At 70.9% G+C, this 113,046-nt stretch carries 110 protein-coding genes and 1 pseudogene (2 of these 111 running past the window's edge); 43 read left to right on the forward strand and 68 right to left on the reverse strand.

Annotation, left to right across the window (positions count from 1 at the left end; all coding sequences use genetic code 11):
- The 6 genes from GKS42_RS00260 to GKS42_RS00285 all read left to right on the forward strand — a co-directional run.
- Positions 1-647: the 3' portion of a ferritin family protein gene (locus GKS42_RS00260; protein WP_154792011.1), read on the forward strand. 148 nt of this gene lie to the left of the window's left edge; only the last 647 of its 795 coding nucleotides appear in the window; its start codon lies off the left edge, out of view; its stop codon occupies positions 645-647.
- 116 nt (positions 648-763) lie between these two features.
- Positions 764-1,564, forward strand: a complete 801-nt coding sequence (locus GKS42_RS00265) for a hypothetical protein (protein ID WP_154792012.1) — start codon at positions 764-766, stop codon at positions 1,562-1,564.
- A gap of 23 nt (positions 1,565-1,587) precedes the next feature.
- On the forward strand, positions 1,588-3,855 hold the full coding sequence (locus GKS42_RS00270; RefSeq protein WP_232847861.1) for an HAD-IB family hydrolase: 2,268 nt from the start codon (positions 1,588-1,590) through the stop codon (positions 3,853-3,855).
- Entirely contained in the window at positions 3,852-4,652 is an 801-nt protein-coding gene (locus GKS42_RS00275; RefSeq protein ID WP_232847862.1) for an SDR family NAD(P)-dependent oxidoreductase, read from the forward strand. Before GKS42_RS00270 ends, GKS42_RS00275 begins: the two co-directional genes overlap by 4 nt.
- On the forward strand, positions 4,649-5,401 hold the full coding sequence (locus GKS42_RS00280) for a lysophospholipid acyltransferase family protein (RefSeq protein ID WP_154792014.1): 753 nt from the start codon (positions 4,649-4,651) through the stop codon (positions 5,399-5,401). Before GKS42_RS00275 ends, GKS42_RS00280 begins: the two co-directional genes overlap by 4 nt.
- Positions 5,398-7,080, forward strand: coding sequence for an FAD-binding oxidoreductase (locus GKS42_RS00285; protein ID WP_154792015.1), 1,683 nt, complete (start codon positions 5,398-5,400; stop codon positions 7,078-7,080). Before GKS42_RS00280 ends, GKS42_RS00285 begins: the two co-directional genes overlap by 4 nt.
- Positions 7,081-7,197: 117 nt before the next feature.
- Here GKS42_RS00285 and GKS42_RS00290 read toward each other — a convergent pair whose 3' ends face one another.
- A complete protein-coding gene (locus GKS42_RS00290) occupies positions 7,198-7,413 on the reverse strand; it encodes a hypothetical protein (protein ID WP_154792016.1) in 216 nt (71 codons plus the stop codon).
- An 89-nt stretch (positions 7,414-7,502) separates the two neighbouring features.
- Here GKS42_RS00290 and GKS42_RS00295 point away from each other — a divergent pair, with 89 nt between their 5' ends.
- Genes GKS42_RS00295 through GKS42_RS00305 form a run of 3 tightly spaced genes read left to right on the forward strand, consistent with a single transcriptional unit; the run spans position 7,503 to position 9,895 of the window.
- Positions 7,503-8,345: a 2,3-bisphosphoglycerate-dependent phosphoglycerate mutase gene (locus GKS42_RS00295; protein WP_154792017.1), complete on the forward strand. Its 843-nt coding sequence runs from the start codon at positions 7,503-7,505 to the stop codon at positions 8,343-8,345.
- A 20-nt stretch (positions 8,346-8,365) separates the two neighbouring features.
- Positions 8,366-9,022 (forward strand): maleylpyruvate isomerase N-terminal domain-containing protein, encoded by a 657-nt coding sequence (locus tag GKS42_RS00300; RefSeq protein WP_154792018.1) that lies wholly within the window; start codon positions 8,366-8,368, stop codon positions 9,020-9,022.
- Positions 9,023-9,040: 18 nt separating this feature from the next.
- Entirely contained in the window at positions 9,041-9,895 is an 855-nt protein-coding gene (locus tag GKS42_RS00305; protein ID WP_232847863.1) for a class I SAM-dependent methyltransferase, read from the forward strand.
- 54 nt (positions 9,896-9,949) lie between these two features.
- Here the strand turns inward: GKS42_RS00305 and GKS42_RS00310 are convergent, their stop codons facing one another.
- From GKS42_RS00310 to GKS42_RS00340, 7 genes are all read right to left on the reverse strand, one after another.
- Positions 9,950-12,547 (reverse strand): early set domain-containing protein, encoded by a 2,598-nt coding sequence (locus GKS42_RS00310; RefSeq protein ID WP_154792019.1) that lies wholly within the window; start codon positions 12,545-12,547, stop codon positions 9,950-9,952.
- A 146-nt stretch (positions 12,548-12,693) separates the two neighbouring features.
- Complete coding sequence (locus tag GKS42_RS00315) at positions 12,694-13,956, reverse strand: Gfo/Idh/MocA family protein (protein ID WP_232847864.1); 1,263 nt, start codon at positions 13,954-13,956, stop codon at positions 12,694-12,696.
- A 124-nt stretch (positions 13,957-14,080) separates the two neighbouring features.
- Positions 14,081-16,366, reverse strand: coding sequence for a hypothetical protein (locus GKS42_RS00320; protein WP_154792021.1), 2,286 nt, complete (start codon positions 16,364-16,366; stop codon positions 14,081-14,083).
- A gap of 157 nt (positions 16,367-16,523) precedes the next feature.
- Entirely contained in the window at positions 16,524-17,465 is a 942-nt protein-coding gene (locus tag GKS42_RS00325; RefSeq protein WP_154792022.1) for a carbohydrate ABC transporter permease, read from the reverse strand.
- The gene (locus GKS42_RS00330) at positions 17,455-18,405 is read right to left on the reverse strand and encodes a carbohydrate ABC transporter permease (RefSeq protein ID WP_154792023.1); all 951 of its coding nucleotides are present in this window, start codon (positions 18,403-18,405) and stop codon (positions 17,455-17,457) included. The genes GKS42_RS00325 and GKS42_RS00330 overlap by 11 nt, the downstream gene beginning before the upstream one ends.
- 4 nt (positions 18,406-18,409) lie before the next feature.
- Positions 18,410-19,723 (reverse strand): ABC transporter substrate-binding protein, encoded by a 1,314-nt coding sequence (locus GKS42_RS00335; protein WP_154792024.1) that lies wholly within the window; start codon positions 19,721-19,723, stop codon positions 18,410-18,412.
- 512 nt (positions 19,724-20,235) lie between these two features.
- Complete coding sequence (locus GKS42_RS00340) at positions 20,236-21,255, reverse strand: LacI family DNA-binding transcriptional regulator (RefSeq protein ID WP_154792025.1); 1,020 nt, start codon at positions 21,253-21,255, stop codon at positions 20,236-20,238.
- Positions 21,256-21,417: 162 nt separating this feature from the next.
- On the opposite strand from GKS42_RS00340, the gene GKS42_RS00345 reads away from it, so the two are divergent.
- Positions 21,418-23,022 (forward strand): FAD-dependent oxidoreductase, encoded by a 1,605-nt coding sequence (locus GKS42_RS00345; RefSeq protein ID WP_210769275.1) that lies wholly within the window; start codon positions 21,418-21,420, stop codon positions 23,020-23,022.
- 26 nt (positions 23,023-23,048) lie between these two features.
- The gene (locus GKS42_RS00350) at positions 23,049-24,524 is read left to right on the forward strand and encodes a GH1 family beta-glucosidase (protein ID WP_210769372.1); all 1,476 of its coding nucleotides are present in this window, start codon (positions 23,049-23,051) and stop codon (positions 24,522-24,524) included.
- Here GKS42_RS00350 and GKS42_RS26145 read toward each other — a convergent pair.
- The 5 genes from GKS42_RS26145 to GKS42_RS00370 all read right to left on the reverse strand — a co-directional run bounded on the left by GKS42_RS26145 (position 24,508) and on the right by GKS42_RS00370 (position 28,349).
- Entirely contained in the window at positions 24,508-25,020 is a 513-nt protein-coding gene (locus tag GKS42_RS26145) for an aldose epimerase family protein (RefSeq protein ID WP_210769276.1), read from the reverse strand. The genes GKS42_RS00350 and GKS42_RS26145 overlap by 17 nt on opposite strands.
- A complete protein-coding gene (locus GKS42_RS26150; RefSeq protein ID WP_210769277.1) occupies positions 24,954-25,337 on the reverse strand; it encodes a hypothetical protein in 384 nt (127 codons plus the stop codon). The genes GKS42_RS26145 and GKS42_RS26150 overlap by 67 nt, the downstream gene beginning before the upstream one ends.
- A gap of 14 nt (positions 25,338-25,351) precedes the next feature.
- Entirely contained in the window at positions 25,352-26,632 is a 1,281-nt protein-coding gene (locus GKS42_RS00360) for an enolase C-terminal domain-like protein (protein ID WP_154792026.1), read from the reverse strand.
- Positions 26,633-26,674: 42 nt separating this feature from the next.
- Positions 26,675-27,565 carry an NAD-dependent epimerase/dehydratase family protein gene (locus GKS42_RS00365; RefSeq protein ID WP_154792027.1) on the reverse strand — a complete coding sequence of 297 codons (891 nt, stop codon included), beginning with the start codon at positions 27,563-27,565 and terminating at the stop codon, positions 26,675-26,677.
- 73 nt (positions 27,566-27,638) lie between these two features.
- Complete coding sequence (locus tag GKS42_RS00370) at positions 27,639-28,349, reverse strand: aspartate/glutamate racemase family protein (RefSeq protein WP_154792028.1); 711 nt, start codon at positions 28,347-28,349, stop codon at positions 27,639-27,641.
- Positions 28,350-28,585: 236 nt separating this feature from the next.
- Between GKS42_RS00370 and GKS42_RS00375 the strand changes: the two genes are divergently transcribed.
- From GKS42_RS00375 to nrdF, 5 genes are all read left to right on the forward strand, one after another.
- Complete coding sequence (locus GKS42_RS00375; protein ID WP_154792029.1) at positions 28,586-32,359, forward strand: metallophosphoesterase family protein; 3,774 nt, start codon at positions 28,586-28,588, stop codon at positions 32,357-32,359.
- Positions 32,360-32,971: 612 nt separating this feature from the next.
- A complete protein-coding gene (gene nrdH, locus GKS42_RS00380; RefSeq protein WP_154792030.1) occupies positions 32,972-33,235 on the forward strand; it encodes a glutaredoxin-like protein NrdH in 264 nt (87 codons plus the stop codon).
- Between the two features lie 90 nt (positions 33,236-33,325).
- Positions 33,326-33,727 (forward strand): class Ib ribonucleoside-diphosphate reductase assembly flavoprotein NrdI, encoded by a 402-nt coding sequence (nrdI, locus tag GKS42_RS00385; protein ID WP_154796462.1) that lies wholly within the window; start codon positions 33,326-33,328, stop codon positions 33,725-33,727.
- A 5-nt stretch (positions 33,728-33,732) separates the two neighbouring features.
- Complete coding sequence (gene nrdE, locus GKS42_RS00390; RefSeq protein ID WP_154792031.1) at positions 33,733-35,868, forward strand: class 1b ribonucleoside-diphosphate reductase subunit alpha; 2,136 nt, start codon at positions 33,733-33,735, stop codon at positions 35,866-35,868.
- A gap of 124 nt (positions 35,869-35,992) precedes the next feature.
- Positions 35,993-36,967 carry a class 1b ribonucleoside-diphosphate reductase subunit beta gene (gene nrdF / locus GKS42_RS00395; protein ID WP_154792032.1) on the forward strand — a complete coding sequence of 325 codons (975 nt, stop codon included), beginning with the start codon at positions 35,993-35,995 and terminating at the stop codon, positions 36,965-36,967.
- Between the two features lie 140 nt (positions 36,968-37,107).
- On the opposite strand, the gene GKS42_RS00400 is transcribed toward nrdF, so the two are convergent.
- Positions 37,108-37,758, reverse strand: a complete 651-nt coding sequence (locus GKS42_RS00400; RefSeq protein ID WP_154792033.1) for a hypothetical protein — start codon at positions 37,756-37,758, stop codon at positions 37,108-37,110.
- A 530-nt stretch (positions 37,759-38,288) separates the two neighbouring features.
- Here GKS42_RS00400 and GKS42_RS00405 point away from each other — a divergent pair.
- A complete protein-coding gene (locus tag GKS42_RS00405) occupies positions 38,289-39,767 on the forward strand; it encodes an FAD-dependent monooxygenase (RefSeq protein ID WP_154792034.1) in 1,479 nt (492 codons plus the stop codon).
- A gap of 59 nt (positions 39,768-39,826) precedes the next feature.
- Positions 39,827-40,528 carry a phosphotransferase gene (locus GKS42_RS00410; protein WP_154792035.1) on the forward strand — a complete coding sequence of 234 codons (702 nt, stop codon included), beginning with the start codon at positions 39,827-39,829 and terminating at the stop codon, positions 40,526-40,528.
- Positions 40,529-40,556: 28 nt separating this feature from the next.
- On the opposite strand, the gene GKS42_RS00415 is transcribed toward GKS42_RS00410, so the two are convergent.
- From GKS42_RS00415 to GKS42_RS00430, 4 genes are all read right to left on the reverse strand, one after another.
- Positions 40,557-41,090: an NUDIX domain-containing protein gene (locus tag GKS42_RS00415; protein WP_168217679.1), complete on the reverse strand. Its 534-nt coding sequence runs from the start codon at positions 41,088-41,090 to the stop codon at positions 40,557-40,559.
- A gap of 36 nt (positions 41,091-41,126) precedes the next feature.
- Positions 41,127-42,596, reverse strand: a complete 1,470-nt coding sequence (gene mqo / locus GKS42_RS00420; RefSeq protein ID WP_154792037.1) for a malate dehydrogenase (quinone) — start codon at positions 42,594-42,596, stop codon at positions 41,127-41,129.
- A gap of 116 nt (positions 42,597-42,712) precedes the next feature.
- The gene (locus GKS42_RS00425; protein WP_154792038.1) at positions 42,713-42,943 is read right to left on the reverse strand and encodes a PLD nuclease N-terminal domain-containing protein; all 231 of its coding nucleotides are present in this window, start codon (positions 42,941-42,943) and stop codon (positions 42,713-42,715) included.
- A gap of 28 nt (positions 42,944-42,971) precedes the next feature.
- The gene (locus GKS42_RS00430; protein WP_154792039.1) at positions 42,972-44,426 is read right to left on the reverse strand and encodes a Na+/H+ antiporter NhaC family protein; all 1,455 of its coding nucleotides are present in this window, start codon (positions 44,424-44,426) and stop codon (positions 42,972-42,974) included.
- Between the two features lie 143 nt (positions 44,427-44,569).
- Between GKS42_RS00430 and GKS42_RS00435 the strand changes: the two genes are divergently transcribed.
- The 3 genes from GKS42_RS00435 to GKS42_RS00445 all read left to right on the forward strand — a co-directional run bounded on the left by GKS42_RS00435 (position 44,570) and on the right by GKS42_RS00445 (position 46,654).
- Complete coding sequence (locus GKS42_RS00435) at positions 44,570-44,923, forward strand: TIGR04076 family protein (RefSeq protein ID WP_154792040.1); 354 nt, start codon at positions 44,570-44,572, stop codon at positions 44,921-44,923.
- The gene (locus GKS42_RS00440; protein WP_154792041.1) at positions 44,920-45,933 is read left to right on the forward strand and encodes an LLM class flavin-dependent oxidoreductase; all 1,014 of its coding nucleotides are present in this window, start codon (positions 44,920-44,922) and stop codon (positions 45,931-45,933) included. The genes GKS42_RS00435 and GKS42_RS00440 overlap by 4 nt, the downstream gene beginning before the upstream one ends.
- Before the next feature lie 61 nt (positions 45,934-45,994).
- A complete protein-coding gene (locus GKS42_RS00445; RefSeq protein ID WP_154792042.1) occupies positions 45,995-46,654 on the forward strand; it encodes a Pr6Pr family membrane protein in 660 nt (219 codons plus the stop codon).
- A 24-nt stretch (positions 46,655-46,678) separates the two neighbouring features.
- Here GKS42_RS00445 and GKS42_RS00450 read toward each other — a convergent pair whose 3' ends face one another.
- On the reverse strand, positions 46,679-47,113 hold the full coding sequence (locus GKS42_RS00450; RefSeq protein ID WP_154792043.1) for an MmcQ/YjbR family DNA-binding protein: 435 nt from the start codon (positions 47,111-47,113) through the stop codon (positions 46,679-46,681).
- Between the two features lie 176 nt (positions 47,114-47,289).
- On the opposite strand from GKS42_RS00450, the gene GKS42_RS00455 reads away from it, so the two are divergent.
- The gene (locus tag GKS42_RS00455; protein WP_154792044.1) at positions 47,290-48,165 is read left to right on the forward strand and encodes a formate/nitrite transporter family protein; all 876 of its coding nucleotides are present in this window, start codon (positions 47,290-47,292) and stop codon (positions 48,163-48,165) included.
- A 6-nt stretch (positions 48,166-48,171) separates the two neighbouring features.
- Here GKS42_RS00455 and GKS42_RS00460 read toward each other — a convergent pair whose 3' ends face one another.
- From GKS42_RS00460 to GKS42_RS00475, 4 genes are all read right to left on the reverse strand, one after another.
- A complete protein-coding gene (locus GKS42_RS00460) occupies positions 48,172-48,723 on the reverse strand; it encodes a GNAT family N-acetyltransferase (protein ID WP_154792045.1) in 552 nt (183 codons plus the stop codon).
- Between the two features lie 67 nt (positions 48,724-48,790).
- Positions 48,791-49,330 (reverse strand): dihydrofolate reductase family protein, encoded by a 540-nt coding sequence (locus tag GKS42_RS00465; RefSeq protein ID WP_154792046.1) that lies wholly within the window; start codon positions 49,328-49,330, stop codon positions 48,791-48,793.
- Positions 49,327-50,331: a helix-turn-helix domain-containing protein gene (locus GKS42_RS00470; RefSeq protein ID WP_154792047.1), complete on the reverse strand. Its 1,005-nt coding sequence runs from the start codon at positions 50,329-50,331 to the stop codon at positions 49,327-49,329. Before GKS42_RS00470 ends, GKS42_RS00465 begins: the two co-directional genes overlap by 4 nt.
- A 70-nt stretch (positions 50,332-50,401) precedes the next feature.
- Entirely contained in the window at positions 50,402-53,482 is a 3,081-nt protein-coding gene (locus GKS42_RS00475; RefSeq protein WP_154792048.1) for a family 20 glycosylhydrolase, read from the reverse strand.
- Positions 53,483-53,720: 238 nt separating this feature from the next.
- On the opposite strand from GKS42_RS00475, the gene GKS42_RS00480 reads away from it, so the two are divergent.
- From GKS42_RS00480 to GKS42_RS26730, 3 genes and pseudogenes are all read left to right on the forward strand, one after another.
- On the forward strand, positions 53,721-56,831 hold the full coding sequence (locus tag GKS42_RS00480) for a discoidin domain-containing protein (RefSeq protein ID WP_168217680.1): 3,111 nt from the start codon (positions 53,721-53,723) through the stop codon (positions 56,829-56,831).
- A 187-nt stretch (positions 56,832-57,018) separates the two neighbouring features.
- Positions 57,019-58,131 carry a phospho-N-acetylmuramoyl-pentapeptide-transferase gene (gene mraY / locus GKS42_RS00485; protein ID WP_154792050.1) on the forward strand — a complete coding sequence of 371 codons (1,113 nt, stop codon included), beginning with the start codon at positions 57,019-57,021 and terminating at the stop codon, positions 58,129-58,131.
- 158 nt (positions 58,132-58,289) lie between these two features.
- Positions 58,290-58,847 (forward strand): annotated as a pseudogene (locus GKS42_RS26730) (VC0807 family protein); the annotation flags it as partial.
- 89 nt (positions 58,848-58,936) lie between these two features.
- Here the strand turns inward: GKS42_RS26730 and GKS42_RS00490 are convergent.
- A complete protein-coding gene (locus GKS42_RS00490; RefSeq protein ID WP_154792051.1) occupies positions 58,937-60,292 on the reverse strand; it encodes an MFS transporter in 1,356 nt (451 codons plus the stop codon).
- 151 nt (positions 60,293-60,443) lie between these two features.
- Here GKS42_RS00490 and GKS42_RS00495 point away from each other — a divergent pair, with 151 nt between their 5' ends.
- Positions 60,444-61,349, forward strand: coding sequence for a macrolide 2'-phosphotransferase (locus tag GKS42_RS00495; RefSeq protein WP_154792052.1), 906 nt, complete (start codon positions 60,444-60,446; stop codon positions 61,347-61,349).
- A gap of 20 nt (positions 61,350-61,369) precedes the next feature.
- Here GKS42_RS00495 and GKS42_RS00500 read toward each other — a convergent pair whose 3' ends face one another.
- A complete protein-coding gene (locus tag GKS42_RS00500) occupies positions 61,370-61,663 on the reverse strand; it encodes a DUF4287 domain-containing protein (protein ID WP_154792053.1) in 294 nt (97 codons plus the stop codon).
- Positions 61,664-61,751: 88 nt separating this feature from the next.
- Entirely contained in the window at positions 61,752-62,408 is a 657-nt protein-coding gene (locus tag GKS42_RS00505) for a helix-turn-helix domain-containing protein (RefSeq protein WP_154792054.1), read from the reverse strand.
- A 95-nt stretch (positions 62,409-62,503) separates the two neighbouring features.
- Between GKS42_RS00505 and GKS42_RS00510 the strand changes: the two genes are divergently transcribed.
- Positions 62,504-63,454: an oxidoreductase gene (locus GKS42_RS00510; protein WP_154792055.1), complete on the forward strand. Its 951-nt coding sequence runs from the start codon at positions 62,504-62,506 to the stop codon at positions 63,452-63,454.
- 4 nt (positions 63,455-63,458) lie between these two features.
- Here GKS42_RS00510 and GKS42_RS00515 read toward each other — a convergent pair whose 3' ends face one another.
- The 4 genes from GKS42_RS00515 to GKS42_RS00530 form a co-directional block, all read right to left on the reverse strand.
- Positions 63,459-64,571 carry a hypothetical protein gene (locus GKS42_RS00515; protein WP_154792056.1) on the reverse strand — a complete coding sequence of 371 codons (1,113 nt, stop codon included), beginning with the start codon at positions 64,569-64,571 and terminating at the stop codon, positions 63,459-63,461.
- A complete protein-coding gene (locus GKS42_RS00520; RefSeq protein ID WP_154792057.1) occupies positions 64,568-65,101 on the reverse strand; it encodes an RNA polymerase sigma factor in 534 nt (177 codons plus the stop codon). The genes GKS42_RS00515 and GKS42_RS00520 overlap by 4 nt, the downstream gene beginning before the upstream one ends.
- Before the next feature lie 105 nt (positions 65,102-65,206).
- Positions 65,207-66,247 carry an LLM class F420-dependent oxidoreductase gene (locus GKS42_RS00525; protein ID WP_154792058.1) on the reverse strand — a complete coding sequence of 347 codons (1,041 nt, stop codon included), beginning with the start codon at positions 66,245-66,247 and terminating at the stop codon, positions 65,207-65,209.
- 65 nt (positions 66,248-66,312) lie between these two features.
- Positions 66,313-67,263, reverse strand: a complete 951-nt coding sequence (locus GKS42_RS00530; protein ID WP_154792059.1) for a hypothetical protein — start codon at positions 67,261-67,263, stop codon at positions 66,313-66,315.
- A 441-nt stretch (positions 67,264-67,704) separates the two neighbouring features.
- Here GKS42_RS00530 and GKS42_RS00535 point away from each other — a divergent pair, with 441 nt between their 5' ends.
- Both GKS42_RS00535 and GKS42_RS00540 read left to right on the forward strand, forming a co-directional pair.
- Positions 67,705-68,073 (forward strand): hypothetical protein, encoded by a 369-nt coding sequence (locus GKS42_RS00535; protein ID WP_154792060.1) that lies wholly within the window; start codon positions 67,705-67,707, stop codon positions 68,071-68,073.
- A gap of 202 nt (positions 68,074-68,275) precedes the next feature.
- Entirely contained in the window at positions 68,276-68,485 is a 210-nt protein-coding gene (locus tag GKS42_RS00540) for a hypothetical protein (RefSeq protein WP_154792061.1), read from the forward strand.
- Positions 68,486-68,567: 82 nt separating this feature from the next.
- On the opposite strand, the gene GKS42_RS00545 is transcribed toward GKS42_RS00540, so the two are convergent.
- On the reverse strand, positions 68,568-69,449 hold the full coding sequence (locus tag GKS42_RS00545; protein WP_154792062.1) for a LysR family transcriptional regulator ArgP: 882 nt from the start codon (positions 69,447-69,449) through the stop codon (positions 68,568-68,570).
- A 70-nt stretch (positions 69,450-69,519) separates the two neighbouring features.
- On the opposite strand from GKS42_RS00545, the gene GKS42_RS00550 reads away from it, so the two are divergent.
- A complete protein-coding gene (locus GKS42_RS00550) occupies positions 69,520-70,119 on the forward strand; it encodes a LysE/ArgO family amino acid transporter (RefSeq protein WP_154792063.1) in 600 nt (199 codons plus the stop codon).
- Positions 70,120-70,194: 75 nt separating this feature from the next.
- Here the strand turns inward: GKS42_RS00550 and GKS42_RS00555 are convergent, their stop codons facing one another.
- The 31 genes from GKS42_RS00555 to GKS42_RS00705 all read right to left on the reverse strand — a co-directional run bounded on the left by GKS42_RS00555 (position 70,195) and on the right by GKS42_RS00705 (position 95,120).
- Positions 70,195-70,479 carry a hypothetical protein gene (locus tag GKS42_RS00555; RefSeq protein WP_154792064.1) on the reverse strand — a complete coding sequence of 95 codons (285 nt, stop codon included), beginning with the start codon at positions 70,477-70,479 and terminating at the stop codon, positions 70,195-70,197.
- A gap of 15 nt (positions 70,480-70,494) precedes the next feature.
- The gene (csrA, locus tag GKS42_RS00560) at positions 70,495-70,761 is read right to left on the reverse strand and encodes a carbon storage regulator CsrA (protein WP_154792065.1); all 267 of its coding nucleotides are present in this window, start codon (positions 70,759-70,761) and stop codon (positions 70,495-70,497) included.
- A gap of 9 nt (positions 70,762-70,770) precedes the next feature.
- Positions 70,771-71,718: a hypothetical protein gene (locus GKS42_RS00565; protein ID WP_154792066.1), complete on the reverse strand. Its 948-nt coding sequence runs from the start codon at positions 71,716-71,718 to the stop codon at positions 70,771-70,773.
- Positions 71,690-73,744 (reverse strand): flagellar biosynthesis protein FlhA, encoded by a 2,055-nt coding sequence (locus tag GKS42_RS00570; protein ID WP_154792067.1) that lies wholly within the window; start codon positions 73,742-73,744, stop codon positions 71,690-71,692. Before GKS42_RS00570 ends, GKS42_RS00565 begins: the two co-directional genes overlap by 29 nt.
- 9 nt (positions 73,745-73,753) lie before the next feature.
- Positions 73,754-74,950, reverse strand: coding sequence for an EscU/YscU/HrcU family type III secretion system export apparatus switch protein (locus tag GKS42_RS00575; protein ID WP_154792068.1), 1,197 nt, complete (start codon positions 74,948-74,950; stop codon positions 73,754-73,756).
- Between the two features lies 1 nt (position 74,951).
- Positions 74,952-75,710 (reverse strand): flagellar biosynthetic protein FliR, encoded by a 759-nt coding sequence (locus GKS42_RS00580; RefSeq protein WP_154792069.1) that lies wholly within the window; start codon positions 75,708-75,710, stop codon positions 74,952-74,954.
- Position 75,711: 1 nt separating this feature from the next.
- The gene (gene fliQ / locus GKS42_RS00585) at positions 75,712-75,987 is read right to left on the reverse strand and encodes a flagellar biosynthesis protein FliQ (RefSeq protein ID WP_154792070.1); all 276 of its coding nucleotides are present in this window, start codon (positions 75,985-75,987) and stop codon (positions 75,712-75,714) included.
- A 1-nt stretch (position 75,988) separates the two neighbouring features.
- The gene (gene fliP / locus GKS42_RS00590; RefSeq protein ID WP_154796463.1) at positions 75,989-76,849 is read right to left on the reverse strand and encodes a flagellar type III secretion system pore protein FliP; all 861 of its coding nucleotides are present in this window, start codon (positions 76,847-76,849) and stop codon (positions 75,989-75,991) included.
- A gap of 17 nt (positions 76,850-76,866) precedes the next feature.
- Positions 76,867-77,292 carry a flagellar biosynthetic protein FliO gene (gene fliO / locus GKS42_RS00595; RefSeq protein WP_154792071.1) on the reverse strand — a complete coding sequence of 142 codons (426 nt, stop codon included), beginning with the start codon at positions 77,290-77,292 and terminating at the stop codon, positions 76,867-76,869.
- A complete protein-coding gene (fliN, locus tag GKS42_RS00600) occupies positions 77,292-77,984 on the reverse strand; it encodes a flagellar motor switch protein FliN (RefSeq protein WP_154792072.1) in 693 nt (230 codons plus the stop codon). Before fliN ends, fliO begins: the two co-directional genes overlap by 1 nt.
- Positions 77,981-78,832 (reverse strand): flagellar motor switch protein FliM, encoded by an 852-nt coding sequence (locus GKS42_RS00605; RefSeq protein WP_232847865.1) that lies wholly within the window; start codon positions 78,830-78,832, stop codon positions 77,981-77,983. Before GKS42_RS00605 ends, fliN begins: the two co-directional genes overlap by 4 nt.
- Positions 78,833-78,950: 118 nt before the next feature.
- Entirely contained in the window at positions 78,951-79,775 is an 825-nt protein-coding gene (locus tag GKS42_RS00610) for a flagellar motor protein MotB (RefSeq protein ID WP_154792074.1), read from the reverse strand.
- Entirely contained in the window at positions 79,772-80,545 is a 774-nt protein-coding gene (locus tag GKS42_RS00615; RefSeq protein WP_154792075.1) for a motility protein A, read from the reverse strand. The genes GKS42_RS00610 and GKS42_RS00615 overlap by 4 nt, the downstream gene beginning before the upstream one ends.
- A complete protein-coding gene (locus GKS42_RS00620; protein WP_154792076.1) occupies positions 80,527-80,844 on the reverse strand; it encodes a flagellar FlbD family protein in 318 nt (105 codons plus the stop codon). Before GKS42_RS00620 ends, GKS42_RS00615 begins: the two co-directional genes overlap by 19 nt.
- 97 nt (positions 80,845-80,941) lie before the next feature.
- On the reverse strand, positions 80,942-82,117 hold the full coding sequence (locus GKS42_RS00625; RefSeq protein WP_154792077.1) for a flagellar hook protein FlgE: 1,176 nt from the start codon (positions 82,115-82,117) through the stop codon (positions 80,942-80,944).
- A gap of 34 nt (positions 82,118-82,151) precedes the next feature.
- Positions 82,152-82,577, reverse strand: coding sequence for a flagellar hook capping FlgD N-terminal domain-containing protein (locus GKS42_RS00630; protein ID WP_154792078.1), 426 nt, complete (start codon positions 82,575-82,577; stop codon positions 82,152-82,154).
- Between the two features lie 15 nt (positions 82,578-82,592).
- Positions 82,593-84,086, reverse strand: a complete 1,494-nt coding sequence (locus tag GKS42_RS00635; RefSeq protein ID WP_154792079.1) for a flagellar hook-length control protein FliK — start codon at positions 84,084-84,086, stop codon at positions 82,593-82,595.
- A complete protein-coding gene (locus GKS42_RS00640) occupies positions 84,083-84,793 on the reverse strand; it encodes a C40 family peptidase (protein ID WP_154792080.1) in 711 nt (236 codons plus the stop codon). The genes GKS42_RS00635 and GKS42_RS00640 overlap by 4 nt, the downstream gene beginning before the upstream one ends.
- Entirely contained in the window at positions 84,790-85,218 is a 429-nt protein-coding gene (locus GKS42_RS00645; RefSeq protein WP_154792081.1) for a flagellar export protein FliJ, read from the reverse strand. Before GKS42_RS00645 ends, GKS42_RS00640 begins: the two co-directional genes overlap by 4 nt.
- On the reverse strand, positions 85,215-86,546 hold the full coding sequence (locus GKS42_RS00650; RefSeq protein WP_154792082.1) for a FliI/YscN family ATPase: 1,332 nt from the start codon (positions 86,544-86,546) through the stop codon (positions 85,215-85,217). Before GKS42_RS00650 ends, GKS42_RS00645 begins: the two co-directional genes overlap by 4 nt.
- A complete protein-coding gene (locus GKS42_RS00655; protein ID WP_154792083.1) occupies positions 86,543-87,157 on the reverse strand; it encodes a FliH/SctL family protein in 615 nt (204 codons plus the stop codon). Before GKS42_RS00655 ends, GKS42_RS00650 begins: the two co-directional genes overlap by 4 nt.
- On the reverse strand, positions 87,147-88,166 hold the full coding sequence (gene fliG, locus GKS42_RS00660) for a flagellar motor switch protein FliG (protein ID WP_154792084.1): 1,020 nt from the start codon (positions 88,164-88,166) through the stop codon (positions 87,147-87,149). The genes GKS42_RS00655 and fliG overlap by 11 nt, the downstream gene beginning before the upstream one ends.
- The gene (gene fliF / locus GKS42_RS00665; RefSeq protein ID WP_154792085.1) at positions 88,163-89,752 is read right to left on the reverse strand and encodes a flagellar basal-body MS-ring/collar protein FliF; all 1,590 of its coding nucleotides are present in this window, start codon (positions 89,750-89,752) and stop codon (positions 88,163-88,165) included. The genes fliG and fliF overlap by 4 nt, the downstream gene beginning before the upstream one ends.
- On the reverse strand, positions 89,752-90,066 hold the full coding sequence (gene fliE / locus GKS42_RS00670; protein WP_154792086.1) for a flagellar hook-basal body complex protein FliE: 315 nt from the start codon (positions 90,064-90,066) through the stop codon (positions 89,752-89,754). The genes fliF and fliE overlap by 1 nt, the downstream gene beginning before the upstream one ends.
- Positions 90,066-90,455 (reverse strand): flagellar basal body rod protein FlgC, encoded by a 390-nt coding sequence (locus tag GKS42_RS00675; protein ID WP_154792087.1) that lies wholly within the window; start codon positions 90,453-90,455, stop codon positions 90,066-90,068. Before GKS42_RS00675 ends, fliE begins: the two co-directional genes overlap by 1 nt.
- On the reverse strand, positions 90,452-90,796 hold the full coding sequence (locus GKS42_RS00680; protein WP_154792088.1) for a flagellar basal body rod protein FlgB: 345 nt from the start codon (positions 90,794-90,796) through the stop codon (positions 90,452-90,454). The genes GKS42_RS00675 and GKS42_RS00680 overlap by 4 nt, the downstream gene beginning before the upstream one ends.
- A gap of 194 nt (positions 90,797-90,990) precedes the next feature.
- On the reverse strand, positions 90,991-91,350 hold the full coding sequence (locus GKS42_RS00685; protein ID WP_154792089.1) for a hypothetical protein: 360 nt from the start codon (positions 91,348-91,350) through the stop codon (positions 90,991-90,993).
- Positions 91,350-91,769 (reverse strand): flagellar export chaperone FliS, encoded by a 420-nt coding sequence (fliS, locus tag GKS42_RS00690; RefSeq protein WP_154792090.1) that lies wholly within the window; start codon positions 91,767-91,769, stop codon positions 91,350-91,352. The genes GKS42_RS00685 and fliS overlap by 1 nt, the downstream gene beginning before the upstream one ends.
- 52 nt (positions 91,770-91,821) lie before the next feature.
- Positions 91,822-93,213 (reverse strand): flagellar filament capping protein FliD, encoded by a 1,392-nt coding sequence (gene fliD, locus GKS42_RS00695; protein WP_168217681.1) that lies wholly within the window; start codon positions 93,211-93,213, stop codon positions 91,822-91,824.
- A 153-nt stretch (positions 93,214-93,366) separates the two neighbouring features.
- Complete coding sequence (locus GKS42_RS00700) at positions 93,367-94,203, reverse strand: flagellin N-terminal helical domain-containing protein (RefSeq protein ID WP_154792092.1); 837 nt, start codon at positions 94,201-94,203, stop codon at positions 93,367-93,369.
- 113 nt (positions 94,204-94,316) lie between these two features.
- Positions 94,317-95,120, reverse strand: a complete 804-nt coding sequence (locus tag GKS42_RS00705) for a sigma-70 family RNA polymerase sigma factor (protein ID WP_154792093.1) — start codon at positions 95,118-95,120, stop codon at positions 94,317-94,319.
- Positions 95,121-95,306: 186 nt separating this feature from the next.
- Here GKS42_RS00705 and flgN point away from each other — a divergent pair, with 186 nt between their 5' ends.
- From flgN to GKS42_RS00730, 5 genes are read left to right on the forward strand one after another with little or no spacing between them, the layout of a single operon-like run.
- On the forward strand, positions 95,307-95,789 hold the full coding sequence (flgN, locus tag GKS42_RS00710) for a flagellar export chaperone FlgN (protein WP_154792094.1): 483 nt from the start codon (positions 95,307-95,309) through the stop codon (positions 95,787-95,789).
- A 7-nt stretch (positions 95,790-95,796) separates the two neighbouring features.
- Entirely contained in the window at positions 95,797-97,212 is a 1,416-nt protein-coding gene (flgK, locus tag GKS42_RS00715) for a flagellar hook-associated protein FlgK (RefSeq protein ID WP_154792095.1), read from the forward strand.
- A 5-nt stretch (positions 97,213-97,217) separates the two neighbouring features.
- Positions 97,218-98,099 (forward strand): flagellar hook-associated protein FlgL, encoded by an 882-nt coding sequence (gene flgL, locus GKS42_RS00720; protein WP_154792096.1) that lies wholly within the window; start codon positions 97,218-97,220, stop codon positions 98,097-98,099.
- The gene (locus GKS42_RS00725; RefSeq protein ID WP_154792097.1) at positions 98,096-98,482 is read left to right on the forward strand and encodes a flagellar assembly protein FliW; all 387 of its coding nucleotides are present in this window, start codon (positions 98,096-98,098) and stop codon (positions 98,480-98,482) included. Before flgL ends, GKS42_RS00725 begins: the two co-directional genes overlap by 4 nt.
- Positions 98,479-98,919 carry a hypothetical protein gene (locus GKS42_RS00730; protein WP_154792098.1) on the forward strand — a complete coding sequence of 147 codons (441 nt, stop codon included), beginning with the start codon at positions 98,479-98,481 and terminating at the stop codon, positions 98,917-98,919. Before GKS42_RS00725 ends, GKS42_RS00730 begins: the two co-directional genes overlap by 4 nt.
- Before the next feature lie 15 nt (positions 98,920-98,934).
- Here GKS42_RS00730 and GKS42_RS00735 read toward each other — a convergent pair whose 3' ends face one another.
- The 4 genes from GKS42_RS00735 to GKS42_RS26330 form a co-directional block, all read right to left on the reverse strand.
- Positions 98,935-99,918, reverse strand: a complete 984-nt coding sequence (locus tag GKS42_RS00735; protein ID WP_154792099.1) for a hypothetical protein — start codon at positions 99,916-99,918, stop codon at positions 98,935-98,937.
- 4 nt (positions 99,919-99,922) lie between these two features.
- Positions 99,923-100,843, reverse strand: coding sequence for an LLM class F420-dependent oxidoreductase (locus GKS42_RS00740; protein ID WP_154792100.1), 921 nt, complete (start codon positions 100,841-100,843; stop codon positions 99,923-99,925).
- Between the two features lie 87 nt (positions 100,844-100,930).
- Entirely contained in the window at positions 100,931-101,395 is a 465-nt protein-coding gene (locus GKS42_RS26325; RefSeq protein ID WP_168217682.1) for an SRPBCC domain-containing protein, read from the reverse strand.
- Positions 101,388-101,714, reverse strand: a complete 327-nt coding sequence (locus tag GKS42_RS26330; protein WP_168217683.1) for an ArsR/SmtB family transcription factor — start codon at positions 101,712-101,714, stop codon at positions 101,388-101,390. The genes GKS42_RS26325 and GKS42_RS26330 overlap by 8 nt, the downstream gene beginning before the upstream one ends.
- Positions 101,715-102,180: 466 nt before the next feature.
- Between GKS42_RS26330 and GKS42_RS00750 the strand changes: the two genes are divergently transcribed.
- From GKS42_RS00750 to GKS42_RS00760, 3 genes are all read left to right on the forward strand, one after another.
- The gene (locus GKS42_RS00750; RefSeq protein WP_154792101.1) at positions 102,181-102,915 is read left to right on the forward strand and encodes an HAD family hydrolase; all 735 of its coding nucleotides are present in this window, start codon (positions 102,181-102,183) and stop codon (positions 102,913-102,915) included.
- A 265-nt stretch (positions 102,916-103,180) separates the two neighbouring features.
- Positions 103,181-103,960 carry a 6-phosphogluconolactonase gene (locus GKS42_RS00755; RefSeq protein ID WP_168217684.1) on the forward strand — a complete coding sequence of 260 codons (780 nt, stop codon included), beginning with the start codon at positions 103,181-103,183 and terminating at the stop codon, positions 103,958-103,960.
- An 80-nt stretch (positions 103,961-104,040) separates the two neighbouring features.
- A complete protein-coding gene (locus GKS42_RS00760) occupies positions 104,041-105,288 on the forward strand; it encodes an N-acetylglucosamine-6-phosphate deacetylase (protein ID WP_154792103.1) in 1,248 nt (415 codons plus the stop codon).
- Between the two features lie 43 nt (positions 105,289-105,331).
- Here GKS42_RS00760 and GKS42_RS00765 read toward each other — a convergent pair whose 3' ends face one another.
- Both GKS42_RS00765 and GKS42_RS00770 read right to left on the reverse strand, forming a co-directional pair.
- On the reverse strand, positions 105,332-105,820 hold the full coding sequence (locus GKS42_RS00765) for a hypothetical protein (protein ID WP_154792104.1): 489 nt from the start codon (positions 105,818-105,820) through the stop codon (positions 105,332-105,334).
- A 63-nt stretch (positions 105,821-105,883) separates the two neighbouring features.
- Positions 105,884-106,873 (reverse strand): LacI family DNA-binding transcriptional regulator, encoded by a 990-nt coding sequence (locus GKS42_RS00770; protein WP_154792105.1) that lies wholly within the window; start codon positions 106,871-106,873, stop codon positions 105,884-105,886.
- 246 nt (positions 106,874-107,119) lie between these two features.
- On the opposite strand from GKS42_RS00770, the gene GKS42_RS00775 reads away from it, so the two are divergent.
- The 5 genes from GKS42_RS00775 to GKS42_RS00795 all read left to right on the forward strand — a co-directional run.
- Complete coding sequence (locus GKS42_RS00775) at positions 107,120-108,334, forward strand: Gfo/Idh/MocA family protein (protein WP_154792106.1); 1,215 nt, start codon at positions 107,120-107,122, stop codon at positions 108,332-108,334.
- A 189-nt stretch (positions 108,335-108,523) separates the two neighbouring features.
- Entirely contained in the window at positions 108,524-110,479 is a 1,956-nt protein-coding gene (locus GKS42_RS00780; protein ID WP_168217685.1) for an ABC transporter substrate-binding protein, read from the forward strand.
- A 103-nt stretch (positions 110,480-110,582) separates the two neighbouring features.
- Entirely contained in the window at positions 110,583-111,575 is a 993-nt protein-coding gene (locus tag GKS42_RS00785; protein ID WP_154792108.1) for an ABC transporter permease, read from the forward strand.
- Positions 111,576-111,579: 4 nt separating this feature from the next.
- Positions 111,580-112,761 (forward strand): ABC transporter permease, encoded by a 1,182-nt coding sequence (locus GKS42_RS00790; RefSeq protein ID WP_154792109.1) that lies wholly within the window; start codon positions 111,580-111,582, stop codon positions 112,759-112,761.
- Positions 112,761-113,046, forward strand: the 5' end (the start) of a protein-coding gene (locus GKS42_RS00795; RefSeq protein WP_154792110.1) for an ABC transporter ATP-binding protein. It continues 1,634 nt past the right edge of the window; only the first 286 of its 1,920 coding nucleotides appear in the window; the start codon lies at positions 112,761-112,763; its stop codon lies off the right edge, out of view. The genes GKS42_RS00790 and GKS42_RS00795 overlap by 1 nt, the downstream gene beginning before the upstream one ends.

Here is a 113,046-nt window from a genome sequence, read left to right on the forward strand (position 1 = left end):
GTTACCTGCGGGACATGCTGGTCACCCGCTCCCACGGGGAGGGCGAGGTGAACGCCTTCATGACGATGTGGAACCGTGAGGAGTTCTGGCACGGGGAGGCGCTCGCGCACGTCCTCTCGCTGCATGGCGTGACGGTCAACTACGACCAGCTCAAGGACCGCCGCAAGAAGCTGGGCTGGCGGGACCGCCTCGCCCCGGTGAAGCAGTCCCTGCTCAGCAACATCGTCGGCAAGGACTTCGTGGCCGTGCACATGCTCTGGGGCGCCGCCAACGAGTGGTCCGCCGCTGCCGCGTACAAGCGCCTCGGCGTGCTCGAAGGGCACCCGTCACTGGCCGAGCTGCTCCGGCGGATCGCCGCCCAGGAGTCGAAGCACGTTGCCTTCTACGCGACGCAGGCGAAGACCCGGCTCGCCGGCAACCCCAAGGCGCAGAAGCTGGCCCGGTTCGCCCTGAAGAACGCCTGGGCGCCGGTGGGCTCGGGAATCATGTCCGACGACGAGGTGACCCATGTGATGGGTCACCTGTTCGGTGGTACGGAGGGTCGCAAGGAGATCAACGCGATCGACCGCCACATCGGCCGACTGCCCGGCATGGAGGGCCTGACCATCTTCGCGGACGCCCTCGACGCGCGCGGCGTCGCGGCGTGAGCGGCGAGACCCGCAGGACAGGAGGCCGGGGACGCCAGGCGGGTCCGGACCACCGGGCTCGACCGGGGGCCCCCGAGGCACCGGGCGCGACCGACGACGGCGCGCGGTTGCCGTTCATGTCCGACTCGGACGGCTTCGACGTGCGCGCCTACACCCGCGATCCGCGGTCGCTGCGCCGCGGCGACCTCGACCTGGTTGCCATGCAGGGACTGCCCACGAACACCCTGCTCACCCTGCGGCACCTGCAGCAGGTGGAGCGCGGCACCCTGCGGCTGATGCGGGACCTGCTGGTCACACCGACCCATGCCGAGTCCCGGGTCACGGCGTTCCTGACCACCTGGGCGTACGAGGAGTACTGGATCGCCGACGCCCTCGAGGCGGTGCTGGAGGGCAACAACCACACGGAGGTCGCGCACAGCACCAAGCTCGGGCGGATGCGCCGCGGCTGGGACGACCGGATCATCCCCACCGTGGACGCGATCCGGACGAACCTGCTCGGCAGCGACATCGTCGCCGGTCACATGGCCGTCGGCCTCCTGGACAGCCTCGTGGCCCGCGAGAGCTACGCCCGGGTCGGGGTGCTGGAGCCCCGCCTGGCGAGCCTGATCGACCCGATCGTGACGATCAAGGACCGGCACGTCGAGTTCTACACCGACGAGGCAGCGGACCGGCTCGCCGCCTCCGCGGGGGCGCGCCGCCTCGGCCAGCAGGCCGTGCGGTCGTGGCGCTGGCCCGGATCGCGCTACGGCGACCCCGGCTACGTCCAGCCGGTGCTGCGCTACCTCTTCGCGGATCCGTCCGTTCGTGCGGACATCGACGCCGCCGACGCCCAGGTCGCCGCCCTGCCCGGGATGGCCGAAACGCACCCGATCCGGCGGGCCCTCGGGCGGTTCGCGTCCCGGGGAGCACGGCAGTGACGACCCCGCGTACAGTATCCGGGGTGTCCGACCCTTTGAACAACGCCCACGTCCTCATCACGGGCGCCACCGGCTTCGTCGGCCAGGCCGTCCTGGAGAAGCTGCTCTCGACCTACCCCACCACCCGGATCAGCCTGCTGGTCCGGCCACGCGGCGCGCTGACCGCGCAGATGCGCGTGGACAAGCTGCTGAGGAAGCCCGTGTTCTCCGCGTGGCGCGAGCGGGTGGGGGACGACGGCGTGGCCGCCGCCGCGGGTCGTGTCACCGTTCTGTCCGGTGACCTCGGGGACGTGCCGCCGCTCTCGGACGACATCGACGTCGTCATCCACTCCGCATCGAGCGTCTCCTTCGACATGCCGATCGACGACGCCTTCCGCGACAACGTGGGCGGCCCGGTCTCCCTCTACACCGCGCTGCTGGAGTCCGGCTCGGACCCGCACGTGGTGCACGTCTCCACCTGCTACGTCGCCGGGCTGCGCAAGGGCGTCGCCGAGGAGCGATCCCTCGACCATGCTGTCGACCGCACCGAGGAGACGACCCGCGCGCTCGCCGCACGGGCCGAGGCCGAGGCCGCCTCGAGGCGCCCCGAGGTGCTCGGCAGGCTGCTCGAGAAGGCCCGGTCCGTACACCGCCGCGCCGGCGCCCAGGCCGTGTCCCAGGCCGCCGAGGAGGCCCGCGCCGCCTGGGTGACCGAACGGCTGCAGGACGCCGGACGTACCCGCGCCCAGTCCCTCGGCTGGCCCGACGTGTACACCTTCACCAAGGCGCTCGGGGAGCGTGTCGCGGAGGAGCTGTGGGGGCGCGAGCACCGGCTGTCCGTGGTGCGGCCCACGATCATCGAGAGCTCGCTGAGCCACCCCTACCCGGGTTGGATCGACGGCTTCAAGGTGGCCGACCCGCTGATCGCGGCGTACGGGCGCGGCATGCTGCCCGAGTTCCCCGCGCTCGCGGACACGATCCTCGATGTCATCCCGGTCGACCACGTCGTCAACGCCATCCTGGCCGCGGCCGCCGCGCCGTCGCCGGTCGGTGAGCCGCGGTACTACCAGGTGGCCTCCGGCATCCGGAACCCGCTGCGGTTCGGCCGGATGGTCGCGATGATCCGCGAGTACTTCAGCGCCCACCCGCTGCTGGACGACGAGGGCACCACCGTGCAGGTGCCGAACTGGACGTTCCCGAACGGGCCCGCCGTCGAGCGAAGCCTGCGCCGCCGCGAGCTCGCCGTCGACCTGGCCGACCGCGCCGTCGGCCGGCTGCCCGCGAACGACCGCACCCGCGGCTGGATCTCCGCCGTCTTCAAGGCGAAGCGTGACCTCGGGACCCTGCGCAAGTTCACGGACCTGTACAAGCCGTACACGCAGACCGAGGTGGTCTTCGACGACGCGAACACCCGGGCGCTGCACGAGTCCCTGCCGGCGGAGCGGTGGGAGTCCCACGGCTTCGACGTCACGGCGATCGACTGGGACTACTACATGATGGAGGTGCACGTCCCCAAGGTCCCCGGCCTGATGCGGGCCCGCGGCCGGCGCGGCGCCTCCGGGACCTCCACCAAGCGCGCCCTGCCGCAGCGCACCGACGTGCTCGCCGTGTTCGACCTGCACGGCACGGTGGCCGCGGCCAGCCTGATCGAGCACTACGTGTGGGTGGAGCTCGCCGCCAAGGGGTCCGGCCAGGCGTTGCGTGAGCTCGGTGGCATGGTGGCCAACTCCGGCACCTACCTGCAGGCCGAATGGCGAGACCGCGGCGACTTCATCCGCAGTTTCATGCGCCGGTACGAGGGGGTCAACGAGGCCGCGCTGCGCGATGTCATCGCCCGCAAGGTGACCCCGTCCCTGCGGGCCCGCGTCCTCGCCGAGGCCACCGAACGGATCGCGGAACACCGTGCCGCCGGCCACCGCACCGTTCTGGTCACCGGCCAGATCGACGTCTTCGTGGAACCGCTGGCGGACATGTTCGACGTGATCGTGGCCGGTCGGATGGAGAAGGACGCCGACGGACGCTGGACCGGTCACCTGGCCACGTCCCCGCTCGTGGACGAGGCCCGCGCCACGTGGCTGACCCGGTACGCCCGGGACTCCGGCGTCGACCTCGCCGGCTCCTACGCCTACGGCGACACCTACTCGGACCGGCCCTGGCTCGAGGTGGTCGGCCACCCGAACGTCGTCAACCCCGACTCCTCGCTGTACCGGTACGCCAAGGAGAAGCGCTGGCCGGTGCACAGCTGGACCACCACCGCCGAGGGGCGGTTCTCCCCGGTCCTTCGCAGCCTCAACGGATCGGGGCGCCGGTGACGTCCGCGGCCGGCGAACGGTCGCCGCTGACCGGGACCGCCATGGTCACCGGCGGCACGTCCGGTATCGGCCTCGCGTTCGCCCGTGGTCTCGCGGGCAGGGGACTGGACCTGGTGCTGGTCGCTCGTGACGCGGCGCGGCTCGAGTCCACGGCGGCCGACCTGCGGCACGAGTTCGGGGTCGCGGTCGAGACCCTGACGGCGGACCTCGCCGAGCCCGACGGCGTCGCGGTGGCCGTGGCCCGGCTGACCCGCCCCGAGACGCCGGTGACCGTGCTCGTCAACAACGCCGGGCACGGCGTGCACACGCCGCTGATCAGCGAGGACCCCAGCCCGCACCTGCAGGCGATCGACCTGATGGTCAGCGGGGTGCTCGTCCTCGGCGGAGCTGCCGGACGGGCCATGTCCGAGCGTGGCAGCGGCCTCATCATCAACGTGGCCTCGGTGGCCGGCCTGATCCCGATGGGCTCCTACTCGGCGATCAAGGCCTGGGTCAACGCCTACTCCGAAGGGCTCGGCATCGAGCTCTCCGGCACGGGTGTCCGGGTGATGACGCTGCTGCCCGGTTGGGTGCGCACGGAGTTCCACGAGCGCGCCGCGATCCGCACGAACTCGATCCCCTCGGTACTGTGGCTTGATGCGGATCGACTGGTCGCCGACTGCCTCGCCGACGTGGACCGCGGCCGGACCAGGTCGGTGCCGTCGCGGCGGTTCAAGGCCCTCGCCTGGGGAGCTCGGCACGCACCGCGACCGTTGGTGAACAGGGCCGCCGCCCTGATCAAGAAGGGACGCAGATGAGCGCACAGCGTAGGACCGCCCGGTACCACCGCGCGTGGCACCGCTGGCTGCGTTACGTCGCCCAGCGGCTGATCATGCGGCCCGTGATCTTCGCGAACACCCGGGTGACCGTCGAGGGGGAACGGCACCTCGCCGGCATCGACGGACCGTTCATCCTGGTCGCCAACCACTCCAGCCACCTGGACGCACCGCTGTGCATGACCGCGCTGCCGTACCGGGTCACGAAGAACCTCGCCACGGCGACGGCGGCGGACTACTTCTACAGGCAGAAGTGGCGCAGCACGCTGACCTCCTTCTTCTTCAACTCCTACCCCGTCGAACGGGGCAGCAACCGCGGCAAGGGCGCCGGGATGTCAGTGTCCCTGCTGCGCCAGGGCGTGCCGCTGTTGATCTTCCCGGAGGGCACCCGGTCCCGGACCGGCGAGATGGCCGCGTTCAAGCCCGGCGCCGCGGCGCTCGCCCGGTCCCTGCACGTGCCGCTGATCCCGGTGGCGCTGGTCGGCGCGTACGACGCGATGCCGGTGGGCGCCGCGTGGCCCAAGCCGGGCCGGATGCCCGTGAAGGTGATCGTCGGAAAGCCCGTCCGGGCCCGCGCCGGCGAGAGCCTGCCGGACCTGAACGCGCGCCTCACGGCGCGGGTGCGCGCCATGCACACCATGCAGACCTCGTACGTCCTCGTCACCGATGACGACCGAGCCACCAAAGCGCCGGAGACCGACCTCGGCCAGGCACAGGAGGATGTTTCATGACCGACGTCGAACACCAGAAATGGTGGGGTTGGGGCGTGGAGGGCATCGCCTTCCATCACGAGGACAAGCCGGCGTTCGCGGGCTTCGTCCTGGACAAGGTCGGTATCGACCTGACCCAGCCCGGCGGCGAACCGCCGACGTTCGACGAGATCGAGGTGCCGGCCAGCCGCCTCGGCGACGACCTCGGCGCCCGGTTGCGGGCCGCCGTCGGCGATCACCAGGTCAGTACCGACGACATGCTGCGCGTCGTGCACACCTACGGCAAGGGCATGCGCGACCTGGTCCGGGTACGGGCCGGTGACCTGCCCCGGGTCCCGGACGCGGTGGTCTACCCGGCGAACGAGGACGAGGTGCGCGCCGTCGTCGACGCGGCCGTGGCCGCGGACGCCGTCCTGATCCCGTTCGGTGGCGGCTCGAACATCTCGGGCAGCCTGACCCCGCAGCCGCGCGAGGAGCGCACGGTCATCTCCCTCGACCTCGGCCGGATGAACCGGGTGCTCGAGATCGACGAGAGCTCCGGCCTCGCCCGGATCCAGGCCGGCGGCCTCGGGCCGGACATCGAGGAACAGCTCACCACGCGCGGGTGGACGATGGGCCACCAGCCCGACTCGTTCAAGCACTCCACGCTCGGCGGTTGGATCGCGACCCGTTCCTCGGGGATGCAGTCGGACAAGTACGGCGACATCGCCGACATCACCCGCGGGATGCGGGTCGTGCTGCCGGGCAAGGTCGTCGAGCTGCGGCCGCTCCCGTCGACCTCCACCGGGCCGAGCGTGCGCGAGATGATCATCGGCAGTGAGGGGCGCCTCGGCGTCGTCACCGAGGCCTGGGTGAACGTGCACCGGGTCCCCGAGAACCGCGACGTCATCGCGTACCTGTTCCCGAACTGGGCGGCCGGGCTCGCGGCCATGGCGGAGATCTCCACCTCCGACGCCTCACCCACGATCACCAGGGTCTCCGACGCCAACGAGACCTCGTTCTCGCTCGCGACCCGCAAGGCCTCGAAGGGCATCTCCGGCAAGGTCGGCGAGGGCCTCTTCGAGGTGCTGCGCCGGCGCGGCTGGGACCTCGAGAAGGTCTGTCTGTCCTACATCGGCTACGAGGGCGGCACCGCGAAGATCCGGGCCGAGAAGTCCATCGTCGGCAAGATCATCGGCAAGCACGGCGGCATCCGGCTCGGCCGTGGCCCCGGGGCGCTGTACGACCAGAAGAAGTTCGACACCCCCTACATCCGCGACTTCCTGCTGGACCGTGGCGCGATCGGGGACGTCTCCGAGACCGCCGCGCCCTGGTCGAAGCTGGGCCAGGTCTACACCACGACGGTCCGGGCGGCGCGAGCGAAGTTCGCCGAGCTGGGTGTCACCGGGTTCATCATGTGTCACCTGTCGCACTCGTATCACTCGGGTGCCTGCCTGTACTTCACGTTCGCGTTCCCGCCGAACGCCGGCGATGACTTCCTCGGCCAGTACGACGCGGTGAAGACCGTGATCCAGCAGTCGTTCATCGACGCCGGGGCCACCCTCTCGCACCACCACGGGGTGGGTACCGACCACGCGCCGTGGCTCGAGCAGGACATCTCCGAGGCGGGGACGGACCTGATGGTTGGCCTGCTGCGTGCGGCGGACCCGGGACGCAACCTGAACCCGGGCACGCTGATCCCCGACCACCGGGAGTGGTGAGGACGCCGGCGCGCGTTGCGTTGGTCGGGGGACCGGCGCGCACCGCGTGCCGGCCGGCTCCGCCGCGACCCTGATCGAGCCGTCGGCGCGGCGGCCGAGAGGCGACCGCGGAGCGGCTCAGAGCGGGTGCAGCCGGCCCGAACCGACGGCCACCCGGACCACCCGGTCGCCGAAGTCCACCAGGGTGGCGATCTCACCCTCCACGCCGACCACGCGGCCGAGCCCGTGACGGTCGTGGGTGACCCGCTGTCCCACCTCGAACAACACCGGCGGCGGGGGCGGTAGGCGGAGGTTGTTGAACGGGCTGGACGCGAGCGAACGGGGGGTGGCCATCCCTCAAGCATCCTCTCTTCTGGCCGAATGTCACGTTCGGCCTCGAAGGGGCCGGACCCGACCGGCTCGCAGATCCTAGGCTGGGGGCGATGAGCCACGTCGCGAGCCCCGGTGAGCAGCCCGATCCGCACGGGCGGACGGCAACGGTCGAGGCCGAGCGGGCCACGTGGTCGCCCGCGAATGTGGTGCTCGTGCGCCACGGCGAGTCCGTCGCGAACGCCAGGCACCTGTTCACCGGCGTGATCGACGTCGGCCTCACCCCGGCCGGCGAGGCCGAGTGCGTGCTCGCCGGTCAACGCCTGGCCGGCGCGGGCTGGGTGCCGGACGTGATCTGCACCTCCGAGCTCGTGCGCGGCTGGCGCACCGCGGACCTGATGCGCACGGCGTGGCCGGAGGTCGTCCCCGTGGAGCGGGACTGGCGGCTCAACGAGCGCAACTACGGCGCCCTGTCCGGGTACCTGAAGACCGAGATCGCCGAGCGGTTCGGCCGTGACCGGTTCCTGTACTGGCGGCGCTCCCTCGAGGGCCGCCCGCCCCCGCTCACGCCGGAGTTGCTCGCTCTCTGGCGGGTCCTGCCCCCGTTCGACGTGCTCCCACCGCAGGCACTGACGGCGACCGAGTCCCTCGCTGACGTCGTGGCGCGGGTCCGGCCCTGGGTTGCAGAGGTGCTCGGCGCGCACGTCTCCGCCGGTCGGCGGGTCCTGTTGGTCGCGCACGGCAACTCCCTGCGGGCCGTCTGCGGTGTCCTGGACCGGCTCGACGGCGACGAGCTCGCGGCGCTCAACCTCCCGAACGCGCGACCCCTCGCCTACCGGTTGCGCGCCGCCCAGGAGGCTACCGCCCCGGTGCCCACGGTCCGCGGCGGCGAGTACCTGGACCCGGGAGCGGCCCACGCGGAGGCCGCCGCGATCGCTGCGGAGGGCGGGACGTAGGCCGGTGCTACCGTGCGCCGGTGGACCTCTTCTCGCGGTCGTGGGCGGCGCTGCGCGCCGCGGTGGCCGAACTCGCCGACGAGGACCTGGCGCAGCCGTCCGGCTGTGCCGGCTGGCTGGTCAGGGATCTTGTGTGCCACCTGGTCATCGACGCACAGGATGTGCTGATCACATTGGCGACGCCGGCGGATGCGGAGCCGACCCGTGACGCGGCGAGCTACTGGGAGGTATCCGCGACGCCGCCGACCGGCGCGGATCCGCTCGATGCGCTGACCGTGCGGCTCGCCGCCGCGTACGGCGAGCCGTGGCTGTTGAGGTTCCACCTGGACGACGTCGGTTCGGCCGCGGGACGCGCGGCGGGACTCGCCGACCCGGACCTGCGGGTCGGCACCCGCGACGAGGTGCTCACCGTCCGCGACTACCTGGACGCCTACGTCATCGAGTGGACGTTGCACCATCTCGACCTGATCGCGCACCTGCCCGGGCGCGCCGCACCGCCCGCAGCCGGGCTCGCCCGCTCCCGCGCGCTGCTGGAGGAGATCGCAGGCGCGTCGTTCCCGGCGTCGTTCTCCGACACCGATGCCCTGCTCATCGGGACCGGACGGCGGACGGCGACCGAGCCCGAGCGCGCCCGGCTCGGCCCGTTGTCCGGCCGGCTCCCGTTCGTCCTCGGGTGAGCGTCTAGGCTGATCGGCGTGCCCGAGCCCGTAGCACCCGATGGCGTAGCACCCGATGGCGCAGCACCCGACCGGCCCGCTCCAGATCCCGCCGCCGGGGCCGTGGCGCCCGGCCCGGCCCGCCCTGCCGCCCGGGTGCCCGACCCCGGGCATTTCGATGCGGACCCGTCCGGCTACGAGGCGGGCCGCCCGCCGTACCCGGACGCGCTCTGGTCGCGGCTGCGCACCCTAGGCGTGCTGCGACCCGGTCTGCGCGCCCTCGACCTCGGCGCCGGCACCGGCCAGGCGACCGGGCCGCTCCTGGCTGCCGGGCTGAGCGTGACCGCGGTCGAGCCGGGCGAACGGTTGGCGCGGCGCCTTGCCGAGCGGTTCCCTGCCGCGCGGTTGCGGGTGGCCCGCACCGAGGACGTCGAGCTGCCCCGGGCGGGTTATGACGTCGCCGTCGCAGCCACGTCGATCCACTGGATGGACCTCGACGTGGTGCTGCCACGCGTGCGGGAGGCCCTGGCCACCGACGGCCGGTTCCTCGTCTGGCGCACCGAGTTCGGGGACCCGACGGCGTCGCTGACCCCGTTCCGGGAACGCGTCGCCGAGATCGTGGCGCGTCGCCCGCCCGTGGTCGATGTGCGTCGTCGTGGCGGGACGGCGGAGCTCGCCAGGGCACTGACCGCGGGTGACCTGTTCGCGGTCGAGGAGATCGACGTCACCCGCTGGAGCGTCGACCTCGACGAGGCCCGGGTGCGGGCCCTGTTCGCGACGTTCAGCGACTGGAACGAGGCCGAGGTCGCCGCTGCCGGTGACGCCGCCCGGGACCTCGGCGGCACCGTCCGCGAGCATTACGTCACGCCGCTGATCGTGCTCCGCGGCACCTGACGGACGCTGCGGCCGACGCCGGCCCTGCCGATTCCGGGCAGGACCGGCATCGTGTCAGCCGACCCGGACCACCAGCGGCTCCGAGGTGGACGTCCCGGCCGCGTTCGAGAACTCCGCGTGGTAGCGGTACTCGCCCGCGGGCCGGCCGAGTACAGCCGTCGACGCCTGCTGCGCGGCCGGAGTAGCCGCGATCAGCTCCTGGGTGTCGATGAGCACCCCGTCCTCGTAGAGCCGGTACGCCGTCGCGTTCGTACCCCACCACAGGTCGGCCGTGACCGCGTAGTCCGGCTCGGCGACGTGGTTGTCGTGGGAGAGCACCGGGACCGCCGGCTTCGCGTCGCGCACCCGGACGGTGGTCGAGCCGGTCGGGACGCTCCCGGCCGCGTTGCTCAGCGTGCCGGTGTACTGGTAGTCACCGTCCACCCGGCCGGTCAGGGGGACCCGGACCGTCTGGGCCGCCGGGGAGGCCGGCGCCAGCGTGCGGGTCGCGACCAGGTTGCCGTTCTCGTACAGGCGGAAGACGGTCGCGTTGACGCCCCACCACAGGTTCAGCGTGACGGCGAAGGTGCCGTCCGTGACGCCGCTGTGCCCGCTGTCCGTGGACAGCACGGCCGTGGCGGCCGGTGGCCGGGTGGCCAGCTCCGCCGGCGTCGCGAACGTGTAGGTGACATCCAGCGCGCCCTCGTGCGGGACCCAGAGCAGATGCTGGCGCCGGGTCCCACCCAACGCGACGCGGTCCGTCGCGGCGAACCTGGCGTCGCGCGCGGAGTCGAAGGCGATCTCGAACGTCGCGCCGTTGCGGGCAAGGGTCAGGCCGGTGACACCGGTCAGGTCGACGGCATCACCGGACCGGACGACGGTGCCGTCCGAGAACGTCAGCACGTCCCCGGGTTGCACGAGCAGCGGCACCAGCGCCCGGCCCGGTTCGGGGGTGCGGATCCGCTGGGTGAACGCATGGTCCTGGAAGCTCATGTCGGTATCGGTGCCGATCGCGGGATCGAGGTAGGCGACACTGAAGTCGCCGGTCACCGCGTTCACCTCGGGGGCCGTGAGCACGGTGCCGCCGCGTTCGGGAGCGCTGTAGTAGGTGGGATCCACCTCCACGACCGCGATCTCCGACGCGTCGGGAAAGTGGCCCCAACCGTCGTCGGTGTGGTTGTTCAGCACCAGCGCCAGCGTGCCCATGGTCGGGTGCCAGAGCAGGCCGGGGCCCATCCGGAGTCGACGGTACGGCCCACCGTGTCCGTCCCGGTGACCGAGCGCCGCGGTCAGGTAGTAGGAGGGTCGGCGGACGAACAGGTAGTCCAGATCGAAGCTGCCCGCCTGGCGCACCTCGGTGAACCGCTCGCTCGCGTGGTAGGGCAGCGCCTCGATCGCGGCCTCGCGCTGGGCGACCGTGAGCCCGAGGGGTGCCCGGCTGCCATGCATCCAGGTCCGCGGCGAGGTGCCCTTCTTCTCCAGCGGGACCACCGCGCTGGGGTCCGCGGCCCACGACTGGCGGGCGGCGAGGATCTCGACGTCGGTCGGGTGGAACGCGCCGATCACCGGCAGTTCGCCGAGCAGGGCCCGACCCAGCGCCGATCGGTCCTTGACCTCGCTCGGCTGCACCGAGCTCGCGAACGCCGTGTTCCGGACGCAGATCGCCGCCCAGTGCACCCACCCGGCCCGGTCCGGCTCCCAGACGGCGGCCAGGCTGACGAAGCCCATCATCGAACGCGCCATCTCGACCGCCTGCGGCACGCCCGCCTGCGCCGCGTCGGCAAGGTCCGGCAGGGCGACCGTGAACGAGTAGCCGTTGTCGTAGCCGGCCGGCTCCATCGAGTGGCCCGCGGGCGTGATGCTGTGCTCAAGCAGCTCGGTCCAGCACTCGTCCGCGGAGGCGGCGATGCTGGGGTCGCCGAGCGCCTCGGCGGCGTTGGCCACCCCGACGAGGCCGGCGACGACCTGGTTCGTGTAGGGGACCGGCCGGGTCCAGTGCGGCTTGGACCGGTCGGTCAGCCAGACCGCGGCGGCCCGCAGGGCCGCCTCGATGCGCGGCAGCATCCCGGGGAGCTCTCCGGCCTCGGCGAGGTAGGTGTGGGTCAGCGACAGGGCAACGGAACCGAAACCTGTCGGCGACAGGTGCGGGACGTCGTAGGCGTACTCCGACCACGCTCCGCTCGGCAGCTGGATGCCGAGGTAGTAGGTGAGCGCTGCCTCCAGGCGGTCGCGCAGCCTGGCGTCGCCGAAGTACGGGTTCCAGGAGCGATCGTGCGTCAGGAACCAGGTCAGGGTGGCGACCTGCTCCATCTCCCTTGCGTTGTACGGCTGCTCTGGTGAACGCCACCAGCCGTCCTCCATCCACCCGTAGTTCGGCTCCAAGTCGCGGATGCTGTTCGCCATCGGGGCGACCACCGTCAGGTAGCCGGAGAGGACCTGCTCGGAGTCCTCGAACGCGGTGCGGTCCGGCGGCGCGTCGAGCGGGTCGACGAGCGGCAGCACCGTCCCCTCCGACGTCGCCCAGACCCGGGTGGCGGGGGCGGCGCCGAGTGCCAGTGCACCCGCCAGGCCCGCGGTGCCGAGGAGAATGGTGCGCCGGGACACCCCGGCGCGGATCCGGTCGTTGTCCTGTGGGCTCCGAGGTTCGGGGCCGGCCTGGTTCTGAGCGTGCATCTGCATTCCCTCCATTGGGTTCCTTGCGCCCGGGCGCCCGCGGCGGGCCCCGGGTGGCGCGATCCCGCGATGCGCGGGATCGGTCCAACATGCAGTTCCGGCAGTGACGGTCCGCCCCGCCGAGTCGGCGAGGAACGTGGCCCGGATCAGTCGATGAGCTCCTCCACGGGGATGCCGAGGTCCAGGCGCGGCAGGTCCGGCGGTGGGTCGCCTAGGTCGGGCACGTCGAGCTGGGTCCCACCGGCCAGGCTCGAGGCGTGTGCGAGCAGCCCCGGCAGGGCGAACTTCGCCGCTTCCCACACGTTGACCGGTGGCACCGACCGGGTATGAACGGCGCGCACGAAGTCGTCGGCGAGGAAGTGGTGTGAGCCGAGGTGCCCGTTGCGCAGCCCGGCGTAGACCCGCGGTAGCCGGGCGGTGGGGTGCACCGAGGCGTACCGGCTGTTGAAGTCCTCCCGGAGCACCTCGTGCAGGTCGGCCCGATCGGCGGCCTCGGCCTCGGCGGCCTCGGTGTCCCGGGTGTGCGCGGCGCACGCGAGGATCTCCGACACATCAGTGGGCCCGTCCTGGCGGTCGACCCACAACTGGCTACCAGCGTTCTCCTCGTACGAGGCGAGCGTGCCGTAGATGGTGAGCGGGTTGCTGCCGTGCCGGCCACGCCAGCCCGACCGGCGGAACTCGTTGATCCGCACCATCCCGCCGTCGTCGGTGCGCATCAGCGCGGTCTGGTTCGAGAACGGGTTGTCCCACTCGTTGCGACCCGCGCCGAACACGCCGTCGTCGTCGGTGTCGGTGTAGCCGAGGCAGCTGACCTGGGTCACCCGGGCACCGGTCACCCCGAGCACGGCACCGGTCGAGTGGGTCGGGTAGAACATCGGCGGGAAGCCGGCCACCCGGCGCCACTGCTCGCCGCCGCTGTGCTGGAACGCCGTGTAGAAGCCGTGCGTCATGTCGTGTAGGTAATTGCCCTCGCCGTAGACGAACGCGCCGAAGTCGCCGGCTGCGTACCGGTCCCGGCAGTAGATGGTGTGCGGGTAGTAGTAGGAGGTCTCGCCGCTGGCGTACACGAGCCCGGTGCGCTCCACCGTGCCGACTATCTGTTCGACGTCGGACGGGCTCGACGCGATCGGCACCGCACAGTAGACGTGCTTGCCGGCCTCGAGGGCTTCCAGGGTGAGCGGCCCGTGCAGGTGCCGCTGCGCGAAGATGGCGACGGCGTCCACGTCGCTCGCGCACAGGTCGGCGTGGGAGGCGGCCGTCTCGGTGATGCCGTGCCGAGCGGCGACCTCGGCGAGCCGGTCGGGGATGAGGTCGGCCAGGACCACCCTCTCCACGAGCGGGTGCTTGGCGAAGAGCGGGATGAACGACTCCGCGAACAGGCCCGCGCCACTGATGCCGATGCTGATCATGATTCCGTCCTGTCCTCGTACACCGTGTGCGGGGCTGCGGCCCGGGTCACCTCAGCGTCCGTTGTCCCGGTGCATCGCGGGCCGCGATCCCGTCGCCCGCGTGGTCCCGGCGTTCGGTACCGCGTCATGAGGTGATCCGCTTGGCGGCCGTTCGCCGGGTCTGCGCCGTCGTCGCGATCGCCAGCAGAGCGCTGACCGGCCGCCGGGACTCCACGATCTCGAACCTACCCTGGCCGGGCGCGATGTCGGTGAGCACCAGGGGTTGGCCACCACCGGTGACCAGGCGCACGTCGATCGCCTCGGTGTCCAGGTTCAGCACCTGGACGGCGGTCCGATGGAGCCCGTCCGTCTGCCAGGTATGGGCCGTGGCCGCGTAGACGACTGCCGTCCCCTCGGTGGCCGCGATGTCGACGGCGGTCAGATCGAGGGTGAGGGCACCGGTGAACTCGATGCCCAGCAGGTGCTGCTCCCGGGAGTCGGAGAGAAAACGCCGGCCCGTGGCGGTGACGGTGGCTGTCAGCGGATCGCTCCACGAGAACTGGAACCGGACTCCGCCGCGGATCAGGGAGAAGCCCGTGGCGACGGTCGAGCCGGCCGACCCTGGCGTCACCCGGGTCCCGTCGGAGAACTCCAGGAGGTCGTCCGGGGCGACCACGATCGGGATCTGCTCGAGGGCGGCGCCGTCGACCGCCACGGACCTGCGCACGCCGTCGTGCCAGTGGGTGAGGTCCGTGGTGATGAGCCCATCGGCGGTGGTGTAACGGGTGGTGAACACGCCGGTGTGCCCGGTGACACCCGTGCGATCGACCTCGGGCGCGATCGCACTCGGGCCGTCGTGGTAGGTCGCCGTCACCTCACTGCGTGCCGACTCGGTGCCACCGGCCGCGATCGTGCTCCACCCGTCGGTGGCGTCGTCGACGTTGTTCAGACCGAGCACGACGGTGCCCGCCTCCGGGTGCCAGAGGAATCCGGGGCCGGTCCGCTGACGCGGATACGGCCGAACGCCGTAGAGGGCACCGAGGTAGTAGGACGGCCGGCGGACGAAGGTGAAGTGCTGCGCGGGTCGGCCCGCCCCGATCAGCGAACCCTCCTTCACCTCCGTCCAGGTGTCCTCGTGCAGGTACGGCAGTTCCGAGAGCCGGGCATCCCGTTCGGCTGCGGACACGCCGTCCGGCGCCTGGGAGACGTGCATGTACAGGCGCGGTGAGCTGTCCTGCTTGCCGCGTGGGTGCACGGGCTCCGGATCGATGGCCCACCGTTCTCGCTCGGCCTGCTTCTCCTCGGCCGGCACATAGAAGGCCCCGAGCTTCGGCACCTGCGGGAGGAACACCCGCCCGAGCGCGACGCGGTCCAGGTCATCGGCCACGCGCGGCTCGAAGGCCCCGGCGCCGTTGCGCGCGCTCGCCGACGCGTAGTGGAAGCCGAACGTCTCACCAGGCTCCATGAGGACGACGTAGCCGAACCAGTCGGCCCAACGGCTCGCCAGTTCCAGGACGCTCGGGTCGCCGGTCGCCTCGTAGATGTGACCGAGGTCGGGGAGCATCACCTCGAAGTTGTAGCCGGCGTCGTAGGAGCGGGGCTCGTTGAAGAAGCCCGCCGGAGCCTGGCCGTGCTCGAGCAGGAAGGCGGTCCGATCGGCGAGCGTGGTGCCGATCGCGGGGTCGGTCAGGACCTGCGCCGTCTGGGCCACACCGGCCAGACCGGCCACCACCTGGTTGACGTAGCCGACGGGCGTGGCCCAGTGCGGACGGCTCAGGTCGACCAGCCACGCACAGGCGGACCGGAGCGTGGCCTCGATCTCCGTGCGCCGTTGCGGCAGTGAGTCGGTGGCCTGCAGATCCCGCAGCGCCGCCGAGAGCGCCACTGTTCCGAACCCCGTGGGCGCCAGCCCATGCTCCGTCCAGGAGTACTCCGGCCACGATCCGTCGTCGTGCTGGAGGTCGAGATAGAAGCCGAGCGCGGCGTCCAGCCTGCCGAGCAGGTTCTGGTCGAGGTAGTAGGGGTTCCAGGCCCGCTCATGGGCGTAGAACCAGGAGAGGGTGGCGACGTGCTCCATGATGCGGGCGTTGAAGGGCTCGTTCGGCATCCGCTGCCAGCCATCCTCCATCCAGCCGTACCGGTCCGGATCGTCGTCCACGACACTGTTCGCGAGTGGGGCGAGGATCAGCAGATAGGCGGCGTAGACCTGCTCGCTCGGATCGAACAGGGTACGGTCCGGCTCGCCGGCCCCGAGGGCCGTCACCAGCGGTAGGACGGTGCCGGCCGACGTGGCCGCGGCCGGTCCAGCTCCAGCGACGCCGCCGGCCAGGACCGCCGCCGAGGCGGCGCCGATTCCGCCGAGGAAGGAGCGACGGCTCAGCGGCGGCAGCCGGAGCGGTGCAGGTGACGGGGTCGGGAAGGTACCGGTCATGGTGAACTCCTTGGGAGAAGTCGTGCTGACGTGGAAGTCGTGCTGACGTGCGGGACGCTGTGCCCGCGTCCACCCCCGGTACCCGGGGTTCGCCGGGTCCACTGGGTGACGCTGAGGCGTGACTGCCGCGTCCTCGGGGCGATCCGCCCCGAGGACCTCAGCCCTTGAGTCCGGTTCTGGACAGGCCCTCCACGAACTGTCGTTGCGCGAAGAGGAAGACGATCAGGACGGGGATGACCGTGAGTGCGGTCGCCCCGATCTGGGTGTTGTACAACGGTTCGCCGTAGCCGTCCTGGTAGCGGGTGAGTCCGAGGCCCACCGGGAACAGCTCCTCGCTGCGCAGGAAGATCAGCGGCTCGAAGTACATGTTGAACGAGGACAGGAACTTCATGATCGCGACGGCTGCGATCGCCGGACCGGACAGCGGCAACGCGATCCGCCAGAACAGCCCGAGCCTGCCTAGCCCGTCGAGGCGGCCGGCCTCCTCGAGCTCGACGGGTAGCGAGAGGTAGAACTGCCGGAAGATGAAGACGCCGACGATGCAACCGGGCCCGAAGATCGGCAGCACGATCAGTGGGATGTGCGTGTTCATCAGGCCGAGGTCGGCCACCCAGCGGAAGATCGGGATGATCGTCACCTCGCCCGGGATCATCATCCCGGACATCAGCACCAGGAAGAGTTTGCCGGCGAACGGGAACCGGACCCGGGCGAACGCGTACCCGGCGAGCGAGCAGACGATGATCGAGCCGATCGTGATCACCGCGGCCAGGTAGAGCGAGTTCAGGTACTGCTGCGCGAACGGCGTGACGGTGAAGATCTTCGAGACGCCGTCCAGCGTCCAGTTCTCGGGGAACAACGTCGGTGGGATCTGGAAGAACTCGTCCGTCGGCTTGAAGGCGGCGAAGATCATCCAGATCGTCGGGTAGATGAACGGGATCGAGAGCACGCACAGCAGCGTGTACAGCACGATCTTCGACCACAGCCGGCGCCGGCGGGCATGCGCCGAGTCCGGCGTGCGTTTGCTCCGGACCGGCTCGGAGCCCCCAGTCACATCGCCGGCAGCGCCCTGCGCCTCGGCCGTGATGACGTCAGACCTCATCGTGCACCCACCTCTTCCGGGAACTCCACTGCAGGGCGGCGAGCACGAGGACGACCACGAACAGGACCACGCCGATCGCGGAGGCGTACCCGAAGTCCTGCTGTTCGAATGCGGTGCGGTAGAGCAGGTAGGAGATCACGGTGGTGGACCGTCCCGGCCCACCCTGGGTGAGGATCTGGATCGGCACGAACACGTCCATCGCACCGATCGTCGTGATCATGACCACGAGGAGGATGGTCGGGCTGATCAGCGGGAGGGTGACGGACCGGAACACCCGGCCCGGGGTGGCGCCGTCGATGCGGGCGGCCTCCTTCAGCTCGGCCGGCACGTTCTGCAGTGCGGCCAGGAACAGGATCATGTTCATGCCGACGCCCTTGAAGACCTGGATCACCACGACGGTGACGAGCGCCCAGGTGGGATCGCGCAGCCAGTTCGGACCCTGGATGCCGATCGTGGCGAGGGCGCCGTTGATGCCACCGTTGGCCGCGACGAGGTAGTTCCAGACCAGGACCCAGGCCACGGCCGAGACGATCACCGGGGAGAAGAAGAACGCCCGGAAGGTCGTGGTGCCGCGCAGCTTCTGATTCAGCAGGACCGCGAGGCCCATGGCCAGGGTGATGTTGAGGACCATCAGCAACGCCGCGTACTTGAACGTCGTGAGGAAGGACGACCAGACCGTGTCGTCGGCGATCAACCGCGAGAAGTTGTCCAGGCCGATCCAGTTGAACTCCCCGATCAGCGGGCTCCAGTCGTGCAGGCTGTACCAGATCACGTACCCGAACGGCACGAGACCCAGCACGAGCACACCGATCACCGCGGGGGCTGCGAACGAGAGCCCGACGGCGGCATCGATCCTGGCCAGCCGCTTCGAGGAGCCGGTCCGCGGCCCCGGGGTGCGACCGACCTTGCGGTCGGTCGCACCCATCGGTTCGGCGCTCATCGGATCAGCCGGCGAGGCTGTCGGAGATGGCCTCGCAGATCGCCGGCATGACCGTGGCGGCGTCGCCCTCCGGCACCCAGAGGGCGTCGAGCTCCACCCGGACCGGATCGGCGATCTCGCTCATGTTGACGTGCCCGGCCTTCGTCACGCCGACCAGCGCCTGGTCGATGACGGTGCCCTGGATCTGCTCCTCGGTGAGGGCCGGGGCGGCAGCGGACAGGGTCTCGACGGTCAGCAGCGACTCGCGCGGCGGCGGGAAGAACTGGGCGAGCAGCTGCGAGTTCTCCGGGTTCGTGAAGTAGGCGAGGAAGTCCGCGGCGATCTGCGGGTTGTCGCCGCGCGCGACCACACCCACACCGCCCTGGCCGACCACCGGCACGGTGCCGGCCGGCCCTTCGGGCATCGGGACGAAGTCCCAGGCGAAGTCGTCGCCGAGTGCGGTGGAGGAGCTGAGCTGGGACAGCCGCAGGCCGACCTGTCCCGAGGCGAAGTCGAACTCCGCGCCCGGTTCGGCGACCGCGCCGGTGTCATAGATCTGGCCGTGGAACCAGTCGAAGAACTCGACCATCTCGGGGGAGTCGAACGTGCACTCGGTGCCGTCCTCGCTCCACGGCGCCGCGCCCCAGGACATCCACATCGCGCCGAGCGCCGCGTTCCAGTTGGTGTACGGGTCGTCCGAGGCCTGGAAGCCGGTGGTCGAGGTGCCGTCGGCGACGGCAGCCGCGATCTCCATCGCCTTGTCCCAGGTCCATTCGCCGCTCGCCATCAGGTCGCGCGGGTTCGGTTGGCCCGCGGCCGCCAGCAGGTCGTTGTTGACGTACATCCCGAACGGGCTGTTCGAGAACGGGTAGCCGTAGATCTCGCCGTCCGCGGACCAGACGTCGATCGCGCCGTCGAGCAGGTCGTCGATGTCGTACCCCTCGGTCTCGGTGAACGTCGGCTGGAGGTTGTAGAGCACGCCGCTCTGCACGAACTGGGCCGCGTTCGCCTCCGAGACCCAGGCCAGGTCCGGCGCATCGCCGCCGGCGATCTGGGTGGTCAGGGCGTTCACGTAGCCGGACCCGGTCAGCGGCTCGAACGACACGGCGCTCACCAGCTCCGGGTTCTCGGCGATGTAGGCGTCCGCGATCTGGTTGAAGATCTCGTGGTGGCCCTCGTTCGCGCTCCACATCACCATCCGCAGCTCCACCGGGCCGTCGGGGGTGTCCCCGTCACCGCCGCCGTCATCCCCGCCGCTGCACGAGGCGAGCAACAAGGCACCTGCGCTGAGGGTTGCGGCCGCGGTGAGGAAGCGGCGCCGGTTCGTTGATCCGTTCATCGGAGCTCCAGTCGGTGGTCGGGCCGCATGACGGCCGGACGCCGGTGGGGGTACCGGCGGGTGAGTGCATCAGGACGCCCCGCTCGGGGGCGATGGGGTGCCTTCGGGATAGCCATCGTTCTCATCACCTCAACATCGGCGTTGGGTAGCAGTGGTCCCTGCTGCGAGCGAGGCTACTGCAGGTTCCCCGAAAGTGTCTAGATACTTTTGGAAGAATTTTCGGGGAGCGGCGCGCGTCGTGCGGAGGTCGGGGGTCCGGGTGCGCAGGCGGGAGTTCGGGCTCGGGGCGCGCGGCGCGCGAGTCCGGCTCGGGCCGCGCGGGCGCGACGTTGGGTGGCTCGTGCCGCGAGGGCGCGAGGTTGCGCGACGTTGTGTGGCTCGTGCCCCGCGAGGACGCGAAGGTGCGCGACGCAGTCAGGCTAGGGCCCGCGACGGCGCGAACGTGCGCGACGTTGTACGGGCTCGGGCGGTCCGGGCGAAGGTCGGCGATCAGCCGTGGTGCGCGCGGATGGTCAGGCGCGGGGTGCGGTCGTGGAGTGCCTGACGACGAGCCGGGTGGCGAGCTCCGTGTGACGCGGCCGGGTGGTGGCTTCGCCGAGCAGGGCCACGATCGTCTCCACCGCTGCGGCGCCCATCTGGTCCACGGGTTGTCGCACCGAGGTCAGTGGCGGCGACGCCAGCTGCGCCAGGATCAGGTCGTCGAAGCCGATCACACTGAGGTCGTCCGGCACGCTCATGCCCACCCGCCGCGCGGCCTCCAGCACCCCGAGGGCCTGGAAGTCGCTCGCGGCGAAGATCGCGGTCGGCGGCTCCGGCTCGGAGAGCAGCGCGAGGCCCTCCTCGAGGCCTGAGTCGTACGTGAAGTCGCCGGGGATCACCCGTGGCGGCTCATGGTCGACCGTGGCCATGTTCAGCGCCGCGAGGTATCCGGACATCCGCGCCCGGCTGGCCATCGCCGTCGGGAGCCCGCTGAGCATGACGATCCGGCGGTGTCCAAGGCCGAGCAGGTGTTCGGTCGCCGAGAGGCCGCCGGCCCAGTTCGTGGCACCCACGCTGTAGGTGCTCTCGTCCGGGTTGCTGAGCGCGTCGATCACGACCAGCGGCAGATGATGGGCGTCGAACCGCGCCCGCTGCGCATCGTCGAGGACGGACGTGATCGCGATGACGCCGCGCTTGCCGGCCGCCTGGATCTCGTCGATCCAGCCGAGGTCCTGGGCGTCGTTCGGGTAGAGCGCGATGCTGATGTCGATCTGCGCGGGACCTGCCGCGTCGACCGCGCCACGGATCACGTCGAGGCTGTACGGGGAGTGCATGTCCCGGGCCAGGATCACCACGGGAGTCAGCGAGCCCCGGCGCTTCTTCGTCGCCACGTAGCCACGGTCGCGCAGGATCCGATCCACGCGCTCGCGGGTCACGTCGGAGACGTCGGCGCTGCCGTTGGCCACCTTGGACACCGTCGAGATCGAGACGCCGGCGATGGCGGCGACCTCGGCGAGGGACGGCTTCTTGCGCTTCGTGGGGCGGTCGCCCATGACCGGCTCCTCTCGTTCCTGGGCGGCGTAGCGCCCGTCGATCCGAGTACAAACTGTAGCAAACAACCCTAGAATTCTCCGAAAATGTTCGTGTAGCCTTCCAGGAAGATGTCTTCGGCTGGACCGGAGCATGGCACAGGTCTCACATGGGAGTGGTGGATCGTGGAGTTGCAGGCAGACATCGCCGTCATCGGCGGCGGCATGGGCGGGGTCTCGGCGGCCCTGGCGGCCCTCGAGGCCGGCCGTCGCGTAGTGCTCACGGAACAGACCCGGTGGCTGGGCGGCCAGCTGACCAGCCAGCTGGTTCCGACCGATGAGCACCGGTACATCGAGGACGACGGCGCGAACCGCTCCTACCGCCGGCTGCGCGACGGTCTCCGCGACCACTACCGCCGGAACTTCCCGCTCACCGATGCGGCGCGGGCGGACCCCCACTTGAACCCGGGCCACGCCTGGGTCAGCCCGGTCAGCGTCGATCCGCGAGTGGCGGTCGCGGTCATCGACGACCTGCTCATGCCGTACCTGGCCGCGGACCGCCTCGTGGTCCTGCGCGAGACCGTGCCGGTCTCGGTCGCCACCGACGGTGACCAGGTCACCTCGGTCCGGGTACGTACCGCAACAGGGGACGAGATCGACATCGCCGCCGCGTATGTCCTCGACGCCACCGAGCTCGGCGACCTGCTTCCGCTGGCCGGGGTCGAGCACGTCTCGGGGCGGGAGTCGCAGGAGCAGACCGGGGAGCCGGGCGCCTGGCCGACGGCGGACCCGACCGACATGCAGGGCGTGAGCTGGTGCTTCGCGATCGACCACCTCGAGGGCGAGGATCACACGATCGACCGCCCGGACGACTATGCCCACTGGCGTGACCTGCGCCCACCACAGCTGGACGGGCGCAGGATCCTCAGCTTCGGCGAGCCGGTCACCCCCGACGGCGAGCCCGGACGCGTCTACACCCTGAACCCGAACCCCGTCGACGACGTCATCGACCTCGATCACCGCAACATGGACCTGGCCCCGGAGCTGTGGAACTACCGCCGGATCGCGGTGCGCCGGTTCTTCACCCCCGGCTTCTTCCGCAGCGACGTGGTCGTGGTCAACTGGCCGATGAACGACTACGTCGGCGGACCGCTCTTCGGTGTCCCGGACGCCGAGCACCACTGGCACCAGGCCAAGGCCCTGAGCAGGTCGCTCGTGTACTGGCTGCAGACCGACGCACCCCGCCCGGACGGCGGCACCGGCTGGCCCGGGATGCGGCTGCGCGCCGACGTCGCCGGGACCGAGGACGGCTTCGCCATGTACCCCTACATCCGGGAGTCCCGCCGGATCCTCGCGCTGAAGACGATCGTCGAGCAGGAGCTCTCCACGGCTTACCGCGGCGACGGCGGGGCCGAGCGCTACCCGGACTCGGTCGGCACCGGCCACTACTACTGGATCGACCGCCACCACACCACTGGCGACGGCCGGGGCGCCGGCGGCACCCCGCACCCGTTCGAGATCCCGCTCCGGGCGCTGATCCCCCGCCGGCTGCGCAACCTGCTGCCCGCCGCGAAGAACATCGGGACCACGCAGATCACCAACGGCGCCTACCGGCTGCACCCGGTCGAGTGGAGCATCGGCGAGGCGGTCGGGACGCTCGCCGCCTACTGCCTGGCGAACGGTACCGAGCCACACGCCGTCGTCGCGGCACCCGGCTCGGTCGAAGACTTCCAGCGCGTGCTCACCGCGCGCGGCGTGCAACTGCGCTGGGCGGAGGACAAGCGGTGGTGAGAACGGCCGCGACCGTCGGCCCGGCCGTGGTCGGCGCCGTCCCGGCCGGGCCCGAACCGGGCGCCGACCACCGGCGCACGGGCGACGTGTTCGGGCCGGACTTCGTACTCGGCGCGGCCACTGCCGCCTATCAGATCGAGGGCGCGGCGGACGCCGACGGCCGCGGTCGCTCGATCTGGGACACCTACAGCCACACACCCGGTCGGATCGCGAACGGCGACACCGGTGACGTCGCGGCCGATCACTACCATCGCCTCGGCCAGGACCTCGACCTGATGGCATCCCTGAACCTGGACGCGTACCGGTTCTCGATCTCCTGGCCGCGGATCCAGGCCGATGGCACCGGCCCGGCGAACCCGCGCGGGGTCGACTTCTACTCGCGGCTCGTCGACGGGCTGCTGGAGCGTGGCATCGCCCCGGTCGCGACGCTGTACCACTGGGACCTCCCGCAGGCCCTCGAGGACACCGGCGGCTGGCCGAACCGGGACGTCGCGGCTCAGTTCGCCGACTACGCGGCCCTGATGGCGGACGCCCTCGGCGACCGGGTGCCCACCTGGACCACCCTGAACGAGCCGTGGGCCGCCGCCTACCTCGGGTACGCCTCCGGCGTGATGGCGCCCGGGCGCGCGAACGGTGCCGAGGCGCTCGCCGCCGTCCACCACCTGAACCTGGCCCACGGCCTGGCCGCCACCGTCCTACGGGAGCGGACCGCGCCGTCGACCATCATCTCCGTGACGCTCAACCTGCACGCCGCGCGCGACGGTGGACCCGGCGGCCCGGAGGCGGTGGAGCGCGTCGACGCGATCGCGAACGGGGCGTTCCTCGGCCCGATGCTGCGCGGTGCCTACCCGGAGCGGCTCCTCGCGGACACGGCGCACCTGACCGATTGGTCCTTCGTGCGCGACGGTGACGCCGCGCTGATACACGTCCCGATCGACGTGCTCGGCGTCAACTACTACTCGACGGTCACGGTGCGCAGCTGGGACGGCCGGGGTGAGCGGGTGACGGCCGACGGCCACAAGCCGTCGGCGGCCTCGCCGTGGGTCGGCTCCGACGAGGTCGTCGAGTTCCTGCCGCAGCCGGGCCCGACCACGGCTATGGGTTGGAACATCGCACCCGAGGCGCTCGAGCAGGTGCTCGTGAACCTGGCTGAGGCGTTCCCCGCGCTGCCGCTGATGGTCACCGAGAGCGGCGCCGCGTTCACCGATGTCGTCACGCCCGACGGCGCGGTGCACGACGACGCCCGGCGGGACTATCTGCACCGGCACCTGGTCGCATGCGCCCGGGCCCGCGAGCGGGGTGCCGACGTGCGCGGCTACTTCGTGTGGTCCCTGCTCGACAACTTCGAGTGGGCACACGGGTACGACAAGCGGTTCGGCATCGTGCACGTGGACTACGAGACCCAGCGCCGAACCCCGAAGGACTCGGCGCTGTGGTTCGCAGCGCTCGCCAGGGACCGGGTGCTCGGCGCGCCCGGACCCGGGCTCAGAAGTCGTAGCTGACCGACCACCGGTCGGACTGGCCGGCGCCGAGGGTCCGCTCGAAGAACGGCTCGAACGAGAACGTCTCGTGGTTGCCCCAGACCGGCAGGAACGTCGGCGCGTAGCTCGTCGTCGCGGTGACCAGCCCGAGGGCCGGATGCCGCTGCGTGAACGTGGCCCGCTCCTGGGCCCGCACACCGAGCGCGGCGTAGTGGCCCTCGTGCCCGGGAGCGAGCGCCCGTCGTCGGATGAAACCGTTCGGCGCGAGGTCGTAGCCGTCGTTGTCCGGCATCTCGATCGGCAGGCTCGTGCGCAGCAGTTCGTCCCCGGACGGCTGCGGATAGAAGGGGTGCGGGAACCAGGAGACCGGGAGCAACCGCTGACCGTGGTTGTGGATCTCGGTCTCGGAGTGCAGGGTCCGGTTCTCCAGCGTCACGGTCCGCACGAGGGTCAGTTCGAAACCCTGGAAGGCGTGCTCGGTGCGGTAGGTGATGGCGCCACCGCCGGGCGTGGCCACCTGCTCGGTCTCCAGGAGCAGAACTCGAGCACCTCGCGCCGTTCGAGATCGCAGGTCCCGACGCCGATCACGAGCGAGGTGGTGCCGGTGCTCGCCGGGTCCCGCAACGGCGCGAGGTTGAACGCGTCGGGGATGCCCTGCCCGTCGAACCAGTTGAACTCGTGCGGATAGGTGGGCCCGGTCAGCAGCGGGCCATGCCGGCTGTCGTGGATCTGGAAGACGTAGCCGCCGGTGCAGTACCGCGGCCCGAACCTGGCTCGGTCCGCGACCGGGTCCAGGAGTTCGACGGTCAGTTCGGCGTTGGTCAGGGTGTGCATGGAATCCGGTCCGCTCATGGTGCGTACAGCGCGCCGTCCAGCCCGCGCACGCCGAGGGCCCACTCGTCGTGCCGGGACAGGCCCGCGGGATAGCGGGCGGCCGCCTCCTCGTCGATGTCGATGCCCCAGCCGGGTGCCACGTTCGGACGCAGGTACCCGGCCTCGGCCCGCAGCGTGCCGGGGAACACCTCGTGCACGGGCTCGGAGTAGTGGTGGTACTCCTGGATCCCGAACGCGGCGCTGGTCACGTCCACCGCGACGTTCGCGGCCGCGCCCACCGGGGACACGTCGCCGGGGGAGTGCCACGCCGTCTGGACGCCGTGGAACTCGGCCAGCGTCGCGAGCTTGCGGGCCGGCGTCAGACCACCGATGGCGGTGATGTGGCAGCGGATCAGGTCCACGCCGCCGTCGGTGATCAGTCGGGCGGCGTCGGTCAGCGAGGTGCACAGCTCGCCGACCGCGATCGGCACCGGGGACGCGGCCCGGACGGCGGGGAGGTCGTCGAAGAACTCCGGCGCCAGGACGTCCTCGAGGAAGAACAGCCGGTACGGCTCCAGCGCGCGGGCCAGCAGCACCGCCTGCTTCGGGGTCAGCCGGGAGTGCACGTCGTGGAGCAGGTTGACCTCGTCGCCGAGCTCGGCGCGGGCGCGCGCAAACAGTTCCGGCGTGGTGCGCAGGTAGTGCTGCACATCCCAGCCGTCCTCGTTCGGCTGGCCAGGGTAGGCGGCCTCGGAGCCGGTGCTGCCGTAGCCGCCGCGTCCGGGCTGGGAGACCTGCAGCCGCACATGCCGCCAGCCGGAGTCCATCCAGGTGCGGGCGGAGGCGAGCGTGGCGTCGATGTCGCCACCGGAGGCGTGCGCATAGGTGGGCACGGCGGCGCGCACCCGGCCGCCGAGGAGCGCGTGGACCGGCAGCCCGGCGCGCTTGCCGGCGATGTCCCAGAGCGCCATGTCCAGGCCCGAGATCGCGTTGTTGCCGACCGGGCCCTCGCGCCAGTACGAGGAGAACTTCACGGCCCGGACGATGTCCTCGATGTCCTCGGGGTGGCGCCCGACCACGAGCCGGGCGACGTGCTCGTCGACATAGGTGGCCACGGCCCGCCACCGCTGGGTGAAGGTCGCGCAGCCGAGGCCGTAGATCTGCGGGTCGGTGGTGTCCACGCGGACGACCACGAGCGGGATCCCCTCGGGCGCCGTGACGATCGCGCGCACCGCGGTGATGCGCAGGTCGTCAGGGGCGGGCCAGGGCGGGGTGACGGTCGGAAAGGCGGGCTCGACGGTTGGGTCGACAGGCATGGAGCTGGTTCACGTCCTCGTGGTGGTGGGTGGGTGGTTCGGTCAGTCCGACTCGAGGTCGACGACGTGTTCGGCGTTGAACCCGAGCAGGTCCTGCGCCGGGCGCAGGTCGATCGGAACGTCCCGGCCGGGGATCGGCCGGCGTCGCGGCACGCCCGGCCAGTACCGGTCGAGCGCTGCCTCGGTGGGTTCGGCGAGGTAGGTGGTGGGCGCGGCCACATGTACGGCGAACGCGCCCCGACGGCGAGGGCTGAGGGCGGCGAGTGCGGCGCGGGCGGCGTCGCGCACCTCGAGGTAGCTCCACCCGTCCGCGGCCACGGCGGCCGGGTTCGCCCGCCCGTTCGCGATGCCGCCGAGGAGCCTGTCCCCGAGGCCCGGCTCCTCCCCGAGCCCGCCGGTCATCGGGTACCGCAGCGCGATCACGTCCATGCCGTATGCGCGATGCATGGCGCGGGCGATCTCCTCGTCGACGCGCTTGGACAACGAGTACGGGTCGGCGGCCGCGGTGGGCATCTCGACCTCGAGCGGGAAGTACGCGGGTGCGACCGGCACCGGGCTGTAGAGCACCCCGAGCGCGTTGATGCTGCTCGCGATGGCGGCACGCCGCACGCCGGCCCGGCCGGCGGCGTCGAGCACGGTGAACGTGGCGGCCGTGTTGCCGCCGAACACCGCATCCGCGGTGCCCAGGTGTGGCGCCGCAAGGGCGGCAAGATGTACGACGGCGTCCGCGCCGTCGAGCGCGTCCCGCACCCGGTCGCGGTCGGTCGCCGTGCCGAGCACCACCCGGTCGGCGTCAAGGTCGCCGGGGTCGTCGAGGACCAGGGCGGTGGACGCGATGCCCGCACGCCGCAGCGCCCAGAGCACCCCGCGTCCGATCGTGCCGGCGGCCCCGGTGACGAGGACATGGCGCGGCGGCTGGGCTGTCGGGGGCACGGGGTCAAGTCTGCCGAGCCGCCGGTGCGCCCGGGTGCAGACACGCGGAGGACGGGCCTGCGATCACGGTCGGTCAGCCGGCGCCGCCGAGGGAGGCGGTCACCGCCGCCTCCACATGCAGGCGAGTGGTCGGGAACACCGGGATCGGACTGTCCTCGGCGTGGATCAGCAGCTCGATCTCGGTGCACCCCAGGATCACGCCCTGCGCGCCGGCCGCGGCCAGGCGGTGGATCACGCCGCGATAGGTGGCGCGCGAGGACGGCCGCACGTCGCCGAGGCAGAGCTCGTCGTAGATGATCCGGTGCACCTCGGCCCGGTCGTCCGCGGCCGGGACGAGCACGGTGAGGTCGTGCGCGGCGAGCCGGTCCCGGTAGAAGTCCTGCTCCATGGTGAACGCGGTGCCGAGCAGACCGACCGTGTGCAGGCCCTCGCGGGCCACCGCCGCGGCGGTGGTGTCGGCCAGGTGCAGCAGCGGGATGTCGATCGCGGCCTCGATCCGGTCGGCCACCTTGTGCATCGTGTTCGTGCAGATCAGCAGCAGTTCGGCACCGGCGGCCTGCAGACCCACCGCGGCCCGGGCGAGCAGGTCACCGGCCTCGCTCCAGCGTCCGGCGACCTGTAGCTCCTCGATCTCGGCGAAGTCGACCGAGGCCATCACGATGCGCGCCGAGTGAAACCCGCCCAGTCGCTCCCGGACCAGTTCGTTGGCGAGCCGGTAGTACTCGGCACTGGACTCCCAGCTCATCCCGCCGAGCATCCCGATCACTCGTGGTGTGGTGGCCATGGTCGAACCCTAACGACGGTGTGCCGTGGCCCGTCCGCGGCGTCGACGCACGGCCCGCCGGCCGAACTCGTTCGATCTTCAACTGGGCGCCGATCCGTTGACGGCGCTTCGCGCGCAGGTCGGACGCAGTTCACCCGGCACCGACAGGCTGGGTACCCGGGCGATGACGTCCGCCCCGGCCGACGTGAAGGCGGGGACTCCACGACGATCCGGGGGAACGGAACGTGCGCAGCAGCATGCGAGAACGTAGCGGGAGATCAAGGCGCGCGAGCGCCGTCGCGTTGGTGACCGGGGCCGGGCTGGTGGCGTCCGGCCTGCTGGCACCGGGCGCGCTGGCCGATACCGAGGACGGGGCACCGGTCCTGCTGCCCGAACAGGGCAGCTACCTGCACGGCGACGCTGCGGTCACCGCCGAGCCGGTCGCGGCCGGTGACTCGGTGACCGCGCTGCGGCTCGACGGCGAGGACCTCACCGCCGACGTGACGACCGGCACGGCCACTCTTCTGTTCGACGTGGGCACGAACTCGATCGAGGCGCGGTTCGGCAACTCGGTGGTCGTCAACGGCAACGTCATCGGGCTGACCGAACGCGACTACGTCGACGAGCGGGTCGCGCTGCCGGTCCCGAACGACTACCTCACCGACGGCACCAACACCGTCGAGTTCGTCACCGGCTCCGTGCCCGCCGACTGCGGGGACAACTTCGACGACTTCGACATCTCGAACCTCGCCGTCGAGTTCCTCGACGGCACGGCGGACGGATCCGCCAACGAGTACGCCTACCTGATGGGCGACGGCAGCTGCGGCTCGAACACCTCCCGCCTGCTCGAGGTCGCGCTGACCTTCGAGCTCGACGGCACGCCCGGCGCGACCACCGGTCTGGCCACCACCCTGGACACCACCGTGCTGACGGACGGCACGCACACCCTCGAGGCGGTCACCGCCGCCGGGGTGAGCACGTCCCACTCCGTCGTCGTGAACAACGGTGACCCCGGTGCGCCGACGATCATCCCCGTGGACGGCGCCCTCCTGAACGGGCCGCAGACGTTCCTCGCCGCGCCAACGGACGCCGCGGACCCCGTCGCGGAACTCACCCTCGACGACGAACCGCTGCCCGCGGTCCCCACGCTCGGCGCCGACACCTCGGCGTTCGTGTTCACCGTCGGCACGAACTCGATCGAGGCCCGCTACGGCAACTCCGTCGTCGTCAACGGCCTGCCCATCCTGCTCGGCGACCACGTCAGCGAGACCGTACGCGTGGACGTGCCCAACTCCTACCTGCTCGCGGGCGAGAACACCATCGAGGTGGTCACCGGAACCTTCGTCACGTCCTGCGGCGCCAACCGCGACGACTTCGTGGTCTCGGACCTGGGCCTGGAGGTGTCCCAGGGCACCGCCGTCGGGCAGGACATCGCAGCCTCCTACGACATGGGCGACGGCAACTGCGGCGACAACACCACCAAGCCCCGCGAGATCAGCCTCACCTTCGTCGTCGACGCCCAGACCTCCGGCCTGCGCGCGGACGTCGACACCGCAGGCCTGACGGACGGCGAGCACACGCTCACCGCGGTCAGCGCGTCCGGCGCGACCTCGCGCCGCACCATCAGCACCGACAACACCGGACCCGCCCTGACCGGCAGCAGCCCCGCCGACGGTGCCGAGATCGGCTCCCCGGTGCCCCTCGCCGTCGACCTGGAGGACCTCTCCGGCGTGCTCGGCGAGCCCACCCTCACCCTCGACGGCGCGGAGGTGGCCCCGGGCACGTCCATCGGGCCGGGCCTGACCGCCGGTGAGCACGTCATCACCGTCACCGCCGAGGACGTGCTCGGCAACACGTCCACGCACGAGATCGCGTTCGTGGCGCTCGGCGTGCCGTCCGTGCCGACCGACCTCAGCCCGGCCGACGGCGCCGTGGTCACCACCGACACGGTGGACCTGTCCGCGGTCGTCGCCGAACCCGACGGCGGTGAGGTCACCGCGACGTTCAACCGGGCCGGGGCCGACGGTGCGACCGTCGCCTACCAGGGCGAGTCCGACACGGTGCCGACCACGCTCGACATCGAGGGCGCCGAGGAAGTGCCGGTCGACGCACTGAACCTCGGTGACGGCCTGACCCTCGACTCCCCGTCCGGCGCGGCGGTGGTCTACCAGCGGTACGACATCGCCACCGCGTCCGACCTCGACGGTTCGACCGTCTCGTGGCAGGGCACGCTCGACCCGCAACGACTCGCCTCCCTGTACGTGTGGGACGTCCGGACCGGTGCGTGGATGCTCGCCGACAGCGCCCGCGGTGTGTTCGACGGCGTCACCGCGCTCTCGGCCCCGGTCGCGGCCGATCACCTCGACGCGGGCCTGGTGCACGTCCTCGTGACCGGCACCGACCCGTTCGCCGACGACATCGAGCCGGGGGACCCGGCCTCCTTCGCCGACCGTGACGACTACGACTTCTCGCTGGCGCACTTCACCGACACCCAGTACCTGACCGAAGGGGCCGTGGAGCAGGAGAGCGAGCAGGAGCGAGCCGTCTGGGAGCAGGCCTACACCGACGTCACCCAGTGGATCGCCGACAACGCCGACGAGCGGGGCATCGCCTATGCCGCGCACACCGGGGACATCATCGAGAACTACACCCAGAACAACGACGACCCGGCCTACATCGCCAACGCCCGCGCCGAGTACGAGGTGTCCTCCGCCGCCCAGCGGATCCTCGACGACGCCGGTGTCCCGAACGGGGTGCTGGCCGGCAACCACGACAACGGCACCGGCACCGACGACGGCCCGGGCGCGCTCTTCAACGACTACTACGGACCGGAGCGGTACGAGGCGCTCTCCGGCACCTGGGACAACGCCGCCCACGGGGCGCCCTGGCGCGACGGCGACAACCAGAACCACTACGACCTGTTCACAGCCGGCGGCCTCGACTTCGTCGCGGTCTACCTCTCCTACGGCGTGACGAACGAGGAGGCGGCCTGGGCGAACGAGATCCTCGCGCAGTACGCCGACCGCAACGCGATCCTGCTCGCCCACGACTACCTGCGCCCGAGCGTGAACCCGGACGGGCGTGACGCCGGGTTCTCCAGCCGGGACGGCGCCCTGCTCTACAACCGGGTCGTCACCGTGAACCCGAACGTGTTCCTGGTCCTCGGCGGCCACGAGCACGGCGTCGGCACGAACGTGCGCACCGACGTCGGCGCGGACGGCAACGGGGTGGTGGAGATGCTCGCCGACTACCAGTTCTACGAGGTCACCGCCGAGCGTGCCGGCCTCGTGGACATCGGCGGCTACGACCCGCAGCAGGGTCTGCGGTTCGGCGCCAGCTTCTTCCGGCTGCTGCAGTTCGATGTGGACCGCTCCGAGATGATCGTGGACACGTACTCCCCGTGGCTGGACGACTTCGGCGCCACCGAGTTCGACACCGACGCCCGCTACAACGGGCTCGAGGACAACATGGTGTTGCCGGTCGACCTGTCCAGCCGGGCCACCAGCTTCGCGACGGACGGGGTGGCGCTGTTCACCCCGACGTCCGAGGTGATCGGCGCCGCCACCGTCCCCTCGGGCACGGCGGCCACCGTCACCTGGGCGGACCTGGAGCCGAACCAGACCTACGCCTGGTTCGTCGAGACCACCAGCGCCGCGGGCGGGGTGACCCTGTCCGACACGCGGGTGTTCACCACCGAGTTCGAGGCGCCGGGCGAGATCGTCCCGGTGCCGCGGGAGGCACTCGTGCCGGGCAACCGTGGCTCGCTCGACCTGCCGCCCTCGGCGCGGGCCGGCGGGAGCCTCACCGTGAATGTCGGCGCCGAGTACGCCGGCACCGAGGTCGGTACGTTCCTGTACTCGACCCCGCTCGGTGACGCGACCGGACTGGGCACCACCGTGGTGGCCGAGGACGGCACCGTCACGATCACCCTGCCGGCCGACGCCCGGGCCCGGGCCCGGCTCGCGGTGCTCGCCGCTGACGAGGTCATCCTCGGCTGGGACGACCTGACGGTGATCCCCACGCGGGGCTGACGCACCGCCACGCGGTGCGCCTGGCGCGCATCCCGCCGACGGCCCCCGGGACACCTCACGGTGACCGGGGGCCGTCGGCGTCCGTGCGAACCGGGCGGTGCCGCACCCACAGGCCCACTCGGTCGGATCCGGTCGGATCCGGTCGGTCCGTGCGGACCCGTTCCGCGCGCCTCGACGACCAATGTCGGTGGTCGGGTCGAGACTGGTGTCGTGACCAGAAGGTGCTCCAGGTGCCGGTCCGCGGTTGTGGATCCGTGGACGGACGGTGCACGAGCCGGTGGATTCACGGACCGTCGATCGGGCTCCGCCACGGCCCCGGCTGTGGACAACCCGGCCGCACCGACGCCGTCGGCCGGTTACCCACAGGTCGGCCCACAGGCGGTACACAGAACGGCCGCGGAAGTCCACAGCGACACGCCGCCAGCTGTGGAAGACACGCCCGCGACACGACGCGCCGACACAATCCCTAGGGGTTCGCGCGGATCGTCACCACTAGGTGTAGTGTCTATGGAACGGGCAGCGGTAGTTGCCCCGACGAATGACATGAAGGTAGTTACACGGCGGTAGTCCAGGGGGACGCACCACCGACACCACACCGAAGGGATCCCCGCCATGACCATCACCGTCTTCAGCAAGCCGGCCTGCGTGCAGTGCGACGCGACGTACCGAGCCCTCAAGAAGCAGGGCCTCGAGTACACGGTGGTGGACATCACCGAGGACGCGCAGGCCCTGGAGTCGGTGAAGGCGCTCGGCTACCAGCAGGCACCCGTGGTGTTCGCCGGTGGCGACCACTGGTCGGGCTTCCGTCCGGACAAGATCAAGGCGCTCGCGGCCGTGGCCGCGGGAGCGGCCGAACCGGCCGCCGTGCTCGCCTGAGCACCACCGCACACCGCCGGCGACGGGACCGCTGAAGTCCCGCCGTCGGCCATGAGTCATAGGCGTCTGACGACCGAGGGCGTGATCATCGTGACCGGCATCGTGTACTTCTCCTCCGTCTCGGAGAACACGCGCCGTTTCGTGGACCGGCTCGAGCTGCCGGCGGAGCGCATCCCGCTCCGGGCGCACGAACCGGCGCTGAGGGTGAAGGCGCCCTACGTGCTGTTCGTGCCAACGTACGGCGGCGGGAACGGGCGGGGCGCCGTGCCGAAGCAGGTGATCCGCTTCCTCAACGACGAGGAGAACCGGTCGCTGATCCGCGGGGTGGTGGCCGCGGGCAACACGAACTTCGGCTCCGCCTACTGCATCGCCGGGGACATCGTGGCGCGCAAGTGCCAGGTGCCCCACCTCTACAACTTCGAACTACTGGGAACCGCTGAGGACGTGCATCGCGTCCGTGAGGGATTGGGACAGTTTTGGCTGCAACGCTGACGACAATGACAGAGACCACGACGAGTGAGCCGGCGATGGACTACCACGCGCTGAATGCCATGCTCAACCTCTACGGCCCGGACGGCGAGATCCAGTTCGACAAGGACCGGGAGGCGGCGCGGGAGTACTTCCTGCAGCACGTCAACCAGAACACGGTCTTCTTCCACAACCTCAAGGAGAAGCTCGAGTACCTGGTCGAGAACGGGTACTACGAGGCCGAGGTCCTGGAGAAGTACTCCTTCGAGTTCCTGCAGACGATCTTCGACCACGCCTACGGCAAGAAGTTCCGGTTCCAGACGTTCCTGGGCGCGTTCAAGTACTACACGTCGTACACGCTGAAGACCTTCGACGGGAAGCGCTACCTGGAGCGGTTCGAGGACCGCGTGGTCATGGTGGCGCTCACCCTGGCCGACGGCGACGAGACGTTCGCCACCCGGATGGTGGACGAGATCGTCTCCGGGCGGTTCCAGCCGGCCACCCCCACGTTCCTCAACTCCGGCAAGAAGCAGCGCGGTGAGGCCGTGTCCTGCTTCCTGCTGCGCATCGAGGACAACATGGAGTCGATCGCTCGGGCGATCAACTCCGCGCTGCAGTTGTCCAAGCGTGGCGGCGGCGTGGCCCTGCTGCTGTCCAACATCCGTGAGCACGGCGCCCCGATCAAGAAGATCGAGAACCAGTCCTCCGGCGTGATCCCGGTGATGAAGCTCCTCGAGGACTCCTTCTCCTACGCCAACCAGCTCGGCGCCCGCCAGGGTGCGGGCGCCGTGTACCTGCACGCCCACCACCCGGACATCCTGCGCTTCCTGGATACCAAGCGGGAGAACGCGGACGAGAAGATCCGCATCAAGACGCTCTCGCTCGGTGTGGTGATCCCGGACATCACGTTCGAGCTGGCCCGCAAGAACGAGGACATGTACCTGTTCTCCCCCTACGACGTGGAGCGCGTGTACGGCGTGCCGTTCGCGGAGATCAACGTCTCCGAGAAGTACCACGAGATGGTCGACGACGGCCGGATCAAGAAGAAGAAGATCAAGGCGCGCGACTTCTTCCAGGTCCTCGCGGAGATCCAGTTCGAGTCGGGCTACCCGTACATCATGTTCGAGGACACGGTGAACAAGGCGAACCCGATCAAGGGCAAGATCACCCACTCGAACCTGTGCTCGGAGATCCTGCAGGTCTCCACCGCCTCGACGTACAACGAGGACCTCTCCTACGACCACGTGGGCAAGGACATCTCCTGCAACCTCGGCTCCCTGAACATCGCCGCCACCATGGACTCCCCGAACTTCGGGGCCACCGTTGGCACCGCGATCCGGGCCCTGACCGCCGTGTCCGACCAGACCCACATCTGGTCGGTGCCCTCGATCGAGCAGGGCAACAACGACTCGCACGCGATCGGCCTCGGCCAGATGAACCTGCACGGCTACCTCGCCCGGGAGCGGATCTTCTACGGGTCCGAGGAGGGCATCGACTTCACGAACATCTACTTCTACACGGTGCTGTTCCACGCCCTCACGGAGTCGAACAAGCTCAGCATCGAGCGGGGGTCGAAGTTCAAGGGCTTCGACGACTCGAAGTACGCCAGCGGGGAGTACTTCGACAAGTACCTCACCCAGACCTGGGAGCCGGCCACCGAGCGGGTCCGCACCCTGTTCGCCGACGCGGGTGTGCACATCCCGACCCAGGAGGACTGGGCGGCGCTGAAGGCGTCCGTGCAGGAGCACGGAATCTACAACCAGAACCTGCAAGCGGTGCCGCCCACCGGTTCGATCTCCTACATCAACAACTCGACCTCCTCGATCCACCCGGTGGCCTCGAAGATCGAGATCCGCAAGGAGGGCAAGATCGGGCGCGTCTACTACCCGGCGCCCTACCTGAGCAACGACAACGTCGAGTACTTCGAGGACGCCTATGAGATCGGCTACGAGAAGATCATCGACACCTACGCCGCGGCCACCCAGCACGTGGACCAGGGCCTGTCGCTGACGCTGTTCTTCAAGGACACCGTCACCACCCGGGACCTGAACAAGGCGCAGATCTACGCCTGGCGCAAGGGCATCAAGACGCTCTACTACATCCGGCTGCGCCAGCTGGCCCTGACCGGCACCGAGGTCGAGGGCTGCGTGTCCTGCATGCTGTGAACCTCCGGCCGGTCTCCTGACCGGTTCCGGATCAGATCCCCCTCCCGGCGCGTGATTCGCTCCGCGCCGGGAGGGGCCCCCATTTCTCCCCTCCCAGAACCACCCCGCGCAAGGAGCAGCACCCGTGTCCGAGAAGCTCAAGTTGGTCAGTCGCGTCACGGCCATCAACTGGAACAGAATCCAGGACGACAAGGACCTCGAGGTCTGGGATCGTCTCACCGGCAACTTCTGGCTGCCCGAGAAGGTCCCGCTGTCCAACGACATCCAGTCCTGGCACACGCTCACCGCGGACGAGCAGCTCATGACCACCCGGGTGTTCACCGGCCTGACCATGCTGGACACGATCCAGGGCACCGTCGGTGCCGTGAGCCTCATCCCGGACGCGGTCACCCCGCACGAGGAGGCCGTCTACACGAACATCGCGTTCATGGAGTCGGTGCACGCGAAGTCCTACTCCTCGATCTTCTCCACCCTGATCTCCACCGCGGAGATCGATGACGCGTTCCGCTGGTCGGAGGAGAACGAGAACCTCCAGCGCAAGGCCGACATCGTGCTGAACTACTACCGCGGTGATGACCCGGAGAAGCGCAAGGTCGCCTCCACCATGCTGGAGTCGTTCCTGTTCTACTCGGGCTTCTACGCACCGATGTACTGGTCCAGCCGGGCGAAGCTGACGAACACCGCGGACCTGATCCGGCTGATCATCCGGGACGAGGCCGTGCACGGGTACTACATCGGCTACAAGTTCCAGAAGGCCCTGGAGAAGGCGTCGCCCGAGCGCCGCCAGGAGCTCAAGGACTACACGTTCGAGCTGCTCTTCGAGCTGTACGAGAACGAGGAGCAGTACACCGAGGATCTCTACGACCCGCTCGGCCTGACCGAGGACGTCAAGGCGTTCCTGCGGTACAACGCGAACAAGGCGCTGATGAACCTCGGCTACGAGGGCCTGTTCCCGAAGGACCAGACGGCCGTGAACCCGGCGATCCTGTCCGCACTGTCCCCGAACGCGGACGAGAACCACGACTTCTTCTCCGGCTCCGGGTCCTCCTACGTGATCGGCAAGGCCGTGAACACCGAGGACGAGGACTGGGAGTTCTGAGTCGACGGTGACGTGACGTCGAGCCCCGTGGCGTCCATGACGGGTTGGTGTAGGGAGCGACCAGGGACATCGCCCTCGCGGAGGCGATCGAACTCCCGCGCGGACCGGATGATCCTAGGTGATCGCCTTCCGCTCGTTGATCAGGTCGCGCAACCGTGTGATGTCGGCGGCCAAGCGAGATCAAGGTCCTGACGCGGGAGCCCGAAGATCTGCTCTGGGTCCGTCAACGCGCCCACCTCGGCCATCCGGCGGCCGTATTCGATCAGGATCCGCCGCACCACAGGTCGTGCCATCGCAGTATTGAAGTGGGTGTCCTCACGGAACTGCGTGTAGTCACGGCCGCGGCCCAGTTGCCGTTCGACGAGGTGGCGAACGGAACCGATTCGGAGGGCAGCACGCAGGAAGAGCCGCCGCTCTACGTTCGCCACGCCGACCTGTTCCGGCTGGATGTCCGCCGAGTCGATCATGCCCTTCAACAAGGCGAAGACGGTTGAGGGTGAGTCCCCCCAGCCGGGCAGGCTGGCGTGGAGGTCCAGTGCTTCACGGTGCCCGTACGCGGCCAGGAACTGGTGGAAGGACACCAGGAACCTCCGTCCGGCGGGTATATCGGCAAAGTGGCTCACCCGAACCGGTCGCCGCGTCTCGCTGAACAGCTGCGCCAACGTACGATCGGACCGCGCACGGCGAGCCAGATCAGCCAATGCTCGGTCGGTCTCTGTTGTCTTGGTCTCGGTGCCTGCGGCCAAGGTAGCGAACTCCTCGTGCAGGCCCAGCAGGCCAAGGGTGATCATGAACTTCGCCGAGGCAGTCGCCCACGGGCCATGAAGCGAGGCCGAACCTCCATCATCACCGCATCGAGCAGCCCTGGAGCATCCTGCAAGACAGGCACCAGGTCGGCGTACGCCACCTGCCGCAGATCCAGTTCCAGGGCCGTCTCGCACGTTGGCAAAGAACTGACGCGTGCGCGGGTCGCTCAGCAGGGCCTGGGTACTGCAGTCATCGCCCAGGATCACGCTCTTGATCAGCCGGACCGGGGTGCGAGGGTCCGATGTGCATGATCGGTGATGTAACCCGGGCCGGAAATCCAGATGCCTCCGCCAGAACGAGATGGGCCAGATGGGTCGAGCAGCCGTTGCATGCCAGCTCCATACCGTACCGTATGGTACGATGCTGACATCGCACGTCGGGGAACGGCGACGCCGGCCGCCGACGTCATCCCCGCCGTGCTCGGCATGGCGCTCGAGGGAGACCGGATCCAAGCCGCGACGTCCCCTCTCAGGGCGGTAGACGCATCCACCGAACACGAAGCAGGTCGATCACCATGAACACGCTCATCGTCGGCGCCGGCCCCACGGGCATGGTCGCCGCACTCGCCCTCACCATGAGCGGGGTGCGGGTGCGGATCATCGACAAGCGCTACCAGGCCCGCAGCAGTTCGCGCGCGCTCGGGCTGCAGGCCCGCTCGATGGAGGTGCTGGCCGGCCTCGGCGTCGCGCAGCAGGTCGAGCAGGTGGCATACCGTCTGCGCGGTGCGAGCATCATGCGCGGCGACACTGAACTGGTCGACCTGCGCTGGGTGCCGCCGGAGAGCAGGTACCCGCACACCTATGTGCTGCCGCAGACGGGTGCCGAGGAGATCCTACGCGGGCGGCTGCAGGAGTTCGACGTGGCCATAGAACGCGGTGTCGAGCTGGCCGGGCTGTCGCAGCACGAGCGCGGCGTCGAGGCTCGTCTCGCTGACGGCGCCGTCATCGAGGCCCACTGGGTCATCGGCGCCGACGGCGCAAGCAGCCGCGTGCGTGAGGCGGCCGGCATCGCCTTCCCCGAGCGCGCCACCGGCGAGACCTACTACCTGGCCGACGTCCTGCTCGACCTCGACCTGGAGCTGGGCGACAGCGCCATGTGGCTTGGGCCTGAGGGGCCGCTCATGCTCATGCGACTGCCGGGGGACGGGCGACTTTGGCGGCTCTTCGTCGACGTCACCGACGCCGCCCAGCGGGGCGAGTTGCCCGAGCTGAACGAGAAGGTTCTCGCTGAGATGCTCGCCGATCGCGGCCCCACCGGCGTCCGCATCGCGGCCCTGCAGTGGACCTCCGTGTTCCGCACCCGCCTGGGACTGGCCGACGCCTACCGCACCGGCCGCGTTTTCCTCGCCGGCGATGCCGCGCACGTATTCCCGCCCTTCGGCGGCCAGGGCATGAACCTCGGCATTCAGGACGCAGTGAACCTGGCATGGCGGCTGGCAGCCGTCGCGCGCGGGGCCGAGCCCGTGCTGCTCGACGGTTACGAGCGCGAGCGGCGACCGGTTGCGGCCGCAACGATCAAGGACGTCGACGCCCGACGGCGGATGTACGCCATGCGGAATCCCATCGCGCGGGCGGCCCGTGACCTGCTGCTGCGCGCCGGCGGCAGGAGCGGACGTGCCGCGAGGCTGGGCAGCCTGCAGAACTCGCAGCTGGCTACGACCTATCGCGACCGAGTCGATGGCGGTGAGCGCGGACCGGAGCCGCGGCCCGGGGATCGGGCGCCCGACGGTCGCTTCGCGGGTGCCTCGGTGCACGAGCTGTTCGGAGCCGGCCACGCCACCGTGCTCGCGTTCGAGCCCGAGGCCGTCGGCGAGACGGTCAGCAAGGAGCCCAGTCTCTGGATCGCCACCGTACCCGGCCGCAACGGCGACCTGCGTGAGCGCTACGGCATCCCCGACGGCGAGCGCGGCTATGTGCTCGTGCGACCCGACGGCCACGTGGCCGAGCGGGGCGACGAACCCGCAGCGGCGCGGCTGGCGATCGAGGCTCAGTAGCACCTCCAGTCCGGATCGGGGTCGTTGCGCAGCGGTGAGAACTTCGATGTCATAGGGCCGTGAACGCAGACGGGGCCGAGCCGCCGGGTGTGCTGATCGGCCGTGGCCGGACGGCGGACGTGTTCGCGCTCGACGACGGCACCGTGCTGCGCCGCTACCGGGACGGCCAGAACGCCGAACCGGAGCTGGCGGTGCTCGGTCACCTCACCGGTCAGGGCTTCCCGGTCCCGCTGGTCCACTCGGCGAACGGCGGCGACCTGGTGATGGAGCGACTGCACGGGCCGACCATGCTCGGCGCCCTCGGCGCGGGTGAGGTGGACCTTGAGACGGCCATGACCGTGCTGGCCGACCTGCACCGCTCGCTGCGCGGGGTGCGCCCGCCGCCGGATGCCCGGGCGGCCGCCGGTCACGGGCTCATCCACCTGGACCTGCACCCGGACAACGTCATCATGGAGCCCGGCCGCGGCCCGGTCCTGATCGACTGGAACAACGTCGAGATCGGGCCCGGTGACCTGGACGTCGCGACGACCGCGGTGATCATGGCCGAGGTGGCCGTGAACCCCGACGGAGCCGACACCGTCGGCGCGTTGCACGACGAACTGGCCCGCGCCGTCGGGCTGTTCCTCGCCGCAGCCGGCGGCGACCCCCTCACCCACCTGGACGAGGCGGTGCGCCGGCGGGTCGGGAACGTGACCCTCTCCGAGGACGAGCGGCGCGCGGTCGTCCGCGCCGGCGACCTGGTCGCCGAGCTCGCGCGGTAGGGCGCCCGGTGCGGGACTCGGGGTTCGCTCAGCCCAGCAGCCGGCGGCTGATCGCATCGCGCAGGACGTCGGCGTGCAGCACGTCGTGCGTCTCGAGCTCGGCGACCGCCGTGTCCGGGTCGAGTTCGTTGACGGCGACGATGTGCTCGCCGTCCGCCGGGTCGGTGGGTGGTCCCGTCACCTCGACCTGCCCGACGGCGTAGGCCCAGTAGGCGTGCGGGTGCGGCTGGTCCGGCCGGTAGGGGTGGGGCCGTCGGCTGGTCGCCGCGTGGGCGGCGAACGTGACCGGCTCGGTCCGGAACACGGCACCGGCCTCCTCGAGGAGTTCCCGCCCCGCCAGTTCGGGCACCGACTCGCCCGGCTCGCGGGTGCCACCGGGCAGGAACCGCCAGCCCTCGATGCTGTGGCAGACCAACACGCGTCCGGCAGGGGTGATCGCGACCAGGTGCAACCGGGTGATGAGTTCCTCGGGCGGAGCCCCCCACCGGTACTGGATGTCCGCACCCGCGTACGGCACGAACCGAGGGGTGGCGAGCCGTGCCTGCCAGTCGGGATCGGTCACGGCGACGAGTATCGCAGGGCGCCCCGGGCGCCGGCCCTAGGCGCCTGCCAGTCCCAGGGTCTCGGCGGTGGCGCGCCGGATCTCCAGGGCCCAGTCGTCGTCGGTGTTCATCGACCGTCCGAGGGAGGGCACCAGCTCGCGCAGCGGTCCCGTCCAACCGTCGTACCGGTCGCCGAACGCCTCCTGCAGCAGCCGGATCATGACCGGAACCGCGGTCGAGGCGCCGGGTGAGGCACCGAGCAGCCCGGCGAGGTTGTTCCCGGGGGAGATCACGAGCTCGGTGCCGAACTGCAGGCCTCCTCGCCCGGTGGCGTCCCGGCCGATCACCTGGACCCGCTTGCCGGCGTCGATCATCTCCCAGTCGGCGTCGACGGCGCTGGGCATGAGGCCCCGCAGGGCCAGCATCTGCTTGTCGTGGGAGGCGGTGATCTCACGGATCAGGTACTTGAGGAGATCGAAGTTGTCCTTGGCCACGGTGAGCATCGGCCCGATGTTGCCGGGACGGATGCTCCGGAACAGGTCGAGGCGGGACCCGGACTTGAGGAACCGTGGGTCCCATCCGGCGAACGGACCGAAGAGCAGCGAGTCCTCGCCGTCCACGGTGCGGTGGTCCAGGTGCGGGGCGCCGAGCCCGGGCACCCCCTTCTCGGCCTTGCCATAGGCCTTCACGGGGTGGCTCGCGACGACCTCGGGAGTGCGGGTCCGCAGGAACTTCCCGCTCACCGGGAAGCCGCCGTAGCCGCTCGCCTCGGGGATCCCCGATCGCTGCAGGAGCCGCAGCGAGCCGCCGCCCGCACCGACGAACACGAACCGGGCCGGCGTGGTGGCGATCCCGGTCCGGGTGCGGTGCGTGATCATCCAGCCGTCGCCGTCGCGGCGCAGGTCGGTGACCCGGCTCCGCAGGTTCAGCTTCGCGCCGCGCGCGTCCAGGGCGTCGATGAGTGCGCGGGCCAGCGCGCCGTAGTCGACGTCGGTTCCGGACGCCTCGTAGGTCGCAGCGACGGGTTCACCCGGCGCCCTGCCGTCCACGAGTGCCCGGGACCACTCCCCGATCTGTGCCGGGTCGTCACTGAACTGCAGGTTCGCGAACAGCGGCTCCGTCCGGAGCGCGTCGTGCCACTGCCGCAGGTAGGCCACGTTCTCCGCGCCGGTCACGAACGCCAGGTGCGGTGTCGGGTTCACGAAACCCGGCGCAGCCGGGAGGATGCCGCGGGTGATGAGCGCGGACCAGAGCTGGCGGGTGACGTGGAACTGCTCGTTGATCGCGATGGACTTCGACACATCGATGCCACCACCCGGCAGCGGGGTCGCGTAGTCGAGCTCGCAGAAGCCGGCGTGGCCGGTGCCGGCGTTGTGCCAGGCGTTCGAGCTCTCCTGGGCCGCCCCGTCGAGGGACTCGAAGATCTCGATCGACCAGTCCGGCTCGAGGTGCTGGATCAGCGTGCCAAGTGTCGCGCTCATGATGCCGGCGCCGATCAGTGCGACGTCCGTGGTGCCTGAACCCATGGACGCAGCCTACGGACAAGCGCGGGGGTGGCCAGGATCCGGTCGACCCGTGGACAGCGGTCGGCGCGTCCTCGTGGCTCGTGCCGCCGGCGCGTTCCCGACGAGCGGGAGTCGGCTCAACGCTTGCGGCCGAAGGCGAAGTAGCTGATCGGGCCGACGAAGTTCACGAAACTCGCCGCCACCCAGGCGCCCTTGGGGCCGCGGACCTGATCCGCGGGCCGTCGCTTCAGGTCGACGAGTGCGGCCACGAGCAGGCCGATCTCCACCGCGGCGACACCGATGAGCGCTGCCTGCTGCCCCGTGGAGAGGTCCGTCCACCGCATCTTGTGCTGATCGTCTGGGTCCATTGCACCAGGTTACGACCGTTGGCTCGCTTCAGACCGACACCGGCTGGGCGGCGTCCTCGCGCTGCCGCACCGCGACGCCGTCGGGCCCTTCGAAGCGCCGTCCCCAGCCGGTGGCCACCGCAACGATCAGCACGAGCGTGAGCACCAACGGGTAGAACGTGGCTCCGAACAGCTGCACGGTCGACAGCGCCGGTGCCTGCTCGTGACCGCCGGTGAGGAGCGCACCGATGAACAGGAACGCGCTGAACACCGGGACCACGCAGGACACGCCCATCGCGAAGCAGTCCATCACGTTCGTGCGCCGGTACGGGTGGAGCTGCTGACGCGCCCCGATCTCGTCGGCGATCGGCCCGAAGGCGAGCATGGAGGCCGAGTTCACCCCGCCGAAGAGCACCGTCGTGGCGCTCACGCCGAGGCCGATCGCGGTCTCGGCGCCACGCGGGGTGCCGGCCAGCCGCCCCCGGGCGAGCGCGTCGACAATCCGGCTCAGCACGCCGCCGGCACGGAGCACGCCCATGATCCCGAACACGGAGATCACCAGGCAGACGGTGGGCAGCAACGACGCGACTCCGGTCACCAGGTAACCGGTGGGGGCGCCGTCGACGACCCCGAGCACACCGGACAATTCCAGGAGCCCGGAGAGCAGCGCGGTCGCCGTCCCCAGGATCAGTCCGACCGTCACGGCCAGGAAGATGTTCCGGGTGTAGAACGACACGGCGAGCAGCACGGCGATCGGGATCAGCATGAGCAGGCCGCGTGCGTCCGACGCCTCGGCGAGGTCGGCGCTGTCCACCGGACCTGCGCCGGTGCCCCCGAAGACCAGATAGGCGACGGCGCTGACGCCCGCGGCCACCAGCGCGTACCGGGCGCGGCTCGTGACGACTCCGCCGATGTCCGCGGCGCCGTCCTTGCGGCGGAAGCGCTGCGTGGAGGCGGAGATGATCGTGGTGTCGGAGATCGGCGCGAGGTTGTCGCCGAAGATCGCGCCGGAGACGATCGCGCCGGCCAGCAGCGTCGGGTCGGCGCCGAGGAGCACGCCTGCCGGGTAGAAGATCGGGAACGCGGTGAACATGGTGCCGATGGAGGACCCGGTGGCCATGGCGATCAGACAGCAGGCCAGGAACGTGAACAAGGTCAGCGCGGCACCGCTCAGACCGGCCTGGTCGGCGATCCAGACGAAGCCGCCCGAGACGTTCGAGTCCTTGATCAGCTGGCCGAGCATGCCGACCATGAACAGCACCATGACGATCGAGACCGCCGTCGGGGTCCCGATCCCGGCCATGACGGCGTCCCAGTACTTGCCGTAGTTGCGGGCCAGGAGCGCACCGATCAGGAGCGCGATGAAGCCGCCCGTCGCCAGCGCGGTCATGTCGAACGCGTCGAGCACCACGAAGTAGAGAACGCAGAAGATCAGGAAGATCGCCACGGGCACGAATGCCATCATCCAGCCGCCGCGGAACGTCAGTTCCGGCTCGTCATTCATCGATTCGACCTCGTACCTCGCCGTGACGGATCTGCCGCGACCCAGCTCGCGCGGCTCGGCCACGGACCTTACACGGGCGTGGAACGCCGGGTCGTCGCCGTCCACCGATCGGGGATACTGCTTGCTCGAAGCAGGAGGATGCGATGAGCGACGACACGGGCGACCGCGCCGGCAAGACCGCGGCGGGGCGCCGGACCGAGTTGAGTGATCTGCGGGTGGTGGTGGATCGGATCGAGGGTCGGTCGGTGTGCGGACTGGCTCCCGGGGACTCCTTCGACGTCTCCTGCTCGAGCCGGCTGACCATCCCGGAGGGGCGCCACTTCTGCATCTATGCACTCTCGGCGGTGCTGCCGCTGCTGCCGGCCGCCCAGCGGTCGGTCGACCCCGACGACTGGCTGGCGAGCGACGAGGTCGCCTGCCCGGACCCGGAGGAGCGGCTGATCATGCGCATCGAACGCCTCGGCCGACGCAGCATCCCCACGGAGGAACTCACGTGAGCGTGTCGCTGACCATCGCCCTGCAGTCGGACAAGACCGCGGTCGAGTACGCCCGGTTGGCGCGGATCGTGGAGGGGATCGGCTTCGACGGGCTCTCGGTGTACTCCGACCTCGGCTATCAGCCGCCGATGGCCCCGCTGATGGTCGCCGCGGACGTGACCGAGTCGGTGCGTCTGGGCCCGTCCTGCCTGAACCCGTACCTGCTCCATCCCGTGGAGATCGCAGGGCAGATCGCCGCCCTCGACGAGGCCTCCGGTGGGCGCGCCTACCTGGGCCTGGCACGCGGCTCCTGGATGTCGCAGGTGGGCGTGCGCCAGGACCGGCCGCTCGCGCACCTGGAGGACACCGTGCAGATCGTGCGTCGGCTGCTCGCCGGCGACGACTCCGGCTATGCCGGGAAGGTATTCGCGATCGAGCCCGGCTTCGCCCTGCAGTATCAACCGGTCCGGCCGGCGGTGGACGTGCTGCTCGGGGTCTGGGGTCCGCGCGGCGCCGCCCTGGCCGGCCGGATCGCCGACGAGGTGAAGATCGGCGGATCGGCCAACCCGGACATGGTGCGTCAGATGCGCCACTGGCTGGACGACTCCGCCGTCTCGGCCGGGCGTGGCGTGGGCGCGGTCGCGGTCTGCGCCGGAGCGGTCACCGTGGTCGACACTGACGGCGACCTCGCGCGGGGCATCGCCCGTCGCGAGGTGGCGATGTACGTGGACGTGATCGCCGCGCTCGACCCCACGGTGCGGATCGAGGACGAGCTCCTGGTGCGGTTGCGTGCCCTGCTCGCGCAGGATCGTGCCGACGATGCCGGCGCTCTGCTCAGCGACGACCTGCTGGACCGGTTCGCCCTCGCCGGGACGCCGGCCCAGATCGTCGCGCACACGCTGGAGCTGGTGGAGGCGGGCGCCGACAGGGTGGAGTTCGGCACGCCGCACGGTCTCACCGGCGCGGGTGGCATCGACCTGCTCGGCTCCGCCGTGCTGCCCGCGGTCCGGTCCGAGCTCGCCGCCGCCTGATCGACCCGGCGACCACTTGCCGGACCGGCCGCGGGGCGTGGTCGTTAGGCTGCGCGGTGTGATGGCGTCCGGGGTAAACCACACCATGGCCGTGCCCGTCGCGATCGTCCGGATGATCGCCGGCCTGCTGGTCACCGCCGTACTGGTGTACGGATACGCGGTGCAGGTCGAGGTTGGCGGCACCAGTCCCTTCGACTACTTCGGCTACTTCACGAACCAGACCAACCTGCTCACGAGTCTCGTGCTGATCGGCACCGGCATCGTCGTGCTCACGGGACGGCGGGTCCCCGGCTGGCTCACCCTCGTGCGTGGGGTCGCGATCGCATGTCTGCTCGTCGTCGCGGTCATCTACAACCTCCTCATCCCGGGCACGGGGTCCGCCCCGCCCGTGGTGAGCGCGATCCTGCACCTCGCGTTCCCGCTCGCCATCGCGCTCGACTGGCTCCTCGTCGGGGACCGTGGACCGCTCGCCTGGCGACGGCTCTGGCTGGTGCTTCCCTATCCACTGCTGTGGCTGCTCGTCGTCCTTGTGCGCGGCGTCACGGACGGCTGGGTGCCCTACGGATTCCTGCTTCCGGAGCGCGGGCCGGCCGCGCTGGGCCTGCACGTCGTGGCGCTGCTCGGCACGCTCCTCGCGGCCGGCGCGCTCGTCTGGTCGGCCAGCCGGGCACCGGGACGCTGGCTCCGGACTCCCGGACGCACTGTTCCCAGCCGCGTGTGATCGGCGACTCGCGCCGAGAGCCTGTCAGTGGGGCTCGGGGCCGGGCGCGTGCTGCGCGAGCCACTCCTTGGCGCGCCGGCGTGAGGCCCGGCCGAGCCAGGCGTCCCGGACGAGTTCGGTGATCTCCTCGCGTGACACCTGGCCCACGTGGGTCGCACGGATCAACACCGAGGGATGGCCGTTGAAGTGGGGCGTCGTGAAGAACGGCCGCGTCTCGTCCTGCACCAGCGCGACCCGGTCTGCCTCGTCGCTGACCCAGATGACGATGACGTCGTCGTAGAGCTCCCCGGTGGCCGGGTCGAACGCGTCCTTGCGCGGGTTGCGGAAGAACACGAACGACTTCCCACCCACCTGGTACACCGGATTCTGCCCGGCGGACTCGACCGTGACGAACGGCATCGCAAGGGCGGCCGCGTGGATGTCCTCCACCCGGGCCGGCGTCGTCGCGGGCTCACGCATGCTCCGATGGTGCCACTCCGACGCGCGTTCTCACAGTGGGTACCGACCGGCTGAGCGAAGACCGTAACGAGACCGGGTAGGCGCAGACACGCTGATGAAACGGTGCGCTCGTAGCGTCGGGGACGCCGTACCAGCGGCAGCAGACCTCCACCGTCCGATCCACGGAGCCGTGCCACATGTCCTACGTCAAGCCAGCTCAGCTCGTCCCGACGATCATCGACGCAGGTGCCAGCAAGGTGCTCCTCTCCGCCCGCGACACGCTGGTCCGGTCCACGATGGGCGGCGCGATCCTCGCGATCGCCGCCGCCTTCGCCGTCACGGTCACCGTGACGACCGGCCACGCCATCCTCGGCGCCGTGCTGTTCCCGGTGGGCTTCATCCTGCTGTACCTACTCGGGTACGACCTGCTCACCGGCATGTTCGTGCTCGGCCCGCTCGCCTGGCTCGACAAGCGGCCCGGCATCACGGTGCGGGGCGTGCTGCGCAACTGGGGACTCGTGTTCGTGGGCAACTTCCTCGGGGCGTTCGCCGTCGCGGTGATGATGGCGATCGTCGTCACCTACGGGTTCGACACCCCGCCGAACGAGGTCGGTCAGGCGATCGGCCACATCGGTGAGGGGCGGACCGTCGGGTACGCGGAGCACGGAGCGTCCGGCATGCTGACCCTGTTCGTGCGCGGCATGCTGTGCAACTGGATGGTCTCGATGGGGGTCATCGGCGCGATGGTCGCCAAGGACGTGCCGGGCAAGGCGATCGTCATGTGGATGCCGGTCATGCTGTTCTTCTTCATGGCGTTCGAGCACTCGATCGTCAACATGTTCCTGTTCCCGTCCGGCCTGCTCCTCGGCGGGCAGTTCACGATCATGGACTACCTGATCTGGAACGAGATCCCAACGGTCCTCGGCAACCTCGTCGGCGGACTGCTGCTGACGGGGCTGCCCCTCTACCTCACCCACGGCCGCCCCTCGGCCCGCCGCGGCGCGGCACCGGTCCATCAGGACTCGGACGTGAGCACGACGGCGGAGCTCGACCTGGTTCCCGAGCGCGCCTGACGCGTCCTAACGGCGCCAGTGCGCGCGGTGCAGCTCGTAGCTGACCTCGCCCTGCTCCGTACCGGGCAGCGGCTCGTCCCACTCGCGCACCTCGGTGCGCACATGCCTCATGCCGAGCTTGCGCATCACGCCACGGCTGGCCAGGTTCACCGCCATCGTCTCGGCGGTCACGGACTCGAGACCGACTGTCCCGAAACAGTGCTCGACGACGGCCCGCGCGCCTTCCGTGGCCAGGCCGCGACCCCAGAACTCTCGCCGAAGACGCCACCCGACCTCCGCCGTCGTCGGCGCCTTCGTCAGTGGTTCGGGCGGTGCGGCGTCCCACCAACCCAAGAACTCGCCGTCGGTGAACCCGACCCAGTGGCCGAGCCCATGGGCGTCGGCCGCGGTGCTCGCGCACACGGGGGCCCAGGTCTCTCGCGCCTCCTGCGGCGTGCGCGCCCGGCCGATGAGGTGGCGCATCACCTCGGGGTCACCGTCGAGCTCGACGAGGTGCGGCAGGTGTTCGATCCGCATCGGCGTCAGCGTCATCCGTGGGGTTCTCAGCGTCGGGCGCATCCCACGTATCTATCAGACGGGTCACGCGACATGACCGACCCGTGAGGCGACCCGATCGCCCGAGCCCTCACTCGCCGTCGGGCACCACCGTGAACCGCGCACACGCGAACTCGCGGTTGCGTGCCAGTTCCTCGAGCCGGAACTCGACGTGACGGGGGAGCAGGGGCGCACCGGCGCCGATCGTCACCGGGGCGTAGGAGACGATCATCTCGTCGAGCAGGCCGTGGTCGGCGAACTGTCCGGCGAGGTCGCCGCCGCCCACGATCCAGACGTCCTTCCCGGCGGCCGCGGCGACCATCCGGGCGTGCACCTGCGGCACGGGCTCGGAGGTGAAGGTGACATCGGCGCCGTCGGTGCGGGGCGGGAAGTCCCGGTGCGCGAACACCCACGCGGGCATCGTGTACTCCCAGCCGCCGGGTGCGTGCTCCTCGATCCAGGCGTAGGTCGAGGCGCCCATCGCGATCGCCCCGACCTTCGCGATGAACTCGTCGTAGTTCATCGGGCCGGTGTTGTCGATGTCGCGGGTGAGCAGCCAGTCGAGGGAGTGCTCGGGGGTGGCGATGAAGCCGTCAAGTGTGGTCGCGGTGTAGTAGACGGTGCGGGTCATCGGTTCTCCTCGGTGGGGGTCGGGTTCGGTCCGCGCAGCCAGTCGATCGGGTCGCCCTCGCCTGGGTCGGCGCCGGCGTCGCGCAGGAGGTGGCGCACCAGCAGGCGGCGATGCGCGGCGTAGGTGAGCACGTGGGCGATGACGCTGCTCAGCACGAAGCTCTCGGGTGGTTCGCAGAGGGCGTCGATGAGCCGGTCGTCCCAGGCGCCGCGCCGCTGGATGTCCCGGACCGCGTCCAGCCACCGTCCGGCGGCGCGCTCGTGCCGGTCCGACAGCGTCGCCGGATCGTCCGCGCCCCGGTCCGGGAAGTCCCGGCCCTCGATCGAGGCGAGCCAGACCTCCTTGGTCCAGATGTGGTGCTCGAGCACGGCGGCGATCGACTCCTCCGGCCCGTCCCAGGACAGCACCGTCAGCCCCGGCCACCGGACCCGCCGGTAGGCGTCGTCGTCCAGGTCCGCGGCGAGCCGCAACAGCTGGCGGGTGTCGTCGACGTCGTGGCGCACCAGGTGCGCCGTCAGCGCGCCGTCCGGCGCGGGCGTCTCGGTCCCGCTCACCCACAGGTTGGTGGGCGGGTGGAAGTGGATGCCGTTCGGCGCGGGCAGCCAGTGCGTGCTCGCCACGGCGCGCCCGGTCGCCGGTCGGGAGCCCGGCTGCTCGTGATGCCCGACGGCGGGGGTTGCGTCGCCGTTCTCGCCGACGGTGCTGGGTGGGTAGCCATAGGCCCGCGCGAACGCGCGACTGAACCCGTCGACGGAGTCGTAGCCGGCCGCCCACGCGGTGTCCGTCACGGTGTCGCCATGGCTGAGGCGCCACGCGGCCCGCTCCAGGATGACCCGTCGCCGCAGCGCCACCGGGGACTCGCCGGTGCCGCGGCTGAGCTGGCGGCTGAAGTGCCACGGCGAGGAGAACGCGCCCGCGGCCATGTCCCGCAGGTCCGTGTGGTCGTCGTCGAGCACCGCGTCGAGCAGTTCGCGCAGGCGGTCGCGTCCGTTCTCGGTCATGTGATCCAGTGTGCGACGGGTCGGGGCAGTTGCGCCCGACCGTTCTTGCTCGGGCCGCCCGGGACGCCCCTCAGCCGTCCTCGAGGCCGGTCTCGATCAGAGCCTGTCCTTCCTCCCAGAGATAGGTCCACACGTCCGGATCGTCGACGTGGCGCTGTTGCCTGGCGATCATGGCCTCCAGCCGGTCGAGCTCCTGGTGCATCCTCGTGATCCGGCCGGCCTCCTGGTGCCGCAGCACCCGTGCCACCGCGGCGTGCAACTGGTCGGCGCTACCGGGGTCGAGCCGCCCCTCGGCCACGTAGGCGTCCACCTGGGCGAGGTATTCCAGGCTGTGCTCGGCGAACGTGCGGGAGTCGTCCGCGGGTGGACCGACGATGAACGAGGCGGTCCAGGTCTGCCCGGCCGGGCCGGAGACGGTGACCGTGCCGACCCGTGTGCCGGCGTCGGCATAGGTGTGCGCACCGGTCACCTCGTAGACGGAGTTGCCCACCTTGCCCGCGGCCGACGTACCGGTCAGGGATCCCTCGGAGACCGTTCCGTCGCCCCAGTCGACGGTCGCGGTCAGGCTCTCCACGCGCACCGTGGGCGAGGCGACGGTGGCCAGCGATCCGCCGACGGTGAGGTCGTCGTCGATGACGTGGCTGGTGCCGACCATCGAGGTGGTCCAGGCGACGTTCGGGTCCGGCCAGAAGTTCGTGCCGGCGAACTGCCATCTGCTGCCCTGCACCGCCAGGCGGTCGAGGAAGGAGCGGGAATCGGCCGTCAGTTCCTGCGGCGACCAGGCCAGGTCCAGGATCGAGGCGAGTCGGGGGAAGACCTTGTGCTCGGTGTCCACCGCGCCGCCGCTGTTGTTCTCGCCCCACGCCGGGCCCTCGATCCCGATGATGTCGTCGTCGTCCAGCCCGAACGACTGCAGGGACAGGTTCCGGTAGTCGTCGATGACGTTGCTCGGGTCCCAGTCGTGCGTGCTGTAGGCGGTGTGGGTCGGGTAGGGGTAGTCCAGGTAGACCTTCGAGGTCGGTGAGAGGATGACGTCGTTGCCGCCGGCGAACCACTCCGGCGTCATCTCCAGGCTCTGGTCCCGCCAGTACTGGTGCACCGACGTCGGGTCCAGGCCGGCCATCGGTAGCGGCGTCCAGCCGACCATGCGCAGCTCGTGGTCCATCACGAAGCCCTCGAGCTTGGTGATGAAGTCGATGTAGGGCTGACCCGAGATGGACTCGTCGCCGCCGATGTGGAACAGGTCAGTGTTCACCATCGGGGCGATAGTGCCGATCACGTCATTGATGAAGCCGTCCACCACGGCAGAGGTCGTGCACACCGTGTTGGACGACCCGCAGGAGAGTTCCGGGTAGGAGGCGATCGCCGCCGTGGAGTGGCCCGGAAGGTCGATCTCGGGGATCACCTCGATGTGCCGGGCGTCGGCGTAGGCCACGATCTGAGCGAACTGCTCCTGGGTGTAGAACCCTGAGCGTCCGCCGGGCATCGACATCGAACCGCCGATCTCCGTCAGGAGCGGCCACGACGGGATCTCGATCCGCCACCCCTGGTCGTCCGAGAGGTGCATGTGCAGGCGGTTGCCCTTCAGCGCGGCGAGGGCATCGATGATGCCCAGCACGCCGTCGACCTCGATGAAGTTGCGCGCCGGGTCCAGCATCACCCCGCGGTGCGAGAACCGCGGGTAGTCGACGATCCGGGTTGCCTCGATCTGCCACGGGCCGGGGCGCACCACCTCGCCGGCGATCTCGGCCGGGAGGAGCTGCACGAGGGTCTGCGCGCCGTTGAAGAGGCCCGTGGTGGTGGCCGCGGCGACGCGCACGCCGATCGCGGAGGCCGTCAACGTGTACCCCTCGGCCACTGCGAGCTCGGTGTCCGTGGGGCCTTCCTCGGCGTCGAGCACCAGACTGATGTCACCGGCCGCGGGCTCCTCGAGAACGATCGGCAGGTCGTGACCGGTGGCGGGGCGTAGCCGCTCGGCGAGCAGTTCCGCCTCCGCACGAGCCGCCTCGGCCCCGATCGCGATCCGGGTCCGGTCGGTGAGCGTGAAGGGTTCGCCATCGATCCGGGTCTGCGAGACCGGGGCGGGCAGGATCGTCCCGCCCGGCTCGGGCGGGGCCTGGGGTCCGGACCAGACCTCGAAGCTCCACAACGAGTACCCGAACGTGGTGGCGGTCGCGATGCCCTGCATGCGAACGTGCGAGACCGGCTCCTCGAGGCCGAGCCGGTACTCGGTGCGTCCGCCGGGCGGGCCGGACACCTCCCGCACGGTCGTCCAGGTCAGCCCGTCGGTCGAGGTCTGGAGCTCGAAGAGGGCGGGCCGGGCCGTCTCCCAGTCGAGCACCACGCTCCACACCGGGGACGGCTCGGCGAGCGCGATCTGGATCCAGTCGCTGCTCGGGTCATGGTCGCTCGGTGGGGGCTCCGCCGGATTGGTACGCGCGTAGTCGGTGCCCCAGCGCGACGCCGAGTTCCGGTCGTTGGCGTTGGCCGCCGCGAAACGAGCCGGGTCGCCGGTGTAGACCGAGGAGGCCGTGGCGATGCCCTCGGGGGCGATGTCGATGCCGTGGTCCCAACCGGTGGGGTCCGGCTCCTCGCTCGAGGCGGCGGCGTCCCAGATCTCGAAGGAGAACATGGAGTAGCCCCATGCGGACGCCTCCCTGCCCTGCATCCGCACGAAGCCGACCGGGTCGGCGACGTCGAGCACCACCTCCTGCCGCCCCTGATGCCCGGCGAGGGCTGCCACGGTCTGCCAGGCCAGCCCGTCGTCGGAGACCTGGATCTCGTACTGTCGTGCGTACGCCGCCTCCCACTCGAACACCACGCTGTGTACGGTGCTCGGCTGTGCGAGCTCGACGGTGATCCAGTCGTTCGTCGGGTCGTGATCGCTCGGCGGGTACCCCGGCTCCTCCTCGCCGTGCGCGTAGTCCGAACCCCACCGGGTGGACGGATCGCCGTCGTTCACGTGGGCGGCCGCGAACCGCGCCGGATCGGGGAACTCCGACGATGCCACTGCGACGCCGTCGAGCGCGACGTCCCGCGGGGCCTCGTCCGCCCTGGCCGGAACGCTCGCGACCACCGCAAGCGGGCCGATCAGTGCCACCGCACCGACGAAGCCCACGACGGTGCGGCCAAGTCCTGAGAACAACGTCACGATCGGATGCCCCTCGTGCTGGATCGCGCCGCCACATCGCGACACGAACACCGAACAGATCTCTGGTGTGGCACACAGTGGCGCAGATCGGGGACGGGGTCAATGCACGTGTGCCCCCGCCCGCGCCCTGACCCCACGTCCTCGCGAACGGGAACGCGCGCAGCCCTTGACCGGGGTTGAGTCGATTCAGATAGGGTCGGGCCCCAGCACGTCGATGTGCACACTCGGAGGTTCTGCCATGGCACTTCACACCCGGACAAGACGTGGCCTCGCCGTGGTTCTCGGTGCGGTCCTGACCTTCGGTCTCGCCGTCACGCCCCAGCCGGCACACGCGGCGGACATCGACATCTTCGACGTGGACCCGAACCTTCCGGACGGCCTGGTGAATCTCGCCGAGGGCAAGCCCGCCGCGTCCTCCTCCTCGTACGAGATGTCGAACGAGGGCTGGGCCACGTCCTTCGTCAACGATGGCCGGATCGGCACCGCCACCCTGCCCTACGGCTGGACCACGAACCCGATCGGCAACACGGCAACGGCGACCACGCCGGCGTGGGTGCAGCTGGACCTCCTCGCGGAGAGCACCATCGCCAGCGTGGCGCTGTGGCCGCGGATGGACGGGGCGAACGACGGTCAGAACTTCCCCGTGGACTACCAGGTGCAGGTCTCCGACGACGCGAGCACCTGGACGACCGTCGCCACCAGCACCGCGAACACCGCGGTCGGCGCCGCCCAGGTCCTCGAGCTCGACGCCGCCGAGGGCCGGTACATCCGGGTTCTCGCCACTCGCCGTGCCGAGCCCGCGGGCCGTGACGGCTACCTGGTCCAGCTGGCCGAGTTCGCGGTGTACGGCACCAGCTCGGGCGTGCTCGTCGAACTCGACAAGCCGGCCCTCGAACTGCTCCCGGGCGACACCGACCAGCTGACTCCTCGCCGCAACGGCGTTCCCACGGACCCGGGCGCCTTCACGTGGACCTCGGCGGATCCGTCCGTGGCGGGCGTCGACGCCGCCGGGCTGGTCACTGGGGTGGCCCTCGGCTCCACCACCGTCTCCGCGACCGGCGACGGCGGGGCGACGGTGACCATCCCGGTCACCGTCATCGCCGAGCGGGTCGACACCGATGCCGAGTTCATGATCTCGGCGTTCTGGCCGCCGACCGCGCAGCACACGACGGCGGAGCAGTACGACTACCTCGCCGACGCCGGTGTCGACTACGTCCAGAACGTCGACTCCACCGACCTGCAGGGCCGGGCGATCAACCTGCAGATGGCCACCCTGGCCGCCGAGCGCGGCATGCTCGTGGGGGTCTCGGACCCCCGGCTCAACGAGTCCCTGTCCCTGACCGATCAGGAGATCCGCGACATCGTCGCCGAGTACGAGAACGTGCCCGGCGTGGGTGGCTTCTATCTACGGGACGAGCCGTACAACGCGAACGCCTACGGCCGCGTGCACCAGGCCGTCAAGGATGAGGCGGACTGGCTCTACCCGTACCTCAACTTCCTGCCGATGTTCGCCTACCCGGACCGCGCCACCTACCAGAGCCAGGTCGACGACTTCGCCGAACTGGCACTCACCGACGAGCTCGACTACCTGATGTACGACCGGTACCCGTTCGGTGACGCCGCGAACTCGTTGGACTACGCCTCGATGCTGGACAACATGGACGCCATGCGCGTCGAGGGACTCGAGAACGACGTGCCCACCGGGCTGTACATCCAGTCCATCGGACGGGTCGACGCGAACGGCAATCCGGCCGGGTTCCGGCGCACGAACGCCGCGGAGATCCGGTACGAGGTGAACGCGGCGCTCGCCTACGGCTACACGCAGCTGTCCTACTTCACGTGGTTCACCCCCACCGGGCGGCCGGAGACGTTCACCGACGCGATCATCGCGCCGGACGGCACACCCACCGATCTGTACCAGCCGGTCAGCGACCTGAACGCCGAGGTGCACGCCCTCGGACCCACCCTGATGGACCTGGACGCCGCAGAGGTCTACCTGCACGGACCCGACCTGTTCGGGCAGGCGGCGATCCCGGACGGATTCATCGCTCGCTTCGCCGACGACGACAACGTGATCGTCTCCCGCATGGTCGACTCCGAGACGGGGCGCCAGTACCTCATGGTGGTGAACAACGACTTCACCAGCGAGCAGCAGGTCGAGCTGCGCCTGCGCGGTGGGGTTCGCGACCTGGAGGTCATCAGCCGCGAGGACGGATCGTCCCAGCCGCTGTTCGCCAGGAACGGCAGGTTCGCCCTCGACCTCGCAGCGGGGGACGCCGTGCTGCTCGCACTGCCGGATGACCTCCGCTACATGGCTCCGGCCCCAGCCGTGCCGCTGAATCTGGCCGCGAACGCGGATGTGACCGCAGCCTCCTCCGAAGGGGCGAACGGTTGGTACATGGACAAGCTCACCGACGGTGAGCGCTTCTCGACCCCGAGCAGCCAAGGCTGGCGCGCCACCGAGATCGTCGAGGGCGAACCCAGCACGCTCACGCTGGACCTGCGCGCGGAGCGCCGGTTCAACCGCGTGGACCTGTACCCGGCCGGGGGCGTGTTCGGCTACGGCCTGGCGTTCCCGGAGACGGCGACCGTCCAGGTCTCCACCGATGGGCTTCAGTGGCGGACGGTGGCCGAGGCGGACCTCGAACCACCGACGGCGTCCGTGCCGGTGCCGAGCCTCACGTTCCGTTCGGTGCGCGCCCAGTATGTGCGGATGGTCATCGGCGAGCACAGCACCCGGACCGGTGCGGCCGCACTCGAGCTCGCCGAGATCGAGGTCTACTCCGACGACGGTTCGTTGCCCGCCCCCGAGGCCTTCGACGACACCGTCCCGGAGACCCCTTGGTATGAGGGCAAGGACCTGGCGCAGGCGCGCCCCGTGGGGGTATCCAGCTCGACCGAGGCCGCACAGTGGGGCTGGTCCAGCACATTCGTGAACGACGGTCAGTTCGGTCCGACCGCCACCACGAACGGCTGGACGTCGCAGGTCGGCACGAACACCTCGCCCACCGACTCCGAATGGGTGGCCGTCTACCTCGGCGGGCCGTACGCCGTCGAGGAGGTCGTGATCCACCCGCGCAACGCCGCTACGGACCAGGCGAACGCCGGCCGCGGGTTCCCGACCGACTACCGGATCGAGACGTCCGTGGACGGCGTCACCTGGACCGTGGTCGCCGAGGTGGCCGATGACGTCGCGGTCAGCGCCGAACCGCGCACCATCACCCTCGAGACGCCCACCACCGCGGCCTACCTGCGGGTCGTGGGCACCGAGCTGAAACTCGCGCAGCCCGCGGCTGACGGCTACCTGATGCAGCTCGGGGAGGTCCAGGTCTACGGAACGCCCGCCTGAGCGACGGGCTCGGGCGCACACCCACGGGCATCGCGAGATTTCGTAGGCGGCGAGTCGATGCTCGTTGCAGTTGCCGACGCGGCTTAGGCTTCGCCAGTGGTGTATCAGGGGATGCCGTTGTGTTCGTGACGTCATCGGGTTCGTCGGGCCTCCGCTGCCTCGGGAACCGCATCGCGGGGGTCAGCCAGTGATCACCCTGCTGGTCGGGGGTGGCCTCTCCCTGGCCTTCACGCTCTTCCTGACCCCGCTGTTCATCAGGCTCTTCACCTGGTTGGGCTGGGGTCAGTTCATCCGAGCCGATGGACCGCAGTCGCACCACATCAAGCGAGGCACGCCCACGATGGGCGGCATCATCTTCATCCTCGGATCGGTGATCGGATACCTCCTCGCGCACCTGATCACCAGCCAGGCCGTCACGCTCTCCGGGCTGCTCGTCATCTACCTCATGGTGGGACTCGGCCTCGTGGGGTTCGTCGACGACTTCCTCAAGACGCGACGGCAGCGCAGCCTCGGCCTCGGCGGCTGGTCGAAGATCGCCGGCATGGTGCTGGTGGCGGCCGGCTTCGCCGCACTCGCGCTGAACTTCCCCGACGCGAACGGGCTGACACCCGCATCGACGATGATCTCGTTCGTTCGCGATGTCGGCTGGCTGGACCTCGCGGTCTTCGGCACCGTGGTCGGCGGCATCCTGTTCGCCATCTGGGTGACCCTGATCATCGTGAGCGCGGGCAACGCAGTCAACGTGGTCGACGGCCTGGACGGTCTCGCGACCGGAGCCTCGATCTTCTCGCTCTCGGCCTACATCGTCATCGGCTTCTGGCAGTTCAACCAGTGGTGCTACAAGAGCAATCTCGATGACGTCGTCGAGGGCAAGTGCTACGAGGTGCGAGATCCGCTCGACCTCGCGATCATCGCCGCTGCGATCGCCGGCGCGCTGTTCGGCTTCCTGTGGTGGAACACGCACCCCGCGCAGATCATCATGGGCGACACTGGCTCGCTCGGGCTCGGCGGCGCCCTCGCGGCGCTCGCGATCCTCAGCCGCACCGAACTGCTGCTCGTGCTCATCGGCGGCCTGTTCCTCACCGTGACAGGCTCGGTCATCATCCAGCGGGTCTGGTTCAAGGTCACGAAATGGCGGTACGGCCAGGGTCGACGCGTCTTCCTGATGAGTCCGTTGCACCATCACTTCGAGCTCAAGGGCTGGGCCGAGGTCACCGTCGTCGTGCGGTTCTGGCTGATCGCGGCGCTCTTCGTCGCGGTCGGCGTCGGACTGTTCTACCTCGAGTGGCTCAACCAGTAGCCGGCCCGGGGCCGGTTCGGTCCTACCGCCAGTGTGTGCAGTCGGCGGCGATCGGGTGGACCACCTCCGAAAGTAGATGTCGCCGCCGCCTCCCGTCGGGTCGGCGGTAGCCGCTCGGCCGCAGCGCGTCGAACCTGCCGCGGACGAGCCTGGAGGGCATGAGGAAGAATCTTCGGCAGCGTCTCGGACGTGCGTCCCGCCTGCTGCTCGACGTGGCCGCGCCGCTCGTGCTCTTCCACGGCCTGCTCGCGCTCGGTGTCGGCGAGCTGCCTGCACTGATCGCAGGCATGGTCCCGCCGGCCGCCAGCTCCGTCGTGAGCCTCGTGCGGGCCCGCACCGTCGACCCGCTCGGGGTGCTCGTCCTGCTCGGGATGGTGGCCGGCTTCGTGGTCGGCGTGGCCACGGACGACCCCCGGCAGCTGCTCGTTCGCAACGCGTGGGTGAGCGCGCCGCTGAGCCTGTGGACGTTCGTGACGCTCGCCCTGCCCCGGCCGATCACGTTCGTGGTGACCCGCGAGGTGCTGCCCGGGATGGCGCCGGTGCTGGACCGGCTCTGGGACGCCGACCCCGCCTTCCGGCGGGCCTGGCGGCAGATCACCGTCCTCTGGGGATCGATGGTGATGCTGGACGCGATCATCCGGATCGTCATGTCCCAGTCGCTGCCGGTGGCGTTGGTGCCGAGCCTGGACGTCGTCCTGACGTTCGTCACCATCGCCGCGCTGCAGGTGCCGACGCATCTGCTGATCCGCCGGACGGGTCACTGGCACGCCGTGTTCGGGAAGCTGTTCAGCCGTCGCGCGCCGGGTCAGGTCTCCTCGAGCGCGACGCCGGTCAGGTCCGGCAGGAACAATGAACCCACCATCGCCACCACGAACGCGACCCCGAACACCCCGAACGCGAGCGGTGAGCCACCGGTGGCGATCAGCACCGGCACGCACAGCGGCGCCACGATCGACGCGATCCGTCCGAAGGCTGCGGCGGCGCCCGCACCCGTGCCGCGCAGCGCCGTCGGGTAGACCTCGGGCGTGACGGCGTACAGGGCACCCCACGCACCGAGGTTGAACGCGGACAACGCCATGCCGGCCGCGATGATCCCGGCGACCGTGTCCGCCTGGCCGAACAGCACCGCGGCGACCGCCGAGCCGGCGAGGAAGGTGGCGAGAGTGGCGCGTCGTCCCCACTTCTCGATCAGGAACGCGGCGAGGGCATACCCCGGGATCTGCGCCAGGGTGATGATCAGCGTGTACTCGAAGGACTTTACGAGCGTGAAGCCCTGCGCCACCAGGAGTGACGGCAGCCAGATGAACGCCCCGTAGTAGGCGAAGTTCACGCCGAACCAGGCCACCCAGAGGGCGAGCGTGCGGCGGCGGAACCGGGCGGTCCAGAGCTCACGCCAGTGCGGCGGGGCAGGTTCGGGCTCTGCGGGCGGCGACGGCACCGCCGCGACGCCCGCGGCCTCCTCGAACCGGCGCACGGCGGTCTCGGCCTCGTCGGTGCGGCCCTTGCGCTCGAGGAACCGGACCGACTCGGGCAGGGCGCGGCGCACGACGAGGGCGTACGCGGCCGGGACCATCCCGATCAGGAACGCCCAGCGCCACCCGTTCTCCAGCGGCACCACGAAGTACCCGATCAGTGCGGCGGCGATCCAGCCCACCGCCCAGAACGCCTCGAGGATCACCACGACCCGGCCGCGGATCTTCCTCGGGGCGTACTCGCTGACCAGGGTGGACGCGACTGGAAGCTCCGAGCCCAGACCCAATCCGACGATGAAGCGCAGCACGATCAGTGCGGCGAGGCCGCCGGCGAGCGCGGACGCGCCGGTGGCGAGGCCGTAGACGAGCAGGGTCAGGGCGAACACCTGCCGGCGGCCGATCCGGTCGGCGAGCAGCCCGCCGACGCTCGCGCCGATCGCCATGCCGACGAACCCGACCGACGCGACCCAGGAGACCTGCGCCTGGCTCAGGTTCCACTCGGTGGCGAGCGCGGCCAGGATGAAGGAGATGAGCCCGACGTCCATGGCGTCAAGGGCCCAGCCGATGCCGGAGCCACCGAGCAGCTTGCCGTGCAGCCGGGTGAACGGGAGCCGGTCCAGACGCTCGGATCGGGTCACGGCTGGTTGGGTGGCTTCGGGTGCGGCCTCGGTGCGGGCTTCGTCGGACATCGGGTCCCTACCGGTCAGGAGCGGGGCGGATCGACCGGAGGATGCCCGGCCCGCGGGCGGCGGCCGCTCGTGCGTTGCCCGCGGGTACACAAGGTACTTCAGTCCTCCCCCGAAGGCGCCGGAGCGCCACGGGCTGTGCCAGGCTGGCCCGATGCCCGCCGACAACCCCACCAGCCCGGCGTCGATCGCGGCGCTCGCAGCCAGGCACGGCCTGACGATCGAACCCGGATCGGTTCGCCTCAACGAGGCCGGGCTGGACTTCCGGGTCGCCTACGCGACCACGCCCGACGGCGTCGCCTGGGTTCTGCGGATCCCGCGCCGCGGCGACATGGCCGCGTCGATCGCCCGCGAGTCCGCGGTCCTGGCGGTGGCGCGGCGGCACCTGCCCGTCGCGGTGCCGGACTGGCGGATCGCGGGCGAGGACCTGATCGCCTACCCGCAGCTGCCCGGCTCGCCCGGCCTCACCCTCGACGACGCCGGGGAGCCGGTGTGGCACATGGACGTGGCGTCGGCGACCTACGCCGTCGAGATCGGACGGCTGCTGGCCGCGCTGCACGCGATCCCCATCGCCGAGGCCGGAGCGGCCGGGATCGAGACGCCCGGCCCGGAGGGGGTCCGGGCCGAGCGTCGCGCGGAGTACGAACGGGTGGCGGCCGAGTTCGCAATCGCCACCGAACTACGCAGCAGGTGGGAGCGGTGGCTCGCCGACGACTCGCTCTGGCCCACCTGGACCGTGTTCAGCCACGGCGAGCTGTACCAGGCTCACGTGCTGCTGGACCCGGACGAGCGGATCACCGGCGTGCTGGACTGGACGACGGGCGGCGTCGGCGACCCGGCCCGTGATCTGATGCTGCAGCAGATGACGGCCCCGCCGGAGACCTTCGACCTCACGCTCGAGACCTACCGGGAGGCGGGCGGGCGGACCTGGCCGCGGCTCGCCGAGCAGTGCACGGAGCTGCACGCGTTCGGGCCCGTCGGGTACGGCCTGTTCGCACTGACCACCGGCCGTCCCGAGCACCGCGAGGCGGCACAGGCGCTGCTCGATCCGCCGGATTAGGCCACCGCGGCCGGGTCCGGTCAGGCCGGTGTGGGCCGCGTCGCCTTCCCGTCCAGCCAGAGGGTGTCGGACGCGTCCCGGTGGGTCCCGGTGGTGTCGACGTGCTTGCTGCTGATCTGCGGCCCGTTCTTGATCACGTGCCACAGGGCCATCGAGTGCCCACGGCCAAGGCCGTAGTCGTCGGCCAGCCAGGTGACGACGTCACCGGCCTTCGAACCCGCGGTGATGCCCTTCGCCTCGGCGATCGCGAGAAGTTCGCGCGGGGTGTGCCCGGTCTTGTCCTCGATGGTGTCGAGGTAGGCCTGGAAGGACATGTGGAACTCCTTGGATCGTCGTGGGAGGACGGCACCGTGCCGACTCAGAGCCTATGGACTCGCGTCCTCGCCACTTCTCATCGGTCCTTCAGACGAGACCCAGTTCCCGTGCCCGCACGCCCGCCTGGAACCGGGACTCCGCGCCGAGGGCGTCCATGAGTTCGGCCACCCTTCGCCGATAGGTCCGCACGCCGAGCCCGAGGATCCTGGCCGCGGACTCGTCCTTGGCCCCCTGCGCGAGGAGGTCGAGCACCCGGGGAGCGAGTTCGCGTACCTCGGCGATCCGGGCGTCGTAGAGAGCGAGATCCGTCGCGGAAACCCAGGCGGCCTCGAACAGTGACGTGACGCCCTGCACCACCTCGGGCTGGGTGATCACGCTGTAGCTGCGCCGGCCGGCCCTGACGTCACCGGCGAGGATCGCGAGCCGCCTGTCGAAGATGATGGTCTCGTTGATGTCCTCGGTGGTGATGCGGATCTGGGCACGGTGCCGGTCCCGGGCCGTGGCCACCTGCTGCGCGGACACCGGGTCGAGCAGCATCCCGGGCCGGAAGATCTTGCGGACCCGGACCTCGCCCCGCCGCGACAGTGCCGCGGTGTCGAGCCACTCCGGCTCCTGCCTCATCGTCCAGGTGCCGAGGTCGTTCGCCGCGCATGCCACGTCGGTCGCCGTCTCGAACAGATGCCTCGTCCGGGCGAGCAACTCCTCCTCGCCGTGTACGAGCGTGACGGCCTCACCGGTCTGCATACACCGATTCTTGCTCGCCGGCAGCATCCTGCCAAGGATCGGCAGCAACCTGCCAGCGGGTCCGAAGCGGGCCGGCGCCGCGCAAGGCTATCTCCATGACCACGAACACCGCAGCCCCGAACACCGCGATCCCGTCCGCCCCACACGCCGCGGCTGCCGGCACCTGGCAGCTGGGCGACCGGACCATCAACCGGATCGGCCTCGGCGCGATGCGCCTCACCGGCATGCCGTGGGACCCGGCGCCCCGGGACCGCGACGGCGCCATCGCCGTGCTGCGCCGCGCCGTCGAGCTCGGCGTGAACCACATCGACACCTCCGCCTTCTACTTCGTCCCGACCCGGTCGGCGAACGAGCTCATCGGCGCCGCCCTGCAGCCCTACCCCGACGACCTCGTGATCACCACCAAGGTCGGCGCGAGCCGTTCGCGAGACGGCGGCTTCGAGCCGTACGCGCGCCCCGAGCAGCTCCGCGGCCAGGTGGAGGAGAACATCCGCGAGCTCGGCCTCGACCACCTCGACGTGGTCAACCTCCGGTGGGGTTCCGGCATGACGACCGAGGCGGGACCGGTCGCCGACCATGTCGGCGCGCTCGCGGAACTGCGCGACGCCGGCCTGATCCGGCACCTCGGTATCTCCAACATCACCGCCGAGCAGCTGACCGAGGCCCTGACGGTCTCCCCGATCGTGTGCGTGCAGAACCAGTACGGCCTGACCAACCGCGCGGACGACGCCCTGCTGACCCTGTGCGGTGAACTCGGGATCGCGTTCGTGCCGTTCTTCGCCGTCGCGGCCGTGGTGCCCGGCACCAGCCCGCACGACGCGGCCGACGAGACCGGAACGGCGCAGATCGCCGCGGTCGCCGCCGCCCACGGCGCCACCGCGGCCCAGGTGCGCCTGGCCTGGACGCTGCACCGCGGCCCGCACGTGCTCGCGATCCCCGGCACCGGCAACGTCGCGCACCTCGAGGAGAACGTGGCGGCGGGCGCGCTCGAGCTGAGCGAGTCCGAGCTCGCGCTGCTCGACGGGATCACCGGCGGGTCGGCCTGACGCGTCAGCCGGCGTCGGCGGCGCCGGGGCACGTGACGCTCCCGCAGGCCGGCAGTGTGTCCGTGTACCGGGAGTCGACCACGAGGTCGTACTCCTCCACGACGTCCGGTGCACCCGGGAGGTCGTTCGCCCAGACGGTCTCCACCTCGAGGACCTTCCCGGTGTCCGGGTCGAGGATCAGGATCGACTCGATCTCGACGCTCTCGCCCTCGTTGTCCTCGAAGCGGGCGGCACCGAACGCGATCCCGTCCCGGCCCTCGCGGTCGGTGACGTGCCCGTAGGACGTGACGTCCCCGGCAAGCGCTATCGCTTCCAGGAAGGTCGCACGGTCCGCCTGGCTGAGTGCGTTCGCCTGGCCGTTGTACGCGTCGATCAGGTAATGACCGGGGAAGCGCTGATGCTGGTCGTTGTTCAGCATGACCGCGTCGTAGATCGACTGCGGTGAGTCCGGCACCTCGGACGGGTACGGGGCACCTTCGCCCGGGGCGAGCAGGATCTCGTGGGTCTCGGGGGTCTCGCCGTCGCGGAGGTACAGCTGCCCGCCGGAGAGATCCGCGGTCCGGTACCAGCGGTAGGACTGGTCCACGATCGGGATCAGGCGGTCGACCTCCCAGTAGCCCTCTGACACCTCCACCTCGTGCATCGCATAGCCGACGTACTGGCGGTGCTCGAAGAAGTACCGTCCTGACTCGGCTGGTGCCGCAGCCGAGCGCAGCTGGTCCGCGAGTTCGCGCAGCCCGGTCGGCCCGTCGACACCGTCCGGCTCCGAGTACGCCAGCATCGGGAGCGCCGCGGCCGGCGGTGTGGTGGTGCCGCCGCCGGGAAGGACGCCCGGCAACACCCCCACAACCCCGAGGACGAGCGCGACCGCCGCACCGATGAGGGCGACCCGGCGACGCCCGGGGTGGCTCCGTCGCACCTTGGGAGCGACGGGTTCCTCCTGGAGTCGCACAACGAGGTCGCTCACGCCGGCGACGGCAGGTGCCCCCGGAGTCGCCCGGTCGTGGTCGAGCACCCACAGCCGGGTGCCCTCGATGGTCTCCGGGTCGGTCGGTGTCGACGCGGTGGCCGGGTCGAGGACGGCGAGTCGGTTCAGGAACGTATCGGTGCTGTTCATGAGAGGGCTCCGTTGGTGACTGGCCGTGTGGGTCGTGCCTCGACGGGCGGCAGCCGGTCGAGGATGTGCAGGAGGTGCCGCCGGGTCCGCATCAGGCGCATCCGGAACGTGCCGACCTGGCAGCCGAGGACCGCTGCGGCCTCGTTGGTGGTCAGCCCGTCCCAGGCCACCAGGGCGAGGACCTCCTGCTCGCCCGCGCTGAGTTTCGCCCAGGCGCGAGCGAGGTCGGTCCGCGTGGCGACACTGCTGGCGAGGTCCTCGGACAGCACTCGGGGTTGTGCCGCGAGCCGTACCTGCAGGGCGTGCCACCGGCCCGACGAGCGCATGCTGCGGAGCATGAGGTTGCGGGCGATCCCGAAGAGCCACGGCCGTGGCTCGCCGGGTACGTCGTCGAGGCGCCGCCAGGCCACCAGGAAGGTCTCGGCCACGATGTCCTCGACCTGCGCCGGTGGCATCCGTCGGCGGACGAACCTCTCCAGGTCGGGCCGATGCGCCTCGTAGAGACGATCGAACCGGTCTTCGTCGGTCATCCGGCGGCCCACCTCACCCTTGGGGACGAAACCCTGCTGTCACCTCTACCTCCCCGGGACGAGCCCGTCCGTCACATCGCAATCGGATGCTGCGCCATCGCGCGGTCAGTCCCCAGTGAGTCCCAGCACCTCGGCCAACGCGGGTAGCAGCCGTGGATCGGTCTGCAGGATCAGCGTGGTGACCACGCTCGACTCCCAGGCCGCCAGCTGCTCGCGGATCGCGGCGGGCGGGCCCACCAGCGCAACGTCGAGGACCAGCTCGAGCGGGATCGCGGCCGCGGCGCCGGCCTTGTCCCCGGCTGCGTACCGGCGCTGCACCTCCGCGCACTCCTGCGTGTAGCCGAGCCGCTCGATCGCGTCCCGGTGGAAGTTCGTGGTCGCCGAGCCCATCCCGCCGATGTAGAGGGCCAGGTGCGGGCGGATGTGGTCCGCGGCGCTCTCGAGGTCACGTCCGAGGGCCACCGGCACGCTCGCGCACACCTCGAAGGACTCCGACGGCGTCAGCTCGGGTGAGCGGGCCGCGAACCCGTCCGCGAGGTGCTCGCGGTAGGTCGCGTCCAGCTTCGGTGACACGAACGCGGGCAGCCAGCCATCAGCGACCTCCGCGGCGAGCGCGGTGTTCCTCGGCCCCTGTGCGGCGAGGTGGATCGGCAGATCGGCTCGCAACGGGTGGACCGTGGACCGCAGCGCCTTGCCCTGCCCGGTTCCGCCGTCGACCGGCAGTCGGTAGTGCGTACCGGCGTAGGTGACCGGGCCCTCCCGGCGCAGCACCTGCCGGACGATGTCCAGGTACTCCCGGGTGCGGGCGAGCGGCTTGGGGTACGGCTGGCCGTACCAACCCTCCACGACCTGCGGTCCGGATGCGCCGATGCCGAGCACGAACCGGCCGCCGGAGAGGTGGTCCATGGTCAGCGCCGCCATCGCCGTCGCCGTCGGGGTGCGGGCGGACATCTGCATGATGCCGGTCCCGAGCCGGACCCTGCTCGTCGCTGCGCCCCACCAGGCGAGCGGGGTCAATGCGTCCGAGCCGTAGGACTCGGCCGTCCAGACGGAGTCGAAGCCGAACCTGTCGGCGGCAAGGACCGCTTCGGCGGCTCCGGCCGGCGGTCCGGCGGCCCAGTACCCGGTGTGGAATCCGTAGCGCATGACCGCCATCCTGCCGCACGGCGATCGGCGAGCGGGCGCGTCGACCTCAGCGGGCCGTCACCGGGTCAGAGGATGTCGACGCCGATCAGCCGCCAGGACTCCTCCGCTGTGACGAGCGGGAAGTCGGGGCTGGCCGGGCGGGGTGGCACCGGTGAGGCGACGAACGCGACCGGGTCGGCCGAGGACGGCGCCCAGACCGACCGGATCGGGAGCTCCACCTCCAGGACCACCTGACCGCGACGCCCGAGCTTGAGACCCTCCTGGGTGGCCTCCCAGCGGGACATCGTCCAGCGGGCCAGTGGCGTGAACACGAGATGGTGCTGTGCGTGCCGGAGTGGGTTGTGGTCGCCGTTGGCCAACATCTGCCGGCCCTCGGCCAGCGCCCACTCCGCTGCGGGGCCGGTCAGGGTGATCGTCCGGTACAGGACGATCCGATCGATCCGAGCGCGGGTCGCCTGGAGCTGGACCTGGTCGCGCCAGTGCCACAGCAGGTCAAGGGTGAGCAGCTCGAGCGAGGGCACCTCCTCGCGCAGCCGGAGGGCATCGATCCGGGCCACTCGAGCCGCAGGGGCCTCGTCGAGGAACAGCGTGTGGAAGCCGCGACGACGACGAAGCAGGCTGCCCACGCACTCCTGCAGGAACTGACCGAGGGCTCCGGTGCGCAGCAGGCGCTCGGAGCGGACCGCGTTACCGAGGTGATGGGCGAACTTGTGCAGGAGCGGCGACCGGTAGGCCGCGGGCCCGTCGTACCAGCGGTCGAACCACGGGAACGCCGAGTGGATCAGGTCCGGCTCACGATCGTGCGCGGCGATGAGCTCCTGCTCCACGGCGCCGGCCCAGGCGGGCACCTGGCTGTGCGGCCGCAACTGGCCGAGGGTGTGCTCGAGCTGGATGCCGGCCATCTCGAAGATCGACTGCTGGGTGTCGATGGGCGCGACGGCGGGCATCGTGTCGTCGGTGAGGTCGCCGATGGAGAGCGCGGCAGCGAGAATGGCTTGCCTGCGACGATCGGTCATCGGAGAACCCTCGAACGAGAAGAAGTGCGTGGAGGGGGACAGGGCGTCAACGATCGATGTACCGGACACGTGGTGCGCGGACCAGCGTCGTTCCCCCGAACCGACTGGCCATACACCATCTGCCAGCGACATAGTAGCGGCCCGGCGCCCTTCTGTGTGGAGTCCGCGTATGACGTCTGCCACACGCGCCTGCCCGCGCCGCGCGGGGCCGGCGGTGGTCTGACGCCACGTCAGACGTCGCGAGCCCGGAGTTCGTCGGCCGCGACGTGACTTTGCCCTGGAATGACAGGAGTTCGGGGCGGACCCGATGACCAGAACGCGATTCGTTTGTCTAGTCATCCGTGGGGACGATAGAGTACTGGGTGCGGATAACGCCGCCCTCGGTTCGCGCCGGGGGTGCGTCAGGTACACCAGCAACGGGCCCAGGTGAAGGCGCAGTTCATGAATGAGACGCCAGCGGCGGATGCCGCGACGATAGAGGCCCTTCCGGGCGAGTTCGAGCAGTTGCCGATGCGCTACGGCGGCGCTCCCATCGCGCCCGATGAAGCGCTCGCGGTCGCCAGACGGATCGCCCGGGTACAGCTGTCCCACGGGCGCAAGGGCGCCACGGTGCCGGACGAGCTGCCACCCGCGGATGCCCTCCTCGTGCCGTGGGCGTGCCGGCTGCCCCCGCGGCTGCTCGCGTTCGTGCGGGCCAAGGCGGACATGGAGGGCGTGACCGTCACCGACGTGGTCACCCAGGCCCTGCAGGCGTACGCCAACTCCTCGCCCGGCGCACAGGTCGCGTACAAGGCGCCGCGCCAGCGCTGACCTCACCGGCGACCAGCCCGTGCAGAACCCCAGAGCCCCCGCATCGACACCGGTGCGGGGGCTGTTCTGTGACCGGTGGGCAGAAGGTCACAGAACGGTCACAGAAAGTATTGCGGGTTGTTGACGGTTCGAGTCGGTTCCGGCGAATGTGTGTCTTGCGCGGCCGGGGAGGGCCGCCTGTCATGGCCTGGAGGGTGGAAGGATGTCTGTAGTTGCGGAGGTGTGTGATCGTGCCGATCGGCGGGTCACGCAGTCACCGGCGGTTGCCGAAGCGGTCGAGCTCGAGGACTGGCTCGCCGGACTCGCGGGGGACGCGCGATTGTTCGGAGCCGATGCCCTCGGTTCTTTGGAGTTCGATGGTCCGGTGCAGGGCTTCGCCGCGGACCTGATCGCCTGGCACGGCGCGTTCTGATCGCCAGCCCCGGCTTGCGGACCGTTGCGCGGGAACGAGCTGTCGTGTCTCACCCGCGTGTCGCCGCCGGAGTTTCGCGGAATCAGCGCAGCAGCGCCTGCGCCGCCTCGTGGAGCGTTTCGCCGACCTCGCGGAGCACGGCAGAGGATCGGCGCCATTGCTGCCAATACAGTGGGACGTCGGCGACGGCGCGCTCGCTCAGGTGGACCAGGTCACCGACGCGTACCTCCTCACGGCACTCGATCTCGGGCACCATGCCCCACCCCATGCCGAGCCGGATGGCATCAGCGAACTCGGCGGACGCGGGCACGTAGTGCGTCGGCGGCTCGACCTGCGTCGGCGTGAGGCGCCGCAGGCACCGTCGCTGCAGGTTGTCCTTGCGGTCGTAGCTCACGCTCGGGGCGGCCGCGAGCGACGTGGAGTCGATCCCGCCGCTGAACCACCGTTCGGCGTACGCGGGCTCGCACACCGCGAGATAGCGCATCACTCCGAGTTGCTCGACCGAGCAACCGGGGACCGGGTCGGCCTCGGCTGTCACCGCACCGGACGCAGCGCCCTCGCGCAGCAGCGTCAGCGAGTGCTCCTCGTCCTCGCGCAGGATCTCGAGGTACACGCGGTCGACCAGCCCGGCCAGCGGCGGCAGCGCCCAGGTGTGCAGCGAGTCGGAGTTGACCACGATCGTGAGTGGTTCCGGCCCGGTCGTCTCCGGAGACAGTTCGGCCTGCAGGTCCACGGTCAGCTGCTCGAGCTGCCGCGCGAATCGCAGCACCGCGAGACCGGCGTCGGTCAGTTCGATCGGTCGGGTGCGGTGCAGCACGGGCCGCCCCAGCTCGGCCTCGAGCGCGCGGACCCGTTGGCTGACGGCTGATGGTGTCACGTGCAGCGCCCTGGCAGCGCCTTCGAGCGTGCCCGCCTCAGCGATCGCGATGATCGTTCGGGCTGCTTCGGCGGTCATCGCTCTCATGAAGGACATCTTATGTAGCAGCAGGAACGTGAACTGTCCTTCTGAACCATGCCAGGCTTAGCGTGCTCGCGTGCTACCTCTGTTGTCCGGCCTCGCTGCCGGTCTCTCCCTCATCATCGCGATCGGTGCTCAGAACGCCTTCGTGCTCCGACAGGGTCTGGCGCGCCGCCACGTCCTTCTCGTGATCGCGGTGTGCGCTGCCTCCGATGCCGTGCTGATCGCGGCCGGGGTGGCCGGTCTGGGTGCCCTCGTGACCCACGCGCCGGTGGCGCTGGAGATCGTCCGTTGGGGCGGCGCGGCGTTCCTCATCGGATACGGCATCCGCGCGGCGCTACGCGCGTGGCGGGGCGAGTCGATGCGGGAACAGGGGGAGGGCCGCGCCCCGGGTTGGGCCGGCGTACTGGCTACCGCACTCGCGCTCACCTGGCTCAACCCGCACGTCTACCTCGACACCGTGGTGCTCCTCGGCTCGATGTCCGCCACGCACGGTGACGACCGCTGGTGGTTCGCGCTCGGCGCGATGACCGGATCCGTGCTGTGGTTCACCGCGCTCGGCCTCGGCGCGCGGCTGCTCGTCCCGTTGTTCCGACGGCGGAGCTCATGGCGTGTTCTCGATGCCGTCATCGCGCTCATGATGTTCGCACTGGCTGCCCAACTCCTGCTTCGCTGACGAACCGGCGCCCGGGCGGCGCCGGCCACCAGCGAGTTCTCCAACGAGGCTGCCCTGCACGGCCTGGTGGCCGGCTCAGCCCACCCGCGCCGTGGCCTGGGCCGGCGGCAGCACGGACTCTCGCCACCACCGCCACTCCGGCTCGTACGCCAGCGGGTGTCCGGGTTCGATACCGTCGGCGCGATCGGCAGCCTTGTGCTCCGCATCCACGATGTCCGCCAGGAGCTCCTTCTGCGCCAGCGTCAGGCCCTGCACGTCGTAGGGGTCCAGCCCGACCGCCATCGCGGCGATGAGCGCCTGGAGCGCGCTGCGCTGGTTCAGGCCCGCACTGGGCCCGGGCCGCGGTACGAAGTGTGCCATGTCCACCCTGTTCGTCTAGACGTCGTCTGGAGGTTCTGTGCTGCCTGCCGTACTCGCGGGTGCGAGCAGGGCGCGGATCCGGTCCTCATCTGCCGCGGAGGCGTGTGCTGCGGAGAGGTTGGCGGCCGAGACGGCCTCGAGTACCTCGACGCGGTGGACCGTCACGGACCGTGGCGCATCGATGCCGATCCGGACGTCGCCGCCGCGCACCTCGATGAGCGTGATCGTGATGTCGTTGCCGATGACGATCTGCTCGCCGGCCTTCCGCGTGAGTACAAGCACGTGGTCACCCTACTCCAATGTATAGACACTGGCGAGCCCCTTCGGGGAATCGGACAAGGCTGCGCCGTCCACCCAGCCGATCGGCACGTCGAGTCGGGTGACCGTCTCCGGGGTGGCGGTGGCGCCCGCCCCCTCCACGGCGACGGCGTCGACCACCATGGCCGCGCGTACGTCCCGCACGTACCGGTCGGTGTCGTCCGCCTTGCGGCCGGCGTCGACCACCAGCCACACCTGATCTGCGGCGAGGGCGCGGACCGTCGTCGCCTGGGCCTCCGGTTCGGTGCCATGGTGTCCCAGGCCGACCACGATCACCGCGGCATGGCCGCCCTCCACCCCCGCGGCGCGCGCCCGGGTCGCGCGGTTGCGTGCCTCCAGCGGCTGGACCGGCTCCCGGTCGAAACTTCCCGAACGGAGCAGATCGGAGGCGTCGAGCCCGAGTGCGCCGAGCATGGTGGCGCCGACCTCGAGCGCCGCTCGCTCCGGCCCGACCACCAGCACCAGGTCCCCGGGTCCGCGTAGCAGCCGCGGCGCCGCCGGTGGGCCGGGCGTGCCGACCGGGCCGATCGGGCCGATCGTGCCGACCGGCCCGTCGGAGTCGACCTCGTCGGGCGGACCCACGGGGTCGAGTGGCACGGCCTCATCCTCGGCCTCCTGGGTGAGGGCGTCGAGGAGATCTGCGAACCGCCGCGACTCGGTCGACAGCGGCGCCCCTCGCATCGACTCATCCTCGGCCTCGGCCGAGGCGAGCAACGCGGCCAGGCCACCGGCCTGCGGACCGGACCGGACGCCGTCGGGCAGTTCCAGGACCAGCTCGAAGTGCTGCCGGGCGAGGAAGCCCGCGATGCCGCCCACCCGAACCCGTTCCGCGGACACGATCCGGGCTCGCGGGAACTGACGCCGGGCCTGCAGCCGCAGGTCCTCGAGGCTCTCACCCTCCAGCCGTAAGCGTCGCTGCACCACGCACCACCCCCACGGTCTCGATCGCCACGGACGCCGACGTCACCTCGCCGTAGGACAGGACCGCCGCCTTCGGTGTCCGGGCCGCGACCAGGCGGCGCACGGCGGGACGCAACTGAGGTGCGCACACGAGCACGGCCTCGGTCCCGGTTGCCTCCAGCGCTGTCATCTCCGTGCCGACGGACGTGAGCGCGGCCTCGATCTGGACGGGGTCGAGCAGGATCTGGCTGCCGTCCTCACCGGGACGCAGCCCTTCCAGCATCGCCTGCTCAAGGCTCGGGTCGATGGTGACGACCCGCAGGACCCCGTCGGCGGTGTGCCGGGCCACCAGCGCGGGGGCGACGGCGGCCCGCGCCGCCTCGACCAGCTGCTCCGGGTCGGTGCTCGCCCTGGCGCGCAGCGTCAGCGCTTCGAGGATCCGGGGGAGGTCGTTGATCGGTGCCTGCTCGACGAGCAGCCCCTGCAGGACCTGCTGCACCTGCGCCAGGGACAGCACGCCCGGGACGAGCTCGTCGACCGCCGACGGGCTGACCGTGCGGACGGAGTCGACCAGGACCCGGACGTCCTCGCGGGTGAGCAACCGGTCCGCGTGGGCCGTGACGAGCGCGGACAGGTGGGTGACCAGCACCGAGACCCGGTCGATGACGGTGGCTCCGGCCAGCTCGGCGGCGTGCTGCAGCTCGACGGGGATCCACTTGCCGGCGAGCCCGAACACCGGCTCGACGATCGGGGTACCCGGCAGCGAGCCGAGATCCTCCCCGAGGGCGAGCACCTTCCCGGCCGGGGCGTGCCCGCGGCCCACCTCGACCCCGGCGATCCGGACCACGTAGGTGGCGGCCGGAAGCTCGAGGCTGTCCCGGGTGCGGACCGGTGGGATCACGACGCCGAGCTCCATCGCGATCTTGCGGCGCAGCGCCCGGACCCGGGCGAGCAGGTCGTCGGCGCTGCCGGACACGAGGTCCACCAGGTCGGGGGCCAGCATGATCTCCAGGGCGTGCACCCGCATCGCCTCGATCAGGTCCTCGGTCTCGTCCCTGGGTGCACCCTGCGTCACGGCCTCGGCCCGCGTGGACTCGCGGGTGGTCGCCTCCTCCCGGGCCTTGATCCGCTGGGCGGCGAGCAGCAGCACGCCGCCGATGAGGACGAACGGGAGCTTCGGCATGCCCGGGATGATCGCCAACGCGATGGCGGCGCCGCCGGCGATCATCAGGGCCGAGCGCGACTGCGTGAGCTGGGCGCCGGCGGCGGTGCCCATGTCGGTCTCGGCGTTCGAACGGGTCACGATGAGGCCGGTCGCGACCGCCATCAGCAGGGCCGGGATCTGGGAGACCAGGCCGTCGCCGATGGTGAGCAGCGAGTACGTCTGGAGGGCGTCCGTCGCGGACATGCCGCGCTGCAGCATGCCCATCGCGAAGCCACCGATGAGGTTGATGAAGATGATGATGATGCCGGCGATGGCGTCGCCCTTGACGAACTTGGACCCGCCGTCCATGGCCCCGTAGAAGTCCGCCTCCGCGGCCACCTCGCTGCGCCTGGCGCGCGCCTGCTCGTCCGTGATCAGCCCGGCGTTCAGGTCCGCGTCGATCGCCATCTGCTTGCCGGGCATCGCATCGAGGGTGAACCGGGCGCCGACCTCGGCGACCCGTTCGGCGCCCTTGGTGATCACCACGAACTGGATGACGACGAGGATGCAGAAGATGACCGCGCCGATGATCATCGAGCCGCCGACCACGATGTGGCCGAACGTCTCGATGATCGCCCCCGCGTAGCCGTCCCGCAGGACGAGCCGGGTGGAGGCGACGTTCAGGCCGAGCCGGAGCAGCGTCGCCACGAGCAGCAGGGACGGGAACACCGAGAAGTCCAGGGGCTTCTTCGCGTACATCGCGATGAGCAGGATCACCAGGGCCCCGATGATGTTCACCACGAACAGCACGTCCAGGAGGGCCGCCGGCACGGGGACGACGAGCAGGAGCACGATCGCCACGACGAAGATCGGGACGACCAGGCGGGCGTAGTTGCGGTTCATCGCGCTCTCCTAGGCGGGTAGTGACTGGCTGGGGGCGACCGGGCTGCGGGTCGGCGGGACGGTTCGGGTGGTTCGGCCCGGCGGAGTGGCCGCCGGTGGCCGGGTGGGCGACGCGGGCCGCCCCGCCGGCACCGTGTGGACGGCGCCGGGTGGCGCCGAACCCCGCCGCTTCAGGGCCATCACGAATGCGAGGATCGCGGCCACGGAGTCGTACAGCTCGACCGGGATCTCCTCACCGAGGCGGCACGCGGCGTGCAGCGCACGGGCGAGCGGGACGTCCGCGACCAGGGGGACGCCGTCGGCCACGGCCCGCTCCCGGATCCGGGTGGCGACGTGGCCCGAGCCCTTGGCGACGACCCGCGGCGCCGACCGGCCGGGCTCGTAGCGCAGCGCGACCGCGACGTGGGTGGGGTTCACGAGCACCACGTCGGCGTCCGCGATGGCGGCGATCATCCGGTTCCGCGACGTGGCGAGCTGCCGGGACCGGATCGCGCCCTTGATCAGCGGATCGCCGTCGCTCTGCTTGTTCTCGTCCTTGACCTCACGCTTGGTCATCCGGGTCTTCTTCCGGTTGCGCCGGATGATGATGAAGACGTCGAGGGCGGCCAGGACCAGGCCGGCGGCCACCGCCGCCCGCAGCAGCGAGGTGACCCCACCGCCGGCCGCGCCGAGCAGCGCGGACAGGGAGAGCCCGCCGGAGGACAGCAGCACCGGCATCAGGGACTGCACCGCGCCGACCAGGACCACCGCGACGACCGCCGTCTTCAGCGCCGCCTTCACGCCGTTCCACAACGCCTGCGGACCGAAGGTGCGCTTGAGACCGGCGATCGGGTCGAGGGACTGTGCCGACACCTTGAACTTCTTCCGGTGGATCCCACCCTGCCCGACGGCGCCCGCCACCGCCGCGATGATGGTCGCCGCGAGGACGGGCACGAGGGTCGGCAGCACCGTGCCCAGTCCTTCGCTCAGGGCCGCCACGGCGACGGCGGGATCGGGTGTTGCGATGACGCGCTCGACGGCCGCCATCTGCTCCCGGGCGGCCTCGGTGCCAAGGGTGAGCGTCCAGGGCAGCACCAGGGCGCCGGCGCCGATGCCCAGCCACGCGGACAGGTCCTGGGACTTGGCGAGGGAGCCGTCACCGCGGACCTCCTTCATCCGCTTGTCGGTGGCCTTCTCCGACCGTTCCTGCCCACCGGACTCGGCCATCTCAGCCCACCCCCACGAGCAGGTCGGTGACCTGGTCCGTCAGCGAGGCGACGATCCGGGGCAGCGCCAGGAACGCCGTCGCCGCAAGGGAGACGGTGAGCAGGATCTTGACCGGGAAGCCGAGCGCGAACGCGTTCAGGGCGGGGGCGACCCGGGTGAGCAGGCCGAGCCCGGCATCGGCGAGGAAGAGGACCACGATCATCGGGCCCGCGATCTGCAGGGCCGCGACGAACATCTGGGACACCGCGGTGGTCAGCGCGGCGGCCGGGTCCGCGGCCGGCCAGGCCTCGCCGAGCGGAAGGGCGGTGAACGTGCGGACCAGGCCGGCCAGGATCAGCTGGTAGCCGTCCGAGGCGAACAGCAGCACGATCGCGGCGAACTGGTAGAGCCGGGCGAACGGTGCGGCCGAGACCTGCAGCCCCGGGTCGAACGCCTGCGCCATCTGGAATCCGCCGAACAGGTCGATCAGAGCGCCGGCCGACTGGACCGCAGCGAACACCACCGCGACGAGCGTGCCCAGGCCGGCGCCGATGAACAGTTGCGACACCAGGCTGAGCAGGAACGCCGGCAGGTCACCGGTGACGTAGCCGGCCGTGACCACCGGGGACACCGCCAGGGCCAGCCCGACGGCGAGCATCGCCTTGATCCGGGCCGGCACCCCGCGGTGCGCGAACGGTGGGGCGATGAACAGGAACGCGGTCACCCGCACCGTCGCGAGCAGCACGGCTTCCAGCCATCCCTGATCCAGTTCGAATCCCACGTCACCCGCCGCCCAGGAGCCCGGGGATCGAGTCGAACAGACCGGTGGTGAAGGTGGTCAGCTCGGCGATCATCCAGTGCCCGCAGACCAGGAGCGCGACAGCCACGGCGGCGGCCTTCGGCACGAAGGAGAGGGTGATCTCCTGGATCTGCGTCATCGACTGCAGCAGGGAGATCCCGAACCCGACCACCAGGGCGGTGACGAGGATCGGTAGGCAGAGCTTCGCGGCGAGGATGAGAGCATCCACCGCGATGTCCAGGACGGCCGAGGTATCCATGTCAGGTCACCTGGTAGGAGGACACCAGGGCCGTGATGATCAGGCCCCAGCCGTCCACGAGGATGAACAGCAGGAGCTTGAACGGCAGCGAGATCATGACCGGCGGCAACATCATCATGCCCATGCTCATCAGGGCAGCGGACGTGACCAGGTCGATGATCAGGAACGGGACGAAGATGACGAACGCGATGATGAAGGCGGCCCGCAGCTCCGAGATCATGAACGCGGGCACGAGCGTGGTGAGCGGCACCATCGCGGTGGTCTCCGGGTTCTCGGCACCGGCGGCCCGGGTCATCAGCGCGAGGTCCTCCTCGCGGGTGTGGGCGAGCATGAACTCGCGCAGCGGGCCAGAGCCGAGGTCGAAGGCGTCGCTGACCAGGATGTCCCCGGCGAGGTAGGGCTGCAGCGCGACATCGTTGATCTCGCTCAGCACCGGCGCCATGATGAACAGGGACAGGAACAGCGCCAGCCCGGCGAGCACCTGGTTCGGCGGCACGGTGGTCAGCCCGAGCGCGTTCCGGGTCATCGCCAGCACGACGAAGATCTTCGTGAACGACGTCATCATGAGCAGCAGCGACGGCGCGACGGCCAGCACCGTGACCGCGAGCAGCGTGACGATCGCGCCGTTCGGTGCGTCGTTCGGGCCGTTGATGGACACCGAGACACCGCCCGCGGGATCGCTCGTGTCGTCGGGGCCGCCCGGGCCGGCGGGACCGGCGGGCGCGGTGGGCACGGTCGGATCCGAGGGTTGCGCGGTGTCGGCGTGCGCGGCGCCGGCGAACAGCACGGACACCACCACGGTCAAGGTGACGGCGGCGAGCAGGATCAGGACGAGCCGGCGCACCCGAGCGGCGCCGTTCATCGCGTCGGCGGCGGTGTTCACGCGGCCCGGTTCCTACCGGTGACCGCCGCGGCGGCCGCCTTCCAGGTGCCCGTGTCGAGCAGGGAGCCCGCTGCCCAGCCCTTCGCCGGTTCGAGGGCGTTCACCGGCAGCAGGGTGGGCTCGTCCGTGGCGGCGTCGTCCGCGGCGCGGGCCAGGGACGCCTCGAACACCGGCTGCGCGGGTGCGTCGGTGGTGTGCAGGACGCTGACCTGGTGCTCGGTGACGCCGAGGAGGAACCGGCTGCCCGCGGCCTCCAGCAGGACCACCTGCGCCTTGCCGCCCAGGTTCTGGCGAGCCACGACCTCCAGCTCGCCGTGGCGCCGGGTCCTGGCCCGACCGAGGCGGCGCTGGGCGAACCACATCAGGCCCAGCACGCACGCCAGGGAGAGGGCCACCCGCAGGGCCAGCAGCAGCGAGTCCATCAGTGCGCCTCGGTCGCGTCCAGGATCTGGGTGACGCGGATCGCGTAGTCCTGGTCGACCACGACGACCTCGCCGTGCGCGATCAGCCGACCGTTCAGGAGCAGATCGGCCGGGGCGCCGGCGGAGCGGTCGAGCTCGATGACACCGCCGGGCTCCAGGTCCAGCACGTCCCGCACGCTCATCCGGGTGCGGCCGATCTCCACGGTGAGCGTCATCTCCACGTCGTTGATCCGGCCGATGCGGCCCGGGCGCGAGCCCGTCGCGTCCACGGTGCCCTGGCGCGCGGCCTGGCGGGCGTTCGGGCGGAGCCGGATCGCGAACCAGCCGAGCGTGCGACCGTCCGGGGCGTTCAGGTCGTAGACCGCGACGTCCGGCGTGGCGAGCAGGTCGCCGGCGTCGCCCTCGGTGACGTCCGAGAGGATCCCGGCGCCGAGCGTGGCGGTCGCGGCCTCGAGCGCGGGGCGCAGTACGTCGGCGCCGGAGACCACGCCGTCGGTGGGCAGTTCGTCGGTGAGGACGAGGGCCACGTCCGCGGAGGTGGCACCGACGAACGAGGCCAGGTACGCGGTGGCGGCTCCGTCGGCGGCGAGGTCGTCGGGCCGGATCTCGACCCCCGACACGGGCATCGGCAGCAGCGCGGTCAAGGCCGCGGCGGCGTCGAGGGTGGCGGTGGGTGCGGTGGTCGTGCTCATCGGTTGGACTCCTCGGTGGTGACGATGACGCAGGCCAACCGGGAACCGGTGGACCCGACGGCGGCGGTGGCGAGCACCCGATCGTCGACGGCGACGTCCAGGGGACGTGTTCGGGGGTGGGGGACGGAGATCAGGTCACCGACGGTGAGGTCGAGGATCTGCGCCGGCCGCACCGGCACGGGCGCGAGCCGGACTGACACTTCCAGGGGCACCAGCTCCAGCGCCCCGGCGATCAGATCGCCGGAGTCCGCCGCGATGCTCGGGACGGACCCGCCGAGCTGGGGCAGCAGGGCCGCCGAGGGCAGCGCCAGCGTGGCCGGGCAGCTGCGGTCCCCGAACGTGACCGTGAACGCGGCCACGACCATCGGTTCGTTCGGGCCGGCGGCCTGCGCGAACTGGGCGTTGAAGCGGAGCGAGCGCACCAGCGGGGCGACGTCGAGCAGGTCGCCGAGGGAGTACCGCAGGTCCTCGACGGCGTCGCTCATCAGGCGGCGCACGAGGTTCTGTTCCAGGGCGGTCAGCTCCCGCTCGGCGTCGGGAGCCTGCTCCGCGGTGGCGCCGAGCATGTGCCCGATCCAGGTGAGCGCCGCACCGACCGGGAACTGGATCACCGCGCGCGGCGCCTCGTCGGGCAGTTCCAGGAGCACCATCGTGGTCAGCGTGGGCAGGCCCGCGGTGTAGTCGTCGTAGGTCTGCAGGCGGACCTGGTCGAGCTCGACCCGGCACCGCACCCGAACCTTGGCGGTGAGCTGTGTCCCCCATTGGCGGGCGAACGTCTCGAATGCCAGCTCCAGGATCCGTGACTGCTCCCTTGCCAGCGCCGTGGGGCGCCGGAAGTCATACGCCACGGGCTCGCGTGATGCGGGGGAGGGAGCGTCTGCACGCGTATCTACGGCTGTCACACCGCTGACTGTCGTCGACGACGCCGCCGATGTAAGCGAACCGTGTATAGACGTTGGTGGATGTTCAGGATTCCTGGGACAGCAGCTCCGGCAGCAACTGGCGGACGGACTCCGGCGCGTCCGAGAGCACCACGATGTCGACCCGTCGGTTCATCGCCAGGGCGTCGGGGTCGGAGCCGTCCGCCAGGGGGCGGGAGTCGCCGAACCCGACGGCCGCGATCCGCTCCGGACCGATGCCACCGGTGCCGATCAGGTGCCGGACCACTTGGGTGGCGCGACCGGAGGAGAGCTCCCAGTTCGTCGGGAACGGGTAGGTGCCGGTGCGGTGGTCGGCGTGCCCCTCCACCGAGACGTTGTACCCGGAGGCCACGACGGCGGGAGTGACCGCGTCAAGGACCTGCACGGCCCGAGTCGTCAGATCGGCCCGGTTGGGCTCGAAGAACATCTCGGAGGTGACCAGGCCGATGGTCAGGCCCCGCTCGTCGAGGGTGAGTCGGGCGGCTCCCTCGAGCCCGTGGGCGGCGAGAGCGGCCGCGACCTCGTCCCGGAGCTGCTCCAACGAGGCCAGTTCCAGCGCGGCCTGCTCGGTGTCGGTCTCCGGCGGCGGCGCGGACGCCGGATCGGGCATCATCTCGGGCGGGACCACCACGCCCTCGGCGACGTCGAGCCGGCCGAGGTCGGTCTGACCGAAGCCCGAGGACAGCGCGTTCCGGAGTTCGTCGTACTTGCCCTGGTCCACGCTGGAGATCGCGAACATCACGATGAACAGCGCCATCAGGACCGTGATCATGTCCGAGTAGGAGACCAGCCAGCGTTCGTCGGCGCCCTCCTCGCCGTGGCCGCTGTGGTCGCCGTGGCCGCGCCGGGTGCGGCTGCGGGCGCGGCTCATGCCGCCTTCTCCTTCTCCTGCGGAAGGTCGTCCGGGACGAGGGCGCGGAGCCGCTCGTCCAGGGCGCGGGTCTGGCAGCCGCCCTGCACGGCGAGGGCGCCCTCGATGACGAGCGTCATCCGGTCGCACTCGAGATCGGACAGACGCTTGAGTCGGTTCGAGATCGGCAGCCAGAGGAAGTTCGCGGTCATCACGCCCCAGAGGGTCGCCACGAACGCCGCCGCGATCGAAGGGCCGAGGGTGGCCGGCTCGGACAGGTACTCCAACACGTGCACCAGCGACACGACGGTGCCGACGATGCCGATCGTGGGGGCGTAGCCACCCATGTCGGAGTAGAACTTGGCGACCTGCCGGTCCCGGCCGGACTTGGTGTCCAGCTTGTCCTCGAGGAGCTGACGCAGCTCCTCGGAGTCCATGCCGTCCACGATCGCCTGGAACGCCTCCCGCAGGAACGGGTCGTCGACCTCCTCGAGCATGCTCTCCATGGAGAGCAGCCCGTCGTTGCGCGCCTTCTCGGACAGTTCCACCAGAGTGGTGATCGTCCGGGCCGGCGGCACCGGCTTGCCCCGGAACGCCTGACCGGCGCCCTTCAGGGCGCGACCGGCGTCCGCGAGCGTTCCGCCGGCGATCGCCACACAGATGGTGGCACCCACCACGAGCAGGATCGGCGCCGGAAGCAGCAGCGACGTGAGGCTCGCACCCTCCAGCGTGACCATGCCCACCAGGGCACCGAACGCGAGGAGGATGCCGATCAGCGTTGCGGGGTCCACGTCGGATCCTCTTTCTTGCGGGGTCGCAGAGCCACGGGCGCCGATGGGCCGGCGGCCACGGCGGGTGGCACGAGCCCGAACTGCGTCCGGTCGGTGGTGATGGGCAGGTCCCGCGCCCGGGAGACCACGGCGGCCCGGAAGTCGATGATCCGGTCCAGGACCACGTCGAGCGCCTCGGCAACCACGTGCTTGGAGCCGTCCACCAGGATGAGCGTGGTGTCCGGCGTGGCGTGCATGCGTTCGACCAGGTCCGGGTTGATCGCGAAGGTCGTGCCGTTCAGGCGCGTGAGGATGATCATGGGCTTGTCCTAGCTGCGGGCAGGGCCCGATCGGGCCTCGGAGTCCACTGTCGGCCGGAGGGCTGGTCGGGTAAGGCCCGGTGGGACCCCGTGGCGATCAGCGCTTGAGGTTGACGAGCTCCTCGAGGACCTGGTCGGAGGTGGTGATGATCCGCGAGTTCGCCTGGAAGCCGCGCTGGGCCACGATCAGGTTCGTGAACTCCTGGGACAGGTCCACGTTGGACATCTCCACGGCGCCGCCGATGAGCTGCCCGAGACCGTTCGCCGCCGCGGTGCCGACCTCGGCGGCCCCGGAGTTGGCGGACGCCCGGTAGAGCGAGCCGCCGGCCTTCTCCAGGCCGGCCGGGTTCGTGAAGCCGGCCAGGGCGATGCGCCCGATGGCCTCCTTCACCCCGTTCGAGAACGACCCGATCAGGGTGCCGTCGGGTGACAGCGTGAACGACTCGAGTTCGCCCACGCCGCGGCCGTCGACGTCGGTGACCTCGACCGAGCTGAGCTCGGCGTAGCCGGTGACCCCGGTCAGGTCCACACCGACCCCGCCGACCGTGAGGGTGCCGCCGCCGGTGAGCCTGCCGTCGGTGAACGTCAAGGCCTGCGCGGGCGCGGTGGCGGCCCCGTCTGACCCGGCGACGGTCCAGCCACCGGCGGTGGTGAACTCGAACGTCAGCGACAGCCGGCGGGTGCCGCCGAGCGCGTCGTAGACCTCGACGTCCCGGACCAGCTGGGTCCCGTCCTCGGCGTCGGCCGGGAGGTTGCCGCCCACGGTTGCCGTGGTGGTGGCCTCGGCCGACGCGAGGGCACCGACCGGGAGGGTGATGTCGGTGAGCGGGCCGGTCGGGTTGACCTGTCCGTTCACGGCGGCCCAGCCCCGCACGAAAGAACCGTCCGTGGTGACGAGCCGGCCCGCGCCGTCGAAGTCGAACGCACCGGCCCGCGTGTAGAGGGTCTCGTTGCCCTTGCGGACCACGAAGAACCCGTCGCCGGCGATCATCATGTCCGAGGCCCGTCCGGTCGACTGGGCCGCGCCCTGGGTGAACGTCGTGGAGATGCCGGCAACCTGGACGCCGAGGCCGATCTGGGCCGGGTTCGTGCCGCCGGCACCGGCCTGCGGGCCGGCGGAGTTCTGCACCATCTGGGACAGCGTGTCCTGGAACCGGATCGTGCCCGCCTTGAAGCCGGTGGTGTTCACGTTGGCGATGTTGTTGCCGGTGACGTCCAACATCTGCTGGTGGGCGCGCAGGCCGGTGATTCCGGAGGTGAGTGAGCGCAGCATGGGTCTGCCTTTCGGTTGTCGATGAGGTGGTGGGTCAGGCGTCGGTGGTGGCGGTGAGGCCGCTGACGGCGTCGAGGGCCACGCGTTCGGTGCCGACCATCACGGTCGGCACCTGGTCGGCGTACGAGACGGCGCTCGCAATCCCGGTGTGGGTCGCGCCGTCCGCGTCGAGATAGCTGACCTCACGGCCGAGCAGCTCGGCGGCAGCGGATCGCATCTGCAGGGAGAAGGACTCCTCGGTCAGGCGCGCCAGCGAGGTGAGCTGCTCCATGCTGGCCAGCTGCGTGGTCTGCTGGATCATCTGGGTGGTGTCCATCGGCGAGGACGGGTCCTGGTTGCGCAGCTGGGTGACCAGCAGTTCAAGGAACACCTCGGAGTCGAGGGTCTGCTTCGGCGCGGCCGGTGTGGGGGGCGCGCCGGCGGCGGCACCGACCGGTGGGATGGGCGTCGAGATGGGCATCGGGGTCTCCTTCTGTCAGAGCAGGACGTCGAGTGCGGCGGCTCCGCCGGGGCGACCGGGCGCTCGGCCGGCCTCGGACGGGCGTGGGGCGTGGCCGGGTCCGGGAGCCTGGATCGGACCGGGGGCGGGTTCGCGGCGACGCGCATCGTCACCGTCGGCGTCGGCCCTGGCGCCCGCGCCCGGGTGGTCCCCGGGTCCGGCGTCCAGGTCGAGCGTGGCGGTCAGGCCGCCGGCGGCGAGGTCACGGCGAAGGTCCGGGAGGATCGCCCGCAGCGCCTCGCGGCCGGCGTCCGGCGTGTGCAGCTCGATCCGGATCCCGTCCGCGCCGATGTGGGCCCGGACGGCGATCGGCCCGAGGTGGTCCGGGGTGACGTTGATCGTGAGCGTGTGCTGCCCTGCCGGTGTCGAGCGCAGGGTGAGGAGGCCGTCGAGCAGCTGCGCTGTGGCCGGCCAGGGTGACGCGGACGGCCCGACGGCGGGGCTCGCCGTCGCGGTGACGGGCACGTTGGGCACCGGTGCGGTCAGGGGCGCCGTCAGGGTGGGCGCCGACGCAGGGTCCCGGCCGGCGGTGGGTGCGCCGCCCGAGGGTGCCGTGCCGACGGAGGGTGCGCCAGGGGTGTCGCCGTCGGAACCGGCCGATGCCCACCGGCTCAGCCCTGCCGTCGCCGAGTCCGGGTCCCCGAGGACCGGGGCCGGCTGTCCGGCGGTCTGGTTCGGCGAGGCGGCGCCGGTGCCCGCCGGACCCGGCTCGGTGGCGCCGGTCAGGGGGCCCGCGGCGCCGGCCGTGGTGACGGCGTCCGGTGCGGCGGCGACGCCCGGTGACGCGGCGGTGCCCGCAGTGCCGGCGCCGCCGTTCGTGCCGACGGCGACCGCTGTGCCCGAACCGCCCGTTGTGCCCGAACCGCCCGCGGTGCCCGGGGCGCCCAGTGTGCCCGGGGCGCCCACCGTGCCTGAGGTGCTCGAGTTGCCCGGGGCGCCCGCGGCACGGAAGTGCCCGGCCGTCGCCGAACCGGCCACGACCGACGGTGCACCGAGGGGACCGACGGAGCCGTTGGAACCGTCCGAACCAGCCGGACCGCCGCCCGCGCTCGGGGCCGGCGTCGCGCCGTCGGGGTCTGCCGCGGCTGCGAGGCCGGCGCCGTCTGTCGCGGCGTCAATGACGCCCGGAGCACCCGCGGCCGCCGGCGTCACTCCGAGCGGGGCGCCGGCCGTGCCGCCGGGCACAGCGGCCGGTGGTGGTCCGGCCGGTGTCGGCGCCGGAGTCGGCCCGGCCGGGGTCGCCCCGAGCCCGGCGGTCGCGTCGGTCCCGGGCCCGGGCTCAGCGGACTCCGCCCGGTGACCGGACCGGTCGGTCGGCCGGGTGTTCCGGGGTTCGTACGGTGTCGCGGTGTGCGCGGACAACACGTCCTGGAACGCCGGCCCGGACCGGTCGGTCCGAGGGTGGGCCGGGACCGCTCCGGCCGACGGTCCGAGTGGTCGGGTGGTCGAGGGGAAGGTCGGTGCGCTCATCGGGAGCCCGCCGTCACCACGTCGCGGGCAGCCGCGGTGGCCAGGTCCTGCCCGCCGGTCGGCAGCACGCGTCGGATCGAGGTGATGTCCGCGTCGGTCTCGAACATGTCCCTGATCTGCACGTCCTGCCCGGGCCGCGGGGAGTGCAGCACCTGGTTGTCGCCGAGGTAGATCATCACGTGGCCGCCGCCGCGGGTGATGATCAGGTCACCGGGCCGGGCCTGGGCGAGCGAGGCCACCTCGGTGCCGATCGTCATCTGCGCTCGGGCGGTGCGGGGCACGTCCACGCCGAGGTCCTTCATGGCGAGCTGCACCAGGCCGGAGCAGTCCAGGCCGCCCTCGGCGAGCGACTCCCCGCCCCAGACGTAGGGGGTACCGAGGTACTTCCGGGCCGCCGTGACGAGGTCGGCGCCGGTGGCGGTGCCGGCGGTGACGGGTGTCCCGCTCGTGCCGGCCGGCGCCGTCGGGACCACGTCAGCCGAACCGGTCCCGCCGGCCTGCGCGGTGGCGAGCGCCGTGGCGAACAGCGCCTGGTCGGCGCCGGCGGTCGCGCCGGTGAGCCCGCCCGTCGACGTGGCCGTCGCCGTGGTGGTCGCCGAGGTGGCGGACGCGGACGCGGTCACGACGGGCGCCTGGATCGTCGCGGACAGCTGCGCCATCGTCTGCTCGATCTGCCCGATCCGGGCGGAGATCATCGCGATCGTCATCGGTCCGGCCCCTTCCTCGACCGGGCCCACGCCTGCCCGGCGGTCTCGTCCAACGCGCCCTGCTCGGCACGGAGGTCCTCGAGCGTCACGAGCGCGGCGTGACGCTCCTCGAGCTTCTCCAACGACGTCGTCGCGGCGCGCGCGTCGTGGTGTGCGACGCGGGCGGCCTCGACGTCGGTCGCCGATCCGGCCTCAGTGGCGCGCAGCTCTGCGAGAAGGCCGCGCGCGGAGGCGCGTGCCGCGACCAGGGCCACCAGGGTGGCCCGGTCCTCGACCTCCACCGGGCTCCCGGCAAGGACGCCGGCGAGGCGTTCGGTGCGCCGCACGTCCTCCCGGTGGCGCCGGTTCGCGCGGGCCAGGTCACCGGCCCGCTGGTCCTGCTGCAGACGGCGTACCCGGAGGAGGCCGGCGAGGGGGAAGTTCATCGGGCGCCTCCCAGCGCTCGGGCGAGCCCGGCGAGCCGGGCCCACGAATCGTCGGCCGGGGCGGCCTCGGACAGTTCCTGGAGCAGGAACGCGTCGATCTGGCCGGCGTGCTCGAGGGCGGCGTCAACGAGCGGGTTCGCGCCGCGCTGATAGGCACCCACGTCCAGCAGGTCGCGCGCGGCGGCACGGGCGGCGAGCACCCGGCGCAGGGTGGTGGCGTCGGCACGTTGCTGCGGCGCCGTGACCCGGTTCGCGAGCCGGCTGATCGAGGCGAGCGGGTCGACCGAGGGGAAGTGGCCGGCCACGGCGAGCTTGCGGTCGAGCACCACGTGCCCGTCCAGGATGGACCGGGCCGAGTCCGCGATCGGCTCGTTGTGGTCGTCGCCGTCGACGAGCACCGTGTAGATGCCCGTCACGGACCCCTGCGCCGCAGTGCCGGCGCGCTCCAGGAGTTCGGCCAGCAGTGAGAAGGTCGACGGCGGGTAGCCACGGGTGGCCGGCGGCTCGCCCACGGACAGCCCGATCTCCCGCTGCGCCATGGCGACCCGGGTCAGGGAGTCCATCATCAGCATCACGTGGGCGCCGCCGTCCCGGAACGACTCGGCGATCCGGGTCGCCACGAACGCGGCGCGCAGCCGCACCAGCGCGGGCTCGTCGGACGTGGCCACGACCACCACGGATCGAGCCAGACCCTCCGGACCGAGATCGTCCTCGAGGAACTCCCGGACCTCACGTCCACGTTCACCGACCAGCGCGATCACCGAGACCTCGGCCTCGGTGCCACGCGCCACCATGGACAGCAGCGATGACTTCCCGACGCCGGAGCCGGCGAACAGCCCGAGCCGCTGACCACGCCCGACGCTGGTCAGGGTGTCCAGGACGCGGACCCCCAGGCTCAGCGGCTCGGCCACCCGGGCACGGTCGAGCGGCGCCGGCGCCGAGTTCGCGACCGGCACGTGCCGCACGTGGGTGAGCGGTCCGCGGCCGTCGATCGGTCGGCCAAGGCCGTCCAGGACCCGGCCGAACAGGCCCGCACCGGTGGGCACCAGGATCCCGGTCCCGCGCGTCCGCGCGGGAGCGCCGGCGACCAGACCGGTCATCCGGCCGAGCGGCATGCACCGCACCCCCGCGGAGGTGGCCGCGACCACCTCGGCGTGCACCGCCGTCGGGCCCTCGCCCACGGTGACCAGCTCTCCGATGGGCGCCTCCAGCCCGGCGATCTCGAGACCGAGACCGACCGCGCTGGTGACCACGCCGACCCGCTCCGGCCGTGCGGCCCGCAGCGCGCGGGCGAAGCGAGCCGGGTGTGGCCGCAGGGTCGCGGTCATGACGGGGCCTGGGTGAGGGCGGCCCGGGCGCGTCCGAGCGCCGTGCGGATGCCGGCGTCGAGGAAGCCGGCGTCGAGGTCCACCATCGCGTCGCCGCGGGTGAGAGCGGCGTCGGCGACCAGGTCGACCGGCGCCTGCGCCCCGGCGAGGGTTGCGATGTCGTCCGGGTGCATCCGGACGGTCCGGACCACCTCGTGCCGGACCCCGGCCAGAGCCCTGGTGAGGGCGGCGCGGGCGCTCGTGTCGCCGTCGGCCAGCTCGATGCCGAGCACGGCCTCGGCGAGGTCGACGGCGGCGGCGGCCAGCTGGTCCTGGGCGTCCAACAGGGTCGTGGTCTCCCGGGCATCGAGGCGCGCAGCGGCAGCGGACAGTGCCGCCACGGCGCCGGCGGTGGCGGCGCTCCGTTCGGCGTCGTGCCGTTCGTGCTCGGTCTCCAGCTCGGTGAGCCGCTCGGCGAGCGTGGCCCGGGCGGCGCGTAGACCCGCGGCGTATCCGGCCGCGTGCCCTCGGCGCTGCGCCTGCTCCTGGCCGCGTGGGTCCGGGCTCGCCCCGGTGGCGGGGAAGACCGCAGGCGCGAACGCCGCCGGCAGCCGGCCTGCGTCAGTCGACATAGCGGTCCTCCGAGCCGCGCACGACCACGAGGTCGCCGCTCGCCTCGAGGCTCCGCATCGCGAGCACCACCTCGGTGCGGGCGTCCTCGACCTGGGATGCCCGCAGCCGCACCGGGCGGGCGGCTTCCTCCTCCAGGACCTCCCGGTTCCGGGCGGAGATGTTGCCGGTGATCTTGTCGGTGATCGCCGGCGCCGCGCCGCGGAGCGCGATCGCGAGGGTGGCCGGGTCGATCCCGCGCAGCACCTGCTGCATGTCCAGGTCATCCACGTGCACCACGTCCGCGAACGTGAGCAGCCTGGCCCGGACCTCCTCGGCGAGCTCCGGGTCGAGCCGGTCGAGCCCTTCGAGGACGGCGGTCTCGGTGCGCTTGTCGGCCCGGTTGATGATCTCGACCAGCGGTGCCACGCCGCCGACGGTGTCCGCGGGCTCGCGGGACGCGGCCGCGGCACCCGCGCGCTGCTTGAGCGACTCGGCGATGATCGAGACCGCCTCGGGCGACGTGGGCCCCATGGTGGCGATGCGCCGTGCGAGCTGGGGTCGCAGCTGGTCCGGGAGCGCGGCGAGCGCGCCCGAGGCGCGCTCGGGGCGCAGGTGCGCGAGCACCAGCGCGATGGTCTGCGGGTGCTCGCCGTCGAGCAGCTGGAGCAGGTGCGGATCCTCGACGGTCTCGAGGAACTCGAACTGTTGGCCCGCCATGGTGGACTCCACCCGGGTCATCACGCCGGCGGCCCGCTCGGAACCGAACGAGGCCTCCAGCAGGCCCGTCGCCACGTCCTTGCCGCCGCGGGACCGGAACCGGCCGGTGATCGTGGAGTCGTGGACCTCGGAGATGACCGCGTCGGCGACCGCTGGGTCGACCCGGCGCAACCGGACGATCTCCGCCGTGATCTCCTCGGCCTCGGCCTCGGAGAACTGCTGCATCACCTTGGCGGCGCGCTCGGTGTCCAGCTGCATGAGCAGCAGGGCTGCCTTCTGCACGCCGGTCAGGTCGGTGTCGGTCGCGCTCACACCGGGCGCCGTTCGTCCATCAGGTCACGCAGGGCCTCTGCCATGCGCTCCGGATCGTGCTCGGCGATGGCGTCGAGCTCGGCGCGCTTGCGGAGCAGGTCCTCCGGCCCGTTGTCCAGGAACGGTGGCGGTGGCAGTTCCAACCGGGGCTCGGATTCGCCCAGCAGCTCCGGCTGGTGCTCGTCCTCGAGCTGCTCGATGGTCGCCGGGCCGAGGTCGATCGACCTCCGCTCCTGGCGGCGGTTGCGCCGGGCGTAGATGACGAGCGCGATGATGACGGCGGCAAGGACGCCGGCGATGATCATCCCGGTGCGGGTCAGGTCCGCGCGCTGTTGCGCCGCCTCGGCGGCAGCCGCAGCGGCGAGCGCGTCCTGCGCCTCCTGCGCGGAGGACGTGTCGAACTGCACCGGGGTGACGGTGACCTGGTCACCGCGAGCGGTGTCCACCCCCGCGGCGGTGGCCACCAGCGCGGACAGCTCGGCCATGTTCACGGGCGCCGCGGCGGAGGTGTCCACGGCCACCGACACGGACTGGCGGACCAGGGTGCCGGCCGGGATGGACGTCGTCTGCGTGACGGAGTTGAGCGCGTTGTCGCGCACCTCCGACTCCGAGCTGTAGTCCCCGCCGTCGCCCTCGGAGTCGGGGACGGCGATGTTGTCCGGTCCGAGGACTCCGGCGCCGGTCCCCGCGGAGCCGGTGTAGGTCTCGGTGGTGCTGGAGGTCGAGTGCGCGGGCGTCCCCTCCGGGGCCGTGAAGCTCTCCTCGAGCCGCTCGGCCGATTCGGTGGAGACCTGCGCCGCCACCACCACCGTCGAGTTCCCGGCGCCGAGCACCTGGTCGAGCATGGCCTGGACCTGCGCGCGGACCCGCTCCTCGTGGTCGCTCGCCTGTTGGTCCGGGGTGCCGGTGGCACCCTGCCCGACGGCGGAGAGGACTCGTCCGGTGGCGTCGATGACGGCGACGTCCGTGGGGGACATCCCGTCGATGGACGCCGACGTGAGGTGCACGATGGCCTGCACCTGGTCGGAGTTGAGCGAGACACCCTCCTCGGTCTCGATGAAGACCGACGCGGTCGGGTTCGTGGCCTGGGACACGAACACGGTCTCCTCCGGGATCGCGAGCCGCACCGAGGCGGTCCGGACGCCGGTCATGGCGCCGATGGTCGCGGCCAGCTCGCCCTCGATGGCGCGCTGATAGGTGACCTCCTGCTGGAACTCACTGGTCGTCACGCCCATGTCGTCGAGTAGCGAGTACCCGCCGGTGGACGAGCTCGGCAGCCCCGCGGCGGCCGCCTGCAGGCGCTGGTCGTACACGGCGTCCTCGGGGACGAGCACCGTGGAGCCGCCGTCGGTGAGCTGGTACTCGACGCCGTTGGTGCGGAGCTGGTCCACGATCGTGTTCGCGTCCGAGGGCGACAGTCCGGAGAACAGCGGCGCGAAGGACGGGCGGGTGAGCCAGGACGAGAGCGCGACGGTGCCGAGGACGAGCACGGCGATCCCGATCAGCGCCAGCGTGCGCTGAGCGAGGCTGAACGAGCGGACCGACTCCATCAGCCGGCCGAACCAGGACGTCAGGGTCGCCGCCATCAGGCCTGCATCCTCATGATCTCGTTGAACGCGTCCACGCCCTTGTTCCGGATGGTGGCGACGAGTTCGAGGGTCACCTGGGCGCGGGTGGCGGCCAGGGTGGCCTGATGGATGTCGGTGAGGTCACCGCTGACCGCCCTGATGGCGAGTTCGTCCGAGGTGCCCTGCAGGGCCTGCAGGTCCTCGAGGGCGCCGGTCAGCGCCGTGCCGAACCCGTCCGTCCCGGAGGTCGGGGCGGCCCGGTCGAGCCCGTCGGGGCGAGCGGCGGCGGTCGGAAGCGCGGCGCCGAGCGCGCCGATGGCTTCGATGGGCATCAGTTTCGTCCGATCTGGAGGGCGGCTGTGTAGGTGTCCTTGGCCCGGTCGACGACGGCGGCCGAGGCCTGGTAGCCGCGCTGGGCGAGGATGAGCTGCGACATCTGGGCGGCCATGTCGATGTCGGGGTAGCGCACGTAGCCGTCGGCGTCGGCGAGCGGGTGGTCCGGCTCGTGCACGAGCCGGCCCTCGGCGTCCCCGTACGCGGCACCCTGCACGTACACGCCACCGTCCTCGCCGGCGGTGGCGAGCACGTACCGGGCCCGGAACGCCTCGCCGTCGGTGCTGGTCACCGTGTTGACGTTGGCGATGTTGTCGCTGATCGCGTCCAGCCACTTGCGGTGCACGGTCAGCCCGGTGCCGGCCACGCCGATCGCGTCGAAGGTCATGAGTTCGTCCGCATCGCCGTGCGCAGTGCCGTGAACGGGCCGTCGGCCGCCCGCGCGGCGAACTGGAACCGCAGCACCGTGTCGATGTTGGAGAGCGTCTCGGTGTCGAGGTTGACGTTGTTGCCGTCGAGCCGGGTCGGCTCGAGGGAGCGTTGCTCGGTGGCGTCGGCGCGCCCGTCGCCCGCCGCCACGGACCGGGTGATGGCGTCCTCGAACGCGACCCGGCGGGCGGTGTAGTTCGGGGTGTTCACATTCGCGATGTTCGAGGCGATGGCACGCTGTCGCGCCGACAGGCCATCCAGGGCGCTCGAGATCGCGAGCGCGGTCACGGATTCCAACACAAGGACACTCACCTAGCGTCGAGACTGCGATGGCCGATCCGTGGCCGAGGGGGTGAGCGATCCGTGCTCACTCCCCTCTCTCGGCAGCAGCACGTCGACGGTAAGGGGTCCCGCGTCCTCAATGTATAGACACTGAACACGGTCGGTGTCGCGTTCTCAGCGAGGTCCGGCCGTTCGCGTCTTGACGGGTAGCGTCAGCCCGTGACGTCCAGGTAGACCGGGTGTCCGGCGTCCGCGCTCGGTACCGCGGCGAGCGCGGCACGGTGCCGGCGGGCGGCGGACATCGTGCCCGTCAGGGCCGCCGCGGCTTCCTGCTGGGTGGCGAGGACCATGCGGGCTCGGTCGGCCAGCCCGGCCGGCAGCGGGCCGAGGCCCGACGGCGGCACCCAGGCCGCGCCGTCGGGCCCCGGCATCGTGGTCGTCGTCATGGTGCTCGGCGTCGGCACGGTGGTGCGCCGGGCCTCTCGCTCGAGGGTGTCGAGGAACTCGGCCCAGGTGGCCGGCTCGCCCGGGGCGAGGGGCGCGAGGGCGCCGGCCGCGTCGGCGTGCGTCATCAGGCGACGCCGAGCGAGCCGTTCGGCGCTGCGCTGCGCAGGGCCGGCAGGTTCGTCGCGGCCTCGTGCCAGGCCGACCGGATCGGCTCGAGGAGCTCGCGCACCGACGTGACGAGGCCGGGGTCCCGCGTCGTGCTCGCGGTCAGCAGGGTGGACAGCGCGTAGGCGTAGATCGCGTGCAGTTGGGCTGCGCCGTCCCAGGCATCCACGTCCAGGGTGGTCATCAGCTCGGTCACGATGCGCTGGGCGTGGATCAGGTGGCCACGGGCCCCGGCCCAGTCGTCGAGCTCCAGCGCCCCCTCGGCCCGGCTGAGATCCAGCAGCAGCCGGTCGTAGAGCATCGTGACGAGGCGGGCGGGGGAGGCGGCGAGCACCTGGTCCTGGAGGTAGGACTGCCGGGCTGCGGTGTAGGTGGACATCGGTGGCGCGCCCCGGGCGGGGCTGCCTCCTCTCGGGTGGTTCGGGGGCCGGTCAGGCCGTGGACGAGGTCGCGAGGCTGGCGAGCTGTGAGGTGAGGTAGGACTGCTGCGACTGCAGTCGGGACAGCGCGACCTCCATCGCGGTGTAGGTGCGCTGCAACGTCTCGCGGCGTGATTCGAGCCGCCGGTCCCACTCGGCGATCTGGGTGCCGATGTCCTTGACGTGGTCCTGCTCGCCGGTGATCCGGGCACTGAGCAGGCCGGTCTTGGGTGCGGAGAACGCCGCCCCTGCCTCGGCGACGCGACCGGCGATGGCGGCGAGCGTGGCGGTGACCCGGTTCGGGTCGGTGGCGAGCGCCTCGCGGAAGATCTCCTCGTCGAACTCGACCGTGCCGTCGCGGGTGATCACGATGCCGATCTCGGACGGGGACCTGCCGTCGACCGGTGCGGTCGCCGCCGTCAGCAGCCGCGACGAGGCGTCGCGCACCGTGGACTCGCCGGCGAACAGGCCGCCGGTCACGACGGCCTTCCCGTCGGCGCCGATCGTGGACGTGACCCGGCTCCGGGCGGCGATCTCGGTGAAGATCTGCGCGAGCGCTCCCACCAGTTCCTCGGCCGCGGTGGTCTGGGTGTCGACGTCGGCGGCCACCGTGATGGTGACCGGGTCCGGACCGGCCGCGGAGACCGTCAGGTCCACGCCGGGCAGGAGGTCGGTGAAGGTGTTCGTGGCCGACGTGACCTGTTGCTCGGCTGCGGTGCCGGCCCAGAGCGTCACGACGGCGTCGGCCGCCGTGCGTACGTGCGCGGCGCCCGGGCGGGTGAACAGGTCCGCGGCGGTGCCTGCCGTCACGTCGGCGGCGGAACCGGCGAAGACCTCGAACGCGGCGTCGGCGCCGGACGCGGCCGCGGTGAACTGGATCCGGTGCAGGGCTTCCCCGGTCACAGGGTCGAGCCCGGCGGCCACCTTGGTGGCGCGCACGCCGGCGTCGGAGGTGTTGACGGCCGCGACCACGGCGTCGAGTTCGGCGCCGGTGGCGGTGATCTCGGTGAGCTCACCGCTCGCGGACCGGACCGTGAGCACGGCCGGGTCGGTGTCCCAGGCGGACATCGCGGCCGTCACCGAGGTCTGGGTACGGGCCACGGAGGAGACGACGACGGACAGGTCGCCGATCCCGGCGCCGTCCTTCGCGGTCGCGGTCACGGCCGGGTTGCTGCTGGTGACCGTGCGCGGCTGCAGCCCCGTGTCGGTGCGCAGGCCCTCCGCGCGCTCGGTCAGGGCGGCGATCTTGGTGTTCAGCGACTGCCACGCGGTGATCAGGTTGTCGGCGGCGGTGCGCTTGGAGGTGAGGATGCGCTGGGGGCCGGCCTCCGCGGAGAGCAGCGCATTGATCAGCGAGGCGGTGTCGAGGCCGCTGATGATGCCGTCGATGCCGAAGGAGGCCATCGCGAGAACTCCGATCAGGTGGGTGGGCGCAACGGGCCGGTGTGACGGCGACGCCCGGGGTGGTGGCCGGACGGGGCGGCACCCGCCCCGGGCGTCGGTCATGACCGCTGGAACCGGAGGCCGGCCGGTGGGGGGTCACCGGCCGGCCGTGGCTCAGCGGAGCAGCTGCAGAACGCCCTGCGGCGCCTGGTTGGCCTGCGCGAGCATCGCCGTGCCGGCCTGGGACAGGATCTGCGAGCGGGTGAAGTCCACCATCTCCTTGGCCATGTCCGCGTCGCGGATGCGCGACTCGGACGCGGTCAGGTTCTCGATGGAGACGTTGATGTTCTTCACCGCGTACTCGAGGCGGTTCTGCGTCGCACCGAGCTCGGAACGGCCGGTGGAGACCGAGCCGATGGCCGCGTCGATCGAGTCGATGGCCGTCTGGGCCGCGGTCGCGTCGGTCACGGCGACACCGGCCGTCGTCATGTCCGTCACGATCGTGGACAGGTTGTTGGCCGCCAGGCCGACCGTGATCTGCGAGCTGGCGCCCGAGTCCGCACCCACCTGGAGGGTGAGGTCGGTCGCGGTGCCGTCAAGCAACTGGATGCCGTTGAAGTTCGTGCTCTCCGCGATCCGGGTGAGCTCGGCGGTGAGGTCGGTGAGCTCGTTGGAGATCGCGGTGCGCGACTCGGCGTTGTTCGTGTCGTTCGCACCCTGGACGGCGAGGTCACGCATCCGCTGCAGGATCGAGTGCGCCTCACCGAGCGCGCCCTCGGCCGTCTGGACGACGCTGATGCCGTCCTGGGCGTTGCGGGCGGCCACGGTGTAGCCGTTGACCTGGCTGCGCAGGCCCTCGGCGATGGACAGGCCGGCCGCGTCGTCACCGGCGCGGTTGATCCGCAGACCCGAGGAGAGCTTCTCCAGGGACTTGGCCTGCTGGTCCTGGGTGATGGACAGGTTGCGGTAGGCGTTGGCCGCCGCGGTGTTGGTGTTGATGGCGAAACCCATGATGCTTTCCTCCGTGAGTGGGCTGGTCGTGCCCGGCCCATCCGTGGGCCGGTCACCGGTACCTCTCGGCCGCCGTCGGGCGGATGTAAGCAGTCCGGTCGAACCTCGGCCGATCAGGACACGGCGCGCACGGACTCCGGCCGCGTGAAGCCGCCCTGCGTCAGGGCCGCGAGCTCGGTGAGGAAGGCGAGCCGTCGCGACGGCGCGACCCGTGACGTCGGTTCCGGCGCGGCTGCGTCATCGTCGCCGTAGTGGGTGGCGAGTCCGTCTCGGAGCAACCGGACCGCCTCGGCCCGCTGCTGCGACACCGCGGCGTGGGAGATTCCCAGTTCCGCCGCGATCTCGTTCACCGTGCGGTCGGCGAAGTACACCTGCTCGGTGATGTAGCGCATCCGCTCGGGCAGCGCCGCGACCGCGGCCCGTACGTAGGTGGCCCGCTCGGCGACCAGTACCGCGTCCTGCGGTGAGTCGCTCGCGTCCTGCAGCCGGTCGACCATGACCTCGTCGAGCGGCTGCACGGTACGGGCCGCGTCGGCGAGGGCGGCGTCGACGCCGGCCGGGTCGACGCCGAGGGCATCCGCGAGCTCCTCGCGGGCCGGCTCCCGGCCGAGGGTGGCGCGCAGCTGTTCGCGAACCGTCAGGGTCTGGCGGATCCGGCTGCGGGCACCGCGGGTGGCCCAGTCGCCTGCACGCATCTCATCGGCGAGCGCACCGAGGATCCGCTGCCGGGCGTAGGCGCCGAAGGGCACTCCGAGGGTCGGGTCGAAGGCGTCGGCGGCGGTCACCAGGGCCACCGCACCGGCCGAGGCCAGATCGTCGCGGCTCAGGTGCGTGGCCCGCCGGCAGACGTCGGCGACGAGATAGCCGACCAGTGGCAGGTTCGCCACCACGACCGCATTGCGCTCGGCACGATTCACGACTCGGACCCCCGGGACCTTGGAACGGAGCACGATCGGTCGTGGCGCCGTATCGGCCCGCCGTCGTGCGGAGGTGACACTACCCCATGTATAGACGTTGGACTAGACCTTACGGGTGCAGCACGGATGCCGAGAGTGATCGGTGCGAGGGAACGAGTCCTCGCGTCGGACCGGATCGGGGTTGGCATGGGAGTGCAGGAGTTGTCCGCCGCCATATGGCACCAAAGGAACTTGCTGGAGTTGCTCCTGTTCAAGTTGACCGAGGAGCAGCTGCTGCTGACCGCTGGGCGTACCGACTGGCTCGCGAATGCCACTCGCGAGGTGGAACAGGTCGTCGAGCGTCTATACGAATCTGGCTTGGCTCGAGATGTGGAGGCGGCCGGTGTGGCCGCCCGGTGGGGCGCCGCCGACGGCAGCAGCCTGCGCGAGCTGATCCAGCACGCGCCGGCGCCGTGGGACGAGGTGCTCACCGAGCACCTCACCGCACTGACCACGCTGACCACTCGGATCCGCGACCTGCGGGATGCGAACGCGCAGTTCCTGCGCGCCGGGCTGCGCGCCGCCCAGGAGACCCTGGCCGGACTCGACGGTGCGACGGGAACGTACGACTCCCACGGGGCCAGCCGGGCCGAGCCGGTCGGCGCGCGCCTCGTGGACAAGAGACTGTGAGGACACCATGAGCACCTTCGCCGGACTGAACACGGCCTACCTCGGCGTCACGGCCCAGCGTCGCGCCCTCGACGTGGTGGCCCAGAACGTCGCCAATCTGAACACGGTCGGGTACACCCGACAGCGCGTGGAGCTCTCGGGCATCGGCTCGCCGAGCGCGCTCGGCCTGTTCGCCGGCACACCGGAGCCCGGACGTGGGGTCCGGGTGGACGGTGTCACCCGGCTCGGGGACTCCTACCTCGACGCCCGGGTCCGCGGTACCGCCTCGTCGCACGGCTTCAGCGCCGTCCGGGCCTCGGCGCTCGCGGCACTCGAGGGATCGCTGAACGAACCGGGTGAGAACGGGCTCGCGGCGAAGCTCAACGACTTCTGGGCATCCTGGTCCGAGTTGGCGAACCGCCCCGGCGAGCAGGCGTCCGAGACCGTCGTCCTGGCGGCTGCGGCCGCCGTCGCCATCGGGGTGAACCAGGGCTACGCCGAGGTGGACGCGCAATGGGGGCGCGCCCGGGAGCAGGCCGACGCCCTGGTCGCCGAGCTGAACACCGCTGCCGCCGCGGTGGCCGAGCTGAACGGACGGATCAGGTCCACCGCCGCGGCCGGTGGTTCCGTGAACGAACTCCTCGACCAGCGGTCGAACCTGACCACCACCATCGCTGCGATCGCCGGTGGGGAGGTCCGCCAGCGCGAGGACGGCACCGTGGATGTCCTGGTCGGGGGCAACCCACTGGTGTCCGGGACGACGCACAACCCGGTCCAGGTCGCCGGAGCGGGACGGATGGGGGACGCCGCCTCGGACCCGGTGCGGGTGGAGTGGGCCCACCGGCCGGGCGTGCCCGCGGGACTGGGCGGCGGGGAGCTCGCGGGTACCATCTCGCTCCTCGCTCCCGCGAACGGCACCGGCACCGGCGGCGTGCTCGCCGAGGCCGCCGCCTCATACAACGCGTTCGCCACGGACCTCGCGGCGAAGGTGAACGCCGTGCACGCCACCGGCCAGACCGTCGACGGCGTCGCGGGTGGGGACTTCTTCGGCCTCACCGCCGGCGCCCCGGCGGCCGCGGGGCTGCGGGTGGTCGCCAGCGCCGTGGCGACCGGCGCCCCCGGAGCAGGCGGCCAGGACGGCTCGGTGGCCGACGCCATCGCGCAGCTCGGCTCCGGCCCGCAGGCGCCCGACGCGCGCTGGGCGACGTTCGTCACCGCGACCGGCGTGCGCGCCCGGGCTGAATCGGAGAGCGCCACCCTGGCGGCGCTCGCCGCCGGGTCGGCCCTTGATCTGCAACTGGGCAACGCCGGTGTCGACCTCGATGAGGAGACCATGAACATGATGACCTTCCAACGCGCCTACGAGGGCTCCGCCCGGGTGATGACGGCGATCGACGAGATGCTCGACACGCTCATCAACCGGACCGGGATCGTCGGGAGGTAGCGGCCATGATCACCCGTGTCACGCACCAGATGACCGCACGCACCGCGGCGCAGAACCTGCAGGCCTCGCTGGCCGAGCTGAACAAGCTCACCGAGCAGGCGACCAGCAGGACCCGGATCTCCCGCCCCTCCGACGACCCGACCGGTACCTCGGAGTCCCTGCGGCTTCGTGGCGAGCACCGCGTCGCGCAGCAGCACGCCCGCAACGCTCAGGACGGACTCGGCTGGCTGACCACCGTGGACTCCGCGATCCAGGCCGGGATCGACCTGATCGGGCGGGCCCAGGATCTGGCCATCCAGGGCGCCAACGGGGCGACCGCCCCGGCGGCCCGAGAGGCGCTCGCCATGGAGATCGATGGCATCCGGGAGGCTCTGCTGGTCCAGGCGAACGTCACCTATGGCGGGCGATCGGTGTTCGCGGGCACCTCCGACGAGGCCTCCGCCTTCGACCCGGACGGCACCTACACGGGTGTCCCGGGCGCCACGGTGCAGCGCCGGATCGGCGCGAACGACTCGGTCCGGGTCGACGCCGACGGAGCGGCAGTCTTCGGTTCAGGAGCCGGGTCGGTCTTCGCCCTGATGTCCGACCTCGCGGCGGACCTTCGCTCGGGAGCGGATGTGAGTGCGCGGATCGACGAGATCGACGGGCGCCGGCAGCAGATGCTCGGCGAACTCACGGCCGTCGGCACCCGATACAACCGGTTGGAGGTGGCCGAGGTGGCCACACAGGAACGCATGGGAGGGTTGGAGAGCACTCTCTCCGCCGTCGAGGATGTGGACATGGCCAGGATGATCATCGACCTGAAGTCCGCCGAGGTCGCCTACCAGGGTGCCCTCGGCGTCACGGCGCGGGTACTCCAGAACAGCCTGCTGGACTTCCTGCGATGAGCACGATCTCCTTCCTCACGCCGCCCCCCGGGCTTGCCCCGCATGTCGAGTTCGAACTGACACCGGTGCCCGGGGCCCGTGGCCTGCTGACGCTGACCACCGCCGGGGGCCACGGCCTGCGGCTGTTCCTCATCGACGCGGACACGCACCTGCCCGGGTACGCCCCGGTCCTCTCCGCCGAGCAGGGCAACCGGCTCGGCCTGGTGGACGCGAGCGACGCAGAGGTGTTCGTGGTCGCCAACCCGGCGGGCGAGACCACCACCGTCAACCTGATGGCACCCGTGATCGTGCACCGCGGCAGCGGCGCCGCCCTCCAGGTGATCCTGGAGAACCAGGACTGGCCGTTGCAGCACCCGCTCGGTGAGCCGGCGAGCACCAGGTGAGCGACCCCGAGCTGGTCGACCGCGACCTTGACGACGCACCCGTGCCGGACCCCGAGCAGGACCTGGACGACCCGGCCACGCGAGTGGCCCCGGCGCTGCCCGGCTACCTCAGCCTGCGCGAGATCGCAGCCCTGGCCGCGATCGCCGTCGGAACGCTGCGCTCGTACCGCCGGGACTCCTCGTCGGGCTTCCCCGAGCCCGCCTGGCGGGCCGGGGCGACCCCGCTCTGGCGGGTGGAGGACGTGCGGCTGTGGCTCGCCGCCCGTCCGTTCTCCCCGACCATGACCCGGGCGCTGCCCGACGGCTCGATCGAGGTCGTGCGAGCCTCCGACTACGCCGCCCGCCGGGCTGCCGGCCGCGTCGGCAGGGCACGCAGGCGCCATCTCCGCGAGCCACACGTGCGCGGAGCGGTGGCCGCGCTGGAGACCGGCGACTGACGCCCGCGGCGGGTCTCAGTCGATGAGCCGGGCCTGCGGCACCAGCGCGGACAGGTCCCGCAGGGCGACGTCGCCGGCCGGCCCGTTCACGAACACGCGGACCGGGATCCTGGTCGAGGAGTAGACCTCCTCGAACGCCTCCCGCAGCGCACGGGGCGAGCGCGACAGGCCCCACTCCACGGTCTCGTCGGTGGAGCGCAGGAAATCCGCGAACAGGGGGTCCGACGTCCAGAGCTCGCAATCCGCTCCGGACGCATCCAGGGCCAGGCGCACCACGGAGGAGATCGCCCGCCGCTGCCGCACGGTGTTGCTCGAGGTGAGCGGGCCGATGACGAACTGTGCGCGCCGGTGCGTCGTCGTGAGGTCGAAGCCCGGGCGCGCCCGGCCGGTCAGGTTGGGAGGTTCGAGGATCCGTTCTCCGTTGCGGAGCATCCGTTGGAGGCCGAGCGCGACGGCGGTCGCCGTACTCACCGCGGACAGCCGGTCCGCACGCCGGCGGGCGAGGGTGGCGTACTCGATCAGCTCGGCGGCGGCATCCGGATCGGACACCAGCGACTCCGCCGCCACGCGGCGGGCGTCACCGTCGGGGGACTGCGGGGCGGCCGCCGTCGTGCCGGACAGGGCGCGCTCCCAGTCGTCGACGAACCGGCCGAGGGACGGTGTCACCAGCGCCCTCGAGAGGTTCTGCCAGGCGAGTCCGGCGGCGTCGGTGACGTCCTCCGGTCGCCGGGTGGTCGGCGTGCTCTGACGCCGTGTCCGACCGGTCGCGGGGGAGGAGACCTGGAATCCCAGCTGTTGGAAGATCCGGCGCGCGGTATCGGTGGTGAAGTCGGCCCGGTACAGCCCGATGCTCAGTTCCAGCGCCTGCTTCACCGGCCAGTGCAGACCAGCCACCGCGACCCAGTGGAGCTGGACCCGCGCGGGCCGGTGCCCGGCGAGCGACTCGCGCACGCTCTCCTGCGTGAGGTGGTGTGATCGACCTTTGATCGTGAAGCGCATGGCATCAACCCACGTGCGGCGCGATCTCGCGTGCGACCAGATCCAGATGGTCCAGATCGTGCAGGTCCATCACCTGTAGGTAGACCCGTTCCACCCCGGACCCACGCAGGCCGGCGAGGCGATCCGTGGCCTCGGCCACGGTGCCGGCGATGCCGTGCTCGCGCAGCTCCGCCGGCTCGCGCCCGATGGCGGCGGCGCGACGGGTGAACTCCGCCTCGGTCGCGCCAACGCACAGGACGTGCGCGGCCGAGTAGGTCAGCGAGTCCGGGTCCCGGCCCGCCTCGGTGCAGGCGGCCCGGACGCGGTCCAGCTTGGGTGCGATCTCGTCGAACTCGGCGAAGCCGAGGTTGAACTCGGACGCGAACCTGGCCGCCAGCGCCGGCGTGCGCTTGGGGCCCTGTCCGCCGATGATCACCGGGACCGACGACTGCACCGGCTTCGGCAGCGCGGGCGCGTCGGTCAGCTGGTAGTGCTCGCCGCTGAACGAGAACGCCTCGCCGACCGGCGTCCGCCACAGGCCGGTGATGATCTCCAGCTGCTCCTCGAGCAGCCCGAACCGCTTGGCCGGGAACGGGATGCCGTAGGCGGTGTGCTCGGCCTCGAACCAGCCCGAGCCCAGGCCGAGCTCCACGCGGCCACCGGACATCTGGTCGACCTGGGCCACCTGGATGGCGAGCACGCCGGGCAGCCGGAACGTGGCGGAGGAGACGAGCGTGCCGAGCCGGATCCGGGAGGTCTCCCGGGCCAGGCCGGCGAGCGTGGTCCACGCGTCGGTGGGCCCGGGCAGGCCGTCGCCGCCCATCGTCAGGTAGTGGTCGGAGCGGAAGAAGGCGTCGAAGCCGAGTTCCTCGGTGGCCTTGGCGACGGCGAGGAGGTCGTCGTAGGTGGCGCCTTGCTGGGGTTCGGTGAAGATGCGCAGCTGCATGGGTCCACCCTGCCACGACCCGTCCACCGGTGGCCGCGACGCCCCTCTCTCGCCTCGGCCGGTCGGCGCACCCCTGCGCCGATCCGATCAGCGGACGAGCGGCTCGCCCGTCTCGAGCAGGGTCTTCAGCCCGGAGAGCACCATCATCCAGCCCTCGCCGCGGACGTGATCGGCCGTGCGCGGCGCACCCTCGAGGCGGTCATGGGTGACCGTGAGCAGGCACACCTCCCCTTCGGGCCTGATCTCCCACGTGACCCGGCTCGGCCGTTCCGCCCCGAGGTCGTCGTCGTAGGCCGACGACCACGTGTGCACGAGGCGGCGCGGGGGATCGAACTCGAGCGTCGGCGACGTGCCCCAGTCCTCACCGTTCGGGCCGGTCGAACGGTGCTGCTCCGCGGTGATCTCGTTGCGGGCACCGTAGAAGTACCGGGCCGTGAACTCGGGGTTGGTGATCGCCTCCCAGATCGCCTCCGGGGTCGCTCTGATGAACACGTGGTAGATCTGCGTGGCGGGGGCGGGCGGCTCTGCGGCCGAGGTGGTCGGGTCAGTCATCGGAATCCTCCAGCGTTGCCTTGAGATCGGCGAGCGCCGCGACGCGGGGCTCGGTGTACTTGCTGATCCAGCGGTCATGGATCAGCCGAACCGGCACGGGGTTGAGGTGGTGGAGCTTCTCCCGGCCGGACCGGACCGCGACGACGAGACTCGCCTCCTCGAGGACCCTCAGGTGCTTCATCACACCGAACCTGGTCATCTCGACGTGCGACTCGAGGTCGGCCAGCGTTCGCCCGTCCCGGGCGAACAGCAGGTCGAGCAGCAGGCGCCTCGTCGGGTCCGCGAGGGCCTTGAAGACCGCGTCCTCATCATCCGTCACGGACCCAGGATAGGTGACCAAATGGTCACATGTCTACCGACTGTGCCGGACGGCCCTGGGCCGTGCGGTCCGGGTTCTGACCTAGTACCCGAGGCGGTGAGATCGCTGGTCCGCGCGTTGCGAACTCGAGCCCGCGCGCACCAGGGCGGTGAGCGGTGCGGGGATTTCGGGCATGAAGAAGCCCCGCGGTTCCCGACGTGGTGTCGGGGTGCCGCACTGGACGAAGGTGCGGCCCCGCAGGGCTCCGGTGGCTGCCGTGGTCTCGCTAGCGCTCGCGCGCCGTGGAGACGGCATGCCGTCCGTTCACTTTGACGAGCGGCTAGCGGACAGCCACCTCACGAGTCCCAAGATTCTTCACGTCTCGGACCACCTCCTTTCGCGTGTGCGGCCAATCTACGACTGTCGGCGCCGTGCGCCAAGGTATTTCCGATGCGAGTCTCGCAGGGCCGCTGCCTACACTCGAGCAATGCCGCCGATCCGCATGGTCGCCTTCGACGCCGACGACACGCTCTGGCGCAGCGAGGACTACTTCGACGCCGCCCAGGCGGAGTTCGAGCGCATCGTCTCGCCGCACGTGAGCGGCCCCGGCGCGCTCGACCGGCTCGCCGCCATCGAACGGGCGAACCTGGCCGTGTTCGGCTACGGGGTCAAGGGCATGGCGCTGTCCATGATCGAGGCCGCCATCGAGGTCACCGAGCAGCGGATCGGCGCGGCCGACCTGCATCGGATCGTCGTCCTCAGCAAGGAGATGCTGGCGCACCCGGTCGAGCTCCTGCCAGGGGTCCGGGCCGCGGTCGAGGAGATCGCCGCGGACCACCCGATCGTCATGATCACCAAGGGCGACCTGTTCCACCAGGAGGCCAAGGTCCGGGACTCCGGCCTCGGCGACCTGTTCCGGCGCATCGAGATCGTGAGCGAGAAGGACACGGCCACCTACGCGCGGCTGCTGTCCGAGTTCGACGCCGGCGCGTCGGAGTTCGTGATGATCGGGAACTCGCTGCGCTCGGACATCGCACCGGTGCTCGCGCTCGGCGGCTGGGGCGTGCACGTCCCGTACCACCTCACCTGGGCCCACGAGCTCGAGGCGGAGATCCCGACGGCGGACGCCCGCCGCCTCTACACGGTCACCGAGGCGTCCGAACTCCCGACGGCGGTGCGCACCATCGTGGACGCGGCGTCGCCGGAGTCCGTGGGCACCTGAGGCAACCGACCGCGCTGCCCGCGGGCCGGGCACTGACGGCACCCACGCCGTCGGGACGCGTGTCGCCTGACGGCACCACCGCCGTCGACCCCACGATCCACCGCGAGCCCGCAAGCGGTCCTGCACGTCCACAGTTGGCCCTCGAAACCCCGCACAAATCCTCGACGATCGCGTAATGCACGCGGTTGCGGTACGGTTGCAATTCGTTGCGGCGGGGCTGGTCCCCGGCGCCGATCCAACCCAGTTGAAGCGCAGGAGGAGTCAAGTGTCGGAGCCGATCCAGCAGTTCGTCGCAGGGGAGCTACCCGTTGCGGTGTACGCCTCGGAGGCCGAGATGGGGGCCGCCGCGGCCGCCAGCGCCGCCCAGGTCATCCGCGACACCGTCGCGGCCAAGGGGCACGCGCGGGTGGTCATCGCGACGGGGAACTCCCAGTTCGCGTTCGTCGAGGCGCTCAGGGACCAGGACGTCCCCTGGGGCGACGTGACCGCGTTCCACATGGACGAGTACGTCGGCATCGACGAGAACCACACCGCGAGCTTCCGCCGCTGGATCCGGGAGCGCATCGAGGAGCCCTTCACCCCGGCGAAGGTGGAGTACATCATCGGCGATGCACCCGACCCCCAGGCGGCCGCCGACGCCTACGAGCGCCTGCTCCGCGAGGCTCCGCTGGACCTGGTCTGCATGGGCATCGGGGAGAACGGCCACCTCGCCTTCAACGAGCCGTTCGACGCCGACTTCGACGACGAGCGCTGGACCCGGATCATCACGCTGACCCCGGAGTCCGTGTCGCAGCAGGTCGGCGAGGGACACTTCCCGGACGAGGCAGCCACCCCGAGGACGGCCATCTCGATGACCATCCCCGCGCTGCTGTCCGCGACGCACGTCCAGGTCTGCGCGCCCGAGGCCCGCAAGGCCAAGGCCGTCGCTCGCGCGCTGTCGGAGGACGTCAGCACGGCCTGCCCCGCCACCAAGCTGCGCGAGTCCCCGAACGCCCGGCTCTTCCTCGAGCCGGCGTCCGCGTCCCTGCTCCCCGCGCAGGCCTGAGCACGCGCTCGGCCAGGACCCCCGGCCCGGCCCCGCGGGGGTGGGGCCGGGCCGGTCAGGCGGCCGGGTAGGTTCGCATCATGACGTGGGGAGCCGGCAGACAGGGGCACGAGATGACCGAGCGGGTACTGCTCACGTCCGGTCGGGTGGTCGCCGGGGGCGCGCTGCTCGACGGCGCCAGCGTCCTTCTCGAGGGAACGCGGGTCGCGGACGTGCTCACGTCCGCGCCGACGCGCGCGCTGCTGGAGTCCGCACGAGTGCTGGACGTCGGTGGGCGGATCGTCGCACCCGGCCTCATCGACCTGCACATCCACGGCGCCGCGGGCCACTCCTTCGAGGAGGCGGCCGTCGGCGGCGACGTCTCGGCGGCCGTGCCCACCGACGCCGCGGTCCCCGCGATCCTGCGGCACCTGGCATCGGTCGGCGTGACCGCCACCCAGGCCTCGCTCGCCTCCGACCGCGTCGACGTGATGGCCGGCGGGGTCCGGGCCCTGCACGCCTGGCGTGATCGCGGCGTCGCCGGCGGCGCGGACCTGCTCGGCGTCCACCTCGAGGGCCCGTTCCTCGCCGAGGCCCAGGCCGGCGCCCACGAGCCGAGCAAGCTGCGTGCGCCCGCCGCGGCGGACGTGGCGTCCTTGACCGCGCTCGCCCCCGCGATGGTGACGCTCGCGCCGGAGCTACCGGGCGCCGTCGACGCGATCAGGGCGTTCGTCGCTGCCGGCACCGTGGTGGCCGCCGGGCACAGCGAGGCGACGGTGCCGGCCCTGGCCGCGGCGGTCGAAGCCGGCCTGACCCACATCACGCACCTGTGGAGCGGGCAGTCGAGCACCACGCGCAGCGGCCCGTGGCGGGTGCCCGGACTGCTCGAGGCCTCCCTGTCCTCGGACACCGTCACCGCCGAGGTGATCGCCGACGGCAAGCACCTGCCGCCCGCGCTCCTCGAGATCGCCCGGCGGTGCCTTGGGGAGCGACTGGTCGTGGTGTCCGACGCGACCCAGGGCGCCGGCATGCCGGAGGGGTACGCCTACGGACTCGCGGACGTCCGGTGCGAGGTGCGTGACGGTGTCGGGATGGTCGTCGGCGCCGATGCGTTCGGCGGGAGCACCACCACGTTGGGCGCGATGCTGGCCCATCTGCACGTGGACCTCGGCTGGCCGCTACTCGAGGTGCTCGCGATGGGCTCGTCCCGTCCGGCCCGGGTGGCCGGTGTGGCTGACCGCAAGGGGTCGCTCAGCCCCGGTCACGATGCGGACGTGGTGGTCCTCTCCGACGGCCTGGTGCCGTGGCGGACCTTCGTTCGTGGGCGTGAGGTCGCCGTCGCGAGTTGAGCGGGAGTTGGGAATGCTGTCGGTCCTCGTCGGCGCCGCCCGCTCAGGGCAGGCCCTCGACGAGAAGGACGACGACCACGATCACGACGATCAGCGCCGCCGCGCCGCCGAGTCCCCAGAGCCAGAGCCTCTTCGCACCGATGTGGCTGGTCGTGGCGCCGAAGGCCGCGAAGCGGTCGGTCCACCACTGGGCCGGAGGCATGCCCTCGCGGGCGACGCGGGCGTTGTACTGCTCGATGGACTCCCACGGTTGAGGGCTGACCACCGACTCGTCGATCATGACCCGGAACTTCTGGCCGGAGACCGTCCGGAGGTGCAGCGAAGACTGATGCTGCGAGCCGTAGACCCCGCCCACGTAGGACGCCTTCGCGACCTCCTGGGGAGCGAAGTCGGCCAGGACCTGCTCCTGAGGGCTCTCCAGGTCGATGATCCGGATCCGGTCCTGCCTGGTCCACTCCAGGCGCACCTTCCTGGTCTGGAAGACCGTCGCGCCGGTGAGCATGGTCGTGTTCAGGCGCAGGTCGGCGGCCATGGGGGCAGGCTGGTTCATCGGTGTGGCTTCCGCTCGTGGAGGGTGCAGGCTTCGGCCCGGATTCTACGGGGCGGGTGCCGGTGCCGTGCTGCCCCGGATGATGAGCCGGGTCTCGAGCTGGACGACAGGTTTCGGAGCGTCGTCCGGGTGGTCCACCAGGTCCAGCACGAGGTCGACGGCGGTCGCCCCGGCCCGCGTGCCCGGCACGTGGATCGAGGTGAGGGTCGGGTAGGCCATGCCGGACATCGGGCTGTCGTCGATGCCGATCACCGAGATGTCCGGACCGACGCGCATCCCACGCTCGGTCAGGCGGGCCATCAGGCCCATGGCGATCATGTCGTCGTAGGCGATCACCGCGGTGATGTCGCGGCTGTGCACGAGGTCCGCCGCGCGCACCCCGGCCTGGATCTGCGGCTCGAAGGGGCCGAACTCGACCAGTTCGAGGTCCAGCTCGGCGCACGCGGCGCGCATCGCCGCCTGGCGCTGGGAGTTCGACCACGACCGCCGGGGGCCGTTCAGGTAGCAGATCCGCTTGTGCCCGAGCGAGGCGAGGTGTTCCACGGCTTCCTGGATGCCCTCGGACGCCTCGATGATCACGCTCGCCGCGCCGTCGACCTTGCGGTTCACGAACACGATCGGCTGCAGCGCGGCCAGTTCCGGAAGCGACTCGACCGGGGTCCGCGGGGAGACCACGATCAGCCCGTCGACCCGCTTGCGCATCACCCGGGCCCGCTGGATCTCGTCGGCCGGGTGCTCGTCGACGTCGGAGATCAGCACGGTCTTGCCCTTGGCACTGGCCCGGCTCTGCACCGCCTTGATGATCGGCGGGAAGAACGGGTTGGCGATGTCCGGGACGATCAGTCCGATCAGGTCGCTGCGGCCCGAGGTGAGCGAGCGTGCCACCTGATTCGGCTCGTAGCCCATCTCGTGGGCCACGCGGCGAATCTTCTCGCGGGTGGCGTCGTTGACCTTCTCGGTGCCGGACAGGGCGCGGGAGACCGTGGAGGCGGACATGCCGACGGCTCGGGCGACGTCGGCGAGCGTGACGGCCATGGCTTCCTCTTCCTTCCGGCCCCGGAGCAGTGACGAACCGGCCGCCCGGCGGCGCCCACCGCCGACTTCGGTGGTGGATTCCGTGTGGGTGCGCCGTCGATTGTTGTGCGAACGTGTGCGCAACGTGCGCCGATGCTACCGCACAGCGGTGGCGAGCGAACGATCGCCGGACCAAGGTTGCCACAAACATCGCATGCTTGCCGCAACCGCTTGCGTCCCGTAACGTCCCTGGTCATGGAATCTCCGATGGCAACGCAGGCTGCGTCCGGCCCTGGCGCCGACGCCCATCTCAGGCTCGGACTCGTGGGCAACGGCAACCGTGGGGTGATCGCGCAGCGGGCCAGTATCGACGATGGCAACGCCACCGTGGTGGCCGTCGCGGACCCGCACCCACGGGCCCAGGACCGGGCTCGAGAACGCTTCGGCGCGGACGTGGCGGTGGGCTCGGACCTCGGCGTGCTGCTCGGTGCGGACCTGGATGCCGCCTTCGTCACCTCGCTCGACCACCAGCACGCCGACCACGTGGTCGCGCTGCTCGAGGCCGGCGTCGACGTGTTCGTGGACAAGCCGATGGCCACCACGGTCGCGGACGCGGACCGGATGCTCGCGACGGCCCGCTCGACCGAATCGCGCCTGTACGTGGGTCACAACATGCGCCACATGCCCGTGATCAGGCTGATGAGGGACCTCGTCCTGCAGGGTCGGATCGGTCAGGTCAAGGCGGTCTGGTGCCGGTACTTCGTCGGCGACGGCGGGGACCGGTTCTTCAAGGACTGGCACGCCGAGCGCGCGAACGTGAACACGCTCCTGTTGCAGAAGGGTGCCCACGACATCGACGTGATCCACTGGCTCGCCGGCGGGTACACGCGGCGGGTCAGTGCGATGGGCGGTCTCACCGTCTACGGGGACGTGACGTCCCGGATGGACCGGACCGGTCAGGTCGTCACCGAGTGGCTGGACCGGGAGAAGAACTGGCCGCCGCTGGCCCAGGAGGGCCTGAACCCGGTGGTCGACGTCGAGGACATCTCGATGATGACCATGCGCCTGGACAACGGGGTGTTCGCCACCTACTCGGAGTGCCACTACACGCCCGACTACTGGCGCAACTACACGATCATCGGCACCGAGGGCAGGATCGAGAACTTCGGGCTCGGGCACGACGGCGTGGTGCGCCTGTGGAACCGTCGCACCGAGTACAACGCCGAGGGCGACGAGCAGTTCCCCATCCCGGACGTCGAGGGCGGCCATCACGGCGCCGACCCGGCGCTGCTCTCCGAGTTCCTGGACTTCGTCCGCACCGGCGCCCCGACCGCGACCTCGCCCGTGGCCGCCCGTGAGGCGGTCGCGGCCGGCGCCACGGCGGCCGAGTCGATGCGTGGGGATTCGGGTGCGCTGGACGTCCCCGAGCTGGATCCAGCGCTGCGGGCGTACTTCGAGAATGGCCAGCGCCAGCCCGGCTGAATCTGTGCTGGTGTTGCAGCAACCGCTTGCGGTCGCTAGGTTCAAGTAACCCCCGTACCGTCCCGACGCCGCATGGCGCACCGCGACACTCCCGGGCCGACGTGGCCGTCGGTGCCGGTCCCGCACCCCTGCGGTGCACCCAACATGAAGTCTGACCCACGGCGAGAGCCGCGAGCTGGAGGAATTTCAATGACGATGGAACACCGGAGCATCTCCCGCCGGTCCCTGCTCAAGTTCGGTGGCGGTGGCGCGGCCGCGATCGCCATCTTCGGCCTTACCGCGTGTTCCGAGGACGAGGCGCCCAACCCGTTCGACGGCAACGGAGCCGACGTCAAGGAGTCACCCATGCTCACCGAGCGGGTCGACGCTGGAGAGCTCCCCGAACTGGCCGAGCGGCTGCCGGCGACCCCGATGGAGGTCGAGGTCATGGATGGGCCGGCCCAGTACGGCGGCACCCTGAACCGGGCCCAGACCGATGTCGGCGACGCCGGCGCCCTCACCGCCTTCGCGAGCGTTGGCCTGCTCGAGTGGAACTGGGACTCCGACGGATACCTGCCCAGCTTGGCCGAGGAGTTCACGAAGAACGACACGAACACGGAGTTCACGTTCGTGCTTCGCGAGGGGTTGAGGTGGTCCGACGGGGAGCCGTTCACCTCCGCCGACCTGCAGTTCACCGTGGACGACGTGCTGCGAAACGAGACCACCATCCCGTCCGCGCCGTTCTGGTTCAGTGATGGTGACGCACGGCCAACGGTCGAGGTGCCGGACGAACGGACCGTCATCTTCCGCTACACCCAGCCGTTCGCGCTGTTCGAGAAGTACATGTGCCACCCGGCCGTGAGCAACCAGTTCCTCAAGCCCAAGCACTACCTCGAGCAGTTCCACCCCACCTACACCGACCAGGCCGAGGTGGATGCGGCCACCGCGGCGGCCGGGTTCGACTCCTGGGACCAGTACTTCGGGGACCGGGACAACTGGTGGACGAACCCCGAACGCCCAGTGCTCGGCGCATACCAGGTGGTCAGTGCCGCGAACGCCCAGAGCGGCACCGCGAACCTCGAGCGCAACCCGTACTTCTGGAAGGTCGACCCGGACGGGCGACAACTGCCCTTCATCGACCAGATCCAGGTACAGGTGCTCGCCCAGGACGCGCTCGACCTGCGCGCCGCCAACGGTGACCTCAACTTCCAGGGCAACTACCTCGGGTACAACTCGGCGCAGGTCTACCTGCAGAACGCCGAGGACCGGGGCTACGAGATGCTCCGTTGGAAGAACGACGCGACGCTGCTCTCCCTGTGTCTGAACCTGTCCAGCACCGACGAGGTGCTGCGTGAGCTGTTCCTCGAGGTGGACTTCCGGGCGGCGTTGTCCCACGCGATCGACCGCGAGGACCTGAACGCCACCCTCCTCGGTGGTCTCGGGGACGTCCGGCAGCCGCTCGCCACGGAGAACTCCGACTACTACGTCGAGGGAACGGGACAGCGGTTCATCGAGTTCGACCTGGACACGGCCAACTCGCTCCTGGACGGGCTCGGGCTGACCCGCGGCGCGGACGGCGTCCGGCTGCGGCCGGACGGGCAGCCGCTGGCACTCGTCGTGCTGTACGTCGACAGCACCGCCGGGGTGCCGACGGCGGACGCGTTCACGATGGTGCAGCGGTACTGGGGTGAGATCGGGGTGACGCTCAGCCTGCGGCCGGTGGACCCGACGCTCTACGCGGAACTGCGCAGCGCGAACGACTTCAACATCAGCGGCACCACCGTGCCGGGCGACGACTTCGACCTGGAACCGGTCTGGTTCATCCCGACTGGTGCCAACAGCCACAGCGGGCCGGCCTACGGCCAGTGGTACGCCTCGAACGGGGCAGAGGGCATGGAACCGCCGGCGGAGATCCTGGCGCTGATGGACAACTGGGACCTGCTCCGCGGCGCGGCCACGGACGAAGAACGGCTCGACGCGGGCCGCGCCATCGTCACCCAGCATGACGAGAACGTGTACGCGATCGGACTGCTCGGCCTGCCGTTCCAGCCGGTCATCGTCACCAACGACGTGCGCGGCGTGCGCGACGACGAGCCGAAGCTGTCCTTCTACTACGGGCGTGAGGGCATCACGAAGCCGGAGCAGATCTCGTTCCTGCCGGCGTGAACCGCGGGCGGCACGGTCGTCACCGGAGCCCCACGGCGGCTGACGGCCGTGCCCACCCCCGTGCAATGACCCACGACTTCGGACCGAGCGGAAGGAGGAAGCGATGCTGAGATTCACGATCCACCGGATCCTGCACGTGATCCCGACCCTGATCATCATCTCGGTGATCTCGTTCTTCATCATCCAGCTCCCGCCGGGGGACTTCCTGACCACGCAGGTGGCGGCGTTGGAGGCCCAGGGCGAGAGCATCGACCCCGCTCAGCTCGAAGCGCTCCGGGTCCGGTACGGGATCGACGACCCGTTCTGGATCCAGTACTGGAAGTGGATCAGCAACATCCTGCTGCACGGTGACTTCGGCCTGTCCTTCCAGTTCCAACGGCCGGTCATCGACCTGATCACCGAGCGCCTGCCGCTGACGATCCTGCTCGGGGTCGCCACGCTGCTGTTCACCTGGGCGATCGCGCTGCCGGCCGGCATCTACTCGGCCATCAAGCAGCACTCCGCGGCGGACTACACGATCTCGGTGGTCGGCTTCATCGCCCTCGCGGTGCCGAACTTCCTGGCTGCACTGGTCCTCGCCTACATCGGCTTCGCCTACTTCGGTCAGAGCGTCGGCGGACTGTTCTCGCCGGAGTACGTCAACGCACCGTGGAGCCTGGCCAAGGTGGGGGACCTGCTCGAACACCTGTGGATCCCCGTGCTCGTCATCGGCCTTGCCGGCACCGCGGGGATCATCCGCACGATGCGCGCGAACATGCTGGACGAGCTGTACAAGCCGTACGTCACCACGGCCCGGGCGAAGGGGCTCCCGGAGGGACGCAACATTCGCAAGTACCCGCTGCGGATCGCCCTGAACCCGTTCATCTCGACGGTCGGCTGGTCGATCCCGTCCATCTTCGACGGCGAGGTGATCGTGGCGACCGTGCTCGCCCTCGGCACCACCGGCCCGCTCCTGCTGGCCGCCCTGAAATCCCAGGACATGTTCCTGGCCGGCGGGATCATCCTGATCATCGCCGTGCTCACCGTGGTGGGCACGCTGATCTCCGACCTGCTGCTGGCCGCCGTCGACCCACGGGTCCGATTCGGGAAGGCGTGATCGGATGACCTCCCAGACCCAACTCCCCCCAGCCCTTCCCGAGCCGGCGGACCCGACCGGGACCGAGACGGCCGACAACCTCGACACCGAGACCGGTCGGAGCCGCTCCGAGGTCACCTCGGCACCGCAGTGGAAACTCATCTGGTGGCGGTTCCGCCGGCACCGGCTCGCGATGATCGGGATGGTCATCCTGGTGATCCTCTACGTGGTCGCCCTCTTCGCGGGATTCTTCGCCCCGTTCAACACGACGTCCTACAGCGGCCAGCACGCCTACCAGCCCCCGCAGATCCCGCACTTCTCGTTCTCCGAGGGCTTCTACGTGCACCCCACGACCGGTGCCACGGACCCGGAGACGCTCGCCCCGGTCTTCACCGAGGACACCTCACAGATGGTGCACCTCGGGTTCTTCGTCGAGGGTGACCCCTACCGGCTGCTCGGCGTCATCGACGCGAACATCCACTTCTTCGGCCCCGAGGACCCGGGCGAGCGCTGGTACGCGCTCGGTGCGGACCGCGGCGGCGGGGACCTCCTCTCCAAGATCATCTACGGTTCGCAGATCTCGCTGTCGATCGGGCTCGTCGGGGTGGCCGTCTCGCTCCTGCTCGGCCTCATCCTCGGCGGCATCTCCGGATACTTCGGCGGCACGGTCGACACGGTGCTGCAGCGGATCATCGAACTGTTCATGTCCATCCCCACCCTGCCCCTGTGGCTGGGACTCGCGGCCGCCGTGCCACCCCAGTGGGGGCCGATGCAGACGTACCTGATGATCACCGTCATCCTCTCGCTCGTGGGCTGGACGTCGCTGGCGCGGGTGATCCGCGGCCGGCTGCTGCAGACCCGCGGCGAGGACTACGTGCTGGCGGCCAAGCTCGACGGCGTCCCGACGGGCCGGATCATCTTCCGGCACATGCTGCCCTCGTTCTCCTCGCACATCATCGCCACGGTGTCGCTCGCCGTGCCCGCGATGATCCTGTCGGAGACGTCCCTGTCCTTCCTCGGCCTCGGCCTGAGGGCGCCCGCGGTCTCCTGGGGCGTGCTGCTGCAGAACGCGCAGAGTGTGAACGTCGTGGCGACCGCGCCCTGGCTGATCCTGCCCGGCGTGGCCGTGGTGCTGGCCGTGGTCGCGTTCAACTTCGTGGGTGACGGACTCCGAGACTCCGCCGACCCATACGGAAAGAGGTCCTGATGTTCTCCGCCCCTCGCCGTATCCGCGAGCGCGACCGCGCCGCGCAGACCGCCCAACGTGGCCTGGCCGCCGCGACCGTCGACGCCGCCGAGCTCAGTGAGGACGACGCGATCCTGGACATCCAGGGGCTGCAGACCACGTTCCGCTCCGACGAGGGCACCGTGCATGCCGTCGACGACATCGACCTGGTCGTCCGGCGGGGCCGGACCACCTGCATCGTCGGGGAGTCCGGGTCCGGCAAGTCCGCCACGGCCCGCTCGATCCTGCAGGTGGTCGACAACCCGG

The organism is Occultella kanbiaonis (assembly GCF_009708215.1).
GTDB lineage: Bacteria > Actinomycetota > Actinomycetes > Actinomycetales > Beutenbergiaceae > Occultella > Occultella kanbiaonis.

Coding starts and splice junctions, on each gene's coding strand:
- GKS42_RS00265 (WP_154792012.1), top strand. CDS start 764: ATGTCCGACTCGGACGGCTTCGACGTGCGCGCCTACACCCGCGATCCG.
- GKS42_RS00280 (WP_154792014.1), top strand. CDS start 4,649: ATGAGCGCACAGCGTAGGACCGCCCGGTACCACCGCGCGTGGCACCGC.
- GKS42_RS00285 (WP_154792015.1), top strand. CDS start 5,398: ATGACCGACGTCGAACACCAGAAATGGTGGGGTTGGGGCGTGGAGGGC.
- GKS42_RS00290 (WP_154792016.1), bottom strand. CDS start 7,413: ATGGCCACCCCCCGTTCGCTCGCGTCCAGCCCGTTCAACAACCTCCGC.
- GKS42_RS00295 (WP_154792017.1), top strand. CDS start 7,503: ATGAGCCACGTCGCGAGCCCCGGTGAGCAGCCCGATCCGCACGGGCGG.
- GKS42_RS00310 (WP_154792019.1), bottom strand. CDS start 12,547: ATGCACGCTCAGAACCAGGCCGGCCCCGAACCTCGGAGCCCACAGGAC.
- GKS42_RS00315 (WP_232847864.1), bottom strand. CDS start 13,956: ATGATCAGCATCGGCATCAGTGGCGCGGGCCTGTTCGCGGAGTCGTTC.
- GKS42_RS00320 (WP_154792021.1), bottom strand. CDS start 16,366: ATGACCGGTACCTTCCCGACCCCGTCACCTGCACCGCTCCGGCTGCCG.
- GKS42_RS00325 (WP_154792022.1), bottom strand. CDS start 17,465: ATGAGGTCTGACGTCATCACGGCCGAGGCGCAGGGCGCTGCCGGCGAT.
- GKS42_RS00330 (WP_154792023.1), bottom strand. CDS start 18,405: ATGAGCGCCGAACCGATGGGTGCGACCGACCGCAAGGTCGGTCGCACC.
- GKS42_RS00335 (WP_154792024.1), bottom strand. CDS start 19,723: ATGAACGGATCAACGAACCGGCGCCGCTTCCTCACCGCGGCCGCAACC.
- GKS42_RS00340 (WP_154792025.1), bottom strand. CDS start 21,255: ATGGGCGACCGCCCCACGAAGCGCAAGAAGCCGTCCCTCGCCGAGGTC.
- GKS42_RS26150 (WP_210769277.1), bottom strand. CDS start 25,337: ATGCACACCCTGACCAACGCCGAACTGACCGTCGAACTCCTGGACCCG.
- GKS42_RS00360 (WP_154792026.1), bottom strand. CDS start 26,632: ATGCCTGTCGACCCAACCGTCGAGCCCGCCTTTCCGACCGTCACCCCG.
- GKS42_RS00370 (WP_154792028.1), bottom strand. CDS start 28,349: ATGGCCACCACACCACGAGTGATCGGGATGCTCGGCGGGATGAGCTGG.
- GKS42_RS00375 (WP_154792029.1), top strand. CDS start 28,586: ATGCGAGAACGTAGCGGGAGATCAAGGCGCGCGAGCGCCGTCGCGTTG.
- nrdH (WP_154792030.1), top strand. CDS start 32,972: ATGACCATCACCGTCTTCAGCAAGCCGGCCTGCGTGCAGTGCGACGCG.
- nrdE (WP_154792031.1), top strand. CDS start 33,733: ATGACAGAGACCACGACGAGTGAGCCGGCGATGGACTACCACGCGCTG.
- GKS42_RS00400 (WP_154792033.1), bottom strand. CDS start 37,758: ATGATCACCCTTGGCCTGCTGGGCCTGCACGAGGAGTTCGCTACCTTG.
- GKS42_RS00405 (WP_154792034.1), top strand. CDS start 38,289: ATGAACACGCTCATCGTCGGCGCCGGCCCCACGGGCATGGTCGCCGCA.
- mqo (WP_154792037.1), bottom strand. CDS start 42,596: ATGGGTTCAGGCACCACGGACGTCGCACTGATCGGCGCCGGCATCATG.
- GKS42_RS00425 (WP_154792038.1), bottom strand. CDS start 42,943: ATGGACCCAGACGATCAGCACAAGATGCGGTGGACGGACCTCTCCACG.
- GKS42_RS00430 (WP_154792039.1), bottom strand. CDS start 44,426: ATGAATGACGAGCCGGAACTGACGTTCCGCGGCGGCTGGATGATGGCA.
- GKS42_RS00435 (WP_154792040.1), top strand. CDS start 44,570: ATGAGCGACGACACGGGCGACCGCGCCGGCAAGACCGCGGCGGGGCGC.
- GKS42_RS00445 (WP_154792042.1), top strand. CDS start 45,995: ATGGCGTCCGGGGTAAACCACACCATGGCCGTGCCCGTCGCGATCGTC.
- GKS42_RS00450 (WP_154792043.1), bottom strand. CDS start 47,113: ATGCGTGAGCCCGCGACGACGCCGGCCCGGGTGGAGGACATCCACGCG.
- GKS42_RS00455 (WP_154792044.1), top strand. CDS start 47,290: ATGTCCTACGTCAAGCCAGCTCAGCTCGTCCCGACGATCATCGACGCA.
- GKS42_RS00460 (WP_154792045.1), bottom strand. CDS start 48,723: ATGCGCCCGACGCTGAGAACCCCACGGATGACGCTGACGCCGATGCGG.
- GKS42_RS00465 (WP_154792046.1), bottom strand. CDS start 49,330: ATGACCCGCACCGTCTACTACACCGCGACCACACTTGACGGCTTCATC.
- GKS42_RS00470 (WP_154792047.1), bottom strand. CDS start 50,331: ATGACCGAGAACGGACGCGACCGCCTGCGCGAACTGCTCGACGCGGTG.
- GKS42_RS00480 (WP_168217680.1), top strand. CDS start 53,721: ATGGCACTTCACACCCGGACAAGACGTGGCCTCGCCGTGGTTCTCGGT.
- GKS42_RS00490 (WP_154792051.1), bottom strand. CDS start 60,292: ATGTCCGACGAAGCCCGCACCGAGGCCGCACCCGAAGCCACCCAACCA.
- GKS42_RS00495 (WP_154792052.1), top strand. CDS start 60,444: ATGCCCGCCGACAACCCCACCAGCCCGGCGTCGATCGCGGCGCTCGCA.
- GKS42_RS00500 (WP_154792053.1), bottom strand. CDS start 61,663: ATGTCCTTCCAGGCCTACCTCGACACCATCGAGGACAAGACCGGGCAC.
- GKS42_RS00505 (WP_154792054.1), bottom strand. CDS start 62,408: ATGCAGACCGGTGAGGCCGTCACGCTCGTACACGGCGAGGAGGAGTTG.
- GKS42_RS00510 (WP_154792055.1), top strand. CDS start 62,504: ATGACCACGAACACCGCAGCCCCGAACACCGCGATCCCGTCCGCCCCA.
- GKS42_RS00515 (WP_154792056.1), bottom strand. CDS start 64,571: ATGAACAGCACCGATACGTTCCTGAACCGACTCGCCGTCCTCGACCCG.
- GKS42_RS00520 (WP_154792057.1), bottom strand. CDS start 65,101: ATGACCGACGAAGACCGGTTCGATCGTCTCTACGAGGCGCATCGGCCC.
- GKS42_RS00525 (WP_154792058.1), bottom strand. CDS start 66,247: ATGCGCTACGGATTCCACACCGGGTACTGGGCCGCCGGACCGCCGGCC.
- GKS42_RS00530 (WP_154792059.1), bottom strand. CDS start 67,263: ATGACCGATCGTCGCAGGCAAGCCATTCTCGCTGCCGCGCTCTCCATC.
- GKS42_RS00535 (WP_154792060.1), top strand. CDS start 67,705: ATGAATGAGACGCCAGCGGCGGATGCCGCGACGATAGAGGCCCTTCCG.
- GKS42_RS00540 (WP_154792061.1), top strand. CDS start 68,276: ATGTCTGTAGTTGCGGAGGTGTGTGATCGTGCCGATCGGCGGGTCACG.
- GKS42_RS00545 (WP_154792062.1), bottom strand. CDS start 69,449: ATGAGAGCGATGACCGCCGAAGCAGCCCGAACGATCATCGCGATCGCT.
- GKS42_RS00555 (WP_154792064.1), bottom strand. CDS start 70,479: ATGGCACACTTCGTACCGCGGCCCGGGCCCAGTGCGGGCCTGAACCAG.
- GKS42_RS00570 (WP_154792067.1), bottom strand. CDS start 73,744: ATGAACCGCAACTACGCCCGCCTGGTCGTCCCGATCTTCGTCGTGGCG.
- GKS42_RS00575 (WP_154792068.1), bottom strand. CDS start 74,950: ATGGCCGAGTCCGGTGGGCAGGAACGGTCGGAGAAGGCCACCGACAAG.
- fliQ (WP_154792070.1), bottom strand. CDS start 75,987: ATGGATACCTCGGCCGTCCTGGACATCGCGGTGGATGCTCTCATCCTC.
- fliP (WP_154796463.1), bottom strand. CDS start 76,849: ATGAACGGCGCCGCTCGGGTGCGCCGGCTCGTCCTGATCCTGCTCGCC.
- fliO (WP_154792071.1), bottom strand. CDS start 77,292: ATGGACTCGCTGCTGCTGGCCCTGCGGGTGGCCCTCTCCCTGGCGTGC.
- fliN (WP_154792072.1), bottom strand. CDS start 77,984: ATGAGCACGACCACCGCACCCACCGCCACCCTCGACGCCGCCGCGGCC.
- GKS42_RS00610 (WP_154792074.1), bottom strand. CDS start 79,775: ATGAGCCGCGCCCGCAGCCGCACCCGGCGCGGCCACGGCGACCACAGC.
- GKS42_RS00620 (WP_154792076.1), bottom strand. CDS start 80,844: ATGATCATCCTCACGCGCCTGAACGGCACGACCTTCGCGATCAACCCG.
- GKS42_RS00625 (WP_154792077.1), bottom strand. CDS start 82,117: ATGCTGCGCTCACTCACCTCCGGAATCACCGGCCTGCGCGCCCACCAG.
- GKS42_RS00630 (WP_154792078.1), bottom strand. CDS start 82,577: ATGCCCATCTCGACGCCCATCCCACCGGTCGGTGCCGCCGCCGGCGCG.
- GKS42_RS00635 (WP_154792079.1), bottom strand. CDS start 84,086: ATGAGCGCACCGACCTTCCCCTCGACCACCCGACCACTCGGACCGTCG.
- GKS42_RS00640 (WP_154792080.1), bottom strand. CDS start 84,793: ATGACGATCGCGATGATCTCCGCCCGGATCGGGCAGATCGAGCAGACG.
- GKS42_RS00645 (WP_154792081.1), bottom strand. CDS start 85,218: ATGAACTTCCCCCTCGCCGGCCTCCTCCGGGTACGCCGTCTGCAGCAG.
- GKS42_RS00650 (WP_154792082.1), bottom strand. CDS start 86,546: ATGACCGCGACCCTGCGGCCACACCCGGCTCGCTTCGCCCGCGCGCTG.
- GKS42_RS00655 (WP_154792083.1), bottom strand. CDS start 87,157: ATGTCGACTGACGCAGGCCGGCTGCCGGCGGCGTTCGCGCCTGCGGTC.
- fliF (WP_154792085.1), bottom strand. CDS start 89,752: ATGGCGGCGACCCTGACGTCCTGGTTCGGCCGGCTGATGGAGTCGGTC.
- fliE (WP_154792086.1), bottom strand. CDS start 90,066: ATGCCCATCGAAGCCATCGGCGCGCTCGGCGCCGCGCTTCCGACCGCC.
- GKS42_RS00675 (WP_154792087.1), bottom strand. CDS start 90,455: ATGACCTTCGACGCGATCGGCGTGGCCGGCACCGGGCTGACCGTGCAC.
- GKS42_RS00685 (WP_154792089.1), bottom strand. CDS start 91,350: ATGACGCACGCCGACGCGGCCGGCGCCCTCGCGCCCCTCGCCCCGGGC.
- fliS (WP_154792090.1), bottom strand. CDS start 91,769: ATGTCCACCTACACCGCAGCCCGGCAGTCCTACCTCCAGGACCAGGTG.
- fliD (WP_168217681.1), bottom strand. CDS start 93,213: ATGGCCTCCTTCGGCATCGACGGCATCATCAGCGGCCTCGACACCGCC.
- GKS42_RS00700 (WP_154792092.1), bottom strand. CDS start 94,203: ATGGGTTTCGCCATCAACACCAACACCGCGGCGGCCAACGCCTACCGC.
- flgN (WP_154792094.1), top strand. CDS start 95,307: ATGGGAGTGCAGGAGTTGTCCGCCGCCATATGGCACCAAAGGAACTTG.
- flgK (WP_154792095.1), top strand. CDS start 95,797: ATGAGCACCTTCGCCGGACTGAACACGGCCTACCTCGGCGTCACGGCC.
- flgL (WP_154792096.1), top strand. CDS start 97,218: ATGATCACCCGTGTCACGCACCAGATGACCGCACGCACCGCGGCGCAG.
- GKS42_RS00725 (WP_154792097.1), top strand. CDS start 98,096: ATGAGCACGATCTCCTTCCTCACGCCGCCCCCCGGGCTTGCCCCGCAT.
- GKS42_RS00735 (WP_154792099.1), bottom strand. CDS start 99,918: ATGCGCTTCACGATCAAAGGTCGATCACACCACCTCACGCAGGAGAGC.
- GKS42_RS00740 (WP_154792100.1), bottom strand. CDS start 100,843: ATGCAGCTGCGCATCTTCACCGAACCCCAGCAAGGCGCCACCTACGAC.
- GKS42_RS26325 (WP_168217682.1), bottom strand. CDS start 101,395: ATGACTGACCCGACCACCTCGGCCGCAGAGCCGCCCGCCCCCGCCACG.
- GKS42_RS00750 (WP_154792101.1), top strand. CDS start 102,181: ATGCCGCCGATCCGCATGGTCGCCTTCGACGCCGACGACACGCTCTGG.
- GKS42_RS00760 (WP_154792103.1), top strand. CDS start 104,041: ATGACGTGGGGAGCCGGCAGACAGGGGCACGAGATGACCGAGCGGGTA.
- GKS42_RS00765 (WP_154792104.1), bottom strand. CDS start 105,820: ATGGCCGCCGACCTGCGCCTGAACACGACCATGCTCACCGGCGCGACG.
- GKS42_RS00770 (WP_154792105.1), bottom strand. CDS start 106,873: ATGGCCGTCACGCTCGCCGACGTCGCCCGAGCCGTCGGCATGTCCGCC.
- GKS42_RS00775 (WP_154792106.1), top strand. CDS start 107,120: ATGGCAACGCAGGCTGCGTCCGGCCCTGGCGCCGACGCCCATCTCAGG.
- GKS42_RS00780 (WP_168217685.1), top strand. CDS start 108,524: ATGACGATGGAACACCGGAGCATCTCCCGCCGGTCCCTGCTCAAGTTC.
- GKS42_RS00785 (WP_154792108.1), top strand. CDS start 110,583: ATGCTGAGATTCACGATCCACCGGATCCTGCACGTGATCCCGACCCTG.
- GKS42_RS00790 (WP_154792109.1), top strand. CDS start 111,580: ATGACCTCCCAGACCCAACTCCCCCCAGCCCTTCCCGAGCCGGCGGAC.